We start from the raw sequence: 113,544 nt of genomic DNA on the forward strand, positions 1-113,544 counted from the left end.
GNNGNNNCNNCANCACNNNAGANANGAGGTGCCTCGGCATGCCGAGCGCTTCGCCGATCTCCGCGTCAGTCGGGGACGTTCCGGCCGCCCCGGCTTGACGCTGGAAACGTCGAACCGCGCGGTCCCGGGCTCGGAAGGCCTCGCCATAGCCGACGTAGTACCGCTCGCTGAGGTGCTGACGCACCGCACCACGCGCGTAGATGTAGGCGTAGGGCTCGAACGCGCCGCGCGTCGGGATGTAACCCAGCGCGGCACGCGCGACCCCGATGAGCGCTTCCTGGTTGAGGTCGTCTCGATCATGCAGTCCTCGGTACGGCCGGATGGCGTTCGCCGCGACAGCCGTGTGGGAGCGGACGATCTCGTCGACGCATTGACGTTCTCGGTGCGATCCACGGCGACTGTGGATTAGTCGCCAATGGACTTTTTCGGCGGTCTCCGTGTGGCCCTGGCGACCAAAGTACGCATGTAGGACATGGTCAAGCTCCCCTGGAGGCAGTCCCAGTTCCTCGCGCAGCAAGCGGAGCTCCGGGAGACGTGGAAGCGCTCTTCCGCTGAGCCACGCACCGAGTCGACGTGACCGAACGTTCAACGTCCAGCGCCGCGGATCGAGACGGAACGCGACCGAAAGCCAGTCCATAAAGGTCGAGTGTTCGGAGACCGATGGCCATCGCTTACATTGAGGCTCTGACATACCTGAATCAACGAGCTCGGGTCGATCGGCGCGACGGACTTGCGGTCCGACAGGCCACGGTCGATCGGTACGCTGCGGGCGTGTCCGTATCGCTGGAAGAACTGACCCTGATGCTGCGCGAGTTCGCCGCCGAGCGCGAGTGGGAGCCGTTCCACACGCCGAAGAATCTGGCGATGGCGGTGTCGGGAGAGGCCGGGGAGCTCGCCGCGGAGTTGCAGTGGTCGACGCCGGAGGAGAGCAACGAGCTCGACGCCGCGGCCCGCGAGCGCGTCGCCGACGAGATGGCCGACGTTCTGCACTATCTGGTTCGGATGGCGGACGTGTTGGACATTGACCTGATCGCGGCGGCGATGGACAAGCTGGCCCGCAATCGCGAGCGGTTTCCCGTGGGTGAGCCGGAGACTCGGCGAGCACGTCCACGACGGTGACCGTCCCATGAACGCCGTGGTGGCCGTTCTCCAAGCAGGAAGCGGAGAACGGCCACCACGGTGGTCTGAGGTCGAGCGAAGGCGGGTCCGGCCTCCTAGAGGTCTCAGAGGCCCGGGATCACCTCGGCGGTCGACCAGGTGCGCCACTGAGGAATGGCGGCGTCCACGGTGGCGAGCTGGTCGGCGACCGGCCCCGGCCCCGTCGAGCCGGGTGTCCGGCGACCGGCCAGGGCACCGTCGACGGTCAGCACGTCGCGAACCGACGGGCGCAGCAGCGGACTGATCGAGGCGAGTTCCCCGTCCGTCACCTCGTGCAGTTCACGGCCGTTCTCCTGGCAGAACGCCACGACGGCGCCGGTGATCTCGTGCGCGTCACGGAACGGAACTCCGTCACGGACGAGCCAGTCCGCGATCTCGGTCGCCAGCGAGAAACCGAGCGGAGCGGCTTCTGCCATCCGTTCGGTGTGGATGGTCATGGTGGCGATCATGCCCGCCATCGCGGGCAGCAGCAGCTTCAGGTGGTCGAGCGCGTCGAACACGGGCTCCTTGTCCTCCTGGAGGTCCTTGTTGTACGCGAACGGCAACGCCTTGAGCGTGACGAGAAGTCCGGTCAGGTCGCCGATGAAGCGACCGGCCTTGCCGCGCGCGAGTTCGGCGATGTCCGGGTTCTTCTTCTGCGGCATGATCGACGAACCGGTGGCGAACGCGTCATCGAGTTCGACCCAGCCGAACTCCTGCGACGTCCACAGGACCACCTCCTCGCCCAAACGGGACAGGTGCACGCCGATCATCGCGGTGACGAACAGGAGCTCTGCGGCGAAGTCGCGGTCGGCGACGCCGTCGATCGAATTCGCGGCGGGCGCGTCGAAGCCGAGTTCGGCCGCGACGGCGACCGGGTCGAGCGGCAGTGACGAGCCGGCGAGCGCCCCCGAGCCGAGCGGCGAGACGGAGGTCCTGCGATCCCAGTCGCTCAGGCGGTCGAGGTCGCGAAGGAAGCCCTGCACGTGGGCGAGCAGCTGATGCCCGAAGGTGATCGGCTGGGCGTGTTGCAGGTGGGTCATGCCCGGCACGGGCGCGTCGGCGGTCCGACGTGCCTGACCGGTCAACGCCTCCACGAGGTCGACGAGGCCCACGGCTACGGCGCGCGCGTGGTCACGGCAGTACATCCGCAGATCGCACGCGATCTGGTCGTTGCGGGAGCGCCCCGCGCGCAGTTTCCCTCCCAGCGCCCCGAGCTTCTCGACGAGGCCGCGCTCCAGGGCCGTGTGAACATCCTCATCGGACAGTGATACCGGGAAGGCGTCCTTGTCGACGGCTTCGCGCAACTCGTCGAGCGCGGTGAGCATCTGCTCCAGTTCCGGCTCGGTGAGCAATCCGGCGCGGTGCAGGACCCTGGCGTGCGCCTTGGAGCCGGCCAGGTCGTAGGGCGCGAGTCGCAGGTCGAAGGAGATGCTGGCGTTGAGCTCCTCCAGGGCCCGCGCGGGGCCCTGGGAGAAGCGTCCGCCCCAGAGTTTGCTCACTGCGCCTCGCTCTTGAACCGGGCGTCCCGCGCCGAAGCGAGCTTGGCGGGCAGGCTCCACAGCTCGACGAAGCCCTTGGCGAGGGACTGGTCGAAGGCGTCGCCTTCGTCGTAGGTGGCCAGGCCGAAGTCGTAGAGGCTGGCTTCGGACTTGCGCCCGGTGACGGTCGCGCGTCCCGCGTGGAGCTTGAGCCGGATGTCGCCCGAGACGAACCGCTGAGCGTCGTCGATGAACGCGTCGAGGGAGGTCTTCAGCGGCGAGAACCACAGTCCGTCGTAGACGAGCTCCGACCACCGCTGGTCGACACCGCGCTTGAAGCGGGCCAGGTCGCGTTCGATCGTGACGTTCTCGAGTTCCTGGTGCGCGGCCAGCAGCGCGATGGCGGCGGGAGCCTCGTACACCTCGCGGCTCTTGATGCCGACGAGGCGGTCCTCGACGATGTCGAGCCGACCGACGCCCTGCGCTCCGGCGCGGGAGTTGAGCTCGGTGATGATCTCGTACGGCGTCTTCGTCTCGCCGTCGATCGCGACGGGGTTGCCCCCGTCGAAGGTGATGACGAGTTCGTCGGCGTCACGGCGCAGCGACGGGTCGGCGGTGTAGTCGTAGATGTCCTCGATCGGCGCGTTCCAGATGTCCTCGAGGAAGCCCGTCTCGACGGCGCGGCCCCACAGGTTCTGGTCGATCGAGTACGGGGACTTGTTGGTGACGTCGATCGGCAGGCCCTTCGACGCGGCGTAGGCGATCGCCTTGTCCCGCGTCCACGCGAAGTCCCGCGCCGGGGCGATGACCTTCAGGTGCGGCGCGAGCGCGGCGAGACCCGCCTCGAAACGGACCTGGTCGTTGCCCTTGCCGGTGCAGCCGTGCGACACGATGGTGGCGCCGTACTTCTCGGCCGCGCCGACGAGGTGCTTGACGATGAGCGGCCGGGACAGGGCCGACACCAACGGGTACCGGTCCATGTAGAGCGCGTTGGAACGCAGCGCGGGGAAGCAGTACTCGGCGGCGAACTCCTCGCGGGCGTCGACGACCTCCGCTTCGGCGGCGCCGCAGTCGAGGGCACGCTGCCGAATGACGTCGAGGTCTTCGCCGTCCTGGCCGACGTCGATCGCGACGGCGATGACCTCGCCTCCGGTCTGTTCGGCGAGATACGGGATGGCGACTGATGTGTCGAGCCCACCGGAGTAGGCCAGGACTACGCGTTCGGTCATGTCAGTGGCTTTCTGTGAGTCGTGAGTGTCGAGAATGCTATGTCTAATGTGAATTGTCATCGGTTTCGCCGCCCTTGCCCGCCCAGCCGAGCAGTTCCGCGGCGAGTTCGGCGCCGGTCAAACCGTCGCGCGCGACCACGAGGATGGTGTCGTCACCGGCGATGGTGCCGACGATGTCGCGGAGCCCGGAGCGGTCGATCGCGCTGGCCAGAAACTGAGCGGCCCCGGGCGGGGTTCGCAAGACCACCAGGTTGCCGGAGTGGTCGGCACCGGTGAGCAGCTCGCGAAGGAGCCGGAGAAGACGATCGGGGGGCTGGACGGCCGCGCGGAGCGGCCCCGCGCCCTCCGCGGGAATCACATAGGACGCCGGGGCGGAGTCGGTGCCCCGCACCTTGACGGCGCCGAGCTCCTCGAGGTCCCGGGAAAGCGTCGCCTGGGTGACCGTGATGCCGTCCGCGGAGAGCAGGTCGACGAGCTCGGTCTGCGACCGAATCCGTTGCGTCGCGATCAGGTCGCTGATGCGGGCGTGCCGGGCGGTCTTGGTGATGGGCGCGTTCACGTCGGCACCTCCTCCAAGGGCGGCAACGCGTCGGTGATCAACCAGGCGAGCAGCGCCTTCTGCGTGTGCAACCGATTCTCGGCCTGCTCGAACACTCGGGACTGCGGTCCGTCCATCACCTCGTCGGTGATCTCCTCGCCCCGGTGCGCGGGAAGGCAGTGCAGCACGATCGCGTGCTCCGCGGCGTTGGCGAGCAGTCGCTCGTCGAGCCGATACGGCGCGAGCGCCGCCATCCGGCTTTCCCGGTTGTCCTGCCCCATCGACAACCACGTGTCGGTGGCGACGACGTCCGCGCCGTCGATGGCGGCGATCGGATCGGTCGTGACCGAGACGCTGCCGCCGTGCGCGGCGGCCAGTTCGGTCGCGCTCCGCAGCACATCGCCGGCGGGCGGGTGCAGATCCGGCCCGGCGAGCCGGACGTGAGCACCGGCGAGCGCGCCGGCCAGCAGGTACGAATGCCCCATGTTGTTACCGGTGTCGCCGACGAAGGCGATGGTGCGGCCGGCGACGGCCCCGAACTCCTCGGTGATCGTCATGAGGTCGGCGAGGAGCTGGCACGGGTGATATCCGTCGGTGAGGGCGTTGACGACGGGAACGCTCGACGCGCCCGCGAGCGCGGCGATCCGGGCGTCGGCGAAGGTGCGGATGACGATCGCGTCGACGTAGCGCGAGAGCACCCGCGCCGTGTCCTCGATGGATTCGCCGCGTGCGAGATGGGACGACTGGGCGTCGAACAGGACCGCGTTGCCGCCGAGTTCGGTGATTCCGACCTGGAACGACATGCGAGTCCGGGTGGACTCCTTCTCGAAGATGACGGCCACGGACCGAGGGGTCGCCAAGAGCCGCGAGTCAATGCCGTCCGGGACCGCCGGAGGGGGGCCGCCCAGCAGTGGCCGCGTGTACCGGTCGGTCTTGAGCTCACGCGCGAACGCGATGAGCCGCCGCTGCTCGTCCGCGGTGATGTCGTCGTCTTTCAGGAAGTGCTTCACGGTCGTTCTCCTGGGGGGTACGCGGCGTCGAGCGCGTCCCGCAGCGCGTCGAGGAACAGATCGAGCTGGTCGAGGGTGACGATCAACGGGGGCGAGACGCGAAGCACGCTGGGGCGCACGGGATTCACGATGAACCCGGCCTCGCGGAGCGCGCCGGCGGCCTCGGCCGCCACGTCCTCGACGAGGACGATGCCGCGCCACAGACCACTGCCGCGGGTGTGCGCGACGAGCGGGTGCCGCAGGGCACGCACCCCGGACGCGAGGTGGTGCCCGGCCATGACGACGTGCTGGAGCAGCCCGTCGGTCTCGATCGTGTCGAGGACGGCGATGGCGGCGGCCGTCGTCACCGCGTTCCCGCCGAAGGTCGAGCCGTGCATGCCCTTGGTGAGAACGGTTCCTGCGTCGCCGACGCCGAGGACGGCGCCGATCGGGAGGCCGCCGCCGAGTCCTTTGGCGAGCGTCACGACGTCGGGGAGGACGCGGTGCTGCTGGTGGGCGAACCAAGTGCCGGTCCGGCCGATGCCGGACTGAACCTCGTCGGCGATGAAGAGCGCGCCGGTCGCGTCGCACACGTCGCGGACGACCTGGAGATAGCCCGGCGGGGGTGGGATGACGCCGGCCTCGCCCTGTGTCGGTTCCATGATGACGGCGGCGCATTCGGTCGTGACGGCGTTCTTCAGCGCGTCCGCGTCTCCATAGGGGACGAATCGGACGTCGATACCGAAGGGACCGAACGGTTCCCGAATCGAGGCTTTGCCGGTGACGGACAGCGCGCCGAGCGTGCGTCCGTGGAAGCCGTCCTCGGCCGCGACGACGTATCCGCGCCCGGCTGACTTGCCGTGCAGGATCGCGAGCTTCAGCGCCGCCTCGTTGGCCTCGGTGCCGCTGTTGGTGAACAGGACGCGCGCGGGGGCTCCGAGCAGGTCGACGAGCTTCTCCGCGAGCACGACCTCCGGCTCGTTGACGAACAGGTTGGAGGTGTGCGCGATCGTGGCGACCTGACGGTTGACGGCCTCGACCAGCGCGGGGTGGTTGTGACCGAGCGAGCTGACGGCGATCCCGGCGAACAGGTCCAGATAGGTCTTGCCGTCCACGTCGGTGACGATGCAGCCGTCCCCACTGGACAGCACCACGTCGGGGGTGCCGTAATTGGGCATCATGACCGCGTCGTAGCGGTTCTGCCATTGCGAGGTCTCGGTCATGACGGCACCACCATGGTTCCGACTCCTTCGGAGGTGAATATTTCCAATAGCAGGGAATGCGGGACCCGACCGTCGATGACGTGGGCCTGCGGGATACCCCCGGAGACGGCGCGCAGGCATGCCTCCATTTTGGGCAACATGCCCGCCGACAGGTTCGGCAGCATGGCTTCGAGTTCGGCGACGGTCAGTTGGCTGATCCGGCTGGCCGGGTTCGGCCAGTCCGCGTACAGACCGTCCACATCGGTGAGGACGATGAGCTTCTGCGCGTCGAGGGCGAGCGCCAGCGCCGCCGCGGCGGTGTCGGCGTTCAGGTTGTGCAGGACCCCGTCGGCGTCGGGGGCGACCGTCGAGATGATGGGGATGCGCCCGGCGTCGATGAGGTCGGTGAGGGCGGCCGGATTGACCGCGGAGACGTCGCCGACCTGGCCGATATCGACGGGTTGACCGTCGACGACCGCGTGACGGCGCTCGGCGGTGAGCAGCCGGGCGTCCTCACCGGACATTCCGACGGCGAAGGGGCCGTGCTCGTTGATGAGACCGACGAGTTCCCGACCGACCTGACCGACGAGGACCATGCGGACCACGTCGATGGCTTCGGGCGTCGTGACGCGCAGGCCGCCCTTGAACTCGCTGACGATGCCGAGTTTCGCGAGCATCGACGAGATCTGCGGGCCGCCGCCGTGGACGACGATCGGCTTGAGGCCGAGGTAGCGAAGGAACACCATGTCGGCGGCGAAGTCGGCGCGCAATTGCGGGTCGACCATCGCGTGGCCGCCGTACTTGACGACGACGATCTTGCCGTGGAAGCGTTGCAGCCACGGCAGTGCCTCGATGAGCGTCTGCGCCTTGCCGAGCGCGGAGAGCACGGCGGGTGAGAGTACTGCGTCGTCGACGGTCATGACGAGTACGCCGAGTTCTCGTGCACGTAGGCGTGCGACAGGTCGTTGGTCCAGATCGTCGCGGTGTCTCCACCGGCGTGCAGGTCGACCGTGATCGCGATGTCGCGTCCGGACAGGTCGACGCCCGAGCGGTCCGCGGCCGCGGCCCCTCCCCGGCAGATCCAAACGTCGTTGATGGCGACGTCGAGTCGATCGGCCTCGAAGGCGGCGGCCGTGGTGCCGACGGCGGCGAGGATGCGGCCCCAGTTCGGGTCCTCGCCGAACAGGGCGCACTTGACGAGGTTGTTGCGGGCGATCGAGCGGCCGACCTCGACCGCGTCGTCCTCGCTGGCGGCGCCGATGACGGTGATCGCGACCTCCTTCGTGGCGCCTTCGGCATCGGAGAGGAGCTTGGTGGCGATGTCGGAGCACGCCGCCGTCAGCTGGCGGGTGAACTCCTCCGTGCCCGGGATGACGCCGGAGGCGCCCGAAGCCAGCAGCAGCACGGTGTCGTTCGTGGACATCGCGCCGTCGGAGTCGAGCCGGTCGAAGGTGAGTCGGCACGCTTCGCGCAGCGCGGCGTCGGCGGTGGCGGGTTCGAGCATCGCGTCGGTGGTGAATACGCACAGCATCGTCGCCAGGCCCGGCGCGAGCATGCCCGCGCCCTTGCCCATGCCGCCGATGAGGTAGCCGTCACCGGAGACCTCGACGGTCTTCGGAACGGAGTCGGTCGTCATGATCGCCTCGGCGGCGTCCGCTCCGCCGTCGACAGACCGTTCGACCATCCCCTTGTCCACACCGGACAACAGTGCGTCGAGCGGGAGCCGCTCACCGATGAGACCGGTCGAGCACACGGCGACGTGCCCCGCCCCGATCGAGAGGCCCTCGGCGACGTGCTCGGCGGTACGGTGCGTGTCGGCGAAGCCGTCGGGACCGGTACAGGCGTTGGCGCCACCCGAGTTCAGGATGACGGCCCGAACGGTCTGTTCCTTGAGGACCTGACGACTCCACACGACGGGCGCGGCCTGCACGCGGTTGCGGGTGAACACCCCGGCCGCCGTGTACTGCGGTCCGTCGTTGACGACGAGGGCGACATCCTTCGCGCCCGAGGTCTTGATACCGGCGGCGACACCTGAGGCGGTGAAACCCTTCGGGGACGTGACGGTCACGGTGCGACTCCATTCGTGGACAGGCCCGCCGTCTCCGGCAGACCGAGCATGAGGTTGGCGCACTGGACCACCTGGGCCGCAGCGCCCTTACCGAGGTTGTCGATCGCGGACGTGACGATGATGCGGTCGGCGTCGGAGTCCATGACCGCCTGGATGTGGCAGGCGTTCGAACCGAGGGTGGCGGCCGTCTTGGGCCACTCTCCCTCGGGCAGCACATGCACGAAGGCCTCAGCGTCGTACGCGGCGGCGAGCGCGTCCCGGACGGCCTCGGTCGACACCGAGGCGGAGGTCGGGCGGGCCGTCACGGTCGCGAGGATGCCGCGTGGCATGGGAGCCAGGACCGGCGTGAACGACAGGCTCGTCGCGCCCGTCGCCTGCTTGATCTCGGGGACGTGCTGGTGGGCGCCGACTTTATACGGGGAGAGGGAGCCCGCCACCTCGGTCGCCATTAGGTGAGGCTTGGCAGCCTTGCCCGCGCCGCTCGTGCCGGAGGCCGCGACGACGACGACGTCGTCGGGCCGCGCGATCCCGGCAGCGATGAGCGGCGCCAACGCGAGAATCGTGGCGGCGGCGTAGCAGCCGGTCGCGGCGACTCTGGTCGAGCCGGCGATCGCGCCGCGCTGCCCGGGAAGCTCGGGCAGACCGTACGTCCACGCCCCGGCGTGCGGGCCGTCGTAGTAGGAGGCCCAGGCTTCGGCGTCGGCGAGGCGGTGATCGGCCCCCAAGTCGACGACCTTGACATTCTCGGGCAGGCGCGCGGCGAGCGCCGCCGACTGGCCGTGCGGCAGTGTCAGGATGACGAGATCGGCGTCCGCCAGGACCTCGGGGGTGGTCGGGGCGAAGGTCATCGCCGAGAAGGATCGCAGGTGTGGGTGGACCGACGGGACGGACGCGCCCGCCTGGGAATGGGCCGTCGCGGCCACGATGTCGATGTCGGGGTGTTCCGCCAACAGACGCAGCACTTCACCGCCCGCGTAACCGCTGGCTCCGGCGATCGCTACCCGGTGACCCACGAGTCTCACCTCTCGTCGTTGAATTTCTATACAGAAGACTGTATCACAATACATATGGCTGGGATGTGGGTCAACTCGTGCGGCACGGCGTGACGCCCGTGACAGGCGGGGGCATACTCGCCAAAGGACCCAGACATCCACTCGAAGGGCTCAACATGAAGCGACGCACACTCTTTCGCGGCGCGGCGATCGGCGCGGCCGCGATTCCCGCCGCCGCTTTCGGATACTCCGCGCTGGCGGAGCCGACGGCGACCGCCGCGAACTACGAGGTGTCGATCACCGAGCAGCGGACCAACCGACTGCTCAACTTCAAGCGCGGCTCGGCGTGGACCGACGCCAACATCACGTGGAGCTGGAGCCCCGGCGGCGGCGGATGGTCGAACCTGTCCGACGTCAAGTACCGCAACACTGCGTCATTCGGCTGGATCGCGCTGGCGACGGCCTCTGGTGGCAAGGTCGGCATCGTCAACATGACGAGCGAGAAGCACCAGGAACTCAACGACCTGTTGTGGTCGGCGACGCCCGGTGGCAATCCGCACGCGATCGAGCGCATCCCCGACATCGGCGCGATCGTGACCGCGAGCTCGGCGGGCTTCCTCACGGTGTACGGGCCCACCGCGGTCAGTAAACCGAGCACGCTCGCGAAGGTGCAGACGGTGACGTTGGCGGGGGCGCACGGCGTGTTGTGGGACCCGACCCGCAAACTCCTGTGGGCCATTGGGGACAAGGTCCTGCGGGCGTACCAGGTGACCGGCAGCTACCGGAACACGCGGCTCAAGGCGACGAGCAAGAAGGTGACGCTCAAGGGCCTCGGACACGACCTACAACCGGACTACTCCGACAAGGGAAAGCTCCTCATCACCGACACCTACGGCGCGTACGAGGTGAACGCCTCGACCCTGGCGAAGAAGACCGTACGCGAGGGGCGCCTCATCAAGTCCTATGTGCGCGATTCCGCGGGTGAGGGAATGTGGTTGCAGGCCAAGAACAATGAGCCCCGACCATGGAGCAGTGACACGGTGAGGTGGGACTCGGGGTCCAAGGTGCGTTCCGGCGGGCACATATACAAGGCGCGCATCGTCACGACGTCCTTCAACTGACGGACGACGTCCGGCCCGGTCGACTCCATGGCCGGGCCGGATTCGTCCGACCACGGCGGTCGCCGCCCGGGGCAAGGGGCGGCCGACATTCGATCGCGCCACGATCAAGACGTCCCGGTCGACGGCGACACCAAGCCCCGGAACGGTGGTCGCGGTCGTTCGCCCTCGTCCACCGCGCGGAGGACGGCGGCCTCCCACAGACTGAATCGGACCGCTATCGTCGCACTGTCGACCCGGATCTGGGATCCCCAGTGACATCAAGACCCGGCTCCGATGGGGCGACGCCTCCCCGGCGCGGACACCGCGCCACGAGCGACCTGGTCTAGAATGGACGATTGACGGCATGAGCCTCGAAGAGTACCGACATCCCGTCGCCGGTTTCACCCTGCCGCTTCCGTCGGGCTGGGAGTGCATCGAGGATCCGCAGTACGGCGTCCCGGTGATCGCCGTCGAGCCCGTCGACACGGTCGGCTTCCGCGCGAACGTCGTGGTCACCAGCGAAGCCCTCCCGCCCGGTTGCGATCTCGGCGTCTGGCAGGCCAACGTCGACGAGTTGCTACCACAGGAACTCCCCCACTACTCCCTGATCGACCGGGAGTTCATCGACGGCGGCGACCGTCGGTTCTTCCGGCGACTGGCCCACTACGTCGGAGACGACACCGGTTCGGTCACGATGGAGCAATGGGCCGTGATCGCGAGCGGAACGGGTTTCACCCTGACCGCGTCCGTCGCCACCTTCGCCTATGACAGTCTCGCCGATATGTTCGCGGACATGGCTTTGCGCTTCCGACCGGATGGCGTCGACGGGATCGGGGAGGTCACGGCGTGAGTTTCGTCTTCAACGCCGACAGCGGGCGGGTGCGGTTGGACCAGCCCACCTTCGATCGCCTCGTGTCCTGGGTGAACGGCGACGACACGGCCGATCCACAGCTGACCGCGCTCGTGGACTCCGGAGCGATCACCCGAAACGAACCACATCGGGCTCTCGTTCCGGGGCTGCGAGCGGTGACCGGTTCCCTCTGCCGCTTGCGCATCGGGCTGATCGACGACCGCGGCACCCGCAAGGCCGGCGACGGCTGGGTCGGACGGGGTGAGGCGGCGCTGCTGCTCGACCTCCCCGACGGCGACCGCGAACTGATCGCGCTGCATCCGACGCTGCTGCCCGCCGTGATCGCGCGAGTCACCCGTCTCGGTCCCCGCCCGGCGTCCGGGAGCGAGCCCCTGCACCTCACTGGGGAACTCCTCGCGGATCTGTTGTCCGGCAACGCCTCCGATCGAAAGGCCGCCGCAGAGACGCTCGCGGTGCACGACTCGGACCGACCGCTTCCCGGTCTGGTCGCCGGGTTGGTGTCGGGACCGTGGCGCCGCTGGACCGTGACGGTGGAGTGGCGGACGCCCCAGGGCGAGCCGGCCTCGCACACGCTCCAGGTGCTCGACGCCGACACGTGTCTGTGCCTGTGCGAGGCGTCCAGCACGAACGCCACCCTGTGGCCGACGACCGCCAGCGGCGTGTGGCGACGACTGACACTGTTGCTCCCGGACGAGGTGGAGAACGGATAAACCGGGTGACGGTTTTACATACGCCAATCCTTTTGCGTACTCTGGGACAGACCACGATTCTCAGGAGTCGCACATGTACATCAACATCCCCCAGGTGAGGACCACCGGGCAACGCATCGGACGCGTCGGCGCGGACGCCGAGTCCTATGTGAAGTCCGTCGACGGCTCGATGCGGCAGGTTCTAGGGTCCAACGAGGGCTTCGGAACGATCCAACAGCTGCGGCACGTGCTGGACGAACTGGCCAGGCGACGCGACTCCGTCATCGCCGCCACCACCGAGACCGCGCGTGACATCGACGCCGCCGTGCAGCGGCACGTCGACACCGAGGAACGCACCCGAACCACGATGGAGAACCTGCGCCGACAGCTGTCGGGGCAGACCCCCGGCGAGTCGCTGTCCACACAGGTCTGCACGCCGAACAATCCGATGGGAGAGGCGCTGGGCGCGAACAACCCCGCCACCCCACCCGCGGTCTCCCTCGCGGGCGCGGAATCGGTGCTGCACACGCTGGGAATGCCCAAGAACTCGCCGCTCGGTTCGCTGGGCACCGCCTCGTGGGCCACGGGTGAGGTGATCGGGCGAGGCGGGGACGTGGCGTCCTGGATGGCCGACGCGAAGCACGGCAGGTTCGCGCCGAGAGGCGCCAACGGCCAGTTCATCTCGCCGCAGAACATGTCCGCCTGGGACCGTGCGGTCTCCGGGGCCAACGGGGAGTTCCGGGCGACGCCGGGAGCCAGCGAGACGCGCGCGGCGTGGAGCACCGCCGGAAAGTGGGCCGGCCGGGCCGGCAACGGCCTCTCGACCGTCACCAGCACCGCCGAGCAGGCCGTCAAGGACTCCAAAGACCCGGAACTGACCGGAGACCAGAAGGTCGGTCGCGCGGTATGGCGCGGTGCGATGGAGGGCGGCGGAACGGCCGCAGGTGGCCTCGCCGGCGCGAAGATCGGGGCGGGCATCGGCACCCTCATCACGCCCGGCGTGGGCACCGTCATCGGTGGCGCCCTCGGCGGCCTGGTGGGCGGCATCGCCGGTTCCCAGGTCGGCGGCTGGATCGCGGACCACTCCGTCGAGGCGGCCGGCAACGCGCTCGAATGGATCACGCCCTGGTAGGACCGACGCGTCGAGGTGGTCTGGCCGCCGAACGTCTGCGCCGCAGGTGAAGCCGGACGGCCACGATCACCCGCGCTGCGACTTGTCCCCCGACGATCGGTCGACCGCGCCCGTGCCACCCCACCGGCGCGACCGTTCACCGTCGTCCGGGCCGCGCCGTCTCGACGATCGGGCCCGGAGGCATTTGGCCAGACGTACGAAACGACGGTCCTGCTCAAATCGGATGACCGAACGACACCGGCCCGTGTCCGACATGGACACGGGCCGGTTCGATCAGGCTCGAAATCAGACGGCGCGCAGTTCCGCGCCGTGGTCGTCGGCGGCGATGGCGACCGCGTTGTCGCGCGCGGCCACCGTCTCCTCGGCGGTCAACGTACGGTCCGGCGCCCGGAAGGTGAGGTTGTACGCCAAGGACTTCCGGCCCTCGCCGAGCTTGCCTCCCGAGTAGACGTCGAACAGTCGGAGGTCCTCCAGCAACTCGCCCGCCCCCCGCGCCAGCGACGCGGCGACGTCCGCCGCGGCGACGCCGGAGTCGACGACGACGGCGACGTCGAGCAGCGCGGCGGGGTAGTGCGAGATCAACGGGGACGACTCGATCGGCGGTAGGGGAATCGCGTCGAGGTCCAGTTCCATCGCGCAGGTGCGCTTGGGAACGTCGACCGCACCGCACACGGCCGGATGCAGTTCACCGGCGTGCCCCACGACGACACCGTCGACGAGCAGTTCGGCGCACCGACCCGGATGCCATGGCGCGTAACGGCCCTGTCGCACCTCGAGGGTGACGCCGCAGGCGGTGCCGACCGCGACCGCGAGCGCGACCGCGTCGCTCCAATCGGCGACTCGACCGTCGCCCCACCAGCCGCTCAGCTCCTGGCGTCCGTGGAAGACGGCGCCGACGTGATACGGCTGTATGGGCCGCACCGCGTCGAAGGCCGCCAGTTCCGCGTCGGTCGGCCGGTCGGCCGTCGACGGGCTCGGGACCGCCGCCTCGGCGTCCGGGCTCGGAGAGAAGACCAGGCCGGTCTCGAACAGACCGACGTCCCGGTGGCCACGATCCACGTTGAGCTTCAACGCCTTGAGCAGACCCGGAAGCAGCGTGGTGCGCAGCGCGGGTTCGCTGTCGACGAGCGGATTGACCAGGGTGACGACGCGGCGGCGCGCGTCATCGAGCTCCATTCCGTACACGTCGAACAGCCCCGTGTCGATGAACGGGTAGTTGACGGTCTCGACGGTGCCGCGCGCGGCGAGCGTCCGGCCCACGATGCGGCGGCGACGCTGCACCGGGGTCAGACCCGGTCCGGGCGGGCTCGACGGCAGCACGGACGGCACTCGGTCGTAGCCGTCGAGGCGCGCCACCTCCTCCACGACGTCGGCGTCGCTCGTGATGTCGGGTCGCCAGCTCGGCGGAACGACCGACAGGCGCTCGCCCTCACGCACGAAGTCGCAACCCGCCGCGGCGAGGGCCGCGTCGACGTCGGAGTCGGTGTAGTCGACGCCGATGATGCGCGCCGGGAGGGACGCGTCGATGACGATCGGTGTCGCGGCGGCCCGGTGGTCGACGTCGGAGACGTTCTCCGAGATGGTCCCGCCGCCGTACTCGACGAGCAGTTGGGCGGCGCGTTGGACCGCGATCGCGCATAGACCGGCGTCGACGCCCCGCTCGAATCGCTTCCCTGCCTCACTGGTGAGCCGGTGACGGCGCGCGGTGCGGGTGACCATCGACGCTTCCCAGTGCGCCCCTTCGATGAGCACGTCGGTGGTGTCCGGAGTGACCTCACTGGTCTGGCCGCCCATGACTCCGGCCAGCGAGAGCGGGCCGGTGTCGTCACAGATGACCATGTCCTCGGGTTCGAGGCGGCGCTCCACATCATCCAATGTGGTGAGTGTCTCGCCGACTCGGGCCCGGCGGACCACGAGCGGACCCGCGAGGCGGGCCGCGTCGAAGGCGTGCAGCGGCTGCCCGAGTTCGAGCATCAGGTAGTTGGTGATGTCGACGGGCAGGCTGATGGGACGCATCCCCGCCGCCACCAGCCGACGCTTCATCCACTCGGGACTGTCGGCCATCGGGTCGACGCCCGTGACGCGCCGCAGCGCGAAACGGTCGCAGCCGTGGGTGTCCTCGACGATCAGCGGGTAGGCGCCGTCGGCGGTGGCCTTCGGCTCCTCGACGAGCATCGCCGGATCACGCCACGGCAGCTGAAGGCGGTGCGCGACCTCGCGGGCGACACCGCGCATGCAGAAGCAGTAACCCATGTCGGGGGTGATCGCCAGTTCGATGATCACGTCGTCGAGCCCGACGATGGGACGCGCGTCCGCGCCCAGGGCGACGTCGAGGGATTCCGGGAGCACGAGGATGCCGTCGTGATCGTCGCTGACCCCGAGCTCGCGACCCGAGGCGATCATGCCGTCAGAGATCTTGCCGTAGGTCTTTCGCGTGGCGATCGCGAAGTCACCGGGCAGGACAGCGCCGGGCAGCGCGACGATGACCCGATCGCCTTCGGCGAAGTTGCGGGCGCCGCAGACGATGCTGCGCGGCTCGCCTTCGCCGACGTCGACCATGCAGTGGCGGATCGGCTTCTTGAACTCGGTCAGCTCCTCGATGGAGACGACCTTCCCGACGACCAGCGGGCCGGTGACCCGCTGCGTCAGGTCGTGGATCTCCTCGACTTCGAGTCCACACTGAACCAAGGCAGCGTCGAGGTCGGCGACGGTGAGCTCGTCACCGAGGTCGACGTACTCGCGCAGCCACGATACGGATACGCGCATGACTACTCCTCCCTTCCGAGGGCCAGCGGGAACCGGATGTCGCCGTCGAACATGTCCCGCATGTCCGAGACGTCGTGCCGCAGCATCAACGCACGGTCGATGCCCATTCCGAAAGCGAATCCGCTGTAGACGGACGGGTCGATGCCGCAGGCGCGCAGGACCCGCGGGTTGACCATGCCGCAGCCGCCCCATTCGATCCAACGCGGACCGTTGCGGTGCGCCTCGAACCACACGTCCAGCTCGGCGCTCGGCTCGGTGAACGGGAAGTACGACGGACGAAGTCGCACCCGCGCCGACGGCCCGAACATGGCCCGGGCGAAGTGATCCAGTGTCCCCTTCAGGTGCGCCATCGTGATGCCCTTGTCGACGACGAGGCCCTCCGTCTGATGGAACACGGGGCTGTGCGTCGAGTCGACCTCATCGGTCCGATAGACACGCCCGGGCGCGATCGCGTAGATCGGCGGTTCGTTGTCCAACATGGTGTGAATCTGGACGGTCGACGTGTGCGGACGCAGTGTGAGGCCGCTACCGGCGGCGCGACTCGCCGACGCGATGTAGAAGGTATCCATCATGGATCGAGCGGGGTGATCCTCGCCGATGTTGAGGGCGTCGAAGGAGAACCACTCCGGCTCGACCTCGGGCCCCTCGCTGATCTGGTACCCCATCGCGACGAAGGTGTCGGCGATGCGTTCGGCCATCAGCGTCAGCGGATGCCGTGCGCCCGGACGGTGCCGGTCGACCGGCACCGTCACGTCCACCGTCTCCTCCCGCAGCGCGCGCTCGGCCGCCTCGACCGCGAGGATCTCGGACCGCGCCGAGAACGCCTCGGTGATCGCGACGCGGGCGGCGTTGACGCGCTTGCCCGCGTCGGACTTCGCGGCGGGCGGCAGGGCGCCGATCTCGCGTCGAGCCAGCATGACAGGTGACTTGTCCCCGAGGTGCGAGGCCTTGGCCGCGGCCAACGCCTCCACGTCGTCGGCCGACTCGAACGCCTTCGTGGCGTCGGTGACGGCGGCGTCGAGCGCCTCCGGCGACAGGTAGGCGACCTGTTTGGGGTCGTACGGATCTGATCTATAGCTCATCGCAGGCAATCACTCCCGGTTATGGGGTCACAAAGACCCAGAGCAGACTAAAAGAGGACCTTCGCGGCGACGCCGCCAGCCCACCGGGAGCCGAGCCAAAGCGATCACAATCGACAGAAGACGATTACCGCCGAGGCCCGCCGCCGGCGGGCCGGATAAACCAGGACGTGAGCCGAGAGCGTCGCCACTCGATCGCGCTCATCACTGGGGTGCTCCTCTGCGGTGTTGTCTCGCTGAAGCATACAGGCACACGGTCGCGGCGGTCGCGAGGTTAAGGCTCTCCGCGTGACCGTAGATGGGCACCTTCACCCGCGCGTCGGCAAGAGCGGCAACGTGTTCCGGCAGGCCATGGGCCTCCGAGCCAAACAACCACGCCGTCGGCGACACGAGCGAGCCCGCGTCGATCAGGTCGTCGAGATCGGTGTCGCCGTGGGCGTCCGCGGCGAGGACGCGCAGTCCGTCGGCGCGCAGGCGCTCCACGATCGTCGCGGTGTCACCGCCGCGCACCACCGGAAGGTGGAACAGGCTCCCCACCGACGAACGGACGCACTTGCCGTTGTAGGGGTCGACCGTCGCGTCGGGAAAGACGGTGGCGTCGGCCCCGGTGGCGTCGGCGGCGCGCAGGATCGTGCCGGCGTTGCCCGGGTCGGAGATTCCGTCGAGGACCGCCACGAGTCGGGGCGAGGAGGGCACGTCGACATCGAGATACCGACACACCGCGACAAGCCCTTGTGGAGTGACGGTCTCGGTGAGAGCCGCGAGCCCGTCGTCGGTCACCTCGTGGACGGACACTCCGTCCGCGACGGCGAGGTCGATCAACTCGTCGTACCGCTCGGCGGCCGGAGCCGACGCGAACAGCTCGACGACGGTTCCGGATCGGCGCAGCGCCTCCGCCACGGCCTGCGGTCCCTCGGCGAGGAACTGTCGACGCTCGTCACGAACCTTGCGGCGGGCGAGCTTACGAACGGCGACGACCCGGGACGACCGCTTCGTCAGCGGGTCCGCCCCGGGTCGAAAGCCCTGCGGCATTACGCGGCGGTCTGCTGCGCGGGGAGCGCGGCGCGGGCCGCGTCGACGAGCGCGGTGAAGGCCGCGGCGTCGGTCACGGCGAGGTCCGCCAGGACCTTGCGGTCCACTTCGATCTCAGCGGCCTTGAGGCCCTGGATGAAGCGGTTGTAAGTGATGCCGTTCGCACGAGCGGCGGCATTGATGCGGGTGATCCACAGGCGACGGAAGTCGCCCTTGCGGGCCCGACGGTCCCGGTAGGAGTACTCCAGCGAGTGGAGCAGCTGCTCCTTGGCCTTGCGGTACAACCGGGAGCGCTGCCCCCGGTAACCCTTGGCGGCCTCAAGGGTGGTGCGGCGCTTCTTCTGGGCGTTGATCGCCCGCTTAACGCGTGCCACGGGTTGTTCTCCTCATCGCGACCGGAATGACGATCCCCGGTCAAGGTTTTGAATGGACGAAACGGTTACTTGCCGAGCATCTTCTTGATGCGCTTGACATCGGACTTGGCGACCTCGACGGTCCCGTCCAGGCGACGCGTGCGTCGGCTCGACTTGTGCTCCAACAGGTGCCGACGGTTGGCACGCTGGCGAAGAATCTTGCCGGAAGCGGTGATCTTCACGCGCTTGCCCATACCGCTGTGGCTCTTCATCTTCGGCATCGGTACTCCTTATGGGTGTGGTTATTCGGCGTCGTCGGTCTGGGCGGCGGCGCGCTGCTCAGCCCGTTCGGCTCGCTTACTCGGACGGGCTGCAACCGGCTGTTTCGCCCGGTGGGGCGCCAGCACCATGACCATGTTGCGGCCGTCCTGCTTCGGCGCGGATTCGACGACCCCGAGGTCGGCGATGTCCTCACCGAGGCGACGCAGCAGACGGAGCCCGAGCTCGGGGCGGCTCTGCTCACGGCCACGGAACATGATCGTGATCTTGACCTTGTCCCCGGCCTTGAGGAACCTGACGACGTGACCCTTCTTGGTCTCGTAGTCATGTTCATCGATCTTCGGCCGGAGCTTCATCTCTTTGATGACAGTCTGCTGCTGGTTACGCCGAGCTTCGCGAGCCTTCAACGCGGTCTCGTACTTGTGCTTGCCGTAGTCCATGAGCTTGCACACGGGCGGGCGAGCGGTGGGCGCAACCTCGACCAGATCCAGATCGACGTCGGCCGCCAGCTGCAGGGCCTTGTCCAGGGAGACGATGCCCACCTGTTCACCCTGCGGGCCGACGAGCCGGACTTCGCGAGCCCGGATCTGTTCGTTCACGCGCAAATCGCTGATGAGACCTCCTAAGTAAAGCGACACGTGCACATGCATCAACCACGTTGTGACGACGCGACGAACCCCACCCACGAATAAAGCCTCGGCGTATGCCGAGGCCCTGGTCCGTACCGGTGCGCACAGTGCGCTTCACCCAGCACCCCGAACACCGTGGTGTTCGAGGTCGGGCGACCGGACCCGCCAGGTCGTGGTCGCTTGACGCGTACCTACCGGCGGGTGGGAGCGGGGCTCCGCTTGCGACGCCGTCGACGCGCGAGCGCGTTGACGGCGTGGTCGACGGTCAACACTATCAGACGGCTTCGTCGGCCTTGCCGCCCGAGTGGAGCGCGCGCAGCGCGCGGATGGCGGTGACGGCGTGGTCGCCGTCGACGGCCTGGATCGCGTTCATCGCGACGACATCACCGTCGGCCAGTTCCAGCTGCGCGAAGGACGCGCCGCGCGGAAACGACACCGCCGCGACGATCTCCCATGGGAGCTCGTAGACGCCGACGATGTTGCGAACCTTGACTCCAGAGGCGTTGGCCCAGACGCGCGGGCGCGCGAACGCGAGCAGACCCGCCGCACAGAGCAGACCCAAGCCGACCATGGCGTACTGGTCGGCGGCGTGGAAGACACCGCCGCCCTCGGTCTCGCCGCGCAGAGCGGTCGCCACGAACGAGCACACCAGGACGACCGCGACGGCCGCGACCACGCAGCCGATCGTCGCCTTGCGGGGACGCGCCACCGCCTCATACTGCCGGTCAGCCACCTTGTTCATGCGGCCCAGTGTGCCATTGCCGCGGTCGACGCCACCGGCGGCGCCCGCCCACCCCCCGCCGTCCGCTCGCGGTGGCCTCGACGATCGAAGCCGCCGGGGTCGACGTGGATTGCGCTGGGCGGCAACATGAACGGGCTTCCGCAGTGCTCGGCGACCGCGGCGCGGACAGTACAGTGGATTGATGCGCGATGCCTCGACAGTCCCCACTCTGATAATCGGTGAGACCAGGGGCACGGTGACCTCGACCGTGACGGAGGCCGACACCGCTCAAACACTCGGTTCCGGTGACGTGCCGGTACTCGGCACACCGCGTGTTATCGCATTGGCGGAGGCGGCGTGCATGTCGGCGCTGACCAGGCGAATGCCGACGAACCTGACCACGGTGGGCAGCCGTGTCGAGTTGACCCATCTCGTCCCCGCCGTGTGCGGCGACCTGGTGACGGCGCAGGCGACGTTGGCTTCCCGGGAAGGGCGGCGACTGACGTTCGACATCGTCGTCACCGGCGCGGACGGAACCGTACTGGCGCAAGGACAGTTCGTCCGAATCCTGCTCGATCGCGCGGCGTTCCTGTCGGGTACGAAACGCTGAACGCGTCAGGGCAGCGTATCGATCTCCAATGTCGAATCCATGGCCAGGAGGGTCTTGGGATCCCCGGTGAGGATGGGCCAGCCACGACGACGTTGCGCGCACCAGGTCACGTGTCCGGCGGCGAGTTTGCCGTGCTGACGTGACCGCGACAGCATCAGGCCGACGTCGTGCGCGGCCCGCTGATCCAGTTCCAGGATCACCGTGACCGGCAGCGACAGCAGCACCTTCAGGGCGTCCCGATCGCGCCGAGGCGCCTTCGACCACGCCTCCGCGAGCGCCCCCGAAGGAATGGCGAGGACGATTCCCTGTTCGGCCGCCGTCCACACGACCGCTTGTGGGTACGGCGATGACGCGGCGAAGCCGACCATCGCCGAGGAGTCGAGGATGCGACCACCGATCACGAGACGGCCCCGCCATCGTCCGCCGGAACGCCCAGAACGTCGCGTGCCCACGCCAGGTGTTCGGCGCTCGGGGCCTGCCCCTTGCGGTCGAACAGATCGCGCAGCTCGGACAGCGACTGATCTCGGTGCAGTTTGATCCGCACCGCCTCCGCCACGTAAGACGACACGCTGTCCGCTCCGCCCGCCGAGACGATCCGTCTGATCTGAGCCAGCTGCTCCGCGGGCATGTCGATGGTGAAGCGTTCGGTGTCGTTCATGACCACAAGGTAGCCGACCCGCGGGACGGGCGGTCAACCCCCGAAACGGTGCTTCCGAAGCGGTGAAAGGCTGGTCCCATGCGCATATTCGGGCTCGACGGTCGAGGCGTGAGTCTCGACGTCGACGGATACCAGTTCCCGGACGCGGCAGAGGAAAGCCTGCGCCGCAGCTGGTTGATGATTCGCGGCGAGGCGATCGCCGCCGCAGGGACATGGGCGTTCCGATGGCAGGCCCTCACACCGGACGAAGCGATCAACCTCGGCCGTTGGCTACGCGATCTCGCCGACGAGCGAGCCGGACACGACGACCTGTGGTTCCTCGAACCGAACCTGGCGTTCGCGGTGCTCACGCGCAGCCCGGAACGAGTGGGGCTGCGCATCGCCTTCGACCTCGAGTTCTCTCCACCGTGGCGCCCGCGAATCGGCGCGGGCGACCCCTTCACCATCGAGACGGAATTGCCGCGCGCGACCCTGCGCGACGCCGCCGAGAATTGGGCGGAAGCGCTCGCTGATTATCCGTGATGGTCGGATCGGAGCTCGGGCGGTGCATCGAACGTCGTCGACGCCGTCGGCAAGGTGAAACCGTCGCCCCCACACACAAAGAAGCATCGGAAGACGACTGTGGACGGCCACCGAAGGTGACCGTCCACAGTATCGACTATTAGGACACGAACGAACCGACGGCCGGTTTCTTCGCCAACTGCGACTGCGCCCGAGTCACGCCCGGGTCCAGCGACTGCTCGACGAAGATCGCGTGCCACAGGCAGAACACGAGGATCGTCCACACCTTGCGACTGTTGTCGGCCTTGCCGTCCCGGTGGTCGCGCAGCAGACCGCGGACGTACTCCAGGTCGATGAGGTGACCACAACCGGCGTTGGCGAGGATGTCGTCGGCCCACTCGAACATCTCGTCCGCGAGCCAGACGCGCGTCGGCGTCGGGAAACCCATCTTGGGGCGGTTGACGATCGCCGGCGGGACGACCTTCGCGAGCGCCTGGCGCAGCGCGTACTTGGTGTGGTTCCCGCGCAGGCGCACCTTCTCGTCCAGCGGGACACGCGACGCGACCTTGAACACCTCGGTGTCGAGGAACGGCACGCGGACCTCGAGGCTGTGCGCCATCGACATGCGGTCGGCCTTGACGAGGATGTCACCGCGCAGCCACGTTTTCATGTCGACGTACTGCATGCGGGTCGTGTCGTCGAGGCCCTCGCACTCGCCGTAGATCGGACCGGTGATGTCGGTGTAGCGGACGCTGCTGTCGTAGCGACGCAGGATGCGCTCCTTCTCCTCCTCGGAGAAGATGTTGGCGTTGCCGACGAAGCGCGTCTCGAGGTCGGTCGTGCCGCGCTCCAGGAAACTCTTGCCCTTGACGCCTTCGGGAATCACCTTCGACACGGCCCGCAGACCCGAGCGCACCGTCCGTGGGAGGCCCTGGATCGATTGCAGCGACAGCGGTTCCCGGTAGATCGGGTAACCGGCGAAGAACTCGTCGGCGCCCTCACCGCCGAGGACGACGGTGACGTACTCGGCGGCCTTCTTCGCGACGAAGTACAGCGGCACGAGAGCCGGGTCGGCGACCGGGTCGTCCAGGTACCAGACGATCTGGGGCAACGCCGACATCATCTCCTGCGCACCGATCTTGGTGCCGATCGCCTTGACGCCCAGATGCTCCGCCGACTCCAGGGCGACGTCGAGCTCGTTGTAGTGCCCGGGGACGTCGAAACCCATGGTGAAGGTGAGGATGTTCGGATTGAACTCGCGCGCCAGGGCCACGACGCCGGTGGAGTCGATGCCGCTGGAGAGGAAGGCGCCCACGGGAACGTCGGCCCGCATGTGCATCCGCACTGATTCGCGCAGGGTGTCCAGAATCTCGTCGTAGAGACGCTGCGGGTCGTCGACGGGGCGCGGCGCGAACGTGGGTTCGAAGTACTTGACGGCGCGCACCTCGCCGCCGGCGGCGAACTGGACGTAGTGTCCCGCCGCGATCCGGCCGATCTGCCGGTGCATGCTGCCGGGCTCGGGCGGGTACTGCAGGGTCAAGTAGTGGGAGAGGTTCTTCTCGTCGAGGTCCTTCGCGTCGGTGAACGGCATCAAGGCCTTCTTCTCGCTGGAGAAGTAGATGCCGCTCTCGTTGCGCAGGTGGAACATCGGCTTGATGCCGAACGGATCCCGTGCCCCGAAGCCACAACGCTGCTCGCGGTCCCAGATGACGAACGCGAACATTCCGCGCAGGCGTTGCGCGACCTGCGGCCCCCAATAGTGGTAACCCGCGAGGATCACCTCGCTGTCGCCGTCGGTGGCGAACGTCGCCCCGTACCGCTCGATGAGCTCCGCCCGCAGCTCCTTGTAGTTGTAGACCTCGCCGTTGTACGTCATGACGTACCGGCCGTCGGCGTACCACAGGGGCTGATGGGACGACTCGACGTCAATGATGGACAGCCGCTTGTGCGCGATCGCGACATCCTGATCGATGATCTCGATACCCGTCTCGTCGGGTCCTCGGTGGTGCAAACGTTCGTTGGCCGCGGCGATGGCCTCGCGTTGGGCAGCCGCCGTGCCGTTGGCACTGATATATGTCAACAATCCGCACATGCCGACCATCTTAGCGACGCTAGAGCCCGCCCCGAGTTTCGTTCGGGCAAGGCGACGACGGTCCGATGAGCTGCGATGACACCGTCACGACCTAGGACTTCACGCTGAGTTGGGGTCCGTGTTCGGCGTATCGGCGCAGCCAACGGTCGAAGGTGGCCCCATCGAACGGGGGTCGCCGCCCTGAGACCGCCGCCAGAACCTCCTCGCCGACGCTGAGCGCGGCCGCCACATGGGCGGTCGGGATGCCCCACCGCGCGGCTTCGGCGTCGATCTCGTCGGCGTCGACGATCTCGACGGTGCCGCGGCCGTCGTCGACGACGTCGAGCGTCAAGTCGACAAAGGATACTCCGTCGTCGTCGTGTCGGGCCGGTATCGCCATGTCCACGTAGATCTGCGCCAGCCGCTCGAACGAACTGCTCACGCCGTCGGGATCCGTCGCGGTTCCCGCCCTTCTCGGACCGTAGAGCGTCGCGACCCACCACTCCTCACGCGGATAGCACCGAATCGTCACATCGGACATCCGAAAACAGGTCCCGTCGTCAAGGAAGCACGGGCTCTCCGGTTGCTGGGCGGCCCAGACGCCGTGCTCGTCCTCGCCGAGGACCAACTCCATCCACCATCCCGCCACGTGACCCGAATGGCGCAACTTGCGCCCACGCCGCCAGAGGAAAGGTGTCATGGCCCCATCCTCGCAACGATCATCGACCCGTTCCCCGTCGACCGGCACGTGGCGAGACGCACCACTCCGGAGCACGAAACGCGTAGAAGTGACGTGACATGACGCCCGGTACGGCGCTACGGTCGAGGCGGCGGATCAACACTCCTTGGGAAGGCACGGTCACATGACAGACAACAAGGCGGATACCGGGACGAAGAAGGGCGAACGCCCCCACGACCCCGCGTACCCGGAGAAGTTCCTCAACCTGATGCGCTCCGGCTGGGGCCCTTCCGCGTTGACCGGACTCGTCGCCGTCCCGCAGGCGGAACAGCACGCGGCCCGTCGCCGCGCCCTCTCGGACGCGTTCGCGGGCGAGACGCTCATCATTCCCACGGGACACGAGAAGGTCCGTTCCAACGACACCTTCTTCCGGTTCCGCGCCAACAGCGACTACGCGTGGCTCACCGGTGACTACGACCCCGAGGGCGTGCTCGTACTGCGCCCCAACGGTTCTGGTCATGACGCGGTGTTGTACCGCCGTCCTCGCAAGTCGACCGAGTCGGACGAGTTCTTCCGCAGTTCCCAGTACGGCGAGCTGTGGGTCGGTCGTCGCCACGCGCTCGACGAGATGTCGGTGCTTCTCGGCATCGAGTGCCGAGACCTGGCCGAGTTGGAGAGCATCCTGCCGGATCTGGAACGCGCGAAGGCACGAGTGCTGCGCGGTTTCGACACGGCGGTCGACGCGGCGATCCCAGCCGAGGCACCCACGACCGGATCGGACGGCAACCCGCAGCTGACCCGCGACCGGGAGTTCGCCGCCGTCCTCAGTGAACTGCGGATGTTCAAGGACGAATGGGAGATCGCACAGCTCCAGGACGCGGTGGACATCACCGTGCGGGGCTTCGAGGACGTCGCCCGCATCCTGCCGACGAACCGGTCCGTGTCGGAACGCCTCCTCGAGGGCGTGTTCGCCGCGCGCAGCCGCCTCGAAGGCAACGGCATCGGTTACGACTCGATCGTCGGCGCCGGATCGCACGCGACGACCCTGCACTGGATCACCAACGACGGCCGCACCACGCCCGGTGAGCTGCTGCTCATGGACATGGGTGTCGAGAACAACCACCTGTACACCGCCGACGTCACCCGCACCATCCCGGTGACGGGCACGTTCAGTCCGTTGCAGCGTCAGGTGTACGACATCGTCTACGCCTCCCAGCAGGCGGGCATGGAGGCCGTCAAGCCGGGTGTCGACTACAAGGACATCCACACGACCTGCATGCGCGTCCTCGCCGAGGGCCTGAACGATCTCGGGATCCTGCCGAGCACCGTCGACGAGGCGATGGCCGAGGATTCGCTGCTGTACCGCCGTTGGACGCTGCACGGGTTCGGGCACATGCTCGGCATCGACGTGCACGACTGCGCCGCCTCCCGCAAGGAGCACTACTGGGGTGGCAAGCTCGGCGCCGGTCACGTCCTGACCGTCGAACCGGGCCTGTACTTCCAGGCCAACGACGAGTTGGTCCCGGAGGAGCTTCGCGGTATCGGCATCCGGATCGAGGACGACGTGCTCGTCACCGAGGACGGTCACCGGAACCTCTCGGACGGCTTGCCGCGCACGGCCGACGACGTGGAGAGCTGGCTCGACGAACAGCGTCAGGCCGGGCCGCGCATCGCCGGGCTCGACGACTGATCGCGCGGTGGCCGGTGCCCCGCCCGGGCGCCGGCCACCGGCATCGTTACGGTACGCGACACGCCGTCACCGGGCCAATTCTCCGGCGGCACCGTGACGAGCAGGCGAAACGCCGCCGTCGAACGACACGACACGCCCCGCCGTCCACGATCCCGGTTTTGCGGGGTCTGCCCCGTAGACTCGTCACTGAGGCCGCACGCGGCCTCGCCAAGCTTTCACCACCGCACCCAGACCCGGCGGCGGTTGACCACACCACACACCACCGACCGCCGCCGGGTCTCTACGGAGCGATGTCTCCCCCGGGGTCGGCCACACGGTGATGGCCCTCCGATCCCGAACGGCCTAGTCGTCGGTTTGCGGCGCCGGAACGATCGCCACCGGACACCACGCGTGATGCAGGACGCCCTGGCTGACCGACCCGAGACGAAGCGACGGCAGATGTTTGTCGCCCCTCGTCCCCACGACGACCAGCCGGGCGTGTGCCGACGCGTCCGTCAACGCCAACGCCGCCTTGCCGTCCACCGTGTCGACCGTGTACGTCACGTCGTCGTACTCGCTCGCGAGCGGTTCCACCATCTCGGCCAACCATCGACGTTCCTCCTCGGCGTCGGTCGTCTCCCGGTCGGCGCCCAACCGTCGGTTGTGGCGACGACCGTGCAACACCCGTAGGAAGGCGCTGTCGCGACGCGCGGACTCGAAGGCGAAACGCAGCGCCGCGTCGCTCGCACGCGAACCGTCGACCCCCACCACAATGGGCGGATTGTCGTCGTGTTGACGGTGCAGGGCGCGAACGACGACCACCGGGCACGTCGGCACACCCGCGATGCCGGAGCTGACGGAGCCGAGCAGGACGCGGCCGAGCAGGCCCCGCCCCCGGCTTCCCACGACTAGCAGGTCCACGTTCATCGCCTCCTCGCGCAGCACGGTCACGGGGTGGCCCTCTGCAGCGACGATGTCGACGACCGCGTCCCGATCGCGATGCAGCACGACCTCCATCGCGCGTTCCAACAGCTCCTGCGCGGCCTCCGTCGCCGAGTCGCGAGAGAGCCTTTCCGACTCCACGGCGTCGAGCGCCGCGAACCGCGGACTGTCCACCATGTACGCGGGAACCATCCACTGGAACGCGTGGACGAGCGTCAGCCGGGCCTTCGCCCGAGCCGCCTCGGTGACGGCCCAGGTGAGCGCCGCCATGCTCTCGGAACCGTCGGCGATGCCGACGACTATTCGATCCAACCCGGACACTGCTGCCTCCTCGGTCACAACCGGATGACGGTCTTCCCGCGCGCACGTCCCTCGCGGTTGGCGGTGATCGCCCCCGACGCCTGGTCAAGGGGAACCTCGTGCTCGATCGGGACGACGAGCCGGCCCTCGTCGATCTCGGTCGCCAAGCGCGTCAAGGTCTTCGCCGACGCGGACATCCCGAAGTTGACCCCTTCGATGTCCTCATCGGCCAGTTCCTGGGGGTCCGCGGCGCCCGTCGTCGACAACGCCACTCCACCGGCGTGCACGAGTCGGGCGTGCGCGGCGAACGCGTCCCGGCCGGACGCCAGGTCGACGAGCGCGTCAACGCCTTCGGGGTACTCGTCCCGGATGCGCTCGGTCAACGGCTGGGCGGTGGTGTCGATGGTGACGGCCGCGCCGAGGGAACCCATGCGCTGTTCCTCGGGGCCGCGCACCGCCGCCAGGACGCGCACGTCGACGGCGGACGCGAGCTGTGTCAGGAACGAGCCGACGCCACCGGCGGCTCCGATGATCAGCAGGCTCTCGTACTCCTGGATGCCCGCCGCCTCGACGATTCCCAGCGCGGTCATGCCCGCCGTCGGCACCGCCGCCGCCTGGCTCATGGGGATCTTGCGCGGCGCGAGCGCGATCGGGCCGTCCTGCGGGACGGTGACGTACTCGGCGTAGGTGCCGGTGCCGACCGGCGGACGGGACGCCTGCCCGTACACCTCGTCGCCGACTGCGAACCGCGTGACGCCGTCACCGACCGCTTCGATCGTTCCCGCGAAGTCGGTGCCCATCACCAGCGGGAACACGTGCTCCGCCAGGCCGTCGAGCACACCGTCGGCGACCTTCCAGTCGAACGGGTTCAGCCCGGCCGCGGCGACGGCGACGAGCACTTCCCCGGGGGCGGGAGTCGGCGTCGGCACGTCGACCAGCTCGGGTTCGGCGTGGAACTTACTGACCGCGATCGCGCGCATGTCGCTACTCCTGTTGTCGTTCCGCCAGTTCCGGTCGACGGGCGGTGGGCGCTCGTCGTGGTGGCACAGATGTCTTCGAGGCTAGTGCCTCGACGCGGCGCACACTGGCGAAAAAGGCCGATCCGGGCGGGGTCGATGTACCCGCGCGGCCGACAGAAACCCGCGTCGACGGTGCAACCGATCTCGATGGCGTGGACGTCAATACGGGCACAGCCAAGAAACGAGAGTTGAGCACTGTGAAGCCTGAATCCGAAGCGGAGTATCGCGAGTTCGTCGCCTCCCGGTTTGATCAACTGGGGCGATTCGCGTACATGCTGTGCCGTGACTGGCATCAGTCCGAGGACATCGTGCAAAAAGCACTGATCAAGTTGTACATCAGGTGGCCGAAGGCGGTCATCCAGTCGCCGGACGCCTACGTACGGCGGATCATCGCCAACACGGTCCACGACGAGCGGCGGTTGGGATGGTTCCGCAAGGAACGTCCGAGCCGACGGCTTCCCGATCGCGCGGGTCCGGATCCGCGCGAAGCCGAGACCGATCGGTTGATGGTGTTGGAGGCGCTCGGCCGACTTCCGCATCGTCAGCGTCTGGCTGTGGTCCTCCGACATTGGGAGGACATGTCCGTCGAGCAGACCGCCTCGATCATGAGGTGCTCGGCGGGGACCGTGAAGAGTCAGACCGCGCGGGGACTGCAGACGCTGCGCGGCCTGCTCGGGAGCACCATTCCTATGCAGGCTGAAGGAGCTTTGCGATGACTGATGAACTGAAGCGGCGTCTCGACGACGAGCTTCCAAAGGGACCCGTTCCGTTCGGGCTCGACATGGACGGCCTCGTGACCGCGGGACGCCGGGGACGGCGATTCCGCGCGCTGGCGATCGGCGGTGGTTCCGTGACGGCGGTTGCCGCGGTCTCGGCGGTCGCGATCTTCGCGGCGTCGGTCGGTACCGCGGGAGACCCCGCGCCCGCGGCGGGACCGAAGAACGTCACACAGCCCGAGGTGACCCTGCCCGAGCTAGACCCGGACAAGACCTACGAATGGAGCCCGCTCTTCTGGGACGAGGACATCGAGCGCACGGAGGCGACCGAGGCGTACACCGAGGCGCTTCGGTCGGTGTTCGACGAGCTGTATCCGGGCATCGACTTCGACCAGGAAGGCATGTTCGGAGGTGGAGGCGAACCCGAGGTCGTCGACATCGTCAACACCTTGAGCAAGGTGACCGAGGTCGTCGACGAGGGTTCCTACGATGTGGAGCCGATCCACTCTCAGCCGTTGTACGAGACAAGCGTTGAGGGCGAGAACAACACGACCGTCGCGCCGTACGCGTTGTTCCCCGGCGCCGAGTTCACCGAGCGCCTGGACATGCAGGTGTGGCCGGCCGGCGGTTTCACGACCGGAACGGACGGTCCGACCGACCTGATCGATTGCGAGTCGACGGAGTACCAGTCCGACTTCGAGGGCAAGGCGATCGAGGACATCACGTGCACCGAGACCACGGGACCGAACGGCGAGCTCATTCGCCAAGCCGTGGCGTCGACCTCGCACAGCGGGACCGGTGCGACCTACTGGCGTGTCCACACGACCGTGGTCTACCGCACCGACGGCACCGCCGTCGTGATCGAGAACCAGGTGGCGAAGGAGGACGAGGACACCGGCGACGCGCTGGCCGATCTCGGTGATCGCGCTCCGGCGATGAGTCTGGAAGACCAGATCACCGTGGCGCTGGCGCTGCCGAACGCGATCGTCGAATAGCGATCGCCTGAAACACAACGGCCCCGGACGAGACCAGCGTCCGGGGCCGTTGCCGTGTCAACGATACATTCCCGCCTCATAGGACGGTCCATAGTATGTGAGCAGTTCGTCGACGGTCTCCGGCGTGTCCTGCACGGCCTTGACGATGTGGGCGTGCGGAGGCAACGCGTCGGGCCGCCAGGTTTCCGGCTTCCACAGCTGGGACCGCAGGAAGGCCTTGGCGCAGTGGAAGAAGACCTGTTCGATGTCGACGACCACGGCGAGCTTCGGGCGGTGTCCCTTCACGACCATGTCGTCGAAGAACGGTGCGTCCGAGACGATCCGGGCACTGCCGTTGATCCGCAGGGTGTCTCCACGACCGGGGATCATGAACAACAGTCCGATACGGGGGTTCGCCAGCAGGTTGACGAAGCCGTCGACGCGCTTGTTGCCGGGGCGGTCGGGAATGGCGATGGTCCGGTCGTCGAGCACACGGGCGAAGCCGGGCGGGTCGCCCTTCGGCGAGACGTCGCAGTCGCCGGTCGCGTCGGACGTCGCCACCAGGCACAGCGGGGACGCCGCGAGCCAACGACGGTCCATCTCCGTCAGCGCGGCGCGTTCCTTCGTCACCGCGCGACCCGAGGGCTCCCCGACGATCGCGCGCAGCTCCTCCAGGGTCGTCACCTCGGTCACGCCTTCGGTTCCCGGAACCGTCATGTCCACCTCGTCTCGTCTCGCCTCGTCTCGGGCGGACCACGGTACTCCACGCCGACGCGGGTGACGGTCCTCGCGAAGAGACGGTTCTCCCCCACCGGACCGCCCGCGAACGTCAGCTGACGCTGACGCCGAACACGAGACCCACGAGGTAGGTGACCACCATGGTGATGGCGCCCATGCCGACGTTGCGGAGGACGGCACGCCAACGGCGGGCCTGTCCGAGCCACGCGCTCGTGTAGCCGGTGAGGGCGAGCGCGATCACGACCGCGACGCCACAGGTCCACACGCGAGCCGAGGTCGGCGGGAGGATGATCGCGATGAGCGGCAGGAGCGCGCCGATGGCGAAGGAGAAGAACGAGGCGAAGGCCGCGTGCCACGGGTTGACCAGGTCGTCGGGGTCGATGCCGAGTTCCGCCTCGGCGTGCGCCCGTAGGGCGTCCTTCTCGGTCAGTTCGGCCGCGACCCGCGCCGCCAATTCCGGTGAGAGGCCCTTGTCCCGGTAGATGTCGGTGAGTTCGGCGAGTTCCTGCTCGGGCATCTCGGCGAGTTCACGCTTTTCCAGGCGGACCATCGCGTCCTCGGTGTCGCGCTGGGTGCTGACGGACACGTACTCGCCACCCGCCATCGAGAACGAGCCGGCGACGAGTCCCGCGACCCCGGCCGTCAGGATCGCGGTGCGGTCGGCCGTCGCTCCGGCGACCCCGACCACGAGTCCGGCCGTCGAGACGATGCCGTCGTTGGCGCCCAGCACACCGGCTCGAAGCCAGTTGAGCTTGCTGCTGAGGGATTCCCCGTGCGGTTCTCCTTGGTGGGGTCCTCCCCCGGACGTGCGCTTCGACATGGACCCGAGTAAAGCAGCTGTCGAGTCGTGTCCACGTTGATTCGGTCCTCGCGGCGGCTTCCGTCACACGCGAGCACGGCCGGCGACGTCGGAGCCACCGTCAAAGACGAGGATTCCCAAGGGGACGATTCAGGCCCCATTGGGACAGGATGCCCAGCTCATCGCGGGTGACCCAGGTTCCGTCGCCGAGCAGGTAGGGACGCTCCGCCAGGGTGCCGACGACGCTGGCCGTGGTCACGTCCAGCATCAGGAAACGTGTGGCGTCGGACTCCCCGTCCGTGACGGTGACGACGGCGGTGTCGGCGTCCAGGTAGCCGCCGATCCAGTCGGCGTAGACGTCCTCCGGGTCCTCCTCGGCGAGGTCCGCGGCGGTGACCGTCGTGATCGTCTCACCATCGGGATAACTGTGGAACCCCACATCAGACTGTCCATGGTCGACTGTCATGAACGATCCCCCGGACGGGGAGACGGAGAGAAGGCAGCGATCGGCCCAACCGTAGTCGTGCACGGTCAGCTCGCCGCCGTCACGACGACCTCGGTAGACGGCCACGCCGTCCTGCCCCTCTCCGACGTCGAACAACACCGAACCGTCGGGGTGCCGCAGCATCCTCGCCCCGTGCCCGGCGGTCGGAATCGCCCGCTCCGCGAGAATCGAACCGTCCGCCGCGTCGAGGAGGAACACCTTGTCCTCCTCGGCTCGGTCGGCCGCGACGTCGGGCCGGTACAACCACACGTCGCGGCCGTCGGCCCCGTACACGCACGCCGGGTAGCTCCACCAGGGAGCCGGACCTCTCCGGGGGAAGTCGGTGCGCCACCGTACCGTCCCATCGGCGTCGACCTCGACGATCTCCGTCGAGGTGGCCAGAACGGCTCGGGAGAAGTCGGGCAGCACGTCGATGCACTCGACCTTCGAGCCGAAGACCGGCAGGGGGATGGCCGCGTGACGCGGCCGCGATTGACCGAATTGGACAGAGCACAGGGAATCGTCGCCGACCCAGGAGACCATCCGCCGATCGCTCCACGACAACGCGTTCTCCGGGATCCCCGCCGCGATGTCCACCTGCGCCAACAGGCGCGCCCCAAGCAGTTCCACCCGCCAAATGTAACGAGCGGTCCGAGAGATCGACATTAATCGACCAATAAGAAAGTCGACCGCCGCCACATCGTCCACTTAGTATTACGTGTCATTCCCTTTCGGATTCGCCAGGGCCGGGACGACCGACGGCTCGGCCTCGACCGCTACGGCGTCGTGGGAAGCACGACCGCGAAGAGTCCATGAGCCGGACCACCGTCTCCCGCCCGCCACACACCCGACACATGACCGACGGCCCCCTTCGGAACGAGGGAGGCCCCCGTCGGCACAGCCTGCGGCACCCTACACACGCGAATGGACAGTCCGTCCGCGCCGAGCAGTTCGGTACCGTCCTCGGTGTCGACGGTGGTGATGGTGCCCATCCGGAGATCGCCGCAGGATGAGCAGGAGACCTGTCGATCTGGTGTGTCACTGAGGTTCTGGTCCTGTGCCTGAGCCCGCCCCTCGATCAGGGCCAGCAACTCGGCGACGAGCACCGGGTCACGAAGGCCGTCGTAGGCCCAGCGGCGTCCCAACACCCCGTGCTCCATCGTCCCGACGAGGGCGTCGTCGGCGCCGTGGAGCGGGGCGCCGCGATACGTCAGCGGCACCAGATATGTGACCGCGTCGACACCTACGCCGTCCGCGAGCAACATGAACTCGATCCCGACCTCACCCGCGGGGTCGTCCAGACGAAATCCACCGGTCTTGGAGAGCGCCGGTTCGGTCGTTGCGCCGCGGTACCACGGTTGACGAGGAAGCCACGACGTCACAAGTTCCAACTTCGACGGAGTGAGGACCGTCTGATGAACGATCGCCATGGCGAGACTCGCTTTCGGTGAAACGGGCGGTGGTGCCCCATCCTGTCACCGAAGGCCGTCGACACGCGGGGGACCACCGATGAACGACGGGACGGCCTCCAGCGGTCGTCCCGCCCATCTCAGGCCTTGCGAGAGCCAAGGAGTCGGGGCGGCGGCTCCCGCGTCGGTGTTCGGCGCAACCGCCGCGCTCGAGCACGGCGCGGGTGGTTCGACAACACGACCGACGACGCTCCGACGCAGCCGTATCCGACCTGCCGGGCAACGCATCAGCATCTAGGCTCCACCTCATGATTCTTCGACATGTCACGGTGGACTGCGCCGACCCGTATCGCCTCGCGACCTTCTGGAGCGCCGTGACGGAATGGCCCCTGTCTTCGATCGACGAGCCCGGCGACGACGAGGTGCTGATCGAGGCGCCCGCGCCGGTTCCCGGACTGCTGTTCATACGGGTGCCGGAGCCCAAGACCGTGAAGAACCGCGTCCACTTCGACTGGATGCCGACCACCCGCACCCGCGACGAGGAGGTCGAACGGATCATCGGATTCGGAGCGAGCCTGCACGAGGACCACCGCACCCCCGACGGTCGAGGCTGGGTGACATTGACCGACCCCGAGGGCAACGAGTTCTGTGTGGAGCGCGGGCAGGCGGAACGCGCGGACGGCTGACGCCACCGCGCGAATGACCGTGTGACACACGTCATCGATTTGCCGAAACGGCATGGGAACTGGCGCCGCACGCGATCGCCAACGACACTCGACGAAGGTGACGACCGCCGTCACCGATTGACGACCGGGAGCGCGAATGACGGAGGAGCTGGGCGGCGAGGCGTTCTGGGACGCCCGCTACGGGGAGAAGGAACGGATCTGGAGCGGCAAGCCGAACGGCGCGCTGATCAGTGAGGTCGAAGGCATGACGCCGGGACGCGCGCTCGATCTCGGTTGTGGGGAGGGCGCCGACGCGATCTGGCTCGCAGAACGAGGCTGGCACGTCACGGGCGTCGACATCTCGACGGTCGCCCTCGACCGTGCCGCCGCGCACGCCGCCGACAATGGTGTGGCCGAACGGATCACCTGGCGACGGCTCACTCTGGGCGACGGTTTTCCCGAAGGTTCGTACGACCTGATCATCTCGTTCTTCCTGCACTCGCACGGGGACCTGCGGCGGGAGGACATCCTCCGGGCCGCGACCTCGGCCGTCGCGCCGGGCGGTGTGCTGCTCGTCGTCGGCCACGCGGGCCATCCCGTGTGGAGCGAACACCGGCACCGCCACGAGGTCAGTTTCCCTTCGGCGAGCCAGGTGCTCGCGGATCTCGACCTCGTTGACGAGGAGTGGGAAGTCCTTCGTTGTCACGAGTACGACATTCAGATGACGCGTCCGGATGGCGTGGCCGACGTCCGATCCGACAACACCGTCAAAGTGCGCCGACGCGCCTGATCCGGTGCGGTGCCGCGGCTTCGACCGACGGCACCGCACCGGACCGATCAACGCCGCACGAAGTTGTCGAGGACGTCGTAGGGGTACACCTTCGGCTTGGCGCTCGCCTCGTCGAGGCGTGTGAACTGCTCGTCGGTGAGCCGCCATCCGGAGGCGCCGAGGTTGTCGGTCAGGTGCTCGAGCGTCCGGGCGCCCACGATCGGCGCGGTCACCGCGTCGGCCTGGATCAACCAACGCAGAGCCGTCTGCGAGACGGAGTGTCCACTTTCCTCAGCGACCTCGTGCAGCGCGTCGAGGACGTTCCACGCGCGTTCATCGCTCGACAGGCCAGCCCAGCTGCCCTCGGTCGCCACGCGTGTGTCCTCGGGCGGTTCACTCATTCCGCGCTTGAACCGGCCCGCAAGCCAACCCGCCCGCAACGGGCTCCACGGCATGACGCCGAGCCCCTCGTTGCGGCACACCGCCAACAGCTCCCACTCCGTCTCACGGTCGATCAGGTTGTAGAGCGGTTGCAGCGCCTCGTATCGGGCCCAACCGCGCGCCGACGCGAGGTCGACGGCCTTCTGCAACTGCCAGCCGGTCACATTGGACGCACCGAGGTAGCGGACCTTTCCGGCGGTGACCAGGACGTCGAGGGCGGCGAGCGTCTCCTCCAGCGGGGTGCCGTCGTCGTACACGTGGGTGTAGTAGAGGTCGATGTAGTCGGTGTCGAGGCGCCGCAGGCTCGCCTCGACGGCCGACATGATGTGCTTGCGGCTCAGGCCGGTGTCGTTCGGGCGGTCGCCCATCTTGCCGTAGACCTTCGTGGCGATGACGAGCTCGTCGCGGTCGCGGCCCCGAAGCCAGCGCCCGATGACGGATTCCGAGTCGCCCTTGCCGTAGACATCGGCGGTGTCGATGAAGTTGCCGCCCGCCGCCGTGAACTCGTCGAGGATGCGAACGCTGGTCTTCTCGTCCGTCGGACCGCCGAAGAACATCGCCCCCAAACACAGTTCACTGACTTTGAGGCCGGTGCGGCCCAGGTATCGATACTCCACTTTTAATCTTCCTATCCATTTAGCGGAGCGCCCACAGTATCCGACGAAACGGGAAACGGACGACACCGTTTCCCGAAGCCCGCGACAGTCGTCGAACGACGACCCCGGACTCTCCGTGATCGATGGTCGCGCCGACGAGACGGCAGGGGCGAGCTCCGGCGCCCGAGGAAAAGGGCTGGCGAGCGTGGGGCCGGATGTCTAGCGTCGAGGGCATGGATGCTCTGGATGCCGACCGGATTCGCGCGTCGTTCGTCAACTGCTCGAAGGGCGAGGCGGCCGCCATCGTGATTCCGGGTCTGACCACCGTGGACTGGGAGAAGCTGGATTTCCTGGCGTGGCGCAATCCCCGGATGCCGCAGCGGGCGTATCTCGTCGCGCCCATGGAGGGCGGCCCGGTGGGCGTCGTCCTCCGAGTGGCGGCCAACCGGAATCACGCGGGGGCGATGCGAACGTCGATGTGCGAGTTCTGCCACACCGTCCACTCCGCCGGCGGCGTCACCCTGTTCACGGCGGCGAAGGCCGGCGGTTCGGGCCGACACGGCAACAGCGTCGGCGCGTACTTCTGCGCCGACCTCGAATGTTCGCGCTACGCGCGGGGTACGAAACGACCGATCCGAGTGCAACCGCAGACGACGATGACGGTCGACGAACGCGTCGACCGGTTGAACTCCCGCCTGCGCGGCGTCGTGTCGTCGATCGCGCCGCAGCGAACGGCCTGAGACGGGCGAACGCTCGGACGGCCGCGCATCGAGTCGGTGGGAGGCCGCCCGAGGCGGTGGACCGCATGCGATCCACCGCGCGGGTCAGTCCACTTCAGAGGACGGCGCGGAGACACGTCGACCTCACCGAGACGCGCGAAGGCGTCGACGTCGGCCCGCGCCGCATTGTCGCGCCGCGATCCGACCGACGAGGTCACTCCGCGACCGGCGCCAGGAACTCCAGGCGGTTGCCGTGCGGATCGTCGACATAGAACCTCGCCATGCCCCGGTCATGGACGGGGCTGCCCGGCAGGCCGTTGAGGTGCATCGGGAAGCCGCGCAGTTCGTCGTCCCAGGTGACGGAGTGACCGGCGGCCGCCAGCCGCTCGCCGAGCGCTCGCAGACTGTCCTCGTCCCCCCAGACGATGCCGGGGTGGCCTTTGACCGCGGGACGGAAATCGTCCTGAACGCCGAGGTGCAGTTCGAGAGGGGCCTCGTCCGACAACCGGAACCAGCAGCCGCCGCGAGCGGCGAGCCGGGCGGGCTTGGGAACCTCCGTCATCCCGAGATCATCCACATAGAACTTTCTGAGGACCGCCTCGGAACCACGCGGCGCGGTCAACTGCATGTGATGCAGGGCGAAGTACATCGAACGACTCCATTCATGACGACTTCGGCGAGCATAGCAAGACGTACGTACGGTTTTAAGTTCCAGCGACGCACGTCACGACTGTCCGCCCATTGAGAACAGTCATCGGAAACCGTCTCATTGGGCGGACCCGCGTTTGACAATAAAACAAGACGGACGTACGGTTTGTTTCTGTTGATGGTTGAGCCATGGCGCACGACATACCCCATCCGGCGGCGCCGGGCCTGGCACATCCGGCAAACTGAACCACGAATACGGACATACGACTTGGGAGCATCTGTGCCGAGTATCGACACCTTCGCCGCGAAGGCAAATCTCGCCGTCGGCGACAAGAACTACGAGATCTTCCGCATCGATCGCGTGCACGGCCACGAACGCCTGCCGTACAGCCTGAAGATCCTGCTCGAGAACCTGCTGCGCACCGAGGACGGTGCCAACATCACCGAAGGCCACATTCGAGCCCTCGGCAGTTGGGATCCGAACGCCAAGCCGAGCGTCGAGATCCAGTTCACGCCCGCCCGCGTGATCATGCAGGACTTCACCGGCGTCCCCTGTGTCGTCGACCTGGCCACGATGCGCGAAGCCGTCGGCGACCTCGGCGGCGACCCCTCCACGATCAACCCGCTCGCCCCGGCGGAACTCGTCATCGACCACTCCGTGATCGTTGACTACTTCGGACACCCGGACTCCTTCGCCCGCAACGTCGAGCGCGAGTACGAGCGCAACCGCGAGCGTTACCAGTTCCTGCGCTGGGGACAGACCGCCTTCGACGAGTTCAAGGTCGTTCCGCCCGGCACCGGCATCGTGCACCAGGTCAACATCGAGCACCTCGCCCGCGTCGTCATGACCCGCGACGGGCTCGCCTACCCCGATACCTGCGTCGGCACCGACTCTCACACCACTATGGAGAACGGTATCGGCGTCCTGGGTTGGGGCGTCGGCGGTATCGAGGCGGAGGCCGCGATGCTCGGCCAGCCGATCTCGATGCTCATCCCCCGCGTCGTCGGCTTCAAACTGACCGGGGAACTGCCCGCCGGCGCGACCGCCACCGACCTCGTCCTGACGGTGACCGAGATGCTGCGCAACCACGGCGTCGTCGGCAAGTTCGTCGAGTTCTACGGTGACGGCGTGACCGCGGTGCCCCTGGCGAACCGCGCGACCATCGGCAACATGAGCCCGGAGTTCGGCTCGACGTGCGCGATCTTCCCGATCGACGACGAGACGATCTCGTACCTGCGCCTGACCGGCCGCGACGAGCACTCCTTGGCGCTGACCGAGGCGTACGCCAAGGAACAGGGCATCTGGCACGACCCGTCCGTCGAGGCCGCGTACAGCGAGTACCTCGAACTGGACCTGTCCACCGTGGTCCCGTCGATCGCGGGCCCGAAGCGGCCCCAGGACCGAATCGCGCTCTCCAACGCGAAGTCCACGTGGCGCCACGACATCGGCAACTACGTCACCGAGACCGACGAGGCCGGCAAGGAGAGCTTCCCCGCCTCCGACAGCCCGTCGATCAACACCAACGGGCACAACCGTCCGCACAACCCGGTGCCGGTGACGATGGCCGACGGGACGACCGTCGAGCTCGATCACGGCGCCGTCGTCATCGCGGCGATCACGTCCTGCACCAACACTTCCAACCCGTACGTCATGGTCGGAGCGGCGCTCCTCGCCAAGAACGCCGTCGACAAGGGACTCTCTCGCAAGCCGTGGGTCAAGACCTCGCTGGCTCCCGGATCCCAGGTCGTCACGGGCTACCTCGACCGCGCGGGGCTCACGCCGTACCTCGACAAGCTCGGCTTCAACCTCGTCGGATACGGATGCACCACCTGCATCGGCAACTCCGGCCCGCTGCCCACCGAGGTCTCGGCGGCCGTCGCCGAGGGCGATCTGGCGGTGACGTCGGTCCTCTCCGGAAACCGCAACTTCGAGGGCCGCATCAACCCCGACGTCAAGATGAACTACCTCGCCTCGCCGCCGCTGGTCGTGGCGTACGCGCTCGCCGGTTCGATGGACTTCGACCTCAACAACGAGGCGCTCGGCATCGACTCGAGCGGACAGCCGGTGTACCTCGCGGACATCTGGCCCTCCTCCGAGGAGATCTCCGCCGTCGTCAACTCCTCCATCGGCCGGGAGATGTTCACCAGGGACTACGCGAACGTCTTCGAGGGTGACGACCGCTGGCGCGCGCTGCCGATTCCGACCGGTGACACCTTCGAGTGGGACGCGGACTCCACCTACGTGCGGAAGGCCCCGTACTTCGACGGCATGCCCGCCAAGCCGGAGCCCGTCACCGACATCCGGGACGCCCGCGTCCTGGCGAAACTCGGCGACTCCGTGACGACCGACCACATCTCCCCCGCCGGGGCGATCAAGGCGGACTCCCCCGCCGGGAAGTACCTGAAGGAGCACGGTGTCAGCCCCGCCGACTTCAACTCCTACGGTTCGCGGCGCGGAAACCACGAGGTGATGATCCGAGGCACCTTCGCCAACATCCGCCTGCGCAACCAGATCGCGCCCGGCACCGAGGGTGGCTTCACGCGCGACTTCACCGTCGCCGACGCTCCCGTGTCGACGATCTACGACGCCGCGCAGAACTACGCGGCGGCCGAGACGCCGCTCGTCGTGTTGGCGGGCAAGGAGTACGGCTCGGGTTCGTCGCGCGACTGGGCGGCCAAGGGCACGAGCCTGCTCGGAGTCAAGGCCGTCATCGCCGAGTCGTACGAGCGCATCCACCGCTCGAACCTGATCGGCATGGGCGTGCTGCCGCTCCAGTTCCCGGAGGGCGCGACCGCGGTCACGCTCGGCCTGGAGGGCACCGAGGTCTTCTCGATCGCGGGTGTCACGGCGCTCAACGACGGCGGGATCCCCGACACCCTCCGCGTGACGGCGACGTCCCCCGAGGGTGAAGAGGTCGCGGCGTTCGACGCGGTGCTGCGCATCGACACCCCCGGCGAGGCGGAGTACTACCGGCACGGAGGCATCCTCCAGTATGTGCTGCGTTCACTTATCGCCAAGTAACACCACGCTCCGACGGCCCGATGCGCACTGTCCGCATCGGGCCGTCGACGTTCTCGGACCGTCCGGATCCCCTGCGTAAAGCCGACGTTAAGGTCCGGCCACCGGCGTGCGCCTCTTGCGCGGTGCCGTTAGATTCCTCACCATGGCAGAAGAAGTACGCGCCGACCCGGTGAAGCTGTGCACGCTCGCCGACGAGGTCACCGGTTTCGCCGGCGACCTGCGCGACGGGCTGGCGACCGCACGCCAGGCGATCGTCATACCGGCGAGCGCCTTCGGCAACAGCGACGGCGCGGGCACCCTCGATGACACCTATGTGGACGTCATTGAGGACGCGGGTGCGGGCGTAGAGGACATCGCGGGAGTCCTCGAAGGAGACGTCGACCGGCTGTACCGGATCGCGTTCTCCTACAAGGCCACCGACGAGGCCAACTCCGCCAACATCAACAACGGCGGCGGCAACCTCCCCGTCTGACGCCCTTCCCCCTGCTCGTCCCCTCGCCTGCGAAGTGGTGAAATCTCATGGCCGAACCCTCCATCAACGTTGATCTACAGTGGTTTGATCTGAAGGCCGACCCGGCCGTGATCGACACCGCCGCGACCGCCTGGACGACACTCGGTGGCGTCGGCGACGACACCGGCACGGACCTCAACACCGCCGCGCAGGTCGTCTACGACGACCCGTGGGAGGGTGACACGCGGGAGGCGTACGAAGGCCAGCAGAAGAAGCTGCGCGACAGTTGCGTCGGGATGGTGGAGGCCGCGAAGCCCATCGCGACCGCGCTCGGGAACATCGCCTCGGCACTGCGATCGAAGCAGGGCGACTTGACCACCCTCAAGTCGGAGATCACCGGCGCGGTGGACTGCACCATCGGCGGACAGCAGATCACGTTCCGCCCGAAGACGCCCGAGGAGTCGAAGAAGGTCCTCAAGTCCGTCACCGATGCCAAGGCCATCCGCTCCGATTTGGACACGACCTTGTCGACGGAACAGGGCAAGCTGTCGGCGGCTCAGGCCGAGTGGACCGCGATGTCCTCACAGTGGCAGGCGATCGCCGACGGGGGCGTCGACGGCGCCTTCCCGTTGCCGCCTGAGATCACGACACCCAGTTCGATCACCATGCCCGACGGGACGGTCGTCCTGAGTTCGGGTTCCGGCAACGACGACGTGAGCGTCACGACGAAGCCGGACGGCACCGTCGTCGTCACCGTCAACGGCCAGACCAGCGAGTACCCGCCCGGCACCGAGGTCGTGCTGCACACCGGCTCCGGCAACGACAATGTGGAGGTCGACCCGAACGCGAACGTGCCGACCACGGTCGTCTCCGGCGACGGCAACGACACCGTCGACACCGGAGATTCCGGCCTACTCCCGAGCAACGGGTCGAACACCGGCCACACCGTCCTCTCCGGCGACGGCAAGGACTCCATCACCATGGGAGACGGCGACAACCGCGTCTCCACCGGTGGTGGAGACGACTCGGTGACCCTTGGCGACGGCGACAACATGGTCTCCACCGGAGACGGCAACGACGCGGTGGACACGCCCAGCTGGTTCCAGGGGCCCGGCGGCGGTGGCGACAACATGATCTCGACCGGGCGCGGCGACGACACCGTCGAATCGGGTTCGGGCGACGACCGTGTCTACGGTGGCGACGGCGCCGACAACATCCGCAGCAGCTCCGGCAACGACACCGTCGTCGCCGGTCGAGGCGACGACAAGGTCTTCTCCGGGGACGGCGACGACCAGGTGTACGGCGGCGACGGTCGCGACTATGTGGATGGTGGGGACGGCGACGACCGCGTCAACGGCGGTGAGGGCAACGACGTCCTGTACGGCATGCACGGCGACGACGAGATGTACGGCGGCACCGGCGACGACTACATGGAAGGCGCCCGGGGCAACGACAAGGTCCACGGCGGCGACGGCGACGACCTGCTGTCCGGCGGACGCGGCGACGACGAGATCTACGGCGGCGACGGCAGCGACAAGATGTACGCCGGACACGGCAAGGACTACACAGACGGCGGCGACGGCTCCGACACGGCTTTCGCCCAGGACGAGGACTCCACGTCCACCGGGACGGAGACGACGGAGAAGGTCGACATCGTCGACCACAGCTTCATCAAGGTCGAAGGCGACGAGGAGTTCACCAACCGGACCGAAGCCGACCTCGACATGCTCGCCGCGTCACCGACCGGGCAGGAGGGCATCGAGCACCTGCGCGACCACCGCGACCCGAACATCTGGGGCGGCAACCACGAGCTGACGATCCGCGAGACCGAAGACGGGAACTCCGCATCCAGCGGCGACCAGAGCATGTGGGGCAACAAGGATTCCGAGATCAACTACAACCCGTCGGGTGTGCAGGGTTGGGACGAGCGCCCGCCCGTGTTGGGCCTCTACCACGAGATGGCGCACGTCAACACGTTCTGGGACGGCAGCTACGACGGCGACAAGGTCGGCGGAAACGGCCCCGACCAGGACATCAACAAGGCCGAACGGCAGGCGACCGGCTTGCCCACCGACGGCCGCGCGTACGATCCGGCGAACCCCGAGGCCGACCTGGAACTCGACTACGAACTCACCGAGAATGGACTGCGTGATGAATTCGGGCTCCCACCGCGGACGACGTACACCTGACGGGCGACGGTCGGCGCGGCGCGGCGCGGTCGCCACGGCGGCACTGCTGCTTCTCGCGTCGTGCCAGGGCACGCCGGAGGAGCGCGAGCCGTCCGGATCACCCGTCGAAGCCGAAGTCCTCGTTCTGGAGAACGGCCCGGACGGCTCCGCCGCGGCACCGAGCTACCTCCCTCCGGTCATCGCGGACACGCCGATCGATCCACTGATCGCCGGCGGTTGGGCGGCGGCCGGCGCCGATGAGTACGGAGTCGACCCGGAGCCACGCGACCCGTTCGCCGTCGAGGTGCCACCGGGGCAGGAGAACGTGCGGTACGTGGCGTGGCGTGGCTCGACGGGTTGCTACGGCGCGACCGACGCTCGCCTGGCTCGCGACGGTGACGACCTGCTCGTGACGTTCACGGCCAAGGACGACAGCGACATCAACTGCGAAGTCCTGAACTACGCGTATGTGCAGTTCGCGGTCGACCCGACGGTCGTCGACGGAGTCGCGACCGTCAACGGCGTGAAGCCGGTCGACGGAGTCGGCCCCGGGGTCCTCGTCGACACGATCGATCTGGGTGAAGCGTGGGAGACCCCAAGTGGCGATTGGGAAGCCCCGCCGACCGAGATCACCGAGGGCGGTCCCGAACTGCACGCGGCGCTCGAGGCGTCGGACACCGACGCGATGGACGAGGTCACCGAGCTCTTGAACGCCCGGCCCGAGGCGGACCGGAGGCGCTTCGCCTTCGTCCTGCACGGCTGCGAGGACGCCGTGCCGGCGCTCGTCGTGACGCCGCTGGTGGTCACCGCGGAGTTGGGCGATTGCACGGAGCGGACCTTCGTGCTGGCGGTCTTCGACGTGGACGCCGAGCTGCTGCCTCCGAAGGCGGAACTCGGGCTCTACGGCCGCGCCGACGGTTGAGCCCCGCCGAGCGTCGGGCGGATCGCCGTCATGGCCACGGCGAGCGGACCGTCGCGCTGAGGTAGCTGGTCTTCCCGGCGCGCGCCGTCTCGTCGGCGTCGATGATCGACTGATACGTCGGGCGGTCTCCGACCCGGACGACGCCGACGAAGACCGGCGGGTCCTGGGTGACCGGCAACGCGGGAAAGTCGTTGACGCTCGACTCGGTGTGCAACGTCGCGAGGACCGCGCCGTCGGCCCGCTCGACGCCGGGACGGACCCGTTGGTCGAACCAGTCGGCGATTTCCGCCTCCGTCCGGTCTCCGCGCTCCCACACGGTGACCGCGACGATGTCGCGTCCACCGTCCCTGGTGGAGGGCGGTCGGATTGACGTCGGAGTGAGGGCGCCTGGTCGAAGCAACAGGACGTCGTCGGAGTCGATCATCGTGGCGTTGGCGGCGTCCCGGTGGGCGGCCCACGTCGGTCCACCGTAGAAGGTCGTCAGCATGCGGTGTCGCGACGCCATGTCGGCGAACGCGCGAAACCACACGAAGCGGTCCTCGTCGTCGTCATCGCGGAACATGCCGGGCAGGACGGCGCCCAGTTCCTCCTGCGACTCGACGAACTCTCGCTCGAAGAGCTCGACGAGTGTGTCGCGTCGCCCGGGGTGCAGCCGGTACCTGCGCAGCTCGACGACGCCGAGTGGGTCGGTCTCCATGGTGCTCCTCTCGATCGAGCCGGACGGTAGCACCCCGGTACGACACCGACGACAGAAAGTCCATTCAGGATTTTAGGACGGCGGCCATCCGATCGACCGCCTCAATGATGATCGACTTCGATGTGGCGAGATTGAGTCGGACGAAGCCCGCGCCCTCGGAGCCGAACTTGGTCCCGGAGTACAGCGCGACCCGACCGCGCTCGGCCAGGAACGTCGCCGGGTCGTCCATGCCGTAGGCACGCATATCGATCCAGGCGAGGTACGTGCCCGCGGGTTCGCGGTATCGCGCGTCCGGCAACCGGTCCGCGAGCAGCTCCGACAACAGTCGCTTTCGTTCCACAATGCCGGCGCGAATCAGATCCAGCCACTCCTCGCCCTCGCGGAAGGCCGCCTCCGCCGCGATGACGCCGAACAGACCGGCGCCGGCCCACAGCTCCTCCGGGAACGCGGAGGTGTCGGCGAGCGAACCGGGCACGAGCAACGCGGCCTTCAGTCCGGGCAGGTTCCACGCCTTCGAGGCGGCCACGCAGGTGAACGACGCCGCGGCCACCGGGTGATCGAGGGACGCGAAGGGAACGTGACGGATCGCCGGGTCCGTCAGGGGCGCGTGGATCTCGTCGGCGATGACGGTGACGCCGTATCGCTCGGCGAGGTCCGCGATCGCGGCCAGCCCGGCGCGATCGAAGACGATCCCGGTCGGATTGTGGGGGTGGCACAGCAGGTAGGCGCTGGCACCGTCGGCGAAATCGCGTTCGAGCCGGTCGAGGTCGAGGGAGTGGCCCGCCTCCACGTCATAGGCGAGCGGACTGGAGACGATGACCCGATCGAGGGCGTGCAGCGCCTCGAAGAACGGCGGATAGACGGGCGTCGAGATCACGACCCGATCGCCGACGTCCGTGCAGGCGCCAAGCGCGATCCGCACGCCGGTCATGACGTCGGCGACGAGACGGGGCGCCTCTCCGTCGACCGTCCAGCCGTAGCGGCGCGCGGCAAAACCGACGAACGCGGCCGGGAGGTCTCCCTCGATGGCGTAACCGGTGTCGCCCAAGGCAACGGCGTCATTGAGCGCGCTCTGGATCGGCGGCGCCAACGGGGTGTCCATTTCAGCCACCCAGAGCGGCAGGACGTCCGGGTCGTACATCCGCCATTTGACGCTGCGTCTGCGGCGCAGGCTCTCGAGCGACAGTTCCTCGAAGGGGGACACCGTTGTTTCCGTCATGTCTTCATCATGCCCATCGCTCGCGGGGCCGGCATTCGATCGTGGTGCTCGCCACCGCTCGGAAAAAGCCGGTGCCGCCGCGTCGCGGGAGGCGAAGCGGCGGCACCGGCGGCAATGCGTTAGCGGTCCCGGGGGCACTAACCTGATCGTATCGATTATCGGCGCGCGGTCAAGCCGTCGTGATCGTGGACGGCCGAACCGGACCCACCGCGCCGCTCATCGTTTCGATCGATCGGTGTCCCTATTTACTGCAGGTGGGATCCGCCGTGGCGGGGACGCTGATCGCGTCGAACGCCGTCTTGGTCGCGTCGTACTCGGCGCACGTGGTGAACAAGTCGCTGGAAGCGGCGAATTCGAGCGCTGCGACGCGAGTGTCCTCATAGGTCCAACCAGAGGTCTTTCCCATGAGAGCGCCCATGAAGATCTTGCCGGCCGTCTCGATGCCGAGTCCTTCGGCGATGGTCGAGCCGTCACAGGTGGTGCTGCCGGGGACGGCCGCGCTGTCGCCCGGCTCGGTGCCCTCGGCGAGGAGGTAGAACCAGTGGTTGATCGGACCGGCTCCCGCGTGGACCTCGGTGTTGGGGATGTCGGTCGACCAGCACGCCGGGTCGTCGAGCGCCGCCGGGTCGTACATGTTGCGAATCGGCTCGCCGACCGTGGAAAGGCCGCCTTCCTCGCCGACCAGGTAGTCGGCCGGGTCGTGACCCTCGTCTGCGGGCTGCGCCGCGTACCACTCGGTGAGCGCGCCGAAGATGTCACCGGCGCCTTCGTTGAGGCCGCCGGTCTCGTTACCGCCCGAGGAACCGCCCGGGGTGAACTGGAAGATGCCGTGGCCGAGCTCGTGCGCGACGATGTCCATCGGCGTCAGCTGGCGCTGCTCGTCCGAGGAGTGGCCGAAGTGGGCGCTGGAGCCGGTCCAGTACGCGTTGACCATGCTCATGCCCACGTACATCGGGAAGCCTTTGCCCTCGCCGTCGATGCCGTCACGGTCGAGCCACGCGGAGAGCATGTCCCATTCCTGACCGGCGGCGTACATCGCGTCGACGCACGCGGTGGCAAGGTCGGTGCCGGTGCCGTCGCCCCAGCTGTCGGTGTCCTTCTCCATCGGGTCGCCGCCCTCTTCGGCGCAACTGACTCCGAGACGGTCGGCGTCCTTCATGACGTAGTGGCCGTCGATCGCCGTCGTGCCGAACTCGACGGTGCCGGGGAAGCCGTTGTAGTGCGTCGAGCCGGTGCCCGCGAAGACGCGGTCGACGGTCGTGAGGACCTCGCCCGTCATGGCGTCGACGTAGGTGTCGCGCAGGATCGGCGCGCCGTCCTCATCGACCGTCTCCTGTGTGCTCACGTAGGACAGTGCCGGGTCGTCCCAGGCGAGCACGACGAGTTCCGCGGTCGAGGCGTCCGCGCCGACGGCGGAACGCGCCGAGGACGCGCTGAGCTTCGGCTTGATCGTGTCGAGGTCGATGACCTCGTCTTGCGCCACGGAGGTGTAGACGGTCTCACCCTTGTCGTCCACGGCGATCACGAAGTCGCCACCGACGACGGGAAGGCCGCGATAGGTGCGTTCGTAGGAGACGAATGTCAACCCGAGGGTGTGGGTCGCGGACACGGCCGTCGCCTCGTCGGCGGAACTCAGGTGCAGACGGGGATCGGCGGCGCGGACGAGGGCGTCGGCGGACGTGAGGGCGGTGGAGGTCACATCGGGCTGGGCGGTGTCGGCNGGGTCGGCCGACGCGGTGGCGCCGACGATCCCGGCACCGACCGCGAGCACGGCGGCCCCGCCCGCTGCGAGCAGGCGTCTCATGGGGGTGGTCCTCTCGTAGGGGGACGATTGGGAGGGCGCCGGGGGTGGCCGCCGATTCCCGCTCGTGGGGTGCCCAACGAGAATTCCATACCGAGTAGTTAATGTCAATATTTAGATTGAATGACCATTTGGGGGATGCTCGAACACTCGCGGGGCGGCCGCCAGTGAGCCTCGTGACGTCGCGATCGCCACCGCTCCAAGAGAACTCGGCATCGATGCGAGCAAATCGCCTGATCGTCCCCATCGCGAATCGAAAAAGACTCCGACCGGCGCGACGCGTGTCCACGCCGCCCTCGAACGGTTCGATTCCCGGCCGTTTGGGAAACGACGCGACCGCTAGTGGAAGATCGGCGACGTCCGTCGGCCCGTGTGGAACGCGAACGCGTCGGGAACCTTGACCTTGTGCCCACGGAACAAGGTGAGCGCCACCGCCTCGTCCTCGGTGAACCACCCGACGTCCAGCGACTCGTGCGTCACGACGGCCTCACCGCCGACCACATGTCCTTTGAAGACATTGTGATAAGCGTGGCGAGCCATCACCTCGCTCACGCCGCGATTGTCGTAGATCCCGATCAGATCCGTGACCGCGATGCGCAGCCCCGTCTCCTCCACACATTCACGGATGGCCGCCTCCGACGGCGTCTCACCGACATCCGCCGCACCGCCGGGCATGCACCACTCACCACAGTCGGAGCGCTGGATCAGGAGTACGCGACCGGCATCGTCGAAGACGGCGACGTCCGCCGTCACGAGCGGCGTGATCATGTCGATGTCGGCGAGGAAGATCCGCTCCAGCTCACCGGCGTCGCGGACGTCCACGATCGACAGAGCCTCGGCCGCGATCGCCATGAGCTTCTCGTACCGCTCCCGGTCGTAGGGGCTTTGGGTGTACCGCAATCCATTCGCCGCCAACGCTCGCAGTTGATCGGCCAGTGCGGCTACTCGCCGGGATGACTCCACCGTCGCTCCGTTCCTCGATCGACCACATGTATATCCGAGACGGCACTCGAACGGCCACAGCGTCGTCTCAGCTCCACCGCGCCACAATCTCCACATGACTGACTGGGCACCGTACATCGCCGCGACCACCGGACGCGATCCGTCCGCGCGCTGCCTCGGCGCGATTGAGCGCTTCGATGTTCCGGGCCGTGCCGCCGATCTCGGATTCGGGGCGGGGAACGAGACGCTGAGTCTCCTGGAACGCGGTTGGCGCGTGCACGCCGTCGACGCGGATCCGGCCGCACACAAGGAACTCCTGGACCGCGTGGGTCCGGCACAACGACGGCGCCTGACGACCGAGCGAACGCACCTCGCCGACGCCACGCTGCCGAAGTGCGAACTCGTCTACGCCGGTTCCAGCCTGTGCTTCGTCCCAGAGGAGGACCAGCCTCGATTGTGGAGTGCGATCGCCAGGGCCGTGGTGCCCGGTGGCTGGTTCGTCGGGAGTCTACTCGGCGAGCGCGACGGCTGGGTCGGCGGCGAGGAACCCGCCGTTACGACGCACGACAGACAGGACATCGAACGACTCCTGGTCGACTTCACGCTCGTCGAGCTCACCGAGTCCGAGTACGACGGTAAGACGATGCGCGGCCCGAAGCATTGGCACAGTTGGGAAATCGCGGCCCAACGGAGGCCGTGATCAGGCGCCGCGGTCGGCCTCGACCGTGGTGCGTTCCGACAGGTCGACGCGAAGGTCGGCGAGCATCGTGTGGGCTCGTCGAGTCTCGTCGAGTTTCTGCGCCTCCAGATCGGCGACGGCGAGGCCGACGGCACCGGTCGGAACGCGATCGATCGGTCGCCCCTCCGGGTCGTAGATGGCGCTGCCTCCCGACAACGTCCATGGTGGAGGACCACCGAGCGCTCCGGCGAACACGACGTAGAAGGTGTTGTCCAGCGCGCGGGCCGCGTGATACAGGTCCCGTCGATGCTCACCGCCCACGTTGAAGGCCCCGCCGGTGACGTACGCGTGGCAACCGGCGGTCGCGGCGGCGCGAGCGTGCTCCGGAAAGGTCGCGTCGTAACAGATTCCCAGGCCGAGCCGCCATCCGTTGAGCACGAGCGTGGTTCCGCGGTCCCCCACCGTGAACATCGGACGCTCCACCTCGACGAGGTGCTGCTTGTGATAGACGTCGCGGACCTTGCCGAACTTGTCGATCAACAGAGTAGAGATGAAACGGCGCGACCCCTGATGCACACTCGCTCCGATGAGGACGGTGATGCGGTGCCGCTGCGCCATCGCGCGGACGGGATCCAGGCGACGGTCGGCCACCTCCCCGTAGAAGTCGACCTCCATGTCGCAGGATGCCGGCCGGGCCGCCAACGTCGGCGGGTGGTAGCCGGGCAGGAACAGCTCCCCGAAGACCACGAGATCGGCACCCGCGTGGTCCGCCTTGTCCACAAGCGCCGCGGCGGTGTGGGCGTTGCGCTCGACGTCGCCGGGTACCGAGACGGCCTGAGCGGCGGCCACCCGTAGGAAGGCCGATGGATCATCGGGATGCATCACACGTCAATGGTGCCAGGCGTCCGAACCATGACAGAACGGACCGAACGGGTGACGTGTCGCGGTCCATCATCGATAAAGTTGAGGGCTCACATTGCGTGGATTCGTTCCGCCTGTCACGATCATGTGGTGCCTAGGGTCAGTCCAGAACAACTCAACAGCCGGCGTCGCGAGATCCTTGCCGGTGCCCGCGCGTGTTTCGCCCGCTACGGGTACGAGGGCGCGACCGTGCGTCGGTTGGAGGAGGAGATAGGCCTGTCCCGGGGGGCGATCTTCCACCACTTCAAGGACAAGGACTCGCTGTTCCTCTCCGTCGCGGAGGACGACGCGATCCAGATGGCGGAGACGGTCGCGCAACACGGGCTCGTCCAGGTGATGCGCAACCTCTCCGCCGAAGCGGACTCCCCCGAGACGACGGGTTGGCTCGGTAGCCAACTCGAGGTGAGTCGGCGACTGCGCACCGACGACGGTTTCGCGCGGGCTTGGGAAGACCGCAAGCACGCGATCGCGCAGGCGACCAGGGAACGTCTGCAACGCCAGCTCGACGCCGGAATCCTGCGAACCGACCTGCCGATCGAGGTGCTCGCCGGTTTCCTCGAACTCGCCTACGACGGCCTCATCACGCACCTGGCGATGGGATCGACGTCGACCGACATGACACCGATCCTCGATCTCGTCGAGGCGGCCGTCCGACGACGCCCGTGACCGGCTCATGATCGAGGTGTGGGAGCGCTTCGGGCCGGTCATCGTCGCCGCCGTCGCGATCATCCCCGTGGCCGTCGCGCTGGCCGTCGTGCTGACCCGGCACCGGGTCGCGCGCGGGATACCGCTCGGCGAGGCCAGAAGACGCAGCCGGGCGGAACTCGCGATCGTCGCGGGGACCTGGCCGTGGCTGTGGATGATCCTGACGCCGACCGATGGCGAACGGGCGGTGCGGCTGGTCCCGTTGGTCGATCTGACGGACGTGCTCATCTCGGCCCCCTCGGTCGTCGTCGTCCAGGTCGTCGGGAACCTGCTCGTGTTCGCCGCGTGGGGCTGGTGCGGTCCCATCCGCTTCCGAATCGGACCGGCCGAGGTGGGCGGAGTCGCGCTCATCGCCTCCGTGACGGTCGAGGCGTTGCAGTACGGGTTGAGCCTCGGCCGTGTGTCGTCAGTGGACGATGTGTTGATCAACGTGCTGGGCGCGGTCCTGGCCGCCTCGGTGTCGGTCCGGCTCAATCGCGAGCGTCGGGACGCCGTACCGGTGTGACGTCGTTCGTCGAGCGCGGGAACCGCGCATCGCCTGTCCGGAACCGGATCCGATCGTGGCCGCGTCGGCGCGGCCTCCCACCCGACGACGGTCGCGACGGTCGTCGTCCCCGAACACACGACGTGTCCGATTCTGGAAAAGGCCGACGGCCGGACGGTTTCTCGTCCGGCCGTCGCCTTCTCACAAGTTTCGACTAGTCGCGGTCGCGCCAGTGCGAACGTCCGCTGTCACGGGAACCCTGGCGGTCGAAACCGCCGCTGCGACGGTCGCCGCCGTTGTCGTCACGCCAGCTCGGCCGGCGGTCGTCACGGTAGCCGCCACCGCTGCGGTCGTCACGACGCGCGCCGTGGCTGCTGCCACGGTCGTCACGACGGCCGTAGCCGCGGTCGTCCCGGCGTGCGCCGTGGCTGCTGCCACGGTCATCGCGACGCGGACGGTCCCGGTCGTCACGACGACCGCCGCCCTGCCCACGGGAGGGCTTGCGTCCGAAGGAACCACGGTCGCGGTCACGATCGTTTCGGTCGCGACGCGGGCGATCACGGAACTCGCGCGGCTGCTCGACCTGGATCTCGCCGGACCGTTCCTTCTCCGCGCGGTCGCGGAGGCGAGCGGCCTCACCGGACAGCACGGCGGCCCGCTGCGCGAGCTCCTCCGAGCGCCGGGCGAGCTTCTCGGCCTCGCGCTGCGCCATGTCGGCCTCGCGCGCGACCGCGTCGGCTTCCATGTCGGTCAGCGACCGAGCGCCCGTGATGCGGGCGAGCTCGTCGTCGAACATGCCGTTGACGATGTGGCGGGACACGTCGACGTTGACGCGCTCCAGCATCCCGAAGACGGTCTTCCGCTGGTGCGGGAGCGCGAGCGTCACGACGGTGCCGCTGCGTCCGGCGCGAGCCGTACGACCGGCACGGTGCAGGTAGTCCTTGCCGTCACGGGCGGGGTCGACGTGCAGGACGAGGTCGATGCCGTCGACGTGGATACCGCGAGCCGCGACGTCCGTCGCGACGAGCGCGTCGAGGCGACCGGACTTGAAGTCCTCCAGGACGCCGGTGCGCGCCTGCTGAGTCATGCCGCCGTGCAGCGCGTCGGCACGGATACCGGCCTCGCGCAGCTGTCCGGCGACTCGGTCGGCGCCCATCTGGGTCCGCACGAACACGATCGTGCGGCCCTTGCGGGCGGCGATCGCGGACGTGATCGGGGCCTTCGTGTTGGGCTTGACGACGAGCACGTGGTGGCTCATCGTGGTCACGGCACCGGCCGACGGGTCGACCGAGTGGGTGACGGGCTTGGACAGGTAACGCCTGACCAGCGTGTCGATCTCCTTCTCCAAGGTCGCGGAGAACAGCATGCGCTGCCCACCGGCGGGAACCTTGTCGAGGATCTCGGTGACCTCGGGCAGGAAGCCCATGTCGGCCATCTGGTCGGCCTCGTCGAGGACCGCGATCGACACAGCGTCGAGGAAGCAGACGCGGCGGTCGATCAGGTCGCGGAGGCGGCCCGGTGTGGCGACGAGGATGTCGACGCCGTGCTTGAGGGCCTCGATCTGCCGGGACATCGACGTACCGCCGCACACGACCTTCATGTCGAGGTTCATGATGCGGGCGTACGGGTCGAGGGCCTCGGCGACCTGCATCGCCAGTTCACGCGTGGGCGTGAGGATCAGGCCGCGCGGGTGCTTGGCTTCGGTCGTCGAACCGGGCCGAGCGAGACCGAGCAGCAACGGCAGGCCGAAGCTGAGCGTCTTGCCGGAGCCGGTGCGGCCCCGACCGAGGATGTCGCGCCCGGCGATAGCGTCCGGAATCGTCGCGGCCTGGATCGGGAACGGCGTGGTGACACCGTTGCGGGCCAGCGCGTCGACGATGACGCCGGGGAGTCCGAGGTCTCCGAAGGACGGTCCGGTTTCCACCGGTTCGACGTCTTCGGCCTCGATGTCGAGCTTCGTTTCGGCGTCGACGGACGCGGTGACGGCGTTGTCGAGGGTTTCGGCCTCGATGGCGTCGTCCGAAACGGATATGACGGGCTGCTCAAGGTGAGCAAGGGTCATTAAAGAACCTTCCACAGTAGTCTGAAGTCTCAGCACGTACCGCAGAAACGCTCGCGTTGATCGCCTGTCGCGATGAGAGCCGGAGGTTTGTCGGGACGCGCCGGTGGCGCCGTCGCAGATGATGGAGGCGCCCTGAAATGGGTCAAACAGCTTGCCAGTCTAGACCATTCGGGTCCGGCCTGGCACCCGGTATCCATGGCGCGCTTGGTCACAGCGACCGCTGGGCCTCCGCGGCGGCTTTGAGGTCGGTGAGGCGCGTCTTCCAGAACTCCTTTCGGAGCCCCATCGTCTCGGCGTCCGGGAGCTTCTCATGGCTTATCGCCACGAGGGTCTTCTCGGTCCCCTTGGGCGTCAGCCAGGCGCTGAGACGCGAGCCGTCGGGGAGCTCAAACCTGGCCGTCCCGGGGCGCGTCATCGTACGGGCGGTCAGCTCGACGTCGGGCAGCCACGTGGCCCGCTGAGCCTCATCGATCACCAGGTCGAAGACCCTTTCGTTGGGCGCGTTGATCGTCTTGCTCGCGCTCGCGTTGAACGTGCCGTCGGCTCGCTGGCCGGGCTGGCGGCCCCGCCGTTCCTGCTCGAATCCGACGGTGATGGTCTGCGCCCACCAGCCCTCAACGCCCCACTCGACGAGCTTGGCGGCGATCTCCCGGTGGCCACGATCGCGGGCGCCCCACTCGTCGAGACGCGTGAGCCAGCCGTCCCAGTCCGCGCCGGTCGCCGCGCGGAGGGTGGCGTCGTCGACGCGCGCACGTTGCCGTGCGGGAGAAGAGGTCATGGACGTGACCGTACCCACAAAAGATTGGCACGTTGACGGAACCTCTCACCGTGTTGCGACGTCTATGTCGGTATGAGAAGCATTGCTTTGATCCTGGCAGCACTCACCCTGGCCGCATGTGGGCAAGGCGGGCCCGACGAACCCACCGACCCCAAGGACGCCGAGGCGTTCAACGAGCGAGCCGAGGAGGTCGCGGCCGCATGGAAGGACGCGGACCCCGCCTCGGCTTGGGCGGATGAACTGCGCGTCTTCGACGTCAAGACGAGCCCGCCGAAGGGCGTCGAACTGACCGAGGCCCAGTCGAGCGCCTTCTTTGTCGGCTACTTCGACCTGGACGCCGAACTGCCGGAGGACTCCTTCGCGCGTTCCGTGACGCTTCCGGACGACAGTGAGGTCGCGGTAGAGATCCTCAATCCGCACACCGCGTTCGAGGGCCTGGCGTTCGGAGGGGAACCGCCAGCCGACTGCGCGAACGAGACCGAACCGGACGACGGCGAGAGCGACGACCCGGACGGAACGGCCTCGAACGCCGCGCCGTGCACGGTGTTGACGGTGACGAAGGTCGAAGCGGGAAGCACGACGCGCTGGACCAATCATGGGCTACTGTCCCTCCCCGCCTATCTCTACACGGTGGACGGTATCGAGGGCGAGTTCAGCCAGGTCGCCGTGGCGCTGCCGGAGCGTCCGGAACTGCCGGTGGTCGAGGTCCCCGAGTTCGAACTCGGCGAGGACATGAAGTCGGCGGCGTACCTGGTGTCCATGTCAGACAGCCAGTTGGAGTACACGATCGGAGTCGGGGCGTGCGATGAGAAGTTCCGTCCCCTGGTCCACGCGACCGACGAGTTCGTGATCGTCGCCGGCAGCGCCACCTACGACGGATCAGAGGCGTGCACCGACCAGTTGATCTACCAGCCGGTCACGGTCGCGCTCGACGCGCCGCTCGGCGACAGGATGGTCATCGACGCGGTGACCGGGACGATGTTGACCGCCGGCGAGGCGATGTTCTAGGAACCACACCGACGAAGGAGGGCCGCCCGTTCGGGCCCTCCTCTCATGTCGTCGACGCTACCGACCCATCGCCTCGGGCGGCAGGATGACCGGCGGCTCCTGCTTGCGGAAGAACTCGTTCGACGCGGGCAGCGCCAGCAGGATCACGACCGCGAGGTATCCCAGCAGGCTCACGATGAGGCTGATCATGGACCACGCCCCGTACCAACCGGGCAGCGCGTCGTTGCCCGCCTGGACCATCGCGTCGAGGTCGACGCCCTCGACCTCACCCAGGGAAGCCAGGCTGAACGACGTCAAGACCACGTTGCACAGCAGGAACAAGCCGCTGAGGACCCAGGTGACGACGCGGCTGGCCCGCGAGCCTCGCCAGTTGAACACGGCGGTGACAAGGTAGGCGAGCGCTATCACCAGCGAGAACGCCATCGAACCGAGGTTCGCTCCACTACCGCCCGTGTACTGGTCGATTTCGCCGGGTGGGACGTTCTGGCGTTCCAGTTCGGCGCGCATCGCGTCGGCGATGGTGTCGGCGTAGATCATGCTGAGAATCGCGCTGATCACCGTCAACGCGACGAGGATCACCTGGATCACGACGGCCGTGGTGACGGTTCCTGGTCGCCGCCTCGGCATCAGATTCGCGCTGGTCATTGTGACTCCCTTGTACGTACTCTTTGGACTTCCCACCCGATGCTAAGGGGGAGGAAAGGCCGATGAGTCCGTCTTGAGCAGGAAATCGTCGTCGCCGCGAGGTCCAAGCGGTCTCGTCCGCGACGTCGATCAAGGGTCATCCGTCAGCATGAGACGGTCTCATCCCGACGCCGTCGGAAGCTCATCCTCGGTGTCGATTGTCGAGTGCTCAGCGTTGGAATCGCTACTCTTCGCCCACCGCAACGAAACCGCTCTCATAGGCGACGATGACCGCCTGTGTCCGATCGCGAGCGTCCAATTTCGTCAAGACGCGGGCGACATGGGTCTTCACCGTCTCGGTCGAGACGTAGAGCTCGGCCGCGATCTCGGCGTTCGACCGGCCCTTGGCGACCAAACGCAGGACCTGGGCCTCCCGGCCGGTCAGACCGAGGTCCGTCGCACGACCTCGATGTCGGTGGGCGAGGGCCAGCCGCCGGACCGCGGCCGGGAACAGCAGCGCCTCTCCGGTGGCCACCAGTCGGATCGCCGCCACGAGTTCGCTCGGGGGCGTTCGTTTCAGCAGGAATCCGTCGGCACCGGCGCGCAGTGCCTCGTAGACGTAGTCGTCGTTGTCAAAGGTCGTGACGACGATGATCTTCGGCGGATCGGGGTTTCGCAGGATCTGCCGCGTCGCCTCGATCCCGTCGACATGAGGCATGCGAACATCCATCAGCACCACGTCCGGGGTCAGTTTCCGGCACGCGGCGACCGCGTCGACGCCGTCGCTCGCCTCCCCGACGACCTCCAGGTCGGGCTCGGCGTTGAGGATCGCCGCCAGTCCGCCCCGAATCAACGCCTCATCGTCCGCCAGCACCAGCCGCACAGTCACGGAGTGGACGGTATCGGCAGCCGAACGTCGACGACCCACCGGCCGCCCTGCCGCCCGATCGACGCGGTACCGCCGAGCAACGCCACCCGTTCACGGATTCCGTCGACCCCACGTCCGGATCGACGCGACGTTCGGGGGCCGATCGCATTGGACACCATGATGGACAGTTCAGAGTCGACTCGAATGGCGACCGTCACCAGCCCGCCGTCACCGTGCCGCAGGGCGTTCGTCAGGCACTCCTGCACGATCCGGTAGGCCTCCCGGGACACCACCGTCCCCACCGCTTCGGTGCCGGCGTCGACCGCGGCGTCGACGGACAGGCCGCACCCCTCGATGAGTTCGGCCAAGTCGTCGAGGCCCCGCGACGGCGTGCGGTCGGCGACCGAGTCGCCCCGCAGAATGCCGAGGACCTGATCCAGATCCGCCAGCGCGCGCCGCGCGGTCCCCTCGACGGCCGACATCGCCTCGCGAGCGAACACCGGATCCGTGTCGAGCACTCGCGCGGCGGCGGCCGACTGCACCGTCACGACGGAGAGGGCGTGACCGACCGAGTCGTGGAGTTCGCGCGCCATCTGATTACGGGCCGCGAGGTCCGCGGCGCGCTGCTGGCTCGCCGCGAGGCGCTCCGAGGCGCTCGGACCGAGCACGACGACCGCTCCGTGCCGCAGGGCCACGGCCGTCGCCCACACGAGATATCCCAACCCGATCAGGAAGAGCGGCCCGAGTATCAGACCCCACCACGGTCGCCAGCCCATCGGCACGAGGATCGACAACACCTCGGAGGCGGCGAACGGCTGGACCGCGATGACGACCGCGAACGGGATGAGAGCCAGCGCCAGGCCCGAGACGACCCCGCCGATCCCCAGATGGACGGTGAGCCACGCGGCGTCTCGGCACCGCCGGGAGAACGTCCGGGTCGGGCGAAAGGCGTCGATCGGCGCGGACAGCAGCAGGCGTGCGAGGAACACAAGCGGCTCGCGGACCGGCAGTACGAGCCCGGTCACGAAGACGGCCGGCAGCATCGTCAGGAACAGCCAGGGGTCGACGACCGAGAGCGGGTCGCCCGTTTGGCCGGGAGCGGCGCTGGCGACGCGAACGACGAGGCCCACGAGCATGTACGGCATGACGGCGGCACCACCGAGGAGGAGCCAGGCGCCGCCTCGGTAGGTGCCACGATCGATCAACGGGCGCAGGATCACGCCGTGATCCTCACATAGCCGGATCGTCCGCAGGCTCGGCACGACGGTCGTGTGCGGTAGTGGTATTCGACAAGCACGAAGGTCAGGCCGACCGCCCACAGCAGGAAGCACGAGTAGACGAACCAGCCGATCCACCACGACAGCCCGCTGAACGGAGCGTCAGTCCACAAGGTTGTGATGTTGAGGATCGTTCCCATGATGGACACCGGAACGAGCATCGCGCATCCGATGAGGGCCGGGGCCAGGAGCAGCCAGCGCGGCAGACGGGGGCGACCCCAGGCCATCACGACGGCCAGACAGACGCCGATCGCCGCCAGAATCGCCGTGTCGGCGAAGCCGGGGCTCCACGGTTCGACGTCGGCGAACACCGTCGGGTCGTCCAATCCGACGTGACCGCCGAAGGCCCAGTGCAGCTTCAGGGCGGCGTAACCGCCGGCCGGCAGCATGGTGCCGATCGCGACGAACCGAGCCAGGCGGTGAAGGCGGTCCGCGCCGAGGGTCACCAGCGGACGACGAGGGTGGTCGCCTCGACCACAACGGGGGCAAAGTCCGGCGGACGCACGGCCGTGACGAATGAGCAGCACGCTCGCGAACACCGCGATGGCGAGTGCGACCACTCGGGCCGCCATGCCCCACCAGTCCGGTTCCAACGGCAGCACCTCACCCCCGGCGACGGCACCGATGACGGACATTATGGATACAAGGATGTCCATCGCGATGCCGCCGTTCGAGGTGGCACCGAACAGGACGAGGGCTGCGACGGGTATCCACGCGAGCAGGTACGGATGAAAGCGTCGTTTCGTTGTCATGACGCCAACGATCGTCCGTCGCGGCGCGAGCGCCCTCCCGCCGAGGAGTGGACCGTGTCCCCCGGACGGGGGATTTTCGCGCGTCCGAACGGGACCCACTCTGGTTCTCTCTCCCCCGGGAGACGAGTGGATCAGAAGCCGGGAATCAGGCCGTCCTGGTCGGAGCCGTCCCCGGGGTCAACGCTCGTCGGCCCGTCGGTGGGAGTGGGGTCGTCGGTCGGTTCGCCGGTCGGCGTGGTCGGATCGGGACTCGGAGTCGACGGGCTGCCCGAAGGCGTCTCGGGGGACTCCTCGTCGGGGCTCGTCGACGGTTCGCCGGTGAACCAGTCGTCGTCGTCCGTCGTCGCCGGGTCGTCGCTGTCGCCCGGTTCGCCCGAATCGGTCACCGCCTGGGTCGGTTTGTCGATCGGGTCGGCGTTGCCGGTGTACTCCCAGAACCGCCACACGGCCGCCGTGATCACGACGAACATCGTCGCGGCGGCGACGATCAGCACGGTGAGCGTCCGCCTGCTGAACCCCCCGCCGGACCGGGACGCCTCCGGCAGGGACCGGGTGCTGCTCGGCGTCGGCACGCGCACCGTGACGTCGTCGTTCGGCTGCGCCAACGCCGCCGTCGAATCCCCCTCCGGATAGCGGGACGCCAGCTTGGCGCACACCCGCGACAGGACGGCGCCGCTTTCGGGGCGGTCCTGGGCTTCCTTCGCGAGGCACCACATCACGACGTCGCGGACGGGTTCGGGGATGTCGTCCGGCAACGGCGGCGGCGCCTGGTGCAGCTGCGCCGCGATGACGGCGGCGGGAGCGTCGGCCTGGAAGGGCTTCTGACCCGCGAGGCATTCGTACGCGACGACGCCGAGCGAATAGATGTCGGAGGAACCGGTGAGGCTCTTGTCGTAGAGCTGGTCCGGGGAGACGTACGCGACGGTGCCCATCACCTGCCCGGTGCTGGTGAGGCTCGACTCGCCCTGCGCGCGGGCGATCCCGAAGTCGACGACCTTGATACTGCCGTCCTCGCACAGGAGGATGTTGCCCGGTTTGACGTCCCGGTGGATGACACCGGCGTTGTGCGCGGCGTCGAGCGCGAGCGCGCACTTGGAGACGATGGACATCGTGTCACCGACGGCGATGCGTCCGCGATCGGCGATGACGGCCGACAACGGCCGTCCCTCGACGAACTCCATCACCAGGTAGCACACAACGGCGCCGTCGTCCGCCGTGTCCTCGCCGTAGTCGTACAGATCGACGACTCCGGGGGCGCGCAGCGCGGCGGCGGCACGGGCTTCGGCCTGGAACCGTCGCCGGAAGGCGGTGTCCGTCGACAGCGTCGCGTGCAACACCTTCACCGCCACGGTGCGGTTCAACCGGGTGTCGGTGCCCCGCCAGACGTCGCCCATCGCGCCACCGTCGACTCGTTCGTCGAGGCGGTACCGCTGCCCCAGCTCGTCGCCTATGCGCACAGTCACTCTCTCCGGGTAGAAACAGCCTTCAAATATGCCATGTCATCGCCACCAGCGCCGTTGCCGACGACCGGTCCCAGCGGGCGGGGCGGGGCGCGTCACACCACCGGGCGACCAAGTCATCCATCGCCGTTACCAGTGGGGTCAGCGTGTCGTGCTCGGCACGAGGTGGAACCACCACATTCGGCGCGGTCGCCCCGACCGACCGAATGGCATCCGAGCCCGCACACCCGTTTCCTACCCTTTCATCCTCGACATGATCGCTTCAGGCCGACCGTCCCGAACGGGATCGCGCGTGGCTTTCCCCCGTCTGGGGAGGCCTTTACACTGGCGCCATGCCTCGCTACGAATACCGGTGCCTCACCTGCACCGACACCTACGAACTGTCGCGTCCGATGAACGAATCCGACGCCCCCGCGACGTGCCCTTCCGGGCACACCGACTCCGTGAAACTGTTGTCGACGGTCGCCCTCGCGGGCGGCGTCGGCGCGGTCTCCGCCGCCCCGGCGGAGTCCGGTGGAGGCGGCTGCTGCGGAGGCGGCTGCTGCGGCTGATTCACACCCAAAGGACAGTCTTTTTTAGACTGTCCTTTTTGTCAGTCTTGCCGGGCGCACTCCACGTCCGGGTGAAGGCGCGTGCCATAATCGTGGCTTCCGCGCGCGAATGAAGGGATCAACGGTGCACGCTGGCGAGCTGATCGCAGGACGTTACCGGCTGGACGATCGGATCGACGGCGGTGCGATGGGGGACGTTTGGAGAGGACACGACACGCGACTCAACCGCACCGTGGCCATCAAACTCCTCCGTTCCGGACTCAGCGACGACGCCCGTTTCCGCGCGCGTTTTCAACACGAGGCGCAGGCCGTCGCGTCCCTCCAGGCCCCGGGCGTGGTGAGTCTCTACGACTACGGCGAGGATTCGACGTCCGAGGGCATCGTGTCGTACCTGATCATGGAGCTCGTCAAGGGCCGGTCGCTGGCGGCGATCCTCGACCAACGCGGCACCCTGCCGCCCGCCGATACGATGCGCCTCATCGCCGCCGCCGGGGAGGCCCTGCACGCCGCGCACTACGCCGGGATCGTGCACCGAGACGTCAAACCGGGGAACATGCTCGTCGACGCCGACGGCAACGTCAAGATCGTCGACTTCGGCATCGCACGGGCACGCGGCGAAGCGGGCCTGACCGAGACCGGCATGGTCATGGGAACCCTCTCGTACTGCTCCCCCGAACAGCTTTGCGACCGCGAGTTGACACCGGCCTCGGACGTGTACTCGCTCGGGATCGTCGCCTACGAATGCCTCAGCGGGCGCGTGCCGTTCACCTCGAGCAATCCCGGCGCGGCCATCAACGGCCATCTGCATCAACCACCGCCACCACTGCCCAACCACATACCACCCGCCGTGCGCGATGTCGTCATGCGCGCGCTCGAGAAGGACCCGAATCGGCGCTGGCGCTCCGCCGCCGCGTTCGCCGAGGCGTGCCTGGCCGCCCGGTCGGGTCGGACCACGACGATGCCCGTCGCGGCACCGACTCCCCCGCCCGCGGCGACGCGCGTCATGGGCACGGCGACGCCGAGCGCACCGAGCCCGCCACGTACCACCGGTCACATCCCCGTCTCTCCTCCTCGAACCCAGCCGCACCGCGCCCAGCCGCAGCGCAAGGAACCGAAGAAGAGCGGTGCGGGCGTGGCCGTCGCGGTCACCGCCGTCCTCGCCGGGCTCGCGCTCCTCATCGCCCTGCTGATCCTCAGGCCATGGGAAGGCGACCCTGGCCTGAACGCCAACGAGCCGGATGCGACCAGCACGACCGGCACGACCGAGACCGAGGACACCAGCGAGCCCCCGCAGGGCGACGACGAAGCGGAGCCGGACCCGGGGAACAACGGGGGCAATAACCCCGAGGAACCCAAGACGGGCATCATCCCCCCGTTGTTCGGCAAGGACGTGCCGACGGCGACGAACGAGTTGAACAACGCGGGTTTCAAGTCGATCCGATTCGAATCAGCGGACGAGGATAGTCCGACCCCTTGCCTCGTCGAGTCCGTCGACCCCACACAGGGCGAGGAAGTCGAACTGGACGAACAGATCGAGATCGTCCTCACCGGTACCGAAGAAGCGTGTCCAGGCGTCGCCTTCGACTAGAGGACGTCCCGGCATCTCAGCTCAAGTGAGGCGAAGGCCGTCGAACGCCGGAACCGCGGCGTTCCACGGCCTTCGACGTATTGAACCGTACGGGAACCAGGCGTTCTGACGCCGCAGCCGACCGGCCGTACAAAGCCATCCGCCGTCGCCCCAGGCCGTGTCCGACCTGGGCATCGCTCTGCACAAGGAAAAAGACGACCATGGTTCGACACCTCGCGGGTTCCGCCGCCGAACGTCGTGGCGCCGCGTTTCCTCGCAGCGTTGTTCGGAGAATGGGCTCACGAGTCGACGCTCAACGACGCCGAACCTTTGAAGCCCCCTGCCGGCACGGGCGGGGCGCGGTCAGTCTCTCCTCGTGCTGACCGGATTCCTCAAGGGGCGGGGATTCAGCTCGACCGGTTCGGACAGAATCGAACCGGCATCTTCCGTGGTGGTCTCCGGTTCGGTGGCCGGTTCCGTCTTGTGCGCCAGGTCGGGGGCGTTGCGCCCCAGCAGCACCGTTCCGCCGATGAGCAGGAACGCGGCCACCACGGCGGGAGCGATGAGGCTGGGATCGGTCGGAAGCGGCTCGCCGAGAAGGCCCGCGTCGGCCAAGACCGACGCGATCGGGTCGGACACCTGGGTGACCGCGTAGGCGATGCCGAAGTACCCGACCGCGTACGACTTCTGTAGCAGGATCGTCGCGACGATGAGCATCGCCGGAATGACTATCGTGAACCAGTGCAGCAAAGTGGACAGATCGGATTGCAGTCCCGAACCGACGAGCCTGACGAAGGTCGAGACCGTCCCCGTGGCGATGCCGGCGCTGCACGCGAGCAGCGCGGCCTTGCCGGGGCCCGTGAGACGTCGCGACAACAACTGCGTCACGACGATGAAGCCGAGCACGCCCGCCAGGAGCGCGACCGCCGTCAAGTCGGGGAGTGAGGGCGTCGAGTGGTGGACCGGCACGAGGACCATCAGTCCACCGAGACCGACCGACACCGCGAGCGAGCCCCAGATCTCGGCCGCGCGCGGGCGGCGATTGTGCAGTTTCGCCGCCAACGGCACGGCGAACACCAGGGTCGTCACGCTGACGGGTTGGATGATCGTCAACGGGGCCATGCTCAGCGCGACCGCGTGCATGCAGGCGCCCGCGAAACTGATCGCGCCGCCGAGCCACCACCGGGGTCGCCGCATGAGTTTCGCCGTCGCGCCGAGTTCGACGGCCTCCAGTTGCTGGATCGCCGCACCCGACGCGTAGGCCAGGGCTCCCGCAAAGGCGATGAGTACGCCCCACCATGCCGCCGTCATCGGACGCCACCCCCGTGTCGCCGCGAACCCAAGAACATGAACTGATCACTCACGGCGACTAAGACTTCCCATCGAGGACATCGAGACATCGGCACCAACCAGCACCTGCACTGACACGATATCCGCCCACCGCGAATCCCCACAGCTGCCGATCGTCACTATCTCGCACCCGACCAAAGTCAAGCTCACCCCCCAGGTCCCCACCTTCAGGCACTGATTGAACACTCTCCGCGCTGGCCGCCACGAGGCGCGCGTCCGCATGAGCGTTCGTCGCCCAACTCACATGTGACGAGCGGCGGTTCCAGCCCGCCAGGACACGCTCCATATGCGCCAAATGGCCGGGTCAGTGAACGGCTGCGACCCGAACGGCCCGGTGACGACCATTGGCGACTGCCATTACCCTGATTAGCACCCGCTATCACGATCGAAAGGATCCACCCCCGTGGTGTTCGCCATTCTCAAGGGCATTCTCGGCGCAGGGGTCAGCGTCGACACCGTCCTCACTGACAATCACGTGACTCCCGGTGGCATCCTGCAAGGAGATGTCACGTTCGCCGGGGGCGAGGTCGACCACAAAGTGGAGGGCATCGCGCTCGAGTTCACGGCGATGGTCGAACAGGATGACCGCGCGCCGGAACGTGTGTCCCGCTTCGATTTCCATCAGGCCCAGGTGTCCGGCCCATTCCAGTTGATGAAGGGGTCCGAGCACAAGGTGTCCTTTGAGGTGCCCGTTCCGTGGGAGACCCCGCTTTCCGCGTTGGAGGGTCGGCCCCTGCCGGGAATGACCCTCGGAGTATCCACAGTGTTGGCGTTGGACAAGGCCTTCGACAAGGGCGACCTCGACCCGTTGATCATCGAACCGCTGCCCGCGCAGGTCGCGGCCCTGAACGCCATGAACGAGCTCGGGTTCGTCTTCCAGGTCGCCGACCTGGAAGAAGGCACGATCCCTGGTTCGCACATGCCCTTCTACCAGGAGATCGAGTACTGGCCGGGCGGCGAGTACAAGGACGGCTTCACCGAGATCGAGTTGACCTTCGTCTCCAATCGGGAAACGACGGACATCTTGTTGCAGCCCAATGATCAAGGCTCGCTCCTGAGCGCCGGCCACGACAACTACCAACGAATCACCGTCGAGAACGAGAACCCTGGAGATCTCGTCGAGCTGATTCGCCTCCAACTGCAGCAGTTGGCACAGCGCACGCGCTGACGCACGGATCGTCAGCAGACTCAGAAAGGGCTCCATCATGGTGTTTCGCAAGATCAAGGCCGCGTTCGGCGCGGGAGTATCCGTCGACACGGTGCTCGCCGATTCGCATGTCGTGCCGGGTGGGGTCCTTCGGGGCGAAGTCCGGTTCACGGGTGGCGGCGTCGATTATCAAGTCCAAGGCATCGTCATCGACTTCAACGCCGTCGTCGAGGTCGAGTCGGGTGACAACGAGTACCAGACCACGTACTCCTTCCTACGCGCCGACGTCGCGGGGCCGTTCACCTTGCCCACCAACACCTCGCACGTCGCCCCGTTCGAACTGGCCGTGCCCTGGGAGACCCCGGTCAGCTCGATCGCGGGGCATCCGTTGCGAGGCATGCGACTCGGCGTCGCCACCGAGCTTCGGCTCCAGGGCGCCCTCGACAAGGGCGATATCGACCCGCTCGTCGTCGAACCGCTCCCGATCCACACGCGCGTTCTCAAGGCGATCGACCAGCTCGGGTTCGTCTTCCACAAGGCCGACCTCGAGGCCGGGACGCTGCGCGGTTCGCGGATGCCCTTCTATCAGGAGATCGAGTACTGGGCCGCGGGTGAGTTCCGCCGTGCGTTCAAGGCACTCGAGCTGACGTTCATCTCCACCCCGACCGACACGACGGTGATCCTCGAAGTCGACAAGCCGGGCGGGTTCCTCTCCTCGGGCGGCGACTCCTACGGCAGCCTGCGGGTCGCGAACTCGGAGACCGGCGACCTGGCGGGGCCGATCCGCGATCAACTGCACCAGCTCGCGAGGCGTCGGGGCCTCTTCGGCTGACAGCGCACACCACGCCGGGCGGTGCCGTGAACACGGTGCCNCCCGCGCTCGGTTCGAGACCTCGGCAACACACCACCGCGCCGCCGAGCACGGCGACGGGACGCCTCTTAGGATCGTCGACATGGACAGTGCCGGAGAACCCTCGGCGGTGATTCGGCGACGTGTCGACACCGGCAACGCGGAGCTGATCCGCGACCCGTACGCTCCGATGTCCTGGTCGTTGTTCGTCAACGACATCGCTCAATCTTATGTGGACTTCGATGACCCGTCGCGGCTCGAGTTCGACTACACCCGATGGATCGGCAGCGTCATCGACGCGATGACCGAACCGGGGAGACCCATCCGGGTTCTCCACCTCGGCGGTGGCGCGCTCACCCTGCCCCGTTACATCGAGGCGACCCGGCCCGGCTCGGTCCAATGCGTCGCCGAGGTCGACGCACGGCTCGCGGCATTCGTCGACGAGGAACTGCCACGACCGGGCACGAACGTCGATGTGGTGGTCGATGACGCGGCCCGCGTGCTCGCCGGATGGCCCGACGACGACCTCGATCTGATCATCACCGACGCGTTCCGCGCCGCGCGAATGCAAGAAGACTTGGCGGGAGACGTTTTCGCCCGGCACGCGGCGCGAACCCTGCGACCGGGCGGCTGCTACATCGTGAACGTCATCGACACTCCCCCGTATCGACGATGGCGGAAACTGGCGTCCATCCTCACGGCGAGCTTCGCGGAGGCCGCGGTCATCGCCGGACACGATCGGGAGCCGCACCCGCGATTCGACAACATCGTGTTGGCGGCGTCCCCCACCCCGGGCACCCTGGACCCCGAGCGCATGCGCGCCGCCTCGCTCGAACACGAGACCCGCGTCGCCCCGGCGATCGGCCCGAAGCTCGCCGCGCTGTTGGCGGACTAGCGGCCGAACCCGCACCGTCCCGGCGAAACGGCTTTTCTCCTTGTCGGTCATCGTCCCCTCCTCAAGGTCGTCGGTAAGTAGACGATCCGGGGGCCGCTTTTGTGAGACGGGTGAGGACGTTTTTTCAGCCCCGTCAGGGGAACTGTTGCGGCTCAATCATTCCCGCCCGCGAGATTCTGCTCCATGAGTGCCAGCAACCGGGCGAGCTCGGTCCGGTCGTCGGCGGTCATTCCAGCCGTTGTCCGTTCCTCCAGCGAGCGCCAGCATCGCGTGATCCGATCGATGAGGGCGCGACCCTCGTCCGTGATGGCCACGAGACTGACACGGCGATCCTCGGGGCACGGCCGCCGCAGGACCAGACTGCTCCGCTCCAGACGCTGAAGCATCTTCGTCACGGTCGACGGGTCGATCGACAGGGCCAGCACCAGGGCCGATTGGCGCTGATCGCCGTGCTCGGCGAGATAGGACAGCATGATCTCCTGCCCCGGGAACAACCCGAGTTCGCGCAGCAGGCCCGCCGCAGCCAACCTGTGCGAACGATTGAGCCGGTACAGGGCGTGACTGATCGGGGCGGCCCGCTCCTCCTGATCGCACCGCGCCTCCAACGGATCGGGGGTCTCAGCCATGTCGTTCCTCTCGGATCGGTCGCGGGAACAATTCCCTCGACGAGGATGTTTGGTCGACCAATGATATATTTGGCCGGCCAACCAATTATGGTCCGGCCGTACCGCTAGGAGGAGCCATGCCCGCCGTCACCACACCCGACATTCTCGTCCTGCCGCGAATCGCCCCGCCGGCCGCCGACGCCCCGGACCGGAAGATCGATCGAGTCGTCGCGTCGATGCGCACGCTCGAAGGCGCGGGCTTCCCGGTGCGGCGCCCCTTCCCGACCGCCGCGTTCAGCCAGGCCGACCCCTTCCTACTGCTCGACCACATGCTCGCCGTGTACGAGCCACAGGAGGCGAAGGGAGCCCCCTGGCACCCGCACCGCGGCTTCGAGACGGTGACCTACCTGATGGACGGCACCTTCGTCCACCACGACTCCAACGGAGGTGGCGGTGTCATCAGCGACGGCGACACACAGTGGATGACCGCCGGTTCCGGCATCCTCCACGACGAACTGCCGAGCGAGGAACTCGTCATGAAGGGCGGCTACTTCAACGGCGTGCAGCTGTGGGTCAACCTGCCGAAATCGGCGAAGTGGGCCAAACCGCGCTACCAGGACATCAAGGGCGGCAACCTGACGCTTCTGTCGTCGTCCGACGGGGGCGCGCTCGTCCGACTGATCGCCGGAAACCTCGGGGAGCACTCCGGCCCGGGTATGACGTACACGCCGATCACCCTCGCGCACGCGTCGATCAGTCCGGGCGCTCGGCTGACGATCCCGTGGAGCCCCGACTTCAGCGCCATGGCGTTCGTCTTCGAGGGCGACGGTGACGCCGGCACGGAGCGTCGACCGCTCAAGGAAGGAGAGCTCGCGCTCTACGGACCGGGTCAATCCATCACCATCACCGCCGCGACGGAGCAGCGCGGACGGACCGGCAACTTCGAGGTGCTTCTACTGGGCGGGCTTCCGCTGCACGAGCCCGTCGCCCGATACGGACCGTTCGTCATGAACACGAAGGCCGAGATCCTTCAGGCCGTCGAGGACTTCCAGGCCGGACGCATGGGCACGATTCCCGCCGTCCACCTGGGCGGAGACGAGTAGGCGCGCTCGTCGCGGGCGGGTTCACTACATAGTGGACCCGCCCACGCGTGGTATTGACGCGACGAAGAGACGCACGTCACATTCACTTCCTGTCACATCCGGCCGAGCTGTCCTGTCTCACGGGTAACGCAACGAAAACGGCAAGGAGTGCACGATGGAAGCTCGACTGAACCTTCTCGGAAACCCGAACGCCGCCACGACTCTGAAGGCCTTCATGCAGCTCGGCAAGGCCGTCTCGGACCTGGGGCTGTCGACAACGACGCAGGAGCTGGTGAAGATCCGCGCCAGCCAGATCAACGGCTGCGGCTTCTGCGTCGACATGCACACCAAGGAGGCCGCCCACGCGGGCGAGACCTCGCTCCGGCTCAACCTGATCGCGGTGTGGCGGGAGGCCACGGTGTTCACCGACGCCGAACGCGCCGCCCTCGAACTGGCGGAGCAGGGCACGCGCATCGCCGACGGGGCCGGTGGCGTCACGGACGAGGCGTGGGCGAACGCCGCAAAGCACTTCGACGAGGATCAACTCGCCGCGCTGGTGTCGCTCATCGCCATCATGAACGCGTTCAACCGCCTGAACGTCATCATCCAGAACCCCGCCGGGTCCTACCAGCCGGGTCAGTTCGGATAACGAACTCGCGCGGCGTCGATCGCCCCGGGCTCCCTCGCGGAGCCCGGGGCGTCTGCTTGGTCGATCCGTGGCGAGCGGGCGACACCGACTCCGCGAAGGATCGGGGCCACCTCCGAGGACGAGCCGGGTTCGGCCCCGAAATCAACCCGACCGGCGAGGCGATTCCTGTCAGACCCTGGTGCTTCGATGGCGGGATGTACATGGCGCTGGCACTTGGGGAGGACCGTGACGGTTGGCTGTGCCAACTCGACGCGTCCGGTCGGCCCCTGTCTCCGCCGCGTCACGCGGCCGACGCGATGGCCGAGATCGCGCGGACGGAGGCGAACGACGGGCCACGCTGGGTGCTCGCTCGCAGCGCCCGGGACTACCCCCGGCTGCTCGCGGCGAGCGTCCGGATCGACCGCTGTGTCGACGTGAGCCTGACGGAGGCGATCCTGCTGTCCGCCGAGGGACACGCGTTGGAGCCGCCGTCGGTGGCCGCCGCGCACGCCCGTCTGCACGGTCGACCGCTTCCCGACGAGTCCGCCCCCAGACCAACCACACAGGACACGCTCTTCGACACCCGTCCCCCATCGGACGGCCGGGCGGATCTCGACGCCCTCGTCGAGGTCTTCGCGTCGCAACTGTCACGGCACACGACCGCCGCGCTGAAGTTGCTGACGGCGGCCGAATCCGTCGGTGGGCTCATCGCCGCCGAGATGACCCACCACGGCCTGCCGTGGCGCGCGGACGTCCACGATCAGATACTGACCGACCTGCTCGGTCCCCGCCCCGCGCGGGGGCTGCGCCCCAAGCGCCTCCAGAGCCTCGCCGACGAGGTCAACTCGCATTTCGCGCAACCGTTCAACCCGGACTCCCCGCAGCAGGTGATGCAGGCGTTCCGAACGGCGGGACACCCGATCGAGTCGACCCGCGCGTGGGAGTTGAGGGATGTCGATCATCCGAGCGTAGCTCCGCTACTGCGGTACAAGGAGCTGTCGCGCATCCACTCCGCGCACGGATGGAACTGGGCGGCGCGCTGGGTCGGCGACGGCCCGGACGGCCCAGGTTCCCGCCAGCGACGGCTGCGCGGCGAATACGTCGTCGGCGGGGTCGTCACGGGCCGCTGGGCGACCGATGGCGGTGGCGCGCTCCAGATCCCGAAGGCGATCCGGCGGGCGGCCACTGCCGACGCCGGGCACAAACTCGTCGTCGCCGACGCCTCGCAGTTGGAGCCTCGGGTTCTCGCGGCGATGGCAGGCGACCGCGAGATGACGGCGGCGGCCGTCGCCGACGACCTGTACGCCGCGCTCGCCCCGACCTTCGGCGGCGTTCGCGACGACGCCAAGATCGCGCTCCTGTCAGCGATGTACGGCGGCACGGCGGGTAACGCCTCCGCGCTGCTTCACGTGCTGCGGCAACGTTTCCCCCAGGCGTACGAGCTCGTGGAGGACGCGGCCCGCACCGGCGAACGCGGCGGTATCGTCTCGACCTGGCTGGGCCGGTCGTGCCCGCCGGCCGGTGATCGCTGGTGGTCGGCGTTGGCCGGTTCGAACGGTACCCGCGCCGCGCGGGATCGCGGCCGGTTCACCCGGAACTTCGTCGTCCAGGGCACGGCGGCGGAGTGGGCGCTGGCGATGATGGGATTGCTACGTCGGCGCCTGTGGTCCGGTGGCCTGGGTGATCTCGTCTTCTTCCAACACGACGAGATCATCGTGCATTGTCGACATGAGGTGGCGCGGCAGGTGGTCGAGGAGATCGCGGCGGCCTCAGAGGCGGCGACGGTCCTGTTGTTCGGCGAGACCGACGTCCGCATTCCGCTCAAGGGGACCATCGTCGACAGTTATGGGGACGCCAAGTGATGAGCGCGAACGGTCCGAGCGGGCACACGCCTCCGGCGCTCGGCTCAGTCGTGGCCGATGACGAGCGAGGGATGCCGCGCGGCCGGGCGAGGGTCGGCATCGAGCCTGGCGGCCGTTTCCACGTCGTACCGCACGCCGTCATAGCACAGCTTGCCCCGCTGTCGTCCCTCCACAATGAATCCGGCTGACGCCGCGACGCTCGCCGACCCGGGGTTGTTCAACCGGTAGCCGAGTTCGAGTCTGGGAATGCCCGCGATGTCGTGCCACCAGGCGACGGCGGCCACGAGGGCACTCGACGCGATCCCTCGTCCTCGGACCCGCTCGGCCGTCCAGTAGGAGACCCACCCGCAACCGTGTCTATCGATATTGGACAGAGCGACGTTGGCCACGGGTTCGTCGGCGTCGAGGGTCACGGCGAAGGCGTACCCGGTTCCACTGCCGGCCAATGACATCGGCCAGTCCAGCCACCGTCGGGCACCCGCGAGATCGATGATCGGCTCCCCGGACTGGGTGGCCATGTCGGAGCCCGCGAAGGCGGCGAGAACCGCGCCCGCGTCGCCGGGCCGCCACGGCCGAAGCGTCAGTTGTGTCGGTGGGATCGTCGCGGTCACCGCGCCACTGTGCCACAGCACGGCGGGATCGTTGAGTGGGGCGGCGGCGCCTGGGTCGAGCGGCGCCGCCCGTCCGAGCCGATCAGAACGCCGCCGTGATCGCGGTGAACTCCCAGTCCGACTGGGGTGTCCCGCTGCAGTTGGCGGCCGGTGCCCCGGAGCAGGGACGGTCACGGTTGACCGACCAGAACGCGAGTCGCGCCAGGCCGTTGGACCGGGCCCAGTCCCGAATGGACGTCCAGGTGGCGGTCGTCGTCTCCTCGCCCTGATCCGACAGGCCGTTCATGCCGGAGATGCCCATGTGGGCGTACGCCGTCGCGACGTCCCAGCCGTTCGCGGCCTGTAGCGCCGAGCTCAGTCCCTCCGCGGAGGACACGGTGTTGCCGTACATGTCGGAGCCGCCACCGAAGTTGAACGGCATGATCGTGTAGACGTCGACACCGACGTCGAGTTCCGCGGCACGATCGATGAGGCGTTGACCCCACCACGTCGGCCCGGTCACGCCGGTACCGAAGGTGAGGATCGTCGTGATTCCGGGGTTGTTCTGTTCGACGATCTTCAATGCGCCGAGGATGCGGTCCTGAACGATCTCGTTCTCGAACTCGTCGGAGTTCTCGATGTCCACGTCGATCGCGTTGAGGTCGTACGCGTCGATGACCTCCTGATAGGCGGCGGCGAGCTCGGTGGCGCTGCCGCAGTTCGGGCCGAGTTTGTTGCCGCTCCATCCGCCGATCGACGGGACGATGTCGCCGCCGTTGGCGCGGATCTCGTTGATGGCCTGCTCATCGACACCACCGTGGAGTGGGCGCGCGCCGTCCCACGCGGGCGAGCAGCCACCGTCGGAGAGGATGAACGCCATCGTGAACCAGTCGACGCCGGTCGCCGCCATGACGGTGCTCGGGCTAGGCGGTTCGCCCCAGCCGAGGTAGAGGTATGGCGCGGCGGACATACCCGCGTCGATCGTCACCGGAGTGCCGGGTTCCGAGGACGAATCGGCGGCGTGGGCGCCGCTTGAAGTCAACAACATGGTCGCGGTGGCGAGCGCCGCGACGGCGGCCTTATGTCGCATGTGGGTACTCCTTCTCGAGGACCGGGACTCCCTACCGTTAGGAGTCTTATCAATCGATACATGCCAATGTATGTGCGATCGACGCCTCAGTCAAGGCAACATAGGACCTAATGGACGGACAATACGTCGAACGGTTGGCCCGCAGTGGGACTGTCGCGAACAGTCGGCGAGATTCTCCACCAACCTTGACTATTGCGGAGAAAACCACCACCATAATGTCCAGAATGCGGCCGTTGGCCCTTCCCCCAGACGAATGCGAGAAGCAATGAACGACACGAAGATGACTCGGCGCCGCGCCCTCATGGCGGGCGTCGTGGGTCTCGCGGCGGCCCCCCTCGTCGCCGGCAGCGCCTTCGCCGAGCCGAGCACGAACGCCGTCAAGGTCTACCTCGACCCCGGACACGGCGGCAGCGACCCGGGCGCCGTCGGCAACGGTCTCCAGGAGAAGAACCTGACCCTGGACATCGCCCTCCGGACCCGCACATTGCTGCAGGCCAGGGGCGCGACGGTCCGTATGTCCCGCACCAGCGACATCGCCCGCAGCCTCGACTGGCGCGTCCAGGACGCCAACGCGTGGGGCGCGAACCTGTTCGTGAGCATCCACATCAATGCTGGCGGCGGCACCGGTTTCGAGAGCTACCGCTACACCTCGACCGGATCGGGAACCGTCAACGCCCACAACATCCTGCACCCGGCGGTCCTGTCCGGCATGCGCTCGGTGGCGTCGGTGACCGACCGCGGCAAGAAGACGGCGAACTTCTACGTGCTGCGCTACACGTCGATGTCGGCGATCTTGACGGAGAACCTCTTCATCGACCGCGCCAGTGACGCCGCCCTGCTCGGCCGCGCCGACTTCCGCGCCGGCATCGCCCGCGGACACTCCAACGGGATCGCCCAGATCCTCGGCCTGTAGACGCGCGCAGACGAAACCCGGCACTCGTCCTCTCGACGCCGACGACGGACCGCACTCCCCCGAGTGCGGTCCGTCGTACGTGGATGGTCAACCCGATACCGGTTGCTCATGGGGCTCTTCATGGTTCGACGACTCGGCGGCATCGAGTCAATGATCGACAAAGCCCAGGAACACCGCCGAGGCCGTTCAACCCGTGATCCGACGGCCTCGCACACGTCATCGGACCCGCCCGAGACCACCGACCACCTCGCGCCGGGCGTGCCTCTCACAGGCGAGCCGCGCGATCCGCCGTCGGCCACGCCCTTTACGCACCACCGCGGCCTCTAGGATGTCCCGCGTGAATCAACCGGCCGACACCGCACTGTCTCGCGTCACTTCCGCCCTGCGGTGCCCGGTCTGCCGGGAACCGCTGCGGCATGACGGCACCGCCCTGCGCTGTCCGACCGGACACGGCTACGACATCGCCCGCCAGGGCTACGTCTCACTGCTCACCGGCGGATCGCGGGCCAACACCGGCGACACCGCCGACCAGGTCGAACGCCGACAGCGTTTCCTCGCCAGGGGGCACTACGACCCCATCGCGAGCACGCTGAGCGACGCGATCGGCGACGTCTCCGGCCTGTGCGTCGACGCGGCCGGAGGCACCGGGCACTATCTGGCCACCGTGCTAGCCAGCCATCCCGGGCTGCTCGGGCTCAACCTGGATCTATCCACTTTCGCCGCGCGTCGGGCGGCCCGGGGGCATTCACGGTTGGCCTCCGTCCGCGCCGACGTCTGGCAGGATCTGCCCATACTCGACGGTCAGGCGGCCGTCGTGCTCAGCGTGTTCGGTCCGCGCAACGCCGCCGAGATCGCCCGCGTCCTGCGCGAGAGCGGACGGCTCGTCGTCGTCACTCCACGCGCGGACCACCTCCGCGAACTCGTCGAACCTCTTGGAATGATCAGCGTCGACCCGCGCAAGCGCGAACGACTCGACGAACAGCTGCGGGGCTTCACAACCGTCTCCCACACGGCCGTCCATCATCGTGCCGCGTTCACCCACGCGGACATCATCGATGACGTCCTCATGGGACCGAGCGCACACCACGTCGACCACGACGAGCTCGCCCGAGCGGTCGCCGCTCTGCCGGAACCTCTGACCGTCACCGTGTCCGTCGACGTCACCGGCTATGTGGTTCAGTGAGGCCATGACGAATGCATCGGCCCTGAAACGACAGCGCGCGAGCGACCTGACCGCCCGTTTCGGATGGCGCTACCTCTTGGGGGCACTGCGGACGATGGTGCCCGTCTCGTCGATGACCGACGGTGTCGAGGTCGCCGCCGTGGCGGTGGCCGCGTGCGGGGCCGACGTGTCGAGCCTGCGCGTCGATCTCCGCCCGACGCACGTGGATCTGACGCTGTACCCGCCGAGCATCACCGCCGTCACCGCCGTCGAAGCCCGCCTCGCAGGGACGATCACGGAGGCGCTCGACCGCGGTGGCTGGACGACGACGATGGAGGGTCCCCGATCGGTGCAGATCACAGAGCTGGCGATCGACGCGAGCGACCGGGACGCGATCCGACCGTTCTGGAAGGCCGCGCTCGGCTACGTCGACGAACCCACCCCGTCGGGCCAGGTGAACGCCATCGTCGATCCACTATGGCAGGGACCGGCGATCTGGTTCCAGACCATGGACCCGCCACGGACGGACCGCAATCGAATCCACTTCGACATCTGTGTCCCACATGATGAGGCCGAGCGGCGGGTGGCCGCCGCCCTCGCCGCCGGCGGTCGGCTCGTCTCGGACGCCGCCGCGCCGCGATTCTGGATCCTGGCCGACGCCGAGGGCAATGAAGCGTGCGTCACGACCTGGCAGGGCCGCGACTGACGAGGGACGCCCGGACGCGCCCCGAGAAGCCACAGTGGACTTCAGAGGTCGCCTCGGTGCGCGGGGCGGCCTGATCCGCGCGTCATGATCCGCGCCAACGCCATCCACACGGCGACGAAGTCGACCACGATCAGCACGTGGGCGGCGTGCTGCGCCCAGTACGAACGGACGAGTCCGTAGTCGCCGGAGCGCGCGGCGTAGAGCCAGGCCGCGTAGGCGTGCGGCACGAAGGCGACCGCGTACACGCCGAGCGCCGCCGCTACCGCGACACCCGCTCCGGCCCACGAACCCAGGGCGAACACGCCGACGACGACGCCCGCGAACACCACCGGCGCCATCACCGACCACGGAAGGGTCGAACACCACGGCCGCAGCAGTTGGAGGCACAGCTCCGTCGCCGAGATCGTGCCGACCCGCCCCGAGCGCCACACCCGCCAACTGCGACCGGCGCACATCAACCGGCCGTGCGCCCATCGGGTCCGCTGCCGCACCAGCGCGCCCCAGCCGGCGACGGCGTCCTGTTCCACCCACGCCGAGGTCGACGTACGGCAGCGCCAACCCGCCAGTGTCAGCGAGACCATGAGATCCAGGTCCGCCGCCAAGGAGTCACTCCACGGTTCAAGCCCGAGTTCCAGCAGCGCCGACAGGCGCGTGAACTGGCCGTTGCCGTTCAACACGACCGTCCCGAGCAGGTCCCGGCCATGCTGGGCGGTGGATGCCGTTCCCGCGACGCCGATGTCCTGAACTCGCGCGAAGAGCGTTCGGGGGTTCCGAATCCGGACGGGCAGCTGTGCCGCGCCCGTCCGATCATCGGCGAACAACGACCCGACGAGACGCGGCGCGTCGGGCGAGAGCCGTCCGGCGACGTCCAACACGCAGACCACGACACGCGCCGGATCCAACCCGCGCCGACGCACCTCGTTGACGACGTGCGGGAGCGCGTGGTTGAGAGCGGCGCTCCTCCCCTGGCGGGCCTGAGGTGGGCTCCTCCGAATCACGAACACCTCGGCGGCACCCGCCTCTTCGGCGATGGCCACGGTGTCATCAGTCGAACCGTCGTCGATCACCAGCACTCGACCGTCACCCGGTTGCGTCAACAAATGCTCGACGGTCCCGGCGATCACGGCCGCCCCGTCGACGCAGGGCACGAGATAGTAGACCGACAACGAGTCGTCGACATCGTCCACTTGGAGCGGACGTGCGCCGACGATGTTCCCCAGCACCTGAAGGGCCACGAAGCACACGATGCCGTAACCAAGGACGAGCATCACGACGATCCCGCCGACGGCGTTGAGAACGTCAAACACCGGCTCTCTCCTCATCTCGTTCTCGCCGAGGGAAACCGAGCCGACGCGCGACGGCGATCACCCCGGCGACGAGAACGAACAGGCCCACCGACTGGGCCAGAAATCCGAGCGCCGCGCGCACGACGTTCCCGGTGCGCTCGGCCGCGCCCTCGACGGTGACCAGTAGGACCACGAACAGCACGGCCGCGACGAGCAACACCCCCGCGCCGACTCTCGTCCCCACCCGATTCACGGTCTCCAACATAGGCACGCTGGTGCGCGTAGACCCGCGAACACGCGACTCGGGACGACGTTTTCCACGAACGTGGCCCTCGTGTCGGCCGCGCCCGACCGACGCGAGGATCTCTGGCCGCGACATCTACTGTGTCTCGTCTCAGGTGCGGCGCCTCGACACGATCGGCTTCCGCACCGCCAGACGGCGACCGCAGTGCGAAACAGACCTCGCCGAACGCCTCGTGTCGCGCCGAGACGGCGAGCGCGTCGCACACCAGACCGAGCAGCCTGTTCGCGCCGGGACCGATGAACAGCACCGCCGACGGGTGCGTGCCGACAGGGCGTGTCCGGTCCGCGAACCCGAAACGCCGAGCGTGTTCGCGGCCCGCACGATGCCGCGTGGACGAACCGGTATGAAGGCCGAGCACCGCCAATGAGGAGGACCGAGGCGACGTCGCCCATCGGCGTCGGGGACGCGTTGACGGACTCGACTCGTCACGACGAGCTCTCAGGTCGCGCGTCCATCGTCTGAGCGCAGGCGTCGAACTTCGGGCGACGCCAGTACCGCGACCGTGGCGACCGTGATGAGCACCGCGCACCCGAGCAGCGCCACGTCCACCCCGACGACCGCGGCCAGCGGACCCGCGACCGCCAACCCGATCGGCGCCAGGATCAGGGAACCGAGCATGTCCCACGAACTCACCCGCGATTGCGCGCCGAGCGGGACCAAACGCTGTACCGACGTCCGCCACAGCACCGCGAACACGTCCATGGCGACACCGGAGAGAAAGGCCGCGACGACGGTGACGACCAGGGGAAGGCCGACGCCCAACGTCGCCATCGGCATGGCCAGCCCGAGCACCGCCACCGCCGCGACCCGGATCGGGTATCGGGGTCGTACCCGAATCGCGACGACCGTCCCCGAGATCGTGCCGAGCGCCTGTGCCGACACGATGGCGGCCCAAGCGGGCGCGCCGAAGACCCCCTCGCTCAGCAGCGCCGGGCCGAGAACCCCCGCGTAGGCACTCGTGGCGGCGATGACCACGGAGAACTGGGCGGTCACGGCCCACAGCCACTGGCGCGAGAAGAACTCGCGAGCGCCCTCGGCGAGCTGGCCCCAGACGTTCGGCGCTCCGGTTCGCGCTCGCCGAGGCAGCCGGATGAACGCGACTAGGGCCGCGCTGACCACGTAGGACACCGCGTTGGCGGCCAAGGCCGCCGCCGGACCGACCAGGACGATCACTCCGCCGCCGATCGCGTATCCGGAGAGGCGGGCGACGTTCAGTCCGAGCCGGAGATAACCGTTCGCGGCTTGCCGCTGGGCCGCCGCGATCGCTTCGGGGACGACACCGTCGTAGGCGGGGACGAACATCGCCCCGGCGATACCCGTCGTCGCGGCCAGACCACACAACATCCACAATGGCGCATCGTTCATCGTGACGACGACCGCCAGACCTCCCCAGGCGCCCGCCGCGACGAGCTCGGCGACGATCATCGTCGTGACTCGGGAGAACCGGTCCGCTATGACGCCACCGACCAGGATGAGCAGTACCTGCGGAACCGCCTGACACGCAAGGACCCACGACAGCTCGCCGATCCCCGCGGACGGCAACGCGAGGACCCCGAAGGACAACGCCATCGGCCCGAGCGCGGTACCGATGACGGAGATGGTGCGCGAGGCCCACAGCAGAACGAAGGAGCGATTCCTCCAGAGTGGCGGTTCCGTCGGCGGGTCACCGGACACGGGGTGCTCACGATCAATGGAGGCCTCGACCATCGCCCGACCGTACTCCCTGCGCCGCAAGGACTCCGGACCGCGACCTTCGATAGTCGTCATTGGACACTGACGGAGGACGCCGCAGAGAACGCGACGATCCCATCGTTTGGTATCCCAAAACTCGGCAGGCTGCTAGCCTGATCGAATGAGTTCCGTGGAGATATCCACTGTGACCGAATCGGATCGTCGCCTGCTACGCCGTTGTGTCGCGCTCGCCCGCCTCGCCCTCGACGAGGGTGACGCCCCGTTCGGTTCCCTGCTGACGGACGCGTCCGGATCGGTGCTGTTCGTCGACCGCAACCGAACGGGCGGAGGGGACCCGACGCTGCACCCGGAGTTCGCGATCGCCCGGTGGGCGGCCGGCAATCTCGCACCGGACGAGCGCCGAAGCAGCGTCGTGTACACCTCCGGCGAGCACTGTCCGATGTGCAGCGCGGCGCACGCCTTCGTGGGGCTCGGGCGGATCGTCTACGCGTCGAGCACGGCGCAGTTGATCTCGTGGCGGCACAGCCTGGGCTTCACGGCCGCACCGGTCGCGGGGCTGCCGATCAACGTAGTCGCGCCGGACGTGCCCGTGTCGGGGCCGGATCCCTCGCTCTCCGAAGAGATCCGCGCGCTGCACGCCGAATTCCTCGGCCCGGCGGAAGACTGACGAGCGCGGTCACGACCGCCGCTTGTCGACCTCCGCCCGGCGACCGTTCTCGATGTGCTCCGCCACGAGGCCGAGCGTCCGTTCGACATCGCGGTCGGCGATCGCCGCGTAAAGCGCCGCGTGCTCGAGCGCGACCGCCATGAGGTCGTCGTGCTGAGCGAGCAGCCAGCGCATCCGCCCGCTCGTGGTGCGCCCGAGCTCGCTCAACAGCTCGTTGGCGGCCATCGAGGTCACCGTCTCGTGGAAGTCGGCCGCCGCTCGGCGCGCGGCGACGGCGTCGCCTCCCCGCGCGGCCTCCAGCTCGGCGTCGAGGTCGGCGCGAAGACGGTCGAGGCCCTCCCTGGTGCGGCGTTCGGCCGCGAGCCGGAACGTCAGCACCTCCAAAGCGGAACGGACCTCGTGCAGGTCGGCGACATCGGTGGGCGTGAACTCCCGAACGACCGCCCACGACCGGGGACGCGGCGTCACCAGACCTTCCGCCACAAGAGACTTCAGTGCGTCCCGGATCGGAAGTCGACTCACCCCGAGTTCGGCGGCGAGATCCCGTTCGACGAGACGGCTCCCCGGCGCGCGCGAACCGTCGATGATCTCGTCACGCAGCCGACGCGTGACCCGTTCCGACTCGGGTTCGAAAGGTTCGGGCTCCGTCATCCGACCATTCTCCCATCTCGTCGATCCCCGATTTTTGGTATACCATTTTTCGCCACGGCCCGTGTCGTCGTCCTCAGCGAACGGAGTACCCATGCGCGCTCGAACGAAACCCACCACCGCGATCGTCACCGCTCTGTTCACCGTGGGCGTGCTGGCCGGTTGCGCCGACGATCCGGCTCCCCGACCGTCGCCGGAGTCCCCTTCCGAGACCGCACAACCCTCCGCTCCCCCGTCGCTGAGCACGGAGGAGGCCGATGAACTGCTCCGCGACGCGGTCGCCGGCGGCGATGTCGACGCGGCCCTGCTCGCCATCGATGCGGGCGCCGACCTCGAACTCCGGGGCGAGGCGGGACGCACACCGCTCGTCGCGGCGACGAAGAAGAACCACGTCGATGTCGCGCTGGCCCTGTTGGAGGCGGGAGCCGACCCCAACGCGACCGACGACCTGCACGACTCCGCGTTCCTCTACGCCGGAGCCGAAGGACTCGACGACATCCTGGTCGCGACCTTGGAGCACGGCGCTGATGTCACGAGCCTCAACCGCTTCGGAGGGACCGCGTTGATCCCCGCGAGCGAACACGCCCACATCGACACCGTGCGCATACTCATCGACGCGGGCGTCCCGATCAATCACGTCAACGACAGCGGCTGGACGGCCCTGCACGAGGCGATCATCCTCGGCGACGGATCGGACGCGTACGTCACCGTCGTCGGAATGCTCCTCGACGCCGGCGCCGACCCGAACATCCCCGACGGTCACGGCGTCCTCCCCCGGCGCCTCGCCGAGGAACGTGGTTTCACCGCGATCGTCGCCGAGATCGATCGCGCGTCCTGACCGACGCCGCTCACCGACTCGACACGTCACCTTCGAGATTCGCGGCCATCCGCGCCAGCGTCGCGACGGTCCGCTCGTACTCGCCCGGTTCGAGACCCTCGACCAGCATCTCACGTGTGCGATTCACGCTGCCCCGCAACAATTCCAGCTCCGCGCGACCGATGTCGCTCAACGCGTGGCGATCGCCCGTCCGACCAACGAGGCCCCGCGCGTTCAGCGGGGCGAGTTGCGACCCCACATCCTCACCGGCGTCCTCGTCAAGGAACGGCGCGAGCGCCAGTTCGAGGTCCCGCACCGTCTGGTCGCCGCGCCGAAGCACGTTCAAGAGCTGCCACTGCCGACGACTGATTCCCCGATCCCCGATGGTCGCGGCGAACCGCTCGTCGATCAACCGGTTCAGCCGCGCCAGCAAGTGCCCGATGGGGACAGTTCGATGTGTCACGACGCATTCTCCTCCGAAAATATGTGTCAACTGACAACCAATGTAATATGACACACATGTACCGGCAAGACGGCGACCCGGCCGACCTCATCGAACGCGCGCTCGTCCGCATCCGGCGGGAACAACAGCGTCAACGACTGCACCGCAAGGAATCCGCCGCGCCAACCCCGGCGAACGCCGCGAAGTACCGGGCGTTGGACGCGCTCGACGCGGCCGACGGGCTGTCGATCTCCCAGCTCGCCGAGGCCATCGGCGTGGACCGTCCCCGGGCGAGCCGCATCGCCGCCGCGCTCATCGACGACGAGTTCGCCGCCCGAACCCACCGAGACGACGATGCCCGTGTCGTCGTCATCCACATCACCGAACCCGGTCGAACCATCGTCTCGCGAGTCCGCCGCACCCGACTGCACAATGTGGAGGAAGCGTTGGCGGAGTTCACTCCCGAGGAGGCCCACACCTTGGCCTCGCTCCTCGACCGCTTCATCACCGCCTGGCCGCGCTGAGCCCGCCCACCGACATCGCGTCCACCCACATCAGACAGTCGACGCCGACTCCGACTCCGCGGGGGAAGCGTCCCCGGGCGCGATCGCGCCCGCGATGCCGGGTGCCCGCGCATCGCCACGGAACTGGACGCCGTAGCGGAGTCCCGCGAACTCGTCGCCGTTCCATCAAACCGTTGGGAGCGCTTCGCCTTCCGGCCGTGTCGAGTTCGGGCAGTCAAGGCGCTCCGACACTGTGCGGAGGGTCACACGGTCGCGTGGAAAAACAGTATGGTCATACCGGGAACGCGCGTCCGGCTGGCCAGGCGTCGCACGCGGCAACTTCACCGCCCGCATCGAGTCGACGCGCCGCCCCGCTTGCCATCAACGTGCATAGCTTGCCCCTCAACAGATTGCGAGGTGACGCGCCGTGGCAATACCCATCGTGGGCGTTATCCGAGAACCGACACCCGGCGAACGCCGGGTATGTGTGACACCGGACGCCGTAGGTCGAATCCGTTCCGCGACGTCCGCCGAGGTGGTCGTCCAATCAGGGTCCGGCGCGGGAGCCCTCATCGCCGACGACGACTATCGAAAGGCCGAGGCCCAGGTCGTCGACACCGCCGCCGAGGTCTTCGACAAGGCGGACGTGATCGTCTGTCTGGACCCACCGGCCCCCGGCCTGCTGCGAGCGGGTCAGGTACTCGTCGGGATGCTGAGTCCCTTGTCGGCACCCGAGTCCATGGCCGACCTCGCCGGCCGCGGGGTGACGGCCATCAGCCTCGACATGCTGCCGCGCACGCTCAGCCGGGCGCAATCGATGGACGTGCTCAGTTCCCAGGCGAACATCGCCGGTTACAAGGCGGCCGTCCTCGCCGCCGACAACTACGGTCGATACTTTCCGATGTTGACGACGGCGGCCGGCACATCGACCCCCGCCACGGTCCTGATCCTCGGCACCGGTGTGGCCGGCCTGTCCGCGATCGGCACGGCACGGCGACTGGGAGCGGTCGTCACGGCGTACGACGTCCGTCCACAGTCCCGCGGAGAGGTCGAGTCGCTCGGCGCGAAGTTCCTGACCCTGGAGTCGGTGGCCTCGGCCGCCGGGGAGGGCGGGTACGCGCGAGCCCTCACCGACGACGAACGGGCCGCCCAGCAGCGCGAACTCAACGAACACATCGGACGGTTCGACGTCGTCATCACGACCGCGAAGGTCCCCGGCAAACGCCCGCCGCTGCTCGTCACGGCTGACGCCCTCGACCGGATGAAGCCGGGCTCGGTCGTGATCGACATGGCCGCCGGGCCGCTCGGCGGCAATGTCGAAGGCTCCGTACCGGAGGAGACGATCAAGCGTGGCGACGTCCTCGTCGTCGGCGCCGGCAACCTGCCGTCCGAGATGGCCCCGGCGGCTTCGCAGGCGTTGGGGCGCAACGTGTCCGCCGTCCTGACGCACCTGTTGGGCGACGGGGACCTCGAGTTCGATCTGTCCGACGAGATCAACGCGGGCATCGTCATCACCCACCAAGGCGCCGTGACTCACCCCGCGATCGCGGCGGCCCTCGCGCCGTCGTCCGAGACGAGCGAGAAAGGAGAACCGGCGTGAGTCTTGATCTGTTGACCGCTATCACCGTGTTCGTGCTGGCGGTCCTCGTCGGCTTCGAAGTGATCAGCAAGGTTCCTGCCACATTGCACACCCCGTTGATGTCGGGCGCCAACTCGATCCACGGCATCGTCGTCATCGGCGCGATGTTCATAAGCGCGACCGCCGACAACGCCTTCGGCTACGTCCTCGCGTTCGTCGCCATGGCCTTCGGCGCGATGAACGTCGTCGGCGGCTACGTCGTCACCGATCGCATGCTGCACATGTTCCGGGCGAAGCCCGGCAGTGACCCCAGTCGGGCGAAGCCCGGCAGTGACCCCAGTCGGGAGAAGCCCACAAAGGACACCCTCGCGCCGACGTCCGCGCCCACCCCGGGGGAGACGGCATGACCACCACCGAGACCATCATTCGATACGTCTTCCTGGCGGCCGCGGCCTGTTTCGTGTGGGGCCTCCACCTCATGAACTCGCCCGCGACGGCGAGGCGCGGAAACCTGCTGTCCGCAGGGGCGATGACCGTCGCCATCGGAGCGACCGCCGTCCTGCTCGCGGAGCGCGGCGCCGTCTCGGCGACCGGCTGGATCGTCATGTTGTGCGGCGCCGCGATCGGTTCCGCGGCGGGCCTGTATCTGGCGCGGTCGGTGGCGATGACGTCGATGCCGCAGCTGGTGAGCCTGTTCAACGCCGTCGGCGGTGGCGCGGCGGCGCTGATCGCCGTGGAACACCTGCTGCATGCGGCGGGCGGGGAGTCGCTCGGCGCGTCCATCACCGTTCCGGGCGCGCTCGACATCGTCATCGGCGCGGTCACGTTGACGGGTTCCGTGGTCGCCGCCGGGAAGCTCCAGGGCATCGTCCCGGGTCGCCCGATCATCTTCCCAGGTGCCCGTGTGTTGAACGTCGTGCTCGGCTTGTCCTTCGTCGTCGGCACCGTGTGGCTGGTGGCGGTCCCCCAGAGCATCGGCGCACTCGTGTTGCTGGTGGTCTCGGCGTCGGTGTTCGGCGTGACGATGGTCCTGCCGATCGGCGGCGCCGACATGCCCGTCGTCATCTCGCTGTTGAACGCCTTCACGGGCACCGCCGTCGCGATGGCCGGTTTCGTTCTCGGCGAGGTGGTCCTGATCGTCGCGGGCGCTCTGGTCGGCGCGTCGGGCGCGATCCTGACGAAGTTGATGGCGGACGCGATGAACCGGTCCATCGCGAACATCATCATCGGTGGTTTCGGCACGGGAGACGGCGACGCGATGGTGGACGGGCCCGCGGCGAGCGTGCGTTCCGTGTCCGTCGACGATGTCGCGATCCTGTTGGCGTACGCGCGCAAGGTCGTCGTCGTCCCCGGGTACGGTCTGGCCGCCGCGCAGGCGCAGCACGAACTCGCCGGACTGGCGGAGTTGCTGGAGGAGCACGGCGTCGAGGTGACCTACGCGATCCACCCCGTGGCGGGTCGCATGCCGGGGCACATGAACGTGCTCCTGGCGGAGGCGAACGTCCCGTATCCCGCGTTGCGGGAGATGGACGACATCAACCCGGACTTCCCGCAGGTCGATGTCGCCCTGGTGATCGGCGCGAACGACGTGACGAACCCGGCCGCGCGTCGCGCCGGGAACGCCATCTCGGGGATGCCGATTCTGGACGTCGACAAGGCCCGCAACATCGTCGTCATCAAACGCTCGATGGGCCACGGGTACGCCGGTATCGACAACGAGTTGTACGCGGATCCGAAGACGGGCATGTTCTTCACGGACGCGAAGAAGGGGCTGCTGTCGTTGACGGCGGCGGTGCGCACCTTCGTCGCTTGACGCACACACAACGAGAGCCGCCGCTCACCTGGTACCCGGTGAGCGGCGGCCGCGTCAGCGTTTGTTACTTGGTGCGACGCGTGGTCTTCTTGCCGCGCTCAGCGTCAGCGCGCTGCTCGGCCTGGCTGCGGGTCGTGTTCGGCTGACGGTTGCGGTCGGCCTCGGAGCGAGGCGCGTTGTCCTTCACGCGGGCAGCGTCCTGGCGAGCGCGGTTCGGCTGCTCGGCCTGGTTGGTCCGGGCCGCGGTGGGCCGCTGGGCGTCAGCGGGCCGCTTCTTCTCAGCGCGGTTGGACGACTCAGGCTTGCGATTGTTCGACATTCCATCCCCCGTAAGAGTGTTTGTCGCGATCTTCTCGATCGCCACCACGGACTTTAAGCACAGTCGCGGCGGATCGGGGCCGAACCGCCATTTCCTTGAAATAGAACGGAATCCGGGGTCCCTCTGGTATCACGGAGGCACTTTGGTCCCTAAGAACACACTCGTCGTCGGTCGGTCTCGGGTCCGTGCGTCCGCCCCTCAACGCATACATCGCGATCGATATACCTCTCGTTGACGAGGGCGTGGCGGACGGGAAGTCGGCTCGCCGGAGCGATGTGAGCCGGCACGGCGTCACGACCCTGAAGACCGTTCAGCTCGCTTCAGGGAAGCCTCAGCTCGACCCGGTAACGTCGACCGTGGGGAGGAGGCCGGAGGCCCCCGAGCCGGGTTCGACTGGTGCCCAGTCGTTCTCGCGAGCGCCTTCCCGCCACTCCGAAGCAGATGCTCATGCCGGTCGGTGGTCCCGTGATTCCCCAGCCTGGGAACGGAGACGGTGGTCGGCGGCGCCGAATCACCGATTCCCCCAAATCGGACCGAGAAACGTCGTTTCATGTCAAGTGGAGTCTCGGAGTCGTCGTGGTCCACACGACGGCGACACGACCGTGACACCAGCGCGCCCCCACCGGCGCCACAATCCACTTGGGAGGACGACATGTCAGCTCCGGTCGCAGTCGGATACGACGGCTCAGACCATGCCCGGGCCGCCGTCGACTACGCCGTCGCCGAAGCAAAGCAACGCAACCGACCGCTGCTGATCGTCCACGCGGCCGTGCTGCCGTTCATGACGGCATCCGCCCAGGCGGCGTTGTACTGGCCGAACGGTGACGTGACACGGCAAGCGCTCGACGACATGATGCGCGGCCTCGTCGACCAGATCGCCGAAGACGAGCCGAACCTGTCCATCCGGTACGAGGTCATCGACTCGGTGACGGCGGGCGCGACGATGGTCGAGGTGTCGCGCGAGTGCGAACTCATGGTCGTCGGGTCGCGTGGGCGAGGCGGCTTCACCAGTCTCCTGCTCGGTTCGACCAGCACTCAACTCGCCGCACACGCGCACTGCCCCGTCATCGTCATCCGCGACAGCGCGCCGGCCGGGCCGAATCACGGCTCGGTCGTCGTCGGAATCGACGGCTCGAGCCAGACCCAGGCGGTGTTGGAGTTCGCCTTCGAGACCGCGTCCCTGCGGCGAGCTCCGCTCGTCGCCATCCACGCGTGGCGGTACCCCGTCGTTCCCGACGACGCCATGCCGCTCGTGTACGACCCCGACGAACTCGCGACGACCGAGGGCACGATCCTGGCCGAGGCGCTCGCCGGGTGGCAGGAGCGTTTCCCGGACGTGAACGTGGAGCGGAAACTGATGCCGGGCAAGGCGACCACGATCCTGTTGGAGCAGGCTCGTGGTGCCAAACTGCTGGTGGTCGGGTCGCGGGGTCGCGGTGGCTTCGCGAGTCTGCTGCTCGGTTCGACGAGCGGTCATCTGCTTCATCACGCGGAGACCTGCGTCGCGGTCGTGCGCACGCGGGAGGACCAGTAGGTCGCGCGGTGCGGCGGGGCGGCTCGTGAGCCCCGCCGCACCGTGTCGCCGAGAAACGGTCCGATAGCCCGCTGTCAACAAGGCTCCCGGCATTGCACCTGTCTATTTGGAGACAGTTTCGTGGTCGACACGTCACTAATCTGATGCCATGAGCCGACAACCCCGTCACGACCTCGGAATCGGACGTCCCGCCGGTTGTCTTCGTTGAGATCCCGTTCCAGGTGGTCTTAGTCCCCGCAGGCTCGCCCCCATATCCCCCTTCGCTCCCCCGCGTCCGCGGGGTGCGCTGCCGCGCCCTGCGGCGTTCGAGAATGAGGTCGCATGTCAGTGCCCAGATCCCCGTCTATGGGAACCGTCGACAAGGCCGCCCTGCTGTTGGCGCATCTGGAGGCGCGGGCCGATTCGTGCGGCGTGTCGGAGCTCGCGCGGTCGACGGGCATCGCCAAGTCGACGGTGCACCGGCTGCTCGCGACGCTCGTGCGCAACGGCGTCGTCGAGCGCACTGACCGCAAGTACCGGTCGGCGTCCTCATCGGATTGGGCGGCGATCCGGGAACATCGATTCCGCAGGCTGGTCACGATCGTCAAACCGTTCCTTTTGCGGCTGTACGAACAGACGGGGCATTCGGCGTCGCTGGTGGCGCACCTCGCGACGCAGGCGCTGGTCCTGGACGTGGTGTATCCGGCGGCGTTCACGGAGACGATCCTGGCGACGACCGCCACAGTGGATCCCCACTGTTCGGCGAGCGGCAAGGTCCTGCTCGCGCACGACACGGGCTTCGCGAGGCGTTACCTGACCGCGGGCGGCCTGCGCGCGTACACGCCGCACACGCTGACCGATCCCGGGCGGCTCGCCGTCGAGCTGGCGGGGGTTCGGATTCGGGGCTACGCGGTCGACCGGCAGGAGCAGGTGTTGGGAATCGCGGCGGTTGCCGCGCCGCTGATCCACGCGGGCACGGCCTTCGGTTCGCTGAGCCTGGCCGGGCTGGTCGCACGGTTCCAACCGGACGACCACGCGAGTCTCCTGCGGCAGGTGGCGGTGGACGCGGCGGCCGCGGTCCGACGACACGGCCTGACGATGTGAGACATTCAGATGTTCCACGGTGCGGAACGTCGTCGCGGACATGTCGAATCCGCTCGGACTCGCTCCTAGCCTTGCGTTCATGTCCAGTGACATCGTCCACATCGTCGGTGACTGTTTCGGATCCTTTTGCGACGACAAGCGCGTCTTCACGGTGACCGGGGTCCTCATGGCCATCGAGGACGGGACCGCGATACTGGGTCGTCGCCTCGTCGCCGGGCAGGCGATCACCGCCGGCGACTGGGCGCGGGTCCGAGCCGCAGTCGTGTCCAGCGGCGAGGATCTGATCGTCGACGAGTCCCGTCCGACGTCTCCGGCGTGGCTCGGAACGCACAAGCAGCACGTCCACAATGTGCTCGTCTCGGATCTGCGGCCCGTCGGATCCGGTTATGTCGCCGCGCTGCACATCCATCCGGCCAACATCATGCTCGCCGACCGGGACACGGGCGCGCGGCATCTGCCCGGGATGTTGGAGGTCGAGGCGTGCCTTCAGATGGCGATGGCCACGACAGCCCGCTATCTGACGCCCGCGACACCGTCGGCCGCGTTCGTCACGAGCGCGACCGACATCAGATTCCGGACGTTCCTCTTTCCCTTGCCCGCCAGTCTTTCGCTGACCGTAGAGACCCGTTGGGAGCGAGACGACGGCCGCGTCGACCTCGATCTGTCCACTCAGATCATCCAGGGAGGGACGGTCGTGATGTCGATGGACTTCACAGCGATGACGTTGCCCGCCGTCGGCCTGACCGCCGTGGAGAACGCCCAGATCGACGCGCTGTCGGCCGCGATCGCCTCCGCCACCATCGAAAGGAAACATCCATGAACGCATTCGATCTCACCGGACGCCGGGCCCTCGTCACGGGGGCGTCGCGCGGGATCGGCGCGGCGATCGCGCTCGGTCTCGCCGAAGCTGGTGCCGACGTCGTCCTGGTCGCCCGTGACCAGGACGCCCTCGACCGTTCCGCCGCACGTGTCACCGAGACCGGCCGGGGCGCGACGACGATCGCCTGCGACGTCACCGACGCCGACTCCGTGGCCGCGAGGCTGGGCGACGTGGGCGACGTCGACATCCTCGTCAACAACGTCGGCGGCTTCGATTGTGTGGGGCCCTTCCTCGAATTGACGCCGCGCGACTGGAACGCGGGTTTCAGCCGCACCCTCGACTCGGCCGTGAACATGTTGCGCGCCGTCGGTCCCGCGCTCATCGCGCGCGGCGACGGCCGCGTCGTCAACATCGCCTCCGTCTCGGGGCTCGCCGGGGTACCGATGGTCGGCCACTACGCGGCGTCGAAGGCGGCGCTGATCTCGCTGACCAGGACGCTCGCCGTGGAGTGGAGCGCGCACGGCGTCCGCGTCAACGCGATCGCTCCCGGATGGATTCGCACCGAGCTGACCCAGGCCTTCCACGGCGCTCCTCAGGTCTCGGACGTCCTGCTGTCCGATGTGCCACAGAACGATTGGGGCACACCAGAAGACGTCGCCGGAGCGGTCGTCTACCTCGCCTCCGACGCCGCTCGCATGGTGACCGGCGCGTGTCTCACCGCCGACGGTGGCCTGCTCGCGCAACCCGGCGGGCCCGCGCTGCGGAACCTTCTCCACCTCGGACGCATCGAACTCCCTTAAGGATGGTAGTCGTGAACTCGACCCCGACCGACACCGCGATCGCCCTCGTCGCGGAGATCCTGGAACGCGACGCCGCCGAGATCAGCGTCGACGCCCACTTCGCCGACGATCTCGACGCCGACTCGCTCAACCTCGTCGAGATCGCCGCAGCCCTCGAAACGGAGTTCGGGCTCGAATTCGACCCCGACCATCCGCCCACGTCGTTGCGGCAGGCCCTCGACCTGATCCCTCCGAGACCGGAATGAACCGCCGCGTCGTCGTGACCGGCGCGGGTCCGGTGAGCTGCGTCGGCGTCGGACGAACGGAGTTCACGGCGGCATTGCGCGAGGGTCGAAGCGGCCAAGGCCCGATCACCTCCTTCGATCCGACCGGTTTCGCGCACTGGAACGCCTGCGAGATCACCGACTTCGATCCGCGTCGGTGGCTCACCGTCGGCGAACCGGGTCAGGTCGGTCGTGCGACCGCCTTCGCCGTCGCCGCCGCGCGGTTGGCGCTCGACGACGCGAGGATCGACGTCGACGCGTTGGCGAGGCGTCCGGTCCTCGTCGCGGTCGGCACCTGCGACGGAGAAGCGGCGGAGCTCGACTCACTCGCGGCGACCTCACTGCGAAGCGGTCTCGATGCCTTGTCGCCCGGCGATTCGGTCCGCGCGGCACCCGCCCAACTGTCCATTCGCGTCGCCATCGAGCTCGGACTGTCCATCGTCGAACCCGTCACGATAGGCACCGCCTGCGCCGCGGGAAACTACGCGATCGGATACGCCTTCGACGCGATCCGCTCGGGCGACGTCGACATCGCTCTGTGCGGGGGCGCCGAAGCCCTGTCGCGCAAACTGTTCGCCGGTTTCTATCGCGTCGGGACGATCGCCTCCGACGCGTGCCGCCCATTCGACGCCGATCGGCAGGGAATCCTCACCGGGGAGGGCGCGGGAATACTGGTCCTCGAGGACCGTTCCGCCGCGATCGCCCGGGGTGCCCCGATCCTCGCGGAGATCATCGGCTTCGGGCTAGGCTGCGACGCCGTCCACCCGGTCGCCCCCGACACCGCCAGTGTCGCCGAGACGATCCGCACGGCCCACCGCGACGCCGGAATCGCGCCCGGCGACGTCGACCTGATCTCCGCGCACGGCACCGGAACCCGCCTCAACGACACCACCGAGGTCGCGGCGATCCGCGAGGTGTTCGGGCCCGCACCGCCGCCGACGATATCGATCAAATCGATGATCGGGCACGCGATGGGCGCCGCGTCGGCGATAGCCGCGATCGCGTCCATCACCGCGATCACCGCCGGTTTCCTACCGCCGACGATCAACCACCGTACAACCGATCCACTGTGCCCCATCGACTGCGTGCCGAACGACGCGCGACCGGCGACCGTCCGCGTCGTCCAGAACAACGGGCTCGCGTTCGGAGGCAACAACGCCGTGATCCTACTGCGCGCACACTCCACACCCGACAACTCAGGAGACAACATGACCCCGAGGAATCCGCACCCGTTCGACGCCCCGCCGAGACCCGTCCACCCGTCGAGTCCGTCATGACCGGACTCGCCATCATCGGTCACACCATACGATCCCGATTCGGCACCGGCACCGACGCGCTCCTCGACGCGCTCTCCCGCCCCGCCGACGCGACGCCGCTCGCGACCGACTTCGACCTGCGCGGTGAGCTGAGCGGCAAGGGAACCCGGTCGATGGACCGCGCGACGGGCCTCGCCGTCACCGCCGTCGCGGACCTCCTCGACGCCACCGGACCGAGGCCACGGCCCGAACGGACGGCGGTCGTGCTCGGCACCAGTTACGGCAGCGCCGAGACGTCGTTGTCCTTCGTCCGGTCGTCGCTGTCCCGCCCCAAGCCGTATCTCGTCGACCCGGGACGATTCCCGGTCACGATCATGAACTACGCGGCCGGCCAGTGCGCCATCCGGCATGGACTGACCGGCCCCAACACGACCATCGCCGGTGGACGGACGGCGATGCCGCTGGTCCTCCAGTACGCGCGGCGGCTTCTCGTGGCCGGACGCGCCGACGACGTCCTGTGCGGCGTCACCGAGGAACTCACCCCCGAGCGCGCCGCGTTGGAACGCCGCGACCCGCCGACGGGCATTCCCGTCAGCGAGGGCTGCGTCATGCTTCACGTGCGCCGACCCGCCTACGACCTCGCGGTACCGCGCGTGTCGGCCGTCGCCACCGTTCTCGCCCGGCCCGGAGGCAACACGGAAGCCGTGCGCACGTGCGTCACCCGGGCCCTGCGGCAGGCGGGCGCGTTCCCGAGTGACGTCTGGGCCGTGGCGACGTCCGGGGCCCTCGATGGAACCGGCGCGGCGGAAGCGGCCGGACTCAACGAGGCGCTCGGCGTGCCGGGGCCGCGTCGCGTCGCCGTCCACCGTCATCTGGGCGACACCTCGGCGGCGTCCGGCGGGTTCGCGCTCGTGACGCTCCTGGCGATGGCGGCGCGCGACGACGCCCCCGACGGGTCGGCGCTGCTCGTCACGAGCCTCGACCCGAACGGTGTGGCGGCGTGCGTCGTCCTCGGCGGTTCCCCATGAGCGCCTGGGGAATCGTCGGCACGGGACACCACCTACCGGACCGCGTCGTCGACAACGAGGAGGTGGCGCGCGACCTCGGGATCCCCGCCGAGTGGATCGTCCGCTCCACCGGAATCCACACCAGACGACGCGCGGCGCCCCACGAGGCGTCCTCCGATCTCGCCGCGGCCGCCGCGCGAGCCAGCCTCCTCGACAGTGGACGCGACGTCGCCGACGTCGGACTCATCGTCGTCGGAACGTCCACCCCCGACGAACTCGGGCCGTCGACGGCGTGCCGAGTCCAGGCGTCACTGGGGGCCGCGGGCGCCGCCGTCGACATCGGAGCCGCCTGCGCCGGATACCTGTTCGGTCTCCAGTTCGCGTGCGGTTGGCTCTCCGCGAACCCCGACGCGGGCTGCGCGGTCGTCATCGGCACCGAGGTCTACTCGCGATTCCTCGACCCCCGCGACCGCACGACCGCCGTCCTGTTCGGAGACGGCGCGGGCGCGACCGTCATCGACCGGGCGCCCGACGGGCACGGCATCCGCTCGATCCGTCTCGGTTCCGACGGCACCGGCGCCGACCACGTCCTCATTCCCGCAGGGGGAAGCCGACGCCCCGCCGACGCGTCCACCATCGCCGACGACGCCCACCGCATCCGCATGGACGCCTCGGCCGTCCGCGACGACATCCGCACCGTCCTCCCCCGCCTCATCGCCGACGCGCTGACCGAGCACGCGGTCGGCCTCGACGACCTCGACCTGCTGATCCCCCACCAGCCCAACCCCCGCACGCTCCGCATCGTCGCCGACCACACCGGAATGCCATTGGACCGGATCGTCATCGTCGGCGAGGACATCGGCAACATCGGTGCCGCGTCGATCCCCACCGCGCTCGACATCGCGGCCCGCGGCGGTCGCGTCCGCGCCGGCGACACGGCCCTCCTGATCGCGATCGGCGCGGGCATGACGTGGGGCCGAGTGTGGTTGCGATGGCATGACACAAAGGACACGACTCCATGACCGACACCCTCGCCGACGCGCTCTCCGCGTTCGTACGCGGTCCCTCCAACGCCGACACCCGAAACCGACTCCGCGCCCTCTTCCAGGACCCGATCTTCCGCCAACGCCCCGGACTCACCCCGGCGCAGAGACATCAGCTGACATATCGACGACTCCACCACCTCATCGACGCGGGCATCGTCCCCGACAAGCGGTTCTTCGCCGACCCCACGAGCCTGTGCGACGTCATGGCCTGGGCGGCGGCGACCGACCCGGCCCTGTTCCACACGATGAACCTGCATCACTGTCTCTTCGCGGGCACGGTCGCCGCCAACAGCGACGACCCCGACCGCGACCTGCGGCATGCCCGGACCGCGTCCGGCGCGTTCCTCATGACGGAAGCCGGACGCAGCAACAGCCACCTCGCGATCGCGACCATCGCGCGATACGACCGGGAGAACGGCGACTTCGTGCTCTCCACGCCCGCCCCGCACGCCACCAAGTACCCCACGAACGCCGGCCATCCCGACGTCGCGACGACCGCCGTCGTCTTCGCGCGCCTGCTCACCGACGAGCGCGACCACGGCGTGTTCACCTTCATCGTGCCCTTGCGCACCGAGACCGAGGTCCACACCGGAGTCCGCATCAAGCCGACCGTCGGTACCTCCGGACTCGACCTGGACTACGCGACCGTCGCCTTCGACGACGTACGCGTCCCGTACGACAGGTGGCTGTCCGACGGCGCCCACATCGACGACGACGGTCGCCTCCACGATCCGATCGCGACGCCGACGACCCGACTCAGTCGATCCCTCGCCGCCGCGCCGCACGTCTGGCGCGCGTCCATCGCCGCCGCGACCGCCGTCACGCAATCCGCTGTCTCCCAAGCGATCCAGCATTCACGCCATCGCGTCACGGCCGCCGGCCTCGCGCCGGGCCAACCGATCCTCGGATACCGCACCCAGCGACTCTCCCTCATGGGCGCGCTCGCCGACGGCTACGCGCTGACCTCGATCGCCAACGCCGTCAAGGGCGACACGCTCACCGCGGACGACCTGGGCTCCTCGTCCGGCCAAGCATGGGCGCCATGGTCAACGGTCGACCGCTACCTGCCCCTGTTGAAGGCCGTGACCGTCGACCTCGCCAGCACCATCGTGGACGAATGCCGGGAGCGCTGCGGCGCCATCGCGTTCACGGGGACGGACCTGTTCAATCAGTATCGCGGTCTCACCCACGCGTACCGCTCGGCCGGGGGCGACAACCTGATCACTCGGCTCGACATCGCGCGGATGCTTGTCGAGGCCGCGCTGGCCGACGGCCACGCGCCCGATCGATCGGACGTCGGCGACCTCGGCGCGAATCCGATCGGACTCGCCCGCGAGTGCGAGAACCGTCTACTGTCGATACTCATGGATCGGGTGGGGCGAGCGCGATCCGCAGGGGTTGACGAGTTCGGCGCGTGGAACGAGTGGTTGGACCTGGCGGAGGCGCTCGCGTACGTCCATGGGGACAGGATCGTCATGGAGTTGATGGGCGCGGCGGTGGCGGCCCGACCCGAAGGGAGGGCCGTTCTCGCCGACCTCTCGGCGCTGCATCAGCATCGGTGGATCTCGCGTCGGGCCGAAGTCATCGCCAACTGTGGCCTGATGGACGCCGCTCTGACGGAGTGGTCACGGACGGAACGGAACCGACTGAGTGACCGGCTCGCGGACGACGCGGCGGTCCTCATCGGCGCCTTCGACATGCGCGACGACATACTCGACAGTCCGCTGGCGGCGGACGATCCTCTGACGGCGCTGCTGACTCCCCGACGGCAGTGGACCTGACCACGGCCCGTCCGCGCCACCCGTGGCGAGGTGGCGCGGAACTGCCGGGGTCATCAACGTCCGGATTCGACGCCGTGGCCGAGCGTCGACCACACGTCGGTCACGCTGTCGTACGTTCCTTCGGGTAGTTTCTCCAGCTCCATCGTCACCGGACGTGGCGCGTTCGCCATGTCGGCGGCGGACTGGATCTGGACGTCCGTCGCGGGGAACAGTCCCGTCGGGAGGTATCGGGCCATCTCGTAACGACCGTCGACGTCGCTCTCGGTCATACCCTTCGGCGTTCCACCGGTTCGCGGTTCGACGTCCATCGGCCCACCCGGTTCGTCGTCGACGGGAAGCTCGGGTTCGCGCCATTGTCCGGCGCGCGACGCCTCGCCCGGTCGTAGCACGCGCGACTCGTCGGCGAGCTCCTCGTCTATACGTGGAGAGTGTTCACTGTTGCCTCGGATCATCGTCGTCACCTCCATCATTGCGATTACCCGACCCGGGCCTCCGTCAAACTCGGCTCTCGGGTGGCGGCTCGTCCGGTCCGGCTAGCCCACACGACGGCGACGAGGAGCGCGGCGACGAGGAAGCCCGTCGCGACGGTGAAGCCGAGTTGGTAGCCGTCGTTGAGCGCGGTGCGCTCGGCGAGGCCGGCGGCGAGCCCGGATCGGGTACGGGCGGCGGCGACGGCGCCGAGCACGGCCAGCCCCACCGCTCCACCGACCTGCTGCGTCATCGTGAACAGCCCGGAGGCGACGCCCGAGTCGGCTGCGGAGACTCCCGACATGCCGAGTGCCATGAGCGCCGGCATCGTGACCGCGAAGCCGAGGGCGGCGAGCGTCATCGCCGGGAGCACGTCGACGACGAAGGAACCGTCGACACGAATCCGTGTGAACAGGACGAAGCCGAGCGTCAACACGGGCAGCCCGATGAGGACGAGGCGGCGCGGGCCGATGGCGTCGAGGAGAACGGGCGCGATCGTGAGTGACACGACCGCGATGGTCAGCGGCGCAGGGAGGAACGCGAGGCCGGAACTCAGGGCGTCGAGTTCGAGCACTCGGCCGAGGTACATGACCGTGAAGAACATGAAGCCGAACAGGGCCGCGACCATGAGTGCTTGGACGAGGTTCGCGGTGATGATCGATCGATCACGCGTGATGGACGACGGGATGAGCGGTGTGCGGGCGCGGCGCTGTCGGGCGACGAAACCCGCGAGCAGCAGGGCCGTCGTCGCGCCGCCGGCCACCGTGTGGATCGACCACCATCCGTGCCGTTCGGTTTCGATGAGGGTGTAGACGGCCAGCATGATTCCGGTCGTGACGAGCACGGCGCCGAGCAGGTCGACGCCGGAACGTAGGCCGGGTCCGCTGTCACGAGGCACGACTCGCAAGGCGAGTGCGATGACCGCGATTCCGATGGGGACGTTGATGAGGAAGATCCACGGCCAGCCGAGGGTGTCGGTGAGGATGCCGCCGATGACGGTGCCGAGTGCCCCGCCACCCGCCGACGCGAAGCCGAAGGCGCCGATGGCGCGGGTCCTCGCTCGGTCCCCGGGTGCGAGCGTGACGACCATGCCGAGCAGGCCCGCGGAGGTGACGGCGCCGGCGGTGCCCTGTGCGAATCGGGCGAGGAGGAGGTCCGTCTGACCGGTCGCGTATCCGCACCAGATCGAGGTGGCGACGAACGCCGCGATTCCGATGAGGAATACGTCGCGGCGGCCGAGGAGGTCACCGAGTCGGCCCGCGAGCAGGAGGAACCCGCCGAACGGGACGACGTAGGCGTTGACCGTCCACACGAGCGTCGACGGGGAGAAGCCGAGGTCGTCGCCGATCGCGGGCAGAGCGATCGTGACTATGTTCTGGTCGAGGACGATCATGACCTGTGCGACGCACAGGACCGCGATGGCGAGTAGCGAGCGCCTGGTCGATTCGGATGGGGTTGACATGACTACTCCTGGATTCGCCCATGGGGCATTTTCTGTTCCTGAGGTGATCATGTGTTTCAATTGGCGAATCCGTAAGAAGGCACTTTCGTGTGCCAGCGGAACAGCGATGTGTCCGTCCAGCGTGGGAGCCCGCCGTGGCCACCATGATCCGCGACACACCACCGAAGGGCGACGAACATGACCATGTCGGCGACGCAGGCGGAGGCCTGCCCGATAGTGCAGGTGATCGATCGGGTCGCGGGCAAATGGTCCGTGTCGATCCTGATCGCCGCGACGCGGGCGCCCGTCCGATACACCGAGCTCGAACGCGAGGTCCCGGGCATCAGCCGCCGCATGTTGACCCTGACATTGCGCAATCTGGAGCGGGACGGGCTGTTGACGCGGAAGGTGTACCCGACGGTTCCACCCAAAGTGGAGTATTCGGCGACCGACGGGGCTCGTGAGCTGTACGCGCACCTGGTGGGCCTGACGGAGTGGGCGCAACGCCATCAGCCCGACATCATCGCCGCACGCGCGGCCTACGACCAGGCTCAGCTGGCCGACGCCGAAACCGGGGCCTAGCGGGCCTGGACCGGACGGCGGACGGCCGGGTGGAACGCCGGTGCCATGGAAGTTCGCCATGTGGCCGGATCGGTTCGGCCGCATGAATCGTGGCCGCCGCGACCAGGACCGACCCACGTGACGGAACGAGCCGGTCGGATGATCGGCGCCTTGGCCACCGCCGACGACACCGGGCCGCCGACGATGCCCCCGCTGTTGGAGAACGGACTCGAATCACGGGAACGGGCGGCGTCGACGTCTGGAATCCGTTTCGACGTCGCGTGCCGTGCCTGGGCCTCGATCGAAAGACGACCGCAGGGCTACGGGCCAAGCGGCGCCAAGAACTCGCGCGACGCGACCGAAAACGCGTGGGCGCGTCCGGACCGCCTCACGACAGACCCGGACGCGCCCACGGCTCGGTTCTAGGCGAGTCCCGCCCGGCGCAGCGCCTCGGCCATCGCGCCCTGCGGTGCTTCCTGTTGGCGGCGACCGTTGCCGCGTCCGCCACGGTTCCCATTGCCGCTGTTGCCGCCATTGCCGTTGCCGCGATCCGTGCGGCGTGGGGCTCGCCCGCCTTCGGCGCGCTGCTTCGGTTTCGAGGCACCGGCCTCGTCGTCGAGACGCATCGTCAGCGAGATCCGGTTCCGGTTGGCGTCGACCTCCACCACCCGAACCTTCACGACGTCACCCGACTTGGCGACGTCGCGCGGGTCCGACACGAACTCGTGCGACATCGCGGAGATGTGGACGAGCCCGTCCTGGTGCACGCCGATGTCGACGAAGGCCCCGAAGGCCGCGACGTTCGTGACGACGCCTTCGAGCACCATCCCCGGGCTCAGGTCCGACAGCTTCTCGACACCCTCGGCGAACGTCGCCGTCGTGAACTCCGGACGCGGGTCTCGACCCGGTTTCTCCAATTCGGACAGAATGTCGGTGATCGTCGGCAAACCGAAGGTCTCGTCGACGAACTCGCCCGGTCGGATCGCCGTCAACGCCCGCGCGTTGCCGATCAACGTGTCGACGGCACACCCGCTCGAATCGGCCATGCGGCGGACGACGGGGTACGCCTCCGGGTGAACGCTGGACCCGTCCAAGGGGTCACCGCCCCGGATGCGAAGGAAGCCCGCGCACTGTTCGAAGGCCTTCGGCCCGAGCCGCGGCACGTCCAGCAACGCCGACCGAGACGTGAAGGCGCCCTTGGCGTCCCGGTACGCGACGATGTTGTCGGCGAGCGAGGCGGTAACGCCGGAGACCCGTGACAGCAGCGGTGACGAGGCGGTGTTGAGGTCGACGCCGACCGCGTTCACACAATCCTCCACGACGGCGTCGAGACTGCGAGACAGCTTGTTCTCCGCGAGGTCGTGCTGGTACTGGCCGACGCCGATCGACTTCGGGTCGATCTTGACAAGTTCCGCCAGCGGGTCCTGGAGCCGCCGCGCGATCGACACGGCACCCCGGAGGGAAACGTCCAGATCGGGCAGTTCGCGCGACGCGTACGCCGACGCCGAGTACACGGACGCCCCCGCCTCCGACACCATGACCTTCGTCAGCTTCCGGTCCGACGCGAGCGCGACGAGTTCACCGGCGAGCTTGTCCGTCTCACGGGAGGCGGTGCCGTTGCCGATCGCGATCAGGTCGACGTCGTGCTTCTTCACGAGCGCCGCGAGCGCGGCCAAGGCCTCGTCCCAGCGGCCCTGCGGCTTGTGCGGGTAGATCGTGTGGGTGTCGACGACCTTCCCGGTGGAGTCGACGACGGCCACCTTGACGCCGGTCCGGAAGCCGGGGTCGAGGCCCATCGTGGTGCGGGTTCCCGCCGGGGCGGCGAGCAGCAGGTCGCGGAGGTTCGAGGCGAAGACGCGAACGGCCTCGTCCTCGGCCGCCTGCCACAGGCGGACGCGCGTGTCGACGGAGACGTGCACGAGGATGCGCGTCTTCCAGGCCCACGACACGGTGTCGCGCAACCACCGGTCACCGGGCCGCCCCTGGTCGGAGACGCCGAAGCGGACCGCGATCGCCATCTCGTAGTCGTTGAGGCCCACCGGTTCCGGCTCGGTCGGATCGGCCGGTTCCAGTCCGAGCGTCAGCATCTCCTCCTTCTCGCCCCGGAACAGCGCGAGGATTCGGTGCGACGGGAGCTTCTCGAACGGTTCTGAGAAGTCGAAGTAGTCGGCGAACTTCGCGCCGTCGGTCTCCTTGCCCTCTCGGACGCGCGATGTGACGACGCCCCGCGTCCACATGCGCTCGCGGAGGCCGCCGATGAGGTCGGCGTCCTCGCTGAATCGTTCCGTGAGGATGGCGCGGGCGCCCGCGAGCGCCGCGGCCGCGTCGGCGACGCCCTTCTCGGGGTCGACGAAGGCGGTGGCCTCCGTGTTCGGTTCGAGGTTCGGGTCGCCGAGCAGACGATCCGCGAGCGGCTCCAGTCCCGCCTCGCGCGCGATCTGGGCCTTCGTGCGGCGCTTCGGCTTGTACGGCAGGTACAGGTCCTCGAGGCGGGCTTTCGTGTCGGCGGCGAGGATCTGGGCCTTCAGGTCGTCGGTGAGCTTGCCCTGGTCGGCGATCGAGCCGAGAACGGCCTCCCGCCGGTCGGCGAGCTCGCGCAGGTACCGCAGCCGCTCGTCCAATGTGCGCAGCTGGGCGTCGTCGAGCGTGCCCGTCGCTTCCTTCCGGTATCTGGCGATGAACGGCACCGTCGCTCCACCGTCGAGCAGATCGACGGCGGCGGTCACCTGCCGCTGCGCCACGCCGAGCTCGTCGGCGATTACCCTATGGATATCGATGGTCACGATGGCCTCTCAAGTGTCGTATCACGTTCGCCCCGATTCTGCCGGGTCGGCAAGGTGCCAGCGACGGCAGGTTGGTGCCCCAACGACGACGGAGGCGATGCACGCACGTGGCCAATCCGCTATGAGATCGATATATTCGCATCGTGCCCCTCACGCGACGCTTCACCCTGACCCTGGCGACCATGGCCGTCATCACCGCCGCCGGTTGCGAACTCATCGACGCCCCAACCGATCCGACGCCCTCCGGACTGGACGACGCCATCACGGCCCTCACCGTCTCCGATGAGGAACGCGACGGCTACCAACGGGAATCCTTCTCCGACTGGCGCGATCCCGACGGAAACGGCTGCGACACACGACAAGAAGTCCTGATCGCCGAGGAGCTCACCGAGTCGGCGACGGTCACCGACTGCGATGGAACCATCCCCGGCGAATGGCTGAGCGTGTACGACAGCGAGCGCGTCACCGACGCGTCCGAACTCGACATCGATCACTTCGTCCCGCTCGCGGAGGCGTGGGATTCCGGCGCGTCCGAATGGACGGAGGAACGCCGCGTCGACTACGCCACCTACGTCGACGACGACCGGCACCTCGTCGCCGTCACCGCCTCCAGCAACCGCTCCAAAGGCGACAAGGACCCGGCCGAGTGGATGCCGCCCGACTCCTCGACCCACTGCGAGTACATCGCGACCTGGGTCGCCATCAAGACCCAGTGGGAGCTGACGGTCGACAAGGCCGAGCTCGACGCGATCCGCGGGTTCGCCGCCGACTGCTCCGGCACCGAGGTCACCATCACCCCGATCGACTGACGACGCCCAGCAGTTCAGAACAGCGTCGGTGCGGCACTCCCCTCGAGTTCGAGCAGGCGACGCTTCAGCTCGACCAGCGCTCCCCCGCTGCCGGCGAACCCGCCGATGGCCCCGTCGGCCGCGATGACCCGGTGGCATGGGACCACGATCGGCAGGGGGTTGTTGGCCATGACCCGGCCGACGGCGCGCGCCGCGTTGGGTCGACCGGCCCGCGCGGCGAGTTGCTGATAGCCGATCGTCTCGCCGTAACCGACCGTCTCGTCGAGCACCCGAAGGACGGTCGCGGGCCAGCCGCTGACGCGCGACCAGTCCAGCGTCACCTCGAACCGTTCGCGGCTGCCGGCGAAGTACTCCCGAAGTTGCCCGATGATCTCGGTGCGCGTGTCGGCGACCGCCGGGGGCACCGTGTCCTGGGTCGTGTCGCCGGTCGTGATGTCTCCGAACGCGACGCCGAGAAGGCCCTTCCGGGACACGGTGACCGTCACGGGCCCGATCGGTGTCGCCATGACAGTGGTGGCGGTTTCGTGGCTCATGAAGTCAATGGTGCTCGCTCCGTCCGACAGTGGATCGACCCTGGTCGGTGTGATCCACGAAATGCCTGCTCATGTCACGTATGGGGCGGGTGTGATGATTCGAGGGACCCCCCGGTTGTCGCCCCGGTTCGCATCGCGTAAAGTTCTCTTCGTCGCCGAGGCGGGAACAAAAACCGCCAAAGCACATGCGGACGTAGCGCAGCTGGTAGCGCGTCACCTTGCCAAGGTGAAGGTCGCGGGTTCGAACCCCGTCGTCCGCTCGGAGGCTGGCCTATAGGCTGCGGCCGACGGTGGAGTGGCCGAGAGGCGAGGCAGCGGCCTGCAAAGCCGCGTACACGGGTTCAAATCCCGTCTCCACCTCCAAGCACAACCCATCCCGGGACGATTAGCTCAGCGGGAGAGCGCTTCCCTGACACGGAAGAGGTCACTGGTTCAATCCCAGTATCGTCCACCACGTTTTACCAGTTCAGAGCCGGTTTCCTGTGATTCAGGAAACCGGTTTTTTGCTTCATTTCGGTCAAATGTCGGTCGGATCCTGCGGTCGTCGGCGGTATTCGGCAGCATCGATTGTGACGGTTCAGCCAGCTGTTGGTGGCCAGACGGCAGTACTTGTTCGTCCATACGGACACCCGCTTCAGGTCTCCGAAACGAGAACATCCCACCGACCAGCTCAACATCGAGTCGTTACGAGCAAACCTCGAGTGAGCCCGGTGCCGAATTCGCACGGATGAATGCCTGGAGCCGGACTGTTATGGTGGGCAGGTCATGGTGATGTTGCGCATGAGGGCGGCGGCGTTTGCGGTGTGGAGGACTCCGTCGCCTTTGAGGCGGCAGTTCCTCATGATGGTCCAGTTTTTGGTGCCGGCGAGGGCGTGTTCGACGCGGGCGCGGATTCGCTTGTGAACCCGGTTGAGGTCGTGTTGTCAGGGTTTCAATTGCCCGCCAATGGGTTTGCGGTACGGCATGATCACATCGTTACCTTGGTAGCCTCCGTCGGCCATGACCGCGGCGGTACCGGCGGCGGCCTCGATTCCGGACTCGGTGTAGGCGTGTGAGTCGTGCCTGGAGCCTTTGAGCGGTCCGGCTACGGCGATGGCCAGGCAGGTGTCGGCATCGATCATGACTTGCAGGTTGGCGCTGCGGCGGTAGTTCTTCGACGCGTCGGCCACGGTCGCGTCGTGGACGGGTATCACGGTGCCATCAACGATGAACACCTTCCCTGCGGTGTCGGCAATGGGTGTGGTTTCCAGTGCCAGCAACGGCTCCAACGAGGCGATGATCCGGTTGACCGCCGACTTGTCAACGCCGAACAGTGGCGCGATCTGCCGATGAGTCAGGTTCGTGCGCAGGTACACCGCGACCAGCAGTACCCGGTCGGCCAGGCGCAGTGACCACGGCCTGCACGCCCGGCCATCAGCGATCCGCACCCCACCACGATCAGCCACAATCGACACCAGACGGTCGAACTGCCTGGGAGACAACCCCGAAAACACCCTGATCCACTGCGGCTCATCAACACTCAACACGAACATACCCAGCACAACGACCCAACCCCACCTCACGCAACAAGGCAACCTTTAGGCAGCCCCAAACCCTCCCACAACCCCAAGATGTCCTCATACATCTGATGAAGCCACGCCGACAGTTCTGGATCATCAACGAAATTCTCCCAACGCATAACAGCACCTCCACCGCCGTCATTTCTCACTTCGAGCGAAAGCGCCTCGAGCGACGATCAAGAATCCACGCCAGCACGTCCAACGGGACAATTCCGTACTCCTGTCGAATGTCGATACGTCCCTCCATCCACCCCGACGCGGGCACCGTGATCACCACCGACACATCACGACCCTCAGGGTCCGGCCCAGCAAACCGGAAGACCCGGTCCACACCACGCTTGACATCCATCAACCACCACCGCTCAAAAACGGACACCGCCTCCACCGAAAACCCCAGAACCCGGAAACCACCCCGCCACCGTCAACGTCCGCACCGACTCCGGTACCGCCACACCCATATCAATCACGGCGTCAACCACCCCCATCGAACACACCTGATACACCCACTACCGCACGACCACCGAACCTTCACCGACGCGCGTTGCCGAGCGGATAACGCGGTCCCCGCATCCTGACTCCGCTCCCACTCTTCATGCGCCTCACCCCGCCGATCCCCCTTCTCAGTATTCTTGAACCAAGGACCCTCCCCAGCCGGAAACCAATCCGTCGCCACCAGAACCCGCATGGAATGACCAATCGCCTCATCAATACTGATATCCCACACCTCGAACCCATTACCGAGCTCGCCCACCACCATCAAACCCTCACCCAACAAATAAGCGATCAGCTCCCGAAACGCATCCTCCTTCGGTATGCCCGACTCCTCCGCGTAACATTTAGCTCCGATCATCACATAATCCAACGGGACCCAGTCATAAAACCCATCAGCAAGAACCTCATTGGCTTCACCCTCCAAACTCATAAGACTTAATACCCTCATTTCCGTTTCGGCAAATGCACTTTACGACTTATGCCGTCGCCTACGACGATATCGATGGTTACACCACCAGAATTCGATTCGAGCCGCCACAGCATCCGCGTACCATCGTTGCGTTTGAGATGATCAGAAAACTTATCCGTTGGAAGCGGAAGCTTTTCGGCGCCGTCCGTCCAACGATCAAAGAGTGCCATCACCGTCATCAACCACACAGGATGAAAAAGGCTCAATGACCTTGTCGGGATTCTGCTACGACACCCAGGGGAGTTCACGCCACGACTGCCTTCCACTTCCCATGTAATCGGGGCCTTGCCATTGGTCTCTCCACTTCGGAGAAAGACCATAGTTGGCGGCCATGGGGCCGACGAAAGACTCCGGAACGGTGCGGCCGACAATCGCCGTCGGGTGGTATACCTCCAACGCTCCCGATACGTCCAGGAATGGCCCAAAGCGGTCGTACCATTCACTGCGAGTCGGTGCGTCGAGGAAGCCTTGAAACACCGCCAACTCGGGATCCCTATCGGCCCAGCATCCCCACTTGGCGGACGCTCCGGTTATCGCGACCACGATCGCCGAGACCGTGAACGACCACGAAAAGTCGTCAGCCGTCGTCGAGGTGAACCCGACCGCATCCCAATAGTCGTCCTCGCTGGCATCGGCTGACAGCGACCGCACCGGATACCCCAACCCTTCGGCGAGATACCCATCCAGGTCCGGCTCGAGGACCATCAGATCGATCTGGTCATCCCCATGCCACCGAGCCATCGCGCACAACGCAGGCCACAACTCCGGGGTGAGAAGCACGTCAAACTCACAGAACAACGAATCACCGGCAGGCCTCCTGAACACCTGGTCAGGAAACCTGGCATCAAGATCGAAGACCCTCGCACACCGAGACCGCACCGCGAGGTACTCAGCAAGACCCGCCACCGGCTTACTCTTGTCAGGCATAAGTCACTTCCGAGTCTGATTTTGAGGACAGCTTTCTTCCGACCGAGTGCATAATAGTCTGCCGTCCATCCGTCGACACTCTTGGCCTTGCTTCGCAAATAGTATCGAAGTTCTCCCTTCACATAGTTAATTCCATGACCATGATCGATACGCGTCCATCCGTTGAGCTCAAGAGTCTTTCCGAACTCAGTGGGACCGACATCAGTTTCTACATTTCTTGCATTAGCACCGCGGTTTGTAATGTCCTGGTACTTCGATGAGGTGCGGCAGCAATCCAGCCCAACATCAGGCTCAGCTGTTTCTTCGGTCTTATCCTTGGGCGGCCCGTCGTCTTCTTTGTCCTTTTTGGGTCGTCTTTGGTCGCTGGCGGTTCTTGGTCGGGTTCAGGGTCCTTCTTAGGTTTGTCGGGACTGTCTGGTGTTTCTTTCGGTGTGTCGGTGTCGCCGGGGTCTGTTCTTGGTGGGTCCGATTTCGGGCCGTCAGCGGCGTCCTCGACCGCGTCGGCGAAGTCTTCGGCGTCCTTCTGGCCGAGCCCGAACGTTTTCTTCACCCACTCGACGAGTGACTTGCCCTGCTTCCAGAGGAATTCCTTACCGATCTTTCCGAAGCCCGGCAGAATCCTGTTGAGGCCGTTCTCGACCGCCATCGACACGAGCATCGTGCCTGCAGTCGCCCAATCACCGTTCGCGATCGCACCCGCCAGCGCGATCGCATCCGGGATGCCCGTCAAGTCCCACAGGAACTCAAAGAACGGTTCGACCCCCTGACCACTACCGCCACCGCCACCGCCACCACCGACCGGCAGCCCATCCCACTTCGTCCCCGATGCATCAGAAAAGCTGATCGGCGAGTTGTTGGCGTAGGCGTACCCGTTCCACGACTGCGGCTCGGACACATCGAACACCGGGTCGTCGGAGATGAACCGGCCCAGATCCGGGTCGTACTCCCGCGCACCGACGCTCGTCAACCCCGTCGGATCGATGATCCCGCCGACGAACCCAAGCGATCACTGTCAATACGTCAATTCATTCCGAGGTAATGTGATTCGTGACACGTTTGCCGCGACCATCGAATGTCCATGTCGATCACCGTGAGATCTGACACGTACGCTTGACATTCGTTGGAACATAAGGAGCCTTTTTCATCCTGTGTGGTTGATGACGGTGATGGCGCGGACGATGTCGGTGGCTCGGTGGGTTGAACAGCGCAAACGCCGCAAGATCCACCACCTCTTGAGTTCGGCGAAGCCGCGTTCTCCGGGGGCTCGAAGCTCTGCTTGGATCCGGTTCTGCCGCTTCTTCTTCCCTGGCTTGCGTCGGCCCTTCCACGGCGTCGCGATGTTCTGGTCGTCGAGTCCGATGTAGCCCTTGTCCGCGAGGGCCGGCATGCCCGCGGCCTTCAGCTGCTCTGGGATCATCCAGATCCGCGCAGCGGCCGTGTCATGAACAGACCCAGGAAGATGACCCGAAGTCCACAACAGATCACCGGTCGGGGTGGTGATGGCCTGTACGTTCACCCCGTGGGTACGGTGCTTCCCCGAATAGTACGGACGGTCGACCGCGACCCTGTCACAGTGGATCAACGTGCCGTCGAGGATCCCTTTGGGGCAATCCGCAGCGTTTCGCGCGTCGTAGCACCTTCCGCAAACTGGGTGCACGGGCCGCTACCAGGGAAATCGTCTCGTTCACCCGCCGGAACACCGTCGACGCCGACACTCCGAAGCCCGCCCCCACACACGCATACGTCTCACCCTTATGGAGATACACGAGCGTCATCAACGCCTGCTGACCAGCAGAAAGACTCCGCCACCGGATCTTGTTCTCCCGCAGGTGGGAACGGATCACGCCCGCCACGAACCGGAGGGTCGATGACGACAACGGCAAACACGCCTGATACAACAAGACGGGAAGCTCCTGTGAGACGGCTGGCTTAGACACTCGTCGTTGTATCAGGAGCTTTCTTCATGCCCACACCCGGCCACAATCCACACCAGAACTACACCCAAAGAATCCCAGATCCACTGCAGCCCAACGGATCTCCGACAGGATGAAAAAGGCTCCATGTAATCTTTGCATTTGGAGCCGCTTCTGGCAGTAGCCGGTCGCAGCGACCGCGACACGGCTTTGCCGAGATCCGTTGAGTTGTAGGGAACTTCGCCGCAGTTGTGTACGAGAGTGTCGACGGTGAAGTTGTAGACGGCGAACGATGTGTCACTGTCCAGTGTGGTGATGCTGACGATGACGAGGAAGTCGCCGTCGCGTTGGAGGAGGGTGTCGCCGGGGGTTCAGTCGCCGGCCTCTGTCCAGGTCTCTTCGGTGGGTTTCCCAGAAGGGGTGTTCGGGGGTGACCGTGAACGCCTGCGCGTCGTCCGGTAGGTCGACCTCATCGCCGTCACTACTGGATGGGTGGGTCGGTGCCGGTGACCTCCGACGCGATCAGATCCCGGAGGATCTCCCTCTCGGCCGAGCTTCCACAACCCGTCCACTATCGATCATAATGTGGTGCCTGCGGAGACTAGGAGCGATTCTCGAGTGGACAAACCGTCGGGCCGGTGCTCTTGCCAACACCGACCCGACGAACTAAAGCGCGTGAATGCTCGGGGGGCCCGACCCTTATCCGATGGTTTCGGGCATGACTCCCAGAATCAAGTTCTCCAGGCCCTCGATACCTGATCCGAACGATCCCAGCCAGTTGATGACCGAATAGATCGTGCTGGATTCACCGATCCCCAAAAGAAACTGACCCTGATCCAACTCTCCGATCGGAGTGATCGCCTCACCCACATCTTGACCCCACTCGATGAACCGATCATCCTCACCCACCATGCGAATCGGGTTGAAGTCGATCGCCTCCCGCGCCCGCGTATTCCCTCCCTCATACGCCGGAATCCTCAACCCGCTGAACTCCGCCAGGAACCGACGCGCCACCCCATGAACAACGAACCCCTCACCCTCGAGCTTCGCGCAGAGCCCCGTCACATCCACCCGACGCCCCGGAAACCACCCCGCTGACTCCAAAGTCCGCACCGACTCCGCAGACAATCCACTCATCCAGTCTCCATCGTCCCGTTGACAGCCACCCACCCGAACACCCCCGACCCCGTGTCGTCAATGAGCGCCGTATCGAAACCCGCAATCCCCAACACATCCCGCACCGCGGCATTCATCGTCTCCACNACCGCCCGATCAAGCCAACACACCTCACACANACATTCGACCACATGAGACTCAATCGACCGGCAATCCCTCCCCGACCGCCAACACACCACCACCCTGCCGTCCGCAACACCGACGACGACGCCCGGACCGTCCCGATCCGCCACAGGCAACGGCACCCACCCCAACACCTCCACCACCCGAGCAACCTCACCGTTCACGTCACACGAAACGCCAACCCCCGCACCCGCTCGGCCCACACGACGACGCAACCCGACCGGAACACACTCACCAACCCGATCCCGCACCACCACCATCGGGTCATCGAACTCCATCGGATCCTCGATCGCCGCAACAAACCCATGATCCCGCAACACCATCGACACGACCGGATACATCCGCGACCAAAGGCGGACACACATATCCCAATCCAACGCCAACTCGCGTTGCACCCAAGCATTACCCCAATGAACGAACACCGCCCCATACTCCACGTCGATCTCATGGGAAACCGACTCGTCGCGATCCCATGTGTCGTGAGGCAAACCTAGGCCATCCCACAAACCCCGAACCTCGTCATACATCTGATGAAGCCACGCCGACAACTCCGAATCATCAACAAAATTCTCCCAACTCATAAATCACCTCCGCCGCCGCGCCTCAAAGGCATTGCCTATGTGCGTTTTCAGAGACAGATAAGACCCTGGTCCAGCCAGAACAGTCCATGTGATCTTCGCATTCGGTGCAGCTTCAGCAAGCAACATGTCACACCTACCTTTGCAAGGGCTACGTTCGGAATACAGTTCCACGATATCGTCGCCCAAGAATCCGTCTTTAATGACCTCCTCCAGAATAAAGTCTTCAGAATGGAATCCAGCGCCGTCACTAATACCGTAATAGATTTTATCGGTACCATTGACTTTCGCTGCTGCGACGTTTCGGCCCGGAGATGTTCTGTTCGCCATGCGATGTTCGAAGGCCTTCTTGCCGAGATCTGTGTAATCATAGGGAACTTCGCCGCAGTTGTGTACGAGGGTGTCGACGGTGGTGGCGTAGTAGTTGTGGGTGGTGTCGACGGTGAAGTTGTAGACGGTGAACGATGTGTCACTGTCCAGTGTGGTGATGCTGACGATGACGAGGAGGTCGCCGTCGCGTTGGAGGAGGGTGTCGCCGGGGGTGAGGTCGCCGGCCTCTGTCCAGGTCTCCTCGGTGGGTTCCCAGAAGGGGTGTTCGGGGGTGACCGTGAACGACTGGGCGTCGTCCGGTAGGTCGGTCTCGTCGCCGTCACTACTGTGGGGTGGGTCGGTTCCGGTTGCCTCCGACGCGATCAGGTCCCCGAGTGTCTCCTCGTCGCTGGCGGTCGACGCGTCGACGACGGTGATCTCCAGGAGCGTGTCGGCCTGTTTGGAGAACAAGGCCGTGACGACGTGGTTCTCCTGTTCACCGGTCTCGGTGTCGAGTGTGACGACTTCGTCGCCAGGCTCGATCTCTTCGATCGGTTTCTGTGAACCGTCGGCCATCGACACCGGGGTGCCCTCGACGAAACAGTTGCAGTTGTGATTGCCGTCGTCTTCGGGTTTCTTCGGGTCGTCTTTGGTCGCTGGCGGTTCTTGGTCGGGTTCAGGGTCCTTCTTAGGTTTGTCGGGACTGTCTGGTGTTTCTTTCGGTGTGTCGGTGTCGCCGGGGTCTGTTCTTGGTGGGTCCGATTTCGGGCCGTCAGCGGCGTCCTCGACCGCGTCGGCGAAGTCTTCGGCGTCCTTCTGGCCGAGCCCGAACGTTTTCTTCACCCACTCGACGAGTGACTTGCCCTGCTTCCAGAGGAATTCCTTACCGATCTTTCCGAAGCCCGGCAGAATCCTGTTGAGGCCGTTCTCGACCGCCATCGACACGAGCATCGTGCCTGCAGTCGCCCAATCACCGTTCGCGATCGCACCCGCCAGCGCGATCGCATCCGGGATGCCCGTCAAGTCCCACAGGAACTCAAAGAACGGTTCGACCCCCTGACCACTACCGCCACCGCCACCGCCACCACCGACCGGCAGCCCATCCCACTTCGTCCCCGATGCATCAGAAAAGCTGATCGGCGAGTTGTTGGCGTAGGCGTACCCGTTCCACGACTGCGGCTCGGACACATCGAACACCGGGTCGTCGGAGATGAACCGGCCCAGATCCGGGTCGTACTCCCGCGCACCGACGCTCGTCAACCCCGTCGGATCGATGATCCCGCCGACGAACCCACGGTCATCCGGCCACGCGCCCGGCTCCGCGCCACGCGGATTCCCGAACGGGTCCTGACGACGCTGCTCGACCTCCATCGTCTCCGCATCAACCGCCAGCGAGTTCGTGCCCTGCTGATCGGCCGTCAACCACGTCAAACCACCCTCAGTGGACCTGACGGCGACGGTCATTCCCGCATGGACGTAGTACCGCTTGGCGGTGACCTCTCCGGTGTCCGCCTTCTGGTGCACCTCGGTGCGACCGAGGTACAACGTCTCACCGGAGGCGTCCTTCGCGATCAACCGCTGACCGGCGGCGTCGTATATGTACGACGCGAGTTCCACCCCGGAATCGGTGTCGGACACCGACTCCAGACGCCCTTCGGCGTTCCAGGCCAGATCCTGAAGCTTCCCGGCACCGTCCGGGCGACGCGTCATATTGCCCGAGGCGTCGTACGCGTAGGTGTGGGTGAAACTCCCGGTCGATCCGGTGACGGCCGTCTCCGTGCTCGTCAACGTGTGCGGTTGAGCCGCACCCGCCGCCGGATAGGCGTAGTCGACTGTCGTCGTCTGCGGTGTCCCAGGGGCGGCGTGCTCGACCCGCTGGGCGCGGTTCCCCGTGGCGTCATACGAATAGGACTGCCAGTACGGCGCCGGCCCACCGAGATCGGAGCCGGACGGCCCCGCGGCACAGTCATCGCTCGCGGGCGTCCACGCTTCCGTAAGGCGACGCAGGTGGTCATATTCGAAGCACTGCCGTTCGTTGCGACCGACGATGCCGGTCTCGACCTCGGGTTTGTCGGTGACACTGAGGACGTTTCCCGCGTCGTCGTACTCGAACGACAGTTCCTGCAACCGGTTCGGCGACACCGACGACCGGCTCACCACCATTCGCGACAGTCGACGGGTGTCGGCCTCGTACTCGAACGTCTGATAGACCGAACCCGAGGTCATGACGCTCGCGGACTGCTCGATCCGCTGCAGCATCCCGAACGCGTTGTACTGCGTGTCGACAACATACGCGCTGCCGATGTTCGTACCGAGCTGGTACGGAAGGCCCAGCTCCTCGTCGTAGTAGTACTGAACAGTCTCACTGGAAAGGCCACCCACGTTCGGATAGCCCATGGTGCGAATAGACCCGTCCTGTTTGTACGTGTCGGCCATGATGTACGTGCCCGACAACTCACCATGGCCCTCGGGAATGGTGACCCGCGAAACCAAGGGACGATAGAGATCGTCATACGACGTCGTCTCCGTCGTATACCCCTTGCCATCGACGTAACGGGTCGCGGCCGCAGGAAGCCCCTTCGCACCCGCCACAGTGTCGAACGAGTACTCGACGCGCAACGGACCGTCCACCGTGTCGTCCCGCACCGACGTCATCCGACCGAGCGCATCGTAGGTGTACGCCAACGTCTCACCGCGTGCGTCCGTAGTGGACGTGAGCATGTTCGCGTCGTCGTACACGGCCGAGACCTCACCGCTGTCCGGATCCGTCGATGACGTCATACGGCCACGGAAGTCGTACTCGTAGGTCCACTCGTTACCGACCATGTCCGTGATCGACGTCAACCGCGACGCACGGTCGTACTCGTAGAACGTCGACGAGAACGGACTGTCGGGCGTCCGACCCTCATGGATCCGATCCTCGACGGTCCGTCCGAACAGGTCGGTGACGACCGTCCGAACGACTCCCCCTTCGGGAGGGATTACCGTCGTACGATCACCGGCCTGGACATAGGACGTTCGCCAGCGCTCCGCACCCAAGGACTGGAACACGTCCGCAGTCAACTGACCGCGGCTCCCGTACTCCTGAACGCTGACCGATGCCAGCATCGCCTCCGAGTCGGGAGCGACGATCGTCGTCGACGGACCGGCAGTGTTCTCCAACCAGCCGTCATACGACCGGAACGGACGTCCGACCGAATCGTAGAACTGATCGGTGACGACCCTCCCTCCACCGACGGCGGGCGTCTGCTGCTGCCGCTGACGCAGCAGCGAGTCGTACAGGACCACACTCGACACATACGAGCCGTTGTGGATGAGGGTCTTCGTGGTCACCGACGAGGGCTCGACCTGACTGATGACGTACGAGTACTCGACATTCGGCGTCTGAGTCGTCTTCGATCGGTCCGGCAACCAGACCTTCAGCGTGCGCCCGAGAGCGTCGTACTCGACATCGGTACGTTTGCCGTTGAGATCGACGGCGTTGTTCACATGACCACGCAACGGATCGACCGCGGTGGTCTGCTTCCACCCCAACGTATTCGTCTGGGACACCGACCGGACGGGTGCACCTGCCACTGGCACGAATGCCGTTGACGACGTCGCGCCTGTCTCATCGGTGCTCGACGTGACACGGCCATGCGCGTCATAAACTGCCGTTCGGGTCGTAACGAATCGAGCACCGGTCGGCGACCATTCGGCGGCGACCTCAACCGACGTCGCCCCGCCGCGCACCGGTGGGACACCGAACGCGGCCCCGTCGTACGAGACTCGCGTAATGCCAAGGACATCATCAGTCGAACTCGGCTCCACGTCGCATGGCAATGCCGTCGACACGACCACGGAGGGAGCGACGATCCCCGTTGATTCATTGTGGATGTATTCAGTCGTCGTGCAAGTATCGTCCAAAGAAGAGGAAGGGTCGCCATCGACGTGATTCGATGCGGGAAGCCCCCACTCGTTGTACGAGAAGTGTGCGTTTGATGATCGCCAACCACGCGATTCGTCGAGGAATGTCGCCTCCTGGACCGCCGACACGTTCACGAAACGGGCACTGACGGTGCGGCCAGCGACATCACGACTCGCAGTCGGGTCCGACCTCCAATAGTCGGTGATCTGTCGGGCGATCACCTCACCGGTCGCACTGTCCAGACTCTTTGCCTCTCGTGTGCGACCCGTCAATTCGTCATGATCGACGGCCGATGTTCCGTCAC

The 113,544-nt window shown here is 67.4% G+C and carries 106 protein-coding genes, 3 tRNA genes and 5 pseudogenes (1 of these 114 cut by a window edge); 53 read left to right on the forward strand and 61 right to left on the reverse strand.

Annotation, left to right across the window (positions count from 1 at the left end):
• Nucleotides 1-25 precede the first annotated feature (25 nt).
• Nucleotides 26-691: pseudogene (locus ACM9NP_RS00005) on the reverse strand (sigma-70 family RNA polymerase sigma factor); the annotation flags it as partial.
• A gap of 110 nt (nt 692-801) precedes the next feature.
• Between ACM9NP_RS00005 and ACM9NP_RS00010 the strand changes: the two are divergent.
• Nucleotides 802-1,119, forward strand: coding sequence for a nucleotide pyrophosphohydrolase (locus ACM9NP_RS00010; protein ID WP_415644657.1), 318 nt, complete (start codon nt 802-804; stop codon nt 1,117-1,119).
• 104 nt (nt 1,120-1,223) lie between these two features.
• Here the strand turns inward: ACM9NP_RS00010 and argH are convergent, their stop codons facing one another.
• The 8 genes from argH to argC are packed head-to-tail and all read right to left on the reverse strand — an operon-like array spanning nt 1,224 to nt 9,657.
• On the reverse strand, nt 1,224-2,639 hold the full coding sequence (argH, locus tag ACM9NP_RS00015) for an argininosuccinate lyase (protein ID WP_415644431.1): 1,416 nt from the start codon (nt 2,637-2,639) through the stop codon (nt 1,224-1,226).
• Nucleotides 2,636-3,847: an argininosuccinate synthase gene (locus ACM9NP_RS00020; protein ID WP_415644432.1), complete on the reverse strand. Its 1,212-nt coding sequence runs from the start codon at nt 3,845-3,847 to the stop codon at nt 2,636-2,638. The genes argH and ACM9NP_RS00020 overlap by 4 nt, the downstream gene beginning before the upstream one ends.
• 43 nt (nt 3,848-3,890) lie before the next feature.
• On the reverse strand, nt 3,891-4,406 hold the full coding sequence (locus tag ACM9NP_RS00025) for an arginine repressor (protein WP_415644433.1): 516 nt from the start codon (nt 4,404-4,406) through the stop codon (nt 3,891-3,893).
• Entirely contained in the window at nt 4,403-5,395 is a 993-nt protein-coding gene (gene argF / locus ACM9NP_RS00030) for an ornithine carbamoyltransferase (protein WP_415644434.1), read from the reverse strand. Before argF ends, ACM9NP_RS00025 begins: the two co-directional genes overlap by 4 nt.
• The gene (locus ACM9NP_RS00035; protein ID WP_415644435.1) at nt 5,392-6,597 is read right to left on the reverse strand and encodes an acetylornithine transaminase; all 1,206 of its coding nucleotides are present in this window, start codon (nt 6,595-6,597) and stop codon (nt 5,392-5,394) included. The genes argF and ACM9NP_RS00035 overlap by 4 nt, the downstream gene beginning before the upstream one ends.
• On the reverse strand, nt 6,594-7,496 hold the full coding sequence (gene argB, locus ACM9NP_RS00040) for an acetylglutamate kinase (protein WP_415644436.1): 903 nt from the start codon (nt 7,494-7,496) through the stop codon (nt 6,594-6,596). Before argB ends, ACM9NP_RS00035 begins: the two co-directional genes overlap by 4 nt.
• The gene (gene argJ / locus ACM9NP_RS00045) at nt 7,493-8,644 is read right to left on the reverse strand and encodes a bifunctional glutamate N-acetyltransferase/amino-acid acetyltransferase ArgJ (RefSeq protein WP_415644437.1); all 1,152 of its coding nucleotides are present in this window, start codon (nt 8,642-8,644) and stop codon (nt 7,493-7,495) included. The genes argB and argJ overlap by 4 nt, the downstream gene beginning before the upstream one ends.
• Entirely contained in the window at nt 8,641-9,657 is a 1,017-nt protein-coding gene (argC, locus tag ACM9NP_RS00050) for an N-acetyl-gamma-glutamyl-phosphate reductase (RefSeq protein WP_415644438.1), read from the reverse strand. The genes argJ and argC overlap by 4 nt, the downstream gene beginning before the upstream one ends.
• A 155-nt stretch (nt 9,658-9,812) precedes the next feature.
• Between argC and ACM9NP_RS00055 the strand changes: the two genes are divergently transcribed.
• The 4 genes from ACM9NP_RS00055 (at nt 9,813) to ACM9NP_RS00070 (ending at nt 13,428) form a co-directional block, all read left to right on the forward strand.
• Entirely contained in the window at nt 9,813-10,757 is a 945-nt protein-coding gene (locus ACM9NP_RS00055) for a DUF6528 family protein (protein WP_415644439.1), read from the forward strand.
• Nucleotides 10,758-11,100: 343 nt separating this feature from the next.
• On the forward strand, nt 11,101-11,586 hold the full coding sequence (locus ACM9NP_RS00060) for a hypothetical protein (protein WP_415644440.1): 486 nt from the start codon (nt 11,101-11,103) through the stop codon (nt 11,584-11,586).
• A complete protein-coding gene (locus ACM9NP_RS00065) occupies nt 11,583-12,317 on the forward strand; it encodes a hypothetical protein (RefSeq protein ID WP_415644441.1) in 735 nt (244 codons plus the stop codon). The genes ACM9NP_RS00060 and ACM9NP_RS00065 overlap by 4 nt, the downstream gene beginning before the upstream one ends.
• A 73-nt stretch (nt 12,318-12,390) precedes the next feature.
• Complete coding sequence (locus ACM9NP_RS00070) at nt 12,391-13,428, forward strand: hypothetical protein (RefSeq protein WP_415644442.1); 1,038 nt, start codon at nt 12,391-12,393, stop codon at nt 13,426-13,428.
• Nucleotides 13,429-13,713: 285 nt separating this feature from the next.
• On the opposite strand, the gene pheT is transcribed toward ACM9NP_RS00070, so the two are convergent.
• From pheT to ACM9NP_RS00105, 7 genes are all read right to left on the reverse strand, one after another.
• Nucleotides 13,714-16,194 (reverse strand): phenylalanine--tRNA ligase subunit beta, encoded by a 2,481-nt coding sequence (gene pheT / locus ACM9NP_RS00075; RefSeq protein ID WP_415644443.1) that lies wholly within the window; start codon nt 16,192-16,194, stop codon nt 13,714-13,716.
• Between the two features lie 2 nt (nt 16,195-16,196).
• Nucleotides 16,197-17,276, reverse strand: a complete 1,080-nt coding sequence (pheS, locus tag ACM9NP_RS00080) for a phenylalanine--tRNA ligase subunit alpha (protein WP_415644444.1) — start codon at nt 17,274-17,276, stop codon at nt 16,197-16,199.
• Nucleotides 17,277-17,477: 201 nt separating this feature from the next.
• The gene (locus ACM9NP_RS00085; RefSeq protein ID WP_415644445.1) at nt 17,478-18,305 is read right to left on the reverse strand and encodes a TrmH family RNA methyltransferase; all 828 of its coding nucleotides are present in this window, start codon (nt 18,303-18,305) and stop codon (nt 17,478-17,480) included.
• Nucleotides 18,305-18,679 (reverse strand): 50S ribosomal protein L20, encoded by a 375-nt coding sequence (rplT, locus tag ACM9NP_RS00090; protein ID WP_415644446.1) that lies wholly within the window; start codon nt 18,677-18,679, stop codon nt 18,305-18,307. Before rplT ends, ACM9NP_RS00085 begins: the two co-directional genes overlap by 1 nt.
• Before the next feature lie 65 nt (nt 18,680-18,744).
• Nucleotides 18,745-18,939, reverse strand: a complete 195-nt coding sequence (rpmI, locus tag ACM9NP_RS00095; protein WP_415644447.1) for a 50S ribosomal protein L35 — start codon at nt 18,937-18,939, stop codon at nt 18,745-18,747.
• A 21-nt stretch (nt 18,940-18,960) separates the two neighbouring features.
• On the reverse strand, nt 18,961-19,536 hold the full coding sequence (gene infC / locus ACM9NP_RS00100) for a translation initiation factor IF-3 (RefSeq protein ID WP_415644448.1): 576 nt from the start codon (nt 19,534-19,536) through the stop codon (nt 18,961-18,963).
• A gap of 304 nt (nt 19,537-19,840) precedes the next feature.
• Nucleotides 19,841-20,308 carry a PH domain-containing protein gene (locus ACM9NP_RS00105; RefSeq protein ID WP_415644449.1) on the reverse strand — a complete coding sequence of 156 codons (468 nt, stop codon included), beginning with the start codon at nt 20,306-20,308 and terminating at the stop codon, nt 19,841-19,843.
• Between the two features lie 181 nt (nt 20,309-20,489).
• Here ACM9NP_RS00105 and ACM9NP_RS00110 point away from each other — a divergent pair, with 181 nt between their 5' ends.
• A complete protein-coding gene (locus ACM9NP_RS00110) occupies nt 20,490-20,897 on the forward strand; it encodes a thioesterase family protein (RefSeq protein WP_415644450.1) in 408 nt (135 codons plus the stop codon).
• A gap of 5 nt (nt 20,898-20,902) precedes the next feature.
• Here ACM9NP_RS00110 and ACM9NP_RS00115 read toward each other — a convergent pair whose 3' ends face one another.
• A complete protein-coding gene (locus tag ACM9NP_RS00115) occupies nt 20,903-21,298 on the reverse strand; it encodes a hypothetical protein (protein WP_415644451.1) in 396 nt (131 codons plus the stop codon).
• Entirely contained in the window at nt 21,295-21,555 is a 261-nt protein-coding gene (locus ACM9NP_RS00120) for a ribbon-helix-helix domain-containing protein (RefSeq protein WP_415644452.1), read from the reverse strand. The genes ACM9NP_RS00115 and ACM9NP_RS00120 overlap by 4 nt, the downstream gene beginning before the upstream one ends.
• 78 nt (nt 21,556-21,633) lie before the next feature.
• Here ACM9NP_RS00120 and ACM9NP_RS00125 point away from each other — a divergent pair, with 78 nt between their 5' ends.
• Nucleotides 21,634-22,077, forward strand: coding sequence for a WapI family immunity protein (locus tag ACM9NP_RS00125; RefSeq protein ID WP_415644453.1), 444 nt, complete (start codon nt 21,634-21,636; stop codon nt 22,075-22,077).
• A gap of 139 nt (nt 22,078-22,216) precedes the next feature.
• On the opposite strand, the gene asnB is transcribed toward ACM9NP_RS00125, so the two are convergent.
• Together asnB and ACM9NP_RS00135 are read right to left on the reverse strand one after the other, a co-directional pair.
• The gene (gene asnB / locus ACM9NP_RS00130; RefSeq protein WP_415644454.1) at nt 22,217-24,148 is read right to left on the reverse strand and encodes an asparagine synthase (glutamine-hydrolyzing); all 1,932 of its coding nucleotides are present in this window, start codon (nt 24,146-24,148) and stop codon (nt 22,217-22,219) included.
• 91 nt (nt 24,149-24,239) lie between these two features.
• Entirely contained in the window at nt 24,240-24,827 is a 588-nt protein-coding gene (locus ACM9NP_RS00135) for a DUF402 domain-containing protein (protein ID WP_415644455.1), read from the reverse strand.
• 163 nt (nt 24,828-24,990) lie between these two features.
• Between ACM9NP_RS00135 and ACM9NP_RS00140 the strand changes: the two genes are divergently transcribed.
• A complete protein-coding gene (locus tag ACM9NP_RS00140) occupies nt 24,991-26,496 on the forward strand; it encodes an aminopeptidase P family protein (RefSeq protein ID WP_415644456.1) in 1,506 nt (501 codons plus the stop codon).
• A 342-nt stretch (nt 26,497-26,838) separates the two neighbouring features.
• Here the strand turns inward: ACM9NP_RS00140 and ACM9NP_RS00145 are convergent, their stop codons facing one another.
• Both ACM9NP_RS00145 and ACM9NP_RS00150 read right to left on the reverse strand, forming a co-directional pair.
• Entirely contained in the window at nt 26,839-27,738 is a 900-nt protein-coding gene (locus tag ACM9NP_RS00145) for a universal stress protein (protein WP_415644457.1), read from the reverse strand.
• A 14-nt stretch (nt 27,739-27,752) separates the two neighbouring features.
• Entirely contained in the window at nt 27,753-28,697 is a 945-nt protein-coding gene (locus tag ACM9NP_RS00150) for an NADP-dependent oxidoreductase (protein ID WP_415644458.1), read from the reverse strand.
• 44 nt (nt 28,698-28,741) lie between these two features.
• Here ACM9NP_RS00150 and ACM9NP_RS00155 point away from each other — a divergent pair, with 44 nt between their 5' ends.
• Nucleotides 28,742-29,452: a SigE family RNA polymerase sigma factor gene (locus ACM9NP_RS00155; RefSeq protein ID WP_415644459.1), complete on the forward strand. Its 711-nt coding sequence runs from the start codon at nt 28,742-28,744 to the stop codon at nt 29,450-29,452.
• Nucleotides 29,449-30,447: a hypothetical protein gene (locus ACM9NP_RS00160; RefSeq protein WP_415644460.1), complete on the forward strand. Its 999-nt coding sequence runs from the start codon at nt 29,449-29,451 to the stop codon at nt 30,445-30,447. Before ACM9NP_RS00155 ends, ACM9NP_RS00160 begins: the two co-directional genes overlap by 4 nt.
• A 57-nt stretch (nt 30,448-30,504) precedes the next feature.
• Here the strand turns inward: ACM9NP_RS00160 and ACM9NP_RS00165 are convergent, their stop codons facing one another.
• The 4 genes from ACM9NP_RS00165 to ACM9NP_RS00180 form a co-directional block, all read right to left on the reverse strand.
• Nucleotides 30,505-31,143, reverse strand: a complete 639-nt coding sequence (locus ACM9NP_RS00165; RefSeq protein ID WP_415644461.1) for a pyridoxamine 5'-phosphate oxidase family protein — start codon at nt 31,141-31,143, stop codon at nt 30,505-30,507.
• A 112-nt stretch (nt 31,144-31,255) separates the two neighbouring features.
• The gene (locus ACM9NP_RS00170) at nt 31,256-31,984 is read right to left on the reverse strand and encodes a VIT1/CCC1 transporter family protein (RefSeq protein WP_415644462.1); all 729 of its coding nucleotides are present in this window, start codon (nt 31,982-31,984) and stop codon (nt 31,256-31,258) included.
• 100 nt (nt 31,985-32,084) lie between these two features.
• Nucleotides 32,085-33,077, reverse strand: coding sequence for a lactonase family protein (locus ACM9NP_RS00175; RefSeq protein ID WP_415644463.1), 993 nt, complete (start codon nt 33,075-33,077; stop codon nt 32,085-32,087).
• Between the two features lie 146 nt (nt 33,078-33,223).
• Nucleotides 33,224-33,877, reverse strand: coding sequence for a maltokinase N-terminal cap-like domain-containing protein (locus ACM9NP_RS00180; RefSeq protein ID WP_415644464.1), 654 nt, complete (start codon nt 33,875-33,877; stop codon nt 33,224-33,226).
• A 287-nt stretch (nt 33,878-34,164) separates the two neighbouring features.
• Here ACM9NP_RS00180 and ACM9NP_RS00185 point away from each other — a divergent pair, with 287 nt between their 5' ends.
• Together ACM9NP_RS00185 and ACM9NP_RS00190 are read left to right on the forward strand one after the other, a co-directional pair.
• Entirely contained in the window at nt 34,165-34,542 is a 378-nt protein-coding gene (locus ACM9NP_RS00185; RefSeq protein ID WP_415644465.1) for a VOC family protein, read from the forward strand.
• Between the two features lie 136 nt (nt 34,543-34,678).
• Nucleotides 34,679-35,311, forward strand: a complete 633-nt coding sequence (locus ACM9NP_RS00190; protein ID WP_415644466.1) for an SAM-dependent methyltransferase — start codon at nt 34,679-34,681, stop codon at nt 35,309-35,311.
• Nucleotides 35,312-35,358: 47 nt separating this feature from the next.
• On the opposite strand, the gene ACM9NP_RS00195 is transcribed toward ACM9NP_RS00190, so the two are convergent.
• On the reverse strand, nt 35,359-36,348 hold the full coding sequence (locus tag ACM9NP_RS00195) for an aldo/keto reductase (protein ID WP_415644467.1): 990 nt from the start codon (nt 36,346-36,348) through the stop codon (nt 35,359-35,361).
• 212 nt (nt 36,349-36,560) lie between these two features.
• Between ACM9NP_RS00195 and ACM9NP_RS00200 the strand changes: the two genes are divergently transcribed.
• The gene (locus ACM9NP_RS00200) at nt 36,561-37,067 is read left to right on the forward strand and encodes an FBP domain-containing protein (protein ID WP_415644468.1); all 507 of its coding nucleotides are present in this window, start codon (nt 36,561-36,563) and stop codon (nt 37,065-37,067) included.
• Nucleotides 37,068-37,260: 193 nt separating this feature from the next.
• Here ACM9NP_RS00200 and ACM9NP_RS00205 read toward each other — a convergent pair whose 3' ends face one another.
• Nucleotides 37,261-37,695, reverse strand: a complete 435-nt coding sequence (locus tag ACM9NP_RS00205; RefSeq protein ID WP_415644469.1) for a VOC family protein — start codon at nt 37,693-37,695, stop codon at nt 37,261-37,263.
• A 279-nt stretch (nt 37,696-37,974) separates the two neighbouring features.
• Between ACM9NP_RS00205 and acnA the strand changes: the two genes are divergently transcribed.
• The 4 genes from acnA to ACM9NP_RS00225 all read left to right on the forward strand — a co-directional run bounded on the left by acnA (nt 37,975) and on the right by ACM9NP_RS00225 (nt 44,257).
• Nucleotides 37,975-40,716 (forward strand): aconitate hydratase AcnA, encoded by a 2,742-nt coding sequence (acnA, locus tag ACM9NP_RS00210; protein WP_415644470.1) that lies wholly within the window; start codon nt 37,975-37,977, stop codon nt 40,714-40,716.
• Nucleotides 40,717-40,858: 142 nt separating this feature from the next.
• Nucleotides 40,859-41,188: a hypothetical protein gene (locus ACM9NP_RS00215; RefSeq protein WP_415644471.1), complete on the forward strand. Its 330-nt coding sequence runs from the start codon at nt 40,859-40,861 to the stop codon at nt 41,186-41,188.
• Between the two features lie 47 nt (nt 41,189-41,235).
• Entirely contained in the window at nt 41,236-43,356 is a 2,121-nt protein-coding gene (locus tag ACM9NP_RS00220) for a M91 family zinc metallopeptidase (protein ID WP_415644472.1), read from the forward strand.
• Complete coding sequence (locus tag ACM9NP_RS00225) at nt 43,319-44,257, forward strand: hypothetical protein (RefSeq protein ID WP_415644473.1); 939 nt, start codon at nt 43,319-43,321, stop codon at nt 44,255-44,257. Before ACM9NP_RS00220 ends, ACM9NP_RS00225 begins: the two co-directional genes overlap by 38 nt.
• A 28-nt stretch (nt 44,258-44,285) precedes the next feature.
• Here ACM9NP_RS00225 and ACM9NP_RS00230 read toward each other — a convergent pair whose 3' ends face one another.
• From ACM9NP_RS00230 to ACM9NP_RS00245, 4 genes are all read right to left on the reverse strand, one after another.
• Nucleotides 44,286-44,954 (reverse strand): NIPSNAP family protein, encoded by a 669-nt coding sequence (locus ACM9NP_RS00230; RefSeq protein WP_415644474.1) that lies wholly within the window; start codon nt 44,952-44,954, stop codon nt 44,286-44,288.
• 64 nt (nt 44,955-45,018) lie between these two features.
• Complete coding sequence (locus ACM9NP_RS00235; RefSeq protein WP_415644475.1) at nt 45,019-46,173, reverse strand: MalY/PatB family protein; 1,155 nt, start codon at nt 46,171-46,173, stop codon at nt 45,019-45,021.
• A gap of 241 nt (nt 46,174-46,414) precedes the next feature.
• The coding region (locus ACM9NP_RS00240; RefSeq protein WP_415644476.1) for a M4 family metallopeptidase at nt 46,415-47,893 on the reverse strand (1,479 nt) is incomplete at its 5' end.
• Nucleotides 47,894-48,313: 420 nt separating this feature from the next.
• A complete protein-coding gene (locus tag ACM9NP_RS00245) occupies nt 48,314-48,937 on the reverse strand; it encodes an NUDIX hydrolase (protein WP_415644477.1) in 624 nt (207 codons plus the stop codon).
• Nucleotides 48,938-49,031: 94 nt separating this feature from the next.
• Here ACM9NP_RS00245 and ACM9NP_RS00250 point away from each other — a divergent pair, with 94 nt between their 5' ends.
• Nucleotides 49,032-49,616, forward strand: a complete 585-nt coding sequence (locus ACM9NP_RS00250) for a class I SAM-dependent methyltransferase (protein WP_415644478.1) — start codon at nt 49,032-49,034, stop codon at nt 49,614-49,616.
• Here ACM9NP_RS00250 and ACM9NP_RS00255 read toward each other — a convergent pair whose 3' ends face one another.
• Nucleotides 49,617-50,477 carry a carbon-nitrogen hydrolase family protein gene (locus ACM9NP_RS00255; RefSeq protein WP_415644658.1) on the reverse strand — a complete coding sequence of 287 codons (861 nt, stop codon included), beginning with the start codon at nt 50,475-50,477 and terminating at the stop codon, nt 49,617-49,619.
• Nucleotides 50,478-50,606: 129 nt separating this feature from the next.
• On the opposite strand from ACM9NP_RS00255, the gene ACM9NP_RS00260 reads away from it, so the two are divergent.
• The gene (locus ACM9NP_RS00260) at nt 50,607-51,182 is read left to right on the forward strand and encodes a TetR/AcrR family transcriptional regulator (protein WP_415644479.1); all 576 of its coding nucleotides are present in this window, start codon (nt 50,607-50,609) and stop codon (nt 51,180-51,182) included.
• A gap of 7 nt (nt 51,183-51,189) precedes the next feature.
• Nucleotides 51,190-51,726, forward strand: coding sequence for a VanZ family protein (locus ACM9NP_RS00265; protein ID WP_415644480.1), 537 nt, complete (start codon nt 51,190-51,192; stop codon nt 51,724-51,726).
• 193 nt (nt 51,727-51,919) lie between these two features.
• Here the strand turns inward: ACM9NP_RS00265 and ACM9NP_RS00270 are convergent, their stop codons facing one another.
• Nucleotides 51,920-53,767, reverse strand: coding sequence for a DEAD/DEAH box helicase (locus ACM9NP_RS00270; protein ID WP_415644481.1), 1,848 nt, complete (start codon nt 53,765-53,767; stop codon nt 51,920-51,922).
• A gap of 208 nt (nt 53,768-53,975) precedes the next feature.
• Complete coding sequence (locus ACM9NP_RS00275) at nt 53,976-54,545, reverse strand: hypothetical protein (protein WP_415644482.1); 570 nt, start codon at nt 54,543-54,545, stop codon at nt 53,976-53,978.
• A 72-nt stretch (nt 54,546-54,617) separates the two neighbouring features.
• On the opposite strand from ACM9NP_RS00275, the gene ACM9NP_RS00280 reads away from it, so the two are divergent.
• Nucleotides 54,618-55,553, forward strand: coding sequence for a hypothetical protein (locus ACM9NP_RS00280; protein WP_415644483.1), 936 nt, complete (start codon nt 54,618-54,620; stop codon nt 55,551-55,553).
• A gap of 57 nt (nt 55,554-55,610) precedes the next feature.
• On the opposite strand, the gene ACM9NP_RS00285 is transcribed toward ACM9NP_RS00280, so the two are convergent.
• The 5 genes from ACM9NP_RS00285 to ACM9NP_RS00305 form a co-directional block, all read right to left on the reverse strand.
• Nucleotides 55,611-56,198 carry a hypothetical protein gene (locus tag ACM9NP_RS00285; protein WP_415644484.1) on the reverse strand — a complete coding sequence of 196 codons (588 nt, stop codon included), beginning with the start codon at nt 56,196-56,198 and terminating at the stop codon, nt 55,611-55,613.
• A 223-nt stretch (nt 56,199-56,421) separates the two neighbouring features.
• Nucleotides 56,422-57,066, reverse strand: a complete 645-nt coding sequence (locus tag ACM9NP_RS00290) for a response regulator (RefSeq protein WP_415644485.1) — start codon at nt 57,064-57,066, stop codon at nt 56,422-56,424.
• Complete coding sequence (locus ACM9NP_RS00295) at nt 57,063-58,265, reverse strand: sensor histidine kinase (RefSeq protein ID WP_415644486.1); 1,203 nt, start codon at nt 58,263-58,265, stop codon at nt 57,063-57,065. The genes ACM9NP_RS00290 and ACM9NP_RS00295 overlap by 4 nt, the downstream gene beginning before the upstream one ends.
• Nucleotides 58,262-59,074, reverse strand: coding sequence for a hypothetical protein (locus ACM9NP_RS00300; RefSeq protein ID WP_415644487.1), 813 nt, complete (start codon nt 59,072-59,074; stop codon nt 58,262-58,264). The genes ACM9NP_RS00295 and ACM9NP_RS00300 overlap by 4 nt, the downstream gene beginning before the upstream one ends.
• Nucleotides 59,075-59,205: 131 nt before the next feature.
• Nucleotides 59,206-60,537, reverse strand: a complete 1,332-nt coding sequence (locus ACM9NP_RS00305; RefSeq protein WP_415644488.1) for a serine/threonine-protein kinase — start codon at nt 60,535-60,537, stop codon at nt 59,206-59,208.
• A gap of 329 nt (nt 60,538-60,866) precedes the next feature.
• Here ACM9NP_RS00305 and ACM9NP_RS00310 point away from each other — a divergent pair, with 329 nt between their 5' ends.
• Together ACM9NP_RS00310 and ACM9NP_RS00315 are read left to right on the forward strand one after the other, a co-directional pair.
• On the forward strand, nt 60,867-61,085 hold the full coding sequence (locus ACM9NP_RS00310) for an FmdB family zinc ribbon protein (protein ID WP_415644489.1): 219 nt from the start codon (nt 60,867-60,869) through the stop codon (nt 61,083-61,085).
• A gap of 124 nt (nt 61,086-61,209) precedes the next feature.
• Nucleotides 61,210-62,673: a serine/threonine-protein kinase gene (locus tag ACM9NP_RS00315; RefSeq protein ID WP_415644490.1), complete on the forward strand. Its 1,464-nt coding sequence runs from the start codon at nt 61,210-61,212 to the stop codon at nt 62,671-62,673.
• Nucleotides 62,674-63,015: 342 nt separating this feature from the next.
• Here the strand turns inward: ACM9NP_RS00315 and ACM9NP_RS00320 are convergent, their stop codons facing one another.
• On the reverse strand, nt 63,016-63,963 hold the full coding sequence (locus ACM9NP_RS00320; RefSeq protein ID WP_415644491.1) for a DMT family transporter: 948 nt from the start codon (nt 63,961-63,963) through the stop codon (nt 63,016-63,018).
• A gap of 442 nt (nt 63,964-64,405) precedes the next feature.
• On the opposite strand from ACM9NP_RS00320, the gene ACM9NP_RS00325 reads away from it, so the two are divergent.
• The 3 genes from ACM9NP_RS00325 to ACM9NP_RS00335 all read left to right on the forward strand — a co-directional run bounded on the left by ACM9NP_RS00325 (nt 64,406) and on the right by ACM9NP_RS00335 (nt 66,894).
• Nucleotides 64,406-65,170 (forward strand): sporulation protein, encoded by a 765-nt coding sequence (locus ACM9NP_RS00325; protein WP_415644492.1) that lies wholly within the window; start codon nt 64,406-64,408, stop codon nt 65,168-65,170.
• Between the two features lie 37 nt (nt 65,171-65,207).
• Nucleotides 65,208-65,981 carry a sporulation protein gene (locus ACM9NP_RS00330; RefSeq protein ID WP_415644493.1) on the forward strand — a complete coding sequence of 258 codons (774 nt, stop codon included), beginning with the start codon at nt 65,208-65,210 and terminating at the stop codon, nt 65,979-65,981.
• Between the two features lie 208 nt (nt 65,982-66,189).
• Nucleotides 66,190-66,894 (forward strand): spermidine synthase, encoded by a 705-nt coding sequence (locus ACM9NP_RS00335; RefSeq protein ID WP_415644659.1) that lies wholly within the window; start codon nt 66,190-66,192, stop codon nt 66,892-66,894.
• A gap of 152 nt (nt 66,895-67,046) precedes the next feature.
• Here the strand turns inward: ACM9NP_RS00335 and ACM9NP_RS00340 are convergent, their stop codons facing one another.
• The gene (locus tag ACM9NP_RS00340; RefSeq protein ID WP_415644494.1) at nt 67,047-67,520 is read right to left on the reverse strand and encodes a MarR family winged helix-turn-helix transcriptional regulator; all 474 of its coding nucleotides are present in this window, start codon (nt 67,518-67,520) and stop codon (nt 67,047-67,049) included.
• A 116-nt stretch (nt 67,521-67,636) separates the two neighbouring features.
• On the opposite strand from ACM9NP_RS00340, the gene ACM9NP_RS00345 reads away from it, so the two are divergent.
• The 3 genes from ACM9NP_RS00345 (at nt 67,637) to ACM9NP_RS00355 (ending at nt 71,071) form a co-directional block, all read left to right on the forward strand.
• Entirely contained in the window at nt 67,637-68,602 is a 966-nt protein-coding gene (locus tag ACM9NP_RS00345) for a pirin family protein (RefSeq protein ID WP_415644495.1), read from the forward strand.
• Nucleotides 68,603-68,756: 154 nt separating this feature from the next.
• Nucleotides 68,757-69,230, forward strand: a complete 474-nt coding sequence (locus ACM9NP_RS00350) for a carboxymuconolactone decarboxylase family protein (RefSeq protein ID WP_415644496.1) — start codon at nt 68,757-68,759, stop codon at nt 69,228-69,230.
• A gap of 200 nt (nt 69,231-69,430) precedes the next feature.
• Entirely contained in the window at nt 69,431-71,071 is a 1,641-nt protein-coding gene (locus ACM9NP_RS00355; protein ID WP_415644497.1) for a bifunctional 3'-5' exonuclease/DNA polymerase, read from the forward strand.
• 44 nt (nt 71,072-71,115) lie between these two features.
• On the opposite strand, the gene ACM9NP_RS00360 is transcribed toward ACM9NP_RS00355, so the two are convergent.
• Both ACM9NP_RS00360 and ACM9NP_RS00365 read right to left on the reverse strand, forming a co-directional pair.
• Nucleotides 71,116-71,682 carry a GNAT family N-acetyltransferase gene (locus tag ACM9NP_RS00360; RefSeq protein ID WP_415644498.1) on the reverse strand — a complete coding sequence of 189 codons (567 nt, stop codon included), beginning with the start codon at nt 71,680-71,682 and terminating at the stop codon, nt 71,116-71,118.
• Nucleotides 71,683-71,764: 82 nt separating this feature from the next.
• Nucleotides 71,765-72,631 (reverse strand): annotated as a pseudogene (locus ACM9NP_RS00365) (chitinase); the annotation flags it as partial.
• Between the two features lie 385 nt (nt 72,632-73,016).
• On the opposite strand from ACM9NP_RS00365, the gene ACM9NP_RS00370 reads away from it, so the two are divergent.
• The 3 genes from ACM9NP_RS00370 to ACM9NP_RS00380 all read left to right on the forward strand — a co-directional run bounded on the left by ACM9NP_RS00370 (nt 73,017) and on the right by ACM9NP_RS00380 (nt 75,532).
• Nucleotides 73,017-73,664, forward strand: coding sequence for an N-acetylmuramoyl-L-alanine amidase family protein (locus ACM9NP_RS00370; protein WP_415644499.1), 648 nt, complete (start codon nt 73,017-73,019; stop codon nt 73,662-73,664).
• Between the two features lie 337 nt (nt 73,665-74,001).
• Entirely contained in the window at nt 74,002-74,847 is an 846-nt protein-coding gene (locus ACM9NP_RS00375; RefSeq protein ID WP_415644500.1) for a putative RNA methyltransferase, read from the forward strand.
• Nucleotides 74,848-74,851: 4 nt separating this feature from the next.
• Nucleotides 74,852-75,532, forward strand: coding sequence for a VOC family protein (locus ACM9NP_RS00380; protein WP_415644501.1), 681 nt, complete (start codon nt 74,852-74,854; stop codon nt 75,530-75,532).
• 41 nt (nt 75,533-75,573) lie between these two features.
• Here ACM9NP_RS00380 and ACM9NP_RS00385 read toward each other — a convergent pair whose 3' ends face one another.
• The 3 genes from ACM9NP_RS00385 to ACM9NP_RS00395 form a co-directional block, all read right to left on the reverse strand.
• Entirely contained in the window at nt 75,574-76,839 is a 1,266-nt protein-coding gene (locus tag ACM9NP_RS00385; RefSeq protein ID WP_415644502.1) for a glycosyltransferase family 2 protein, read from the reverse strand.
• A complete protein-coding gene (locus ACM9NP_RS00390; RefSeq protein ID WP_415644503.1) occupies nt 76,832-77,062 on the reverse strand; it encodes a hypothetical protein in 231 nt (76 codons plus the stop codon). Before ACM9NP_RS00390 ends, ACM9NP_RS00385 begins: the two co-directional genes overlap by 8 nt.
• A 498-nt stretch (nt 77,063-77,560) precedes the next feature.
• Nucleotides 77,561-78,829: an MFS transporter gene (locus ACM9NP_RS00395; RefSeq protein WP_415644504.1), complete on the reverse strand. Its 1,269-nt coding sequence runs from the start codon at nt 78,827-78,829 to the stop codon at nt 77,561-77,563.
• 145 nt (nt 78,830-78,974) lie between these two features.
• Between ACM9NP_RS00395 and ACM9NP_RS00400 the strand changes: the two genes are divergently transcribed.
• Nucleotides 78,975-79,481 (forward strand): nucleoside deaminase, encoded by a 507-nt coding sequence (locus tag ACM9NP_RS00400; protein ID WP_415644505.1) that lies wholly within the window; start codon nt 78,975-78,977, stop codon nt 79,479-79,481.
• A gap of 9 nt (nt 79,482-79,490) precedes the next feature.
• Here ACM9NP_RS00400 and ACM9NP_RS00405 read toward each other — a convergent pair whose 3' ends face one another.
• A complete protein-coding gene (locus tag ACM9NP_RS00405) occupies nt 79,491-80,132 on the reverse strand; it encodes a GntR family transcriptional regulator (RefSeq protein WP_415644506.1) in 642 nt (213 codons plus the stop codon).
• 91 nt (nt 80,133-80,223) lie between these two features.
• Between ACM9NP_RS00405 and ACM9NP_RS00410 the strand changes: the two genes are divergently transcribed.
• On the forward strand, nt 80,224-80,967 hold the full coding sequence (locus tag ACM9NP_RS00410) for an ankyrin repeat domain-containing protein (protein ID WP_415644507.1): 744 nt from the start codon (nt 80,224-80,226) through the stop codon (nt 80,965-80,967).
• Nucleotides 80,968-80,977: 10 nt separating this feature from the next.
• Here the strand turns inward: ACM9NP_RS00410 and ACM9NP_RS00415 are convergent, their stop codons facing one another.
• A complete protein-coding gene (locus tag ACM9NP_RS00415) occupies nt 80,978-81,409 on the reverse strand; it encodes a MarR family transcriptional regulator (protein WP_415644508.1) in 432 nt (143 codons plus the stop codon).
• A 56-nt stretch (nt 81,410-81,465) separates the two neighbouring features.
• Here ACM9NP_RS00415 and ACM9NP_RS00420 point away from each other — a divergent pair, with 56 nt between their 5' ends.
• The 4 genes from ACM9NP_RS00420 (at nt 81,466) to ACM9NP_RS00435 (ending at nt 85,283) form a co-directional block, all read left to right on the forward strand.
• Entirely contained in the window at nt 81,466-81,912 is a 447-nt protein-coding gene (locus ACM9NP_RS00420) for a MarR family winged helix-turn-helix transcriptional regulator (protein ID WP_415644509.1), read from the forward strand.
• Nucleotides 81,913-82,318: 406 nt separating this feature from the next.
• Entirely contained in the window at nt 82,319-83,491 is a 1,173-nt protein-coding gene (locus ACM9NP_RS00425) for an NAD(P) transhydrogenase subunit alpha (protein WP_415644510.1), read from the forward strand.
• Nucleotides 83,488-83,877 carry an NAD(P) transhydrogenase subunit alpha part 2 gene (locus tag ACM9NP_RS00430; protein WP_415644511.1) on the forward strand — a complete coding sequence of 130 codons (390 nt, stop codon included), beginning with the start codon at nt 83,488-83,490 and terminating at the stop codon, nt 83,875-83,877. The genes ACM9NP_RS00425 and ACM9NP_RS00430 overlap by 4 nt, the downstream gene beginning before the upstream one ends.
• Nucleotides 83,874-85,283, forward strand: coding sequence for an NAD(P)(+) transhydrogenase (Re/Si-specific) subunit beta (locus ACM9NP_RS00435; RefSeq protein WP_415644512.1), 1,410 nt, complete (start codon nt 83,874-83,876; stop codon nt 85,281-85,283). The genes ACM9NP_RS00430 and ACM9NP_RS00435 overlap by 4 nt, the downstream gene beginning before the upstream one ends.
• Before the next feature lie 64 nt (nt 85,284-85,347).
• Here ACM9NP_RS00435 and ACM9NP_RS00440 read toward each other — a convergent pair whose 3' ends face one another.
• Nucleotides 85,348-85,602, reverse strand: coding sequence for a hypothetical protein (locus ACM9NP_RS00440; RefSeq protein ID WP_415644513.1), 255 nt, complete (start codon nt 85,600-85,602; stop codon nt 85,348-85,350).
• Between the two features lie 652 nt (nt 85,603-86,254).
• Here ACM9NP_RS00440 and ACM9NP_RS00445 point away from each other — a divergent pair.
• From ACM9NP_RS00445 to ACM9NP_RS00485, 9 genes are all read left to right on the forward strand, one after another.
• Nucleotides 86,255-87,136 (forward strand): universal stress protein, encoded by an 882-nt coding sequence (locus tag ACM9NP_RS00445; protein ID WP_415644514.1) that lies wholly within the window; start codon nt 86,255-86,257, stop codon nt 87,134-87,136.
• A gap of 321 nt (nt 87,137-87,457) precedes the next feature.
• On the forward strand, nt 87,458-88,219 hold the full coding sequence (locus tag ACM9NP_RS00450) for an IclR family transcriptional regulator (protein WP_415644515.1): 762 nt from the start codon (nt 87,458-87,460) through the stop codon (nt 88,217-88,219).
• Nucleotides 88,220-88,298: 79 nt separating this feature from the next.
• Nucleotides 88,299-89,039: an AfsA-related hotdog domain-containing protein gene (locus tag ACM9NP_RS00455; RefSeq protein WP_415644516.1), complete on the forward strand. Its 741-nt coding sequence runs from the start codon at nt 88,299-88,301 to the stop codon at nt 89,037-89,039.
• A complete protein-coding gene (locus ACM9NP_RS00460) occupies nt 89,036-89,839 on the forward strand; it encodes an SDR family NAD(P)-dependent oxidoreductase (RefSeq protein ID WP_415644517.1) in 804 nt (267 codons plus the stop codon). The genes ACM9NP_RS00455 and ACM9NP_RS00460 overlap by 4 nt, the downstream gene beginning before the upstream one ends.
• A gap of 11 nt (nt 89,840-89,850) precedes the next feature.
• Entirely contained in the window at nt 89,851-90,084 is a 234-nt protein-coding gene (locus tag ACM9NP_RS00465; protein WP_415644518.1) for an acyl carrier protein, read from the forward strand.
• Complete coding sequence (locus tag ACM9NP_RS00470) at nt 90,081-91,379, forward strand: beta-ketoacyl-[acyl-carrier-protein] synthase family protein (protein WP_415644519.1); 1,299 nt, start codon at nt 90,081-90,083, stop codon at nt 91,377-91,379. Before ACM9NP_RS00465 ends, ACM9NP_RS00470 begins: the two co-directional genes overlap by 4 nt.
• Entirely contained in the window at nt 91,376-92,386 is a 1,011-nt protein-coding gene (locus ACM9NP_RS00475) for a beta-ketoacyl synthase N-terminal-like domain-containing protein (protein ID WP_415644520.1), read from the forward strand. The genes ACM9NP_RS00470 and ACM9NP_RS00475 overlap by 4 nt, the downstream gene beginning before the upstream one ends.
• A complete protein-coding gene (locus ACM9NP_RS00480; RefSeq protein ID WP_415644521.1) occupies nt 92,383-93,387 on the forward strand; it encodes a 3-oxoacyl-ACP synthase III family protein in 1,005 nt (334 codons plus the stop codon). Before ACM9NP_RS00475 ends, ACM9NP_RS00480 begins: the two co-directional genes overlap by 4 nt.
• The gene (locus tag ACM9NP_RS00485; RefSeq protein ID WP_415644522.1) at nt 93,384-95,192 is read left to right on the forward strand and encodes an acyl-CoA dehydrogenase family protein; all 1,809 of its coding nucleotides are present in this window, start codon (nt 93,384-93,386) and stop codon (nt 95,190-95,192) included. Before ACM9NP_RS00480 ends, ACM9NP_RS00485 begins: the two co-directional genes overlap by 4 nt.
• A gap of 53 nt (nt 95,193-95,245) precedes the next feature.
• Here ACM9NP_RS00485 and ACM9NP_RS00490 read toward each other — a convergent pair whose 3' ends face one another.
• Complete coding sequence (locus tag ACM9NP_RS00490; RefSeq protein ID WP_415644523.1) at nt 95,246-95,662, reverse strand: DUF2795 domain-containing protein; 417 nt, start codon at nt 95,660-95,662, stop codon at nt 95,246-95,248.
• A 5-nt stretch (nt 95,663-95,667) separates the two neighbouring features.
• Complete coding sequence (locus ACM9NP_RS00495; RefSeq protein ID WP_415644524.1) at nt 95,668-97,122, reverse strand: MFS transporter; 1,455 nt, start codon at nt 97,120-97,122, stop codon at nt 95,668-95,670.
• A 177-nt stretch (nt 97,123-97,299) separates the two neighbouring features.
• Between ACM9NP_RS00495 and ACM9NP_RS00500 the strand changes: the two genes are divergently transcribed.
• Together ACM9NP_RS00500 and ACM9NP_RS00505 are read left to right on the forward strand one after the other, a co-directional pair.
• Nucleotides 97,300-97,683: a winged helix-turn-helix transcriptional regulator gene (locus ACM9NP_RS00500; RefSeq protein WP_415644525.1), complete on the forward strand. Its 384-nt coding sequence runs from the start codon at nt 97,300-97,302 to the stop codon at nt 97,681-97,683.
• Nucleotides 97,684-97,800: 117 nt separating this feature from the next.
• The gene (locus ACM9NP_RS00505; protein WP_415644526.1) at nt 97,801-98,088 is read left to right on the forward strand and encodes a hypothetical protein; all 288 of its coding nucleotides are present in this window, start codon (nt 97,801-97,803) and stop codon (nt 98,086-98,088) included.
• On the opposite strand, the gene ACM9NP_RS00510 is transcribed toward ACM9NP_RS00505, so the two are convergent.
• Nucleotides 98,085-100,445, reverse strand: a complete 2,361-nt coding sequence (locus ACM9NP_RS00510) for a Tex family protein (protein ID WP_415644527.1) — start codon at nt 100,443-100,445, stop codon at nt 98,085-98,087. The two genes, ACM9NP_RS00505 and ACM9NP_RS00510, sit on opposite strands and share 4 nt — an antisense overlap.
• Before the next feature lie 143 nt (nt 100,446-100,588).
• On the opposite strand from ACM9NP_RS00510, the gene ACM9NP_RS00515 reads away from it, so the two are divergent.
• Nucleotides 100,589-101,254 (forward strand): HNH endonuclease family protein, encoded by a 666-nt coding sequence (locus ACM9NP_RS00515; protein ID WP_415644528.1) that lies wholly within the window; start codon nt 100,589-100,591, stop codon nt 101,252-101,254.
• A 14-nt stretch (nt 101,255-101,268) separates the two neighbouring features.
• Here the strand turns inward: ACM9NP_RS00515 and ACM9NP_RS00520 are convergent, their stop codons facing one another.
• The gene (locus ACM9NP_RS00520; RefSeq protein ID WP_415644529.1) at nt 101,269-101,787 is read right to left on the reverse strand and encodes a methylated-DNA--[protein]-cysteine S-methyltransferase; all 519 of its coding nucleotides are present in this window, start codon (nt 101,785-101,787) and stop codon (nt 101,269-101,271) included.
• Between the two features lie 187 nt (nt 101,788-101,974).
• Here ACM9NP_RS00520 and ACM9NP_RS00525 point away from each other — a divergent pair.
• From ACM9NP_RS00525 to ACM9NP_RS00535, 3 genes are all read left to right on the forward strand, one after another.
• Nucleotides 101,975-102,047 (forward strand) — tRNA-Gly (locus tag ACM9NP_RS00525).
• 29 nt (nt 102,048-102,076) lie between these two features.
• A tRNA-Cys gene (locus tag ACM9NP_RS00530) sits at nt 102,077-102,150 on the forward strand.
• 16 nt (nt 102,151-102,166) lie between these two features.
• Nucleotides 102,167-102,241: transfer RNA gene (locus tag ACM9NP_RS00535), tRNA-Val, on the forward strand.
• 295 nt (nt 102,242-102,536) lie between these two features.
• On the opposite strand, the pseudogene ACM9NP_RS00540 reads toward ACM9NP_RS00535, so the two are convergent.
• The 7 genes and pseudogenes from ACM9NP_RS00540 to ACM9NP_RS00570 form a co-directional block, all read right to left on the reverse strand.
• Nucleotides 102,537-103,319 (reverse strand): annotated as a pseudogene (locus ACM9NP_RS00540) (transposase family protein).
• 963 nt (nt 103,320-104,282) lie between these two features.
• Nucleotides 104,283-104,486: a hypothetical protein gene (locus ACM9NP_RS00545; RefSeq protein WP_415644530.1), complete on the reverse strand. Its 204-nt coding sequence runs from the start codon at nt 104,484-104,486 to the stop codon at nt 104,283-104,285.
• A 46-nt stretch (nt 104,487-104,532) separates the two neighbouring features.
• Nucleotides 104,533-105,234: a hypothetical protein gene (locus tag ACM9NP_RS00550; protein ID WP_415644531.1), complete on the reverse strand. Its 702-nt coding sequence runs from the start codon at nt 105,232-105,234 to the stop codon at nt 104,533-104,535.
• Nucleotides 105,235-106,048: 814 nt separating this feature from the next.
• Nucleotides 106,049-106,234: pseudogene (locus ACM9NP_RS00555) on the reverse strand (RHS repeat-associated core domain-containing protein); the annotation flags it as partial.
• 141 nt (nt 106,235-106,375) lie between these two features.
• A pseudogene (locus ACM9NP_RS00560) lies at nt 106,376-107,171 on the reverse strand (transposase family protein).
• A gap of 675 nt (nt 107,172-107,846) precedes the next feature.
• The gene (locus ACM9NP_RS00565; protein ID WP_415644532.1) at nt 107,847-108,284 is read right to left on the reverse strand and encodes an SUKH-3 domain-containing protein; all 438 of its coding nucleotides are present in this window, start codon (nt 108,282-108,284) and stop codon (nt 107,847-107,849) included.
• 746 nt (nt 108,285-109,030) lie between these two features.
• Nucleotides 109,031-113,544: the 3' portion of an RHS repeat-associated core domain-containing protein gene (locus ACM9NP_RS00570; protein WP_415644533.1), read on the reverse strand. 2,311 nt of this gene lie beyond the right edge of the window; 4,514 of the gene's 6,825 nt are visible here — the last part of the coding sequence; its start codon lies off the right edge, out of view; its stop codon occupies nt 109,031-109,033.

Origin of the sequence: Stackebrandtia soli (assembly GCF_965137155.1) — a bacterium.
Classification (GTDB): Bacteria; Actinomycetota; Actinomycetes; order Mycobacteriales; family Micromonosporaceae; genus Stackebrandtia; species Stackebrandtia soli.

What these genes read in the sequence shown, in the direction of transcription:
- ACM9NP_RS00010 (WP_415644657.1), top strand. Translation starts at nt 802, where the DNA reads ATGCTGCGCGAGTTCGCCGCCGAGCGCGAGTGGGAGCCGTTCCACACG.
- ACM9NP_RS00020 (WP_415644432.1), bottom strand. Translation starts at nt 3,847, where the DNA reads ATGACCGAACGCGTAGTCCTGGCCTACTCCGGTGGGCTCGACACATCA.
- ACM9NP_RS00035 (WP_415644435.1), bottom strand. Translation starts at nt 6,597, where the DNA reads ATGACCGAGACCTCGCAATGGCAGAACCGCTACGACGCGGTCATGATG.
- argB (WP_415644436.1), bottom strand. Translation starts at nt 7,496, where the DNA reads ATGACCGTCGACGACGCAGTACTCTCACCCGCCGTGCTCTCCGCGCTC.
- ACM9NP_RS00055 (WP_415644439.1), top strand. Translation starts at nt 9,813, where the DNA reads ATGAAGCGACGCACACTCTTTCGCGGCGCGGCGATCGGCGCGGCCGCG.
- ACM9NP_RS00060 (WP_415644440.1), top strand. Translation starts at nt 11,101, where the DNA reads ATGAGCCTCGAAGAGTACCGACATCCCGTCGCCGGTTTCACCCTGCCG.
- ACM9NP_RS00070 (WP_415644442.1), top strand. Translation starts at nt 12,391, where the DNA reads ATGTACATCAACATCCCCCAGGTGAGGACCACCGGGCAACGCATCGGA.
- pheT (WP_415644443.1), bottom strand. Translation starts at nt 16,194, where the DNA reads ATGCGCGTATCCGTATCGTGGCTGCGCGAGTACGTCGACCTCGGTGAC.
- pheS (WP_415644444.1), bottom strand. Translation starts at nt 17,276, where the DNA reads ATGAGCTATAGATCAGATCCGTACGACCCCAAACAGGTCGCCTACCTG.
- ACM9NP_RS00085 (WP_415644445.1), bottom strand. Translation starts at nt 18,305, where the DNA reads ATGCCGCAGGGCTTTCGACCCGGGGCGGACCCGCTGACGAAGCGGTCG.
- rpmI (WP_415644447.1), bottom strand. Translation starts at nt 18,939, where the DNA reads ATGCCGAAGATGAAGAGCCACAGCGGTATGGGCAAGCGCGTGAAGATC.
- ACM9NP_RS00105 (WP_415644449.1), bottom strand. Translation starts at nt 20,308, where the DNA reads ATGAACAAGGTGGCTGACCGGCAGTATGAGGCGGTGGCGCGTCCCCGC.
- ACM9NP_RS00110 (WP_415644450.1), top strand. Translation starts at nt 20,490, where the DNA reads ATGCGCGATGCCTCGACAGTCCCCACTCTGATAATCGGTGAGACCAGG.
- ACM9NP_RS00120 (WP_415644452.1), bottom strand. Translation starts at nt 21,555, where the DNA reads ATGAACGACACCGAACGCTTCACCATCGACATGCCCGCGGAGCAGCTG.
- ACM9NP_RS00125 (WP_415644453.1), top strand. Translation starts at nt 21,634, where the DNA reads ATGCGCATATTCGGGCTCGACGGTCGAGGCGTGAGTCTCGACGTCGAC.
- asnB (WP_415644454.1), bottom strand. Translation starts at nt 24,148, where the DNA reads ATGTGCGGATTGTTGACATATATCAGTGCCAACGGCACGGCGGCTGCC.
- ACM9NP_RS00135 (WP_415644455.1), bottom strand. Translation starts at nt 24,827, where the DNA reads ATGACACCTTTCCTCTGGCGGCGTGGGCGCAAGTTGCGCCATTCGGGT.
- ACM9NP_RS00140 (WP_415644456.1), top strand. Translation starts at nt 24,991, where the DNA reads ATGACAGACAACAAGGCGGATACCGGGACGAAGAAGGGCGAACGCCCC.
- ACM9NP_RS00150 (WP_415644458.1), bottom strand. Translation starts at nt 28,697, where the DNA reads ATGCGCGCGATCGCGGTCAGTAAGTTCCACGCCGAACCCGAGCTGGTC.
- ACM9NP_RS00160 (WP_415644460.1), top strand. Translation starts at nt 29,449, where the DNA reads ATGACTGATGAACTGAAGCGGCGTCTCGACGACGAGCTTCCAAAGGGA.
- ACM9NP_RS00165 (WP_415644461.1), bottom strand. Translation starts at nt 31,143, where the DNA reads ATGACGGTTCCGGGAACCGAAGGCGTGACCGAGGTGACGACCCTGGAG.
- ACM9NP_RS00170 (WP_415644462.1), bottom strand. Translation starts at nt 31,984, where the DNA reads ATGTCGAAGCGCACGTCCGGGGGAGGACCCCACCAAGGAGAACCGCAC.
- ACM9NP_RS00180 (WP_415644464.1), bottom strand. Translation starts at nt 33,877, where the DNA reads ATGGCGATCGTTCATCAGACGGTCCTCACTCCGTCGAAGTTGGAACTT.
- ACM9NP_RS00185 (WP_415644465.1), top strand. Translation starts at nt 34,165, where the DNA reads ATGATTCTTCGACATGTCACGGTGGACTGCGCCGACCCGTATCGCCTC.
- ACM9NP_RS00190 (WP_415644466.1), top strand. Translation starts at nt 34,679, where the DNA reads ATGACGGAGGAGCTGGGCGGCGAGGCGTTCTGGGACGCCCGCTACGGG.
- ACM9NP_RS00200 (WP_415644468.1), top strand. Translation starts at nt 36,561, where the DNA reads ATGGATGCTCTGGATGCCGACCGGATTCGCGCGTCGTTCGTCAACTGC.
- ACM9NP_RS00205 (WP_415644469.1), bottom strand. Translation starts at nt 37,695, where the DNA reads ATGTACTTCGCCCTGCATCACATGCAGTTGACCGCGCCGCGTGGTTCC.
- ACM9NP_RS00215 (WP_415644471.1), top strand. Translation starts at nt 40,859, where the DNA reads ATGGCAGAAGAAGTACGCGCCGACCCGGTGAAGCTGTGCACGCTCGCC.
- ACM9NP_RS00220 (WP_415644472.1), top strand. Translation starts at nt 41,236, where the DNA reads ATGGCCGAACCCTCCATCAACGTTGATCTACAGTGGTTTGATCTGAAG.
- ACM9NP_RS00225 (WP_415644473.1), top strand. Translation starts at nt 43,319, where the DNA reads ATGAATTCGGGCTCCCACCGCGGACGACGTACACCTGACGGGCGACGG.
- ACM9NP_RS00230 (WP_415644474.1), bottom strand. Translation starts at nt 44,954, where the DNA reads ATGGAGACCGACCCACTCGGCGTCGTCGAGCTGCGCAGGTACCGGCTG.
- ACM9NP_RS00235 (WP_415644475.1), bottom strand. Translation starts at nt 46,173, where the DNA reads ATGACGGAAACAACGGTGTCCCCCTTCGAGGAACTGTCGCTCGAGAGC.
- ACM9NP_RS00250 (WP_415644478.1), top strand. Translation starts at nt 49,032, where the DNA reads ATGACTGACTGGGCACCGTACATCGCCGCGACCACCGGACGCGATCCG.
- ACM9NP_RS00255 (WP_415644658.1), bottom strand. Translation starts at nt 50,477, where the DNA reads ATGCATCCCGATGATCCATCGGCCTTCCTACGGGTGGCCGCCGCTCAG.
- ACM9NP_RS00265 (WP_415644480.1), top strand. Translation starts at nt 51,190, where the DNA reads ATGATCGAGGTGTGGGAGCGCTTCGGGCCGGTCATCGTCGCCGCCGTC.
- ACM9NP_RS00270 (WP_415644481.1), bottom strand. Translation starts at nt 53,767, where the DNA reads ATGACCCTTGCTCACCTTGAGCAGCCCGTCATATCCGTTTCGGACGAC.
- ACM9NP_RS00275 (WP_415644482.1), bottom strand. Translation starts at nt 54,545, where the DNA reads ATGACCTCTTCTCCCGCACGGCAACGTGCGCGCGTCGACGACGCCACC.
- ACM9NP_RS00280 (WP_415644483.1), top strand. Translation starts at nt 54,618, where the DNA reads ATGAGAAGCATTGCTTTGATCCTGGCAGCACTCACCCTGGCCGCATGT.
- ACM9NP_RS00285 (WP_415644484.1), bottom strand. Translation starts at nt 56,198, where the DNA reads ATGACCAGCGCGAATCTGATGCCGAGGCGGCGACCAGGAACCGTCACC.
- ACM9NP_RS00300 (WP_415644487.1), bottom strand. Translation starts at nt 59,074, where the DNA reads ATGACAACGAAACGACGCTTTCATCCGTACCTGCTCGCGTGGATACCC.
- ACM9NP_RS00310 (WP_415644489.1), top strand. Translation starts at nt 60,867, where the DNA reads ATGCCTCGCTACGAATACCGGTGCCTCACCTGCACCGACACCTACGAA.
- ACM9NP_RS00320 (WP_415644491.1), bottom strand. Translation starts at nt 63,963, where the DNA reads ATGACGGCGGCATGGTGGGGCGTACTCATCGCCTTTGCGGGAGCCCTG.
- ACM9NP_RS00330 (WP_415644493.1), top strand. Translation starts at nt 65,208, where the DNA reads ATGGTGTTTCGCAAGATCAAGGCCGCGTTCGGCGCGGGAGTATCCGTC.
- ACM9NP_RS00335 (WP_415644659.1), top strand. Translation starts at nt 66,190, where the DNA reads ATGTCCTGGTCGTTGTTCGTCAACGACATCGCTCAATCTTATGTGGAC.
- ACM9NP_RS00340 (WP_415644494.1), bottom strand. Translation starts at nt 67,520, where the DNA reads ATGGCTGAGACCCCCGATCCGTTGGAGGCGCGGTGCGATCAGGAGGAG.
- ACM9NP_RS00345 (WP_415644495.1), top strand. Translation starts at nt 67,637, where the DNA reads ATGCCCGCCGTCACCACACCCGACATTCTCGTCCTGCCGCGAATCGCC.
- ACM9NP_RS00350 (WP_415644496.1), top strand. Translation starts at nt 68,757, where the DNA reads ATGGAAGCTCGACTGAACCTTCTCGGAAACCCGAACGCCGCCACGACT.
- ACM9NP_RS00355 (WP_415644497.1), top strand. Translation starts at nt 69,431, where the DNA reads ATGGCGCTGGCACTTGGGGAGGACCGTGACGGTTGGCTGTGCCAACTC.
- ACM9NP_RS00370 (WP_415644499.1), top strand. Translation starts at nt 73,017, where the DNA reads ATGAACGACACGAAGATGACTCGGCGCCGCGCCCTCATGGCGGGCGTC.
- ACM9NP_RS00380 (WP_415644501.1), top strand. Translation starts at nt 74,852, where the DNA reads ATGACGAATGCATCGGCCCTGAAACGACAGCGCGCGAGCGACCTGACC.
- ACM9NP_RS00395 (WP_415644504.1), bottom strand. Translation starts at nt 78,829, where the DNA reads ATGGTCGAGGCCTCCATTGATCGTGAGCACCCCGTGTCCGGTGACCCG.
- ACM9NP_RS00400 (WP_415644505.1), top strand. Translation starts at nt 78,975, where the DNA reads ATGAGTTCCGTGGAGATATCCACTGTGACCGAATCGGATCGTCGCCTG.
- ACM9NP_RS00405 (WP_415644506.1), bottom strand. Translation starts at nt 80,132, where the DNA reads ATGACGGAGCCCGAACCTTTCGAACCCGAGTCGGAACGGGTCACGCGT.
- ACM9NP_RS00410 (WP_415644507.1), top strand. Translation starts at nt 80,224, where the DNA reads ATGCGCGCTCGAACGAAACCCACCACCGCGATCGTCACCGCTCTGTTC.
- ACM9NP_RS00420 (WP_415644509.1), top strand. Translation starts at nt 81,466, where the DNA reads ATGTACCGGCAAGACGGCGACCCGGCCGACCTCATCGAACGCGCGCTC.
- ACM9NP_RS00435 (WP_415644512.1), top strand. Translation starts at nt 83,874, where the DNA reads ATGACCACCACCGAGACCATCATTCGATACGTCTTCCTGGCGGCCGCG.
- ACM9NP_RS00440 (WP_415644513.1), bottom strand. Translation starts at nt 85,602, where the DNA reads ATGTCGAACAATCGCAAGCCTGAGTCGTCCAACCGCGCTGAGAAGAAG.
- ACM9NP_RS00445 (WP_415644514.1), top strand. Translation starts at nt 86,255, where the DNA reads ATGTCAGCTCCGGTCGCAGTCGGATACGACGGCTCAGACCATGCCCGG.
- ACM9NP_RS00450 (WP_415644515.1), top strand. Translation starts at nt 87,458, where the DNA reads ATGTCAGTGCCCAGATCCCCGTCTATGGGAACCGTCGACAAGGCCGCC.
- ACM9NP_RS00455 (WP_415644516.1), top strand. Translation starts at nt 88,299, where the DNA reads ATGTCCAGTGACATCGTCCACATCGTCGGTGACTGTTTCGGATCCTTT.
- ACM9NP_RS00460 (WP_415644517.1), top strand. Translation starts at nt 89,036, where the DNA reads ATGAACGCATTCGATCTCACCGGACGCCGGGCCCTCGTCACGGGGGCG.
- ACM9NP_RS00470 (WP_415644519.1), top strand. Translation starts at nt 90,081, where the DNA reads ATGAACCGCCGCGTCGTCGTGACCGGCGCGGGTCCGGTGAGCTGCGTC.
- ACM9NP_RS00475 (WP_415644520.1), top strand. Translation starts at nt 91,376, where the DNA reads ATGACCGGACTCGCCATCATCGGTCACACCATACGATCCCGATTCGGC.
- ACM9NP_RS00480 (WP_415644521.1), top strand. Translation starts at nt 92,383, where the DNA reads ATGAGCGCCTGGGGAATCGTCGGCACGGGACACCACCTACCGGACCGC.
- ACM9NP_RS00485 (WP_415644522.1), top strand. Translation starts at nt 93,384, where the DNA reads ATGACCGACACCCTCGCCGACGCGCTCTCCGCGTTCGTACGCGGTCCC.
- ACM9NP_RS00490 (WP_415644523.1), bottom strand. Translation starts at nt 95,662, where the DNA reads ATGATGGAGGTGACGACGATGATCCGAGGCAACAGTGAACACTCTCCA.
- ACM9NP_RS00495 (WP_415644524.1), bottom strand. Translation starts at nt 97,122, where the DNA reads ATGTCAACCCCATCCGAATCGACCAGGCGCTCGCTACTCGCCATCGCG.
- ACM9NP_RS00500 (WP_415644525.1), top strand. Translation starts at nt 97,300, where the DNA reads ATGACCATGTCGGCGACGCAGGCGGAGGCCTGCCCGATAGTGCAGGTG.
- ACM9NP_RS00520 (WP_415644529.1), bottom strand. Translation starts at nt 101,787, where the DNA reads ATGAGCCACGAAACCGCCACCACTGTCATGGCGACACCGATCGGGCCC.
- ACM9NP_RS00545 (WP_415644530.1), bottom strand. Translation starts at nt 104,486, where the DNA reads ATGACGGTGATGGCACTCTTTGATCGTTGGACGGACGGCGCCGAAAAG.
- ACM9NP_RS00550 (WP_415644531.1), bottom strand. Translation starts at nt 105,234, where the DNA reads ATGCCTGACAAGAGTAAGCCGGTGGCGGGTCTTGCTGAGTACCTCGCG.
- ACM9NP_RS00565 (WP_415644532.1), bottom strand. Translation starts at nt 108,284, where the DNA reads ATGAGTGGATTGTCTGCGGAGTCGGTGCGGACTTTGGAGTCAGCGGGG.